The following is a 113085-nucleotide window of genomic DNA, read 5'->3' on the forward strand; positions in this document are numbered from 1 at the left end:
GGCTGCTCGCCGACGATCTGGAGGCACTGCTCGACGCGCAGACGCCGCATCTGATCGCGTCGACCTCACGCGAGGACTGGGACCGAGGGCGCCTGTACGGGCGCACCGCCACCGGCCTGCTGCGCTACCACTTCTGGATGGCCGACACCTCACTGAGCCGCATGACGCGCCTGGTCGGCCTGCGGGACCAGATGATGGCCGACAACCTCCTCGCCCTGGGAGAACAGGGCCCGGCGCTGGTCCACGCCCACAACGGCCATCTCCAACGGAACAAGAGCACGATGCGGATGGGCGGACTGCCGCTGGAGTGGTGGAGCCTCGGCGCCATCGTGAGCGCCCACCTGGGTGCGGAGTACGCCTTCCTGGCCACGGCGCTCGGCACGATCCGGCACCAAGGGGTGGACACCCCGCCGCCGGACAGCGTCGAAGGACTCCTGTACGCGCTCCCGGAGGACCGCTACCTCGTCGACGCCGTCCGGCTGGCCACCGTCCTGGGGGACACACGGCCCGCCCCGCGCGTGTCCCCCTACTACGGTTACGCCCCGCTGGACCCGGCCCACCTGGCCGGAAACGACGGGATCGTGTTCGTCAAGGACGTCCTGCGGACCCAGTGACCGCACGGGTCAGCCGGAACTGCACCGGCCGGCCCTCGACCGTACGCACGGAGACGACCGTACGGTTCCCCACGATCCTCGCGCTCCACTCCCGGTCCGGTTCCGTCCGCCAGCGGCCCTCCAGGGTGATGGTCAGGGTGTGCGGGGCGCTCGGGTTCCGGAACCAGGGGCGGGAGTACGCCGTCCAGTGCCCGGTGTACTTCCCCTTCTCGTACTGGGCGTGGTCGCGGCCCTCGTACAGCCGCAGATCGGGGTCGCACACGGACAGGACCAGTCCGTCCTCGCCCTGCGCGCGAGTCAGCAGCATCACGGGGGTGTCGACGCCACGCACCAGCGGGTCGCGGAGATCACGCGTGGGCTCGAAGACGGCGTACCCCGTGATCCCGGTGACACGGTCGCGGACCACATGCGCGGTGTCATCGGCCCGCAGCACCCGGTACGGGGCCCGTTCCGCGTCGGCCATGGCAGCGGTGAACTCCGTCATCGACTCGGGTGTGGCGCCCACCAGCAGCGCGTACTCGTACGCGGAGGCGCGGGGGGCCCGGCCGTGCCGGAGCCACGCGGTGGCGAAGTCGCCGCGTGTCTCGGTGTCGGTGCCGTGGTGACGCGAGGTCTGGGTGGTACGCGAGATACCGACGCGCTGGCCTGCCGGGAGGTAGTACCCGAGCCCCTTGTCGTCGAGCAGCCAGGTGGCTTCCGGCAGTGCGACGTCGGGCCGTTCGTACGGGAACGCGGTCACCGGGTCCGGGCCGCCGGTCCAGGTCGGTGCGCCGGTCGTGGCGAGCCGGGTCTGGAAGAGGGTGGTCTCGGTCTCGTGGGCGGTGTTCTCGTTGCCGATCCCCGTGCCCAGCGCGATCACCCTGTTGTCGAACAGGAAGACCGAGATACGGGCCCGGTGGCTGCCGTCGTACTTCGGGTGCTCGCGCAGCCGCATCGCGAACATGCCCTGACGGTCGTCGATGGTGTGACCGCCCGCGAAACGCTCCTCCGTCAGGAGCATCTCCTCGATCGTTCCGGTGAGATCGGCCTTCAGCGCCGGCCAGGGCTTGTGGATCGTGGTGGTGCCCGGCCGGCGGTTCCAGTCGTAACCGTCATGGCTGTAACCGCTGTCGAGGTTGGTGACCCAGGGGCTGCCCCGGTGCAGCACCTGGATCTGCCCGTAGGTGTTGTAGCGCCCGTACCAGTTGGAGCCGTCGTAGATCTCGGTGGACCACTGGTAGCGGTTGTGGCCCCGGACGGTGACCTGCCAGGTGTCGCGCCGCTGCACGGCGAGCGCCGCGTAGTTGTAAGCCCATGCGCCGGACGGCGCCTGCTCGGCGGTGATTCCGGCAGCGGCGAGTCGCGCCGCGACCTTCTTCTGCGCACCGTCCGGCGAAGCGGGCAGCAGCCGCAGAAATGCCGCGCCGACCTCCGGGTCCAGGTCCTTCGAACCGTCGGGGGTACCGGCGACGGTCAGCCACTGGAAGGCGTTGACGGACAGTCCGGTGGTGCCGCCGGGGTTGCGTCCGCTGAGCGTGAGCGGCCAGTGGGAGGTGTTGCCGACCACCCGGAGCGTGAGGAGGGCGCGTTTCACCGTGCTGTGTGCCTCGGTGGAGATACGGAACAGGCCGCCGCTCAGCAGATGGATGAGGGGCGCGATGCCGTTGAAGGCGTCGCGCGCGTAGTCCGGGAAGAAGCCGACGTGGTGGAAGGTGGTGCCGTCGGACTTCATACCGTCCTGGATACCGGTGGTGGGCAGCAGATACCGATCGAGCCAGTCACGCAGCAGCTTCAGGTAGGCGATCCGACGGGCTTCGCCGTCCTGGAGCAGTGCGACGGCGAGCATGCCGCGCACGGTGGTGTTGATGATGTCCGCGGTCGAGCCGTGACCGTTGCGGAAGTCGAAGCCGCGGAAGATCCGGCCGAACCCGCACAGCCAGGTGAGATCGGCGCGCACGGTCTCGAACAGACCGGCCCCGCGCAGGACTTCAGCCATCAGGAACAGGGAGTCGTAGTAGCCGATGAGGGCATACCCGGCGTGGTGGATCGTGCCGAGACAGCTTCCGTAGGCCCAGCCCTGGTCGCGCAGTCGCCGTACGAGACGCAGATACAGCTCCGCGAGGGCGGGCCTGCGCGCCGCGTCGGCCACGTCGTACGCCTGGGCGACCCGGCGCATATGGGTGGTGACATCGGTCAGACTGACCGCGTTGACGAAGGACTTGAGGTCCGCGGCGATCTGCGGCGGATAGATCTGTGACTGGTACGAGAAGACGGGGCGGCCGTCGAGCAGCGTGTTCGCCTGGCCGGTGAGCGCGGCGACATAGGCGTCGTCGACGCGGGGCGCGGCGGCGAGATAGTCGTCGTGGTAGCGGGTGAGCAGCGTCCGCAGCGCGTCGCGTTCGGCCGTGGTCGGGTCGGGGGTGTCGATCGCGGCGCGGCTGAGGAGACGGTCGAAGAGATAGAGCGCCTGCCAGTGCTGCTGGTCCCAGTCCTCGCCCTCGATACCGATCTCGGGGACCTGGGCGTCCCGGCAGGGGGCGTCGGGGCGCAGGGCGACATTGGGCAGCAACTGGTCGATCCAGAGGGTGCCGGACCGCCGGGGAGCGATGACGCGGACGGTGTCCATGCCCGTATGCGGGCGGCCGTTCATGTCGTACGCGTACCGCACCCAGGCGGTACGCCAGCCCGTGAAGTCGAGACGGAACGTGAACCAGCAGTCGGTGCGGTGCCCGCGCCCGAACTCGAAGCGGACGGCGTCGTCGGTGGCCGTCTCGTTGTAGATCCAGACGGAGAAGGTGTCGACGGTGCCCTGCCACGCCTGATCGGCGAGGGGCTTGGTCTCGTACGGGTCGGGGGCCCAGGCCAGATCGGTCGCGACGGTGACGACGGAGCCGGGAGCGTGGTCCCAGCGCAGCGCGTTCGTGCCGCACACCGAGGCCCGGTCGCTGAGGGAGAGCGCCGATCCGGGGCCGGCGGTGAAGTGCGGTGGGATCGCGGATTCCAGGAGGAAGGCGGGCGGCCGGAGCGCCAGAGCGCGTTCCTCCAGCGCGGTCAGCGACGCGGCTTCGGCGGCCGGGGCCGCGTGCGCGTGCGGGGCCGCGAGGAAGGGGAGCGTCACGGCGCCGGTCGCCGCCGCACCGTAGGCCAGAAGTCTCCTGCGGGAGACGGGAGTTGGGGTGAGCGCGTCCATCGGGTTCCTTACGCAGGGGTGGTGGCGTCCGCCGCCGGACGCCACCACCGGATGTCGCGGAATGTCACTGCCGGATACCGCGGGAGGTCACTGCCAGACGCGGATGTAGTCCACGTAGAAGCTGGACGTCGAGTCGAAGACCTCGTCGTGGATGGAGCCGTCCGCCCACTGGTCGAGGATCTCGTGCGAGAGCAGCGGGTACTCCTTGGCCTGGCTGATCAGCTTGGGGTCGGTGACCGTGCGGACGACACGGCCGTCATAGGTGAAGTCCAGCCGGTTCGGGGTCCAGTTGAGGCCGACGGTGTGATAGCCGGAGTGCACGCCGGGCGCGTCGGGGACGGTCGACGACTGCTGGTGCTGCGGTGGGCTGAAGCTGTCCCAGTGCAGGCTGACGGTGTATCGGTCGGCCTGCGAGTTGGTCTCGGCGATGTCCATCTCGGCGCCGTCGCGCGCCGTACCGTCGTACACGCCGCCGGGTGCGAGACCCGCGGTCGGCAGCAGCCATACCGCGCCGAGATGGCCGTTGGTGGGCGGGAACTTCACCCGGGCCTCCAGGGTCCCGTAGGTGTAGTCGAACTTCCCGTTGCTGTCGATCAGCGCACCGGTGTAGGTGTTCGGCGCGGGGTTGCGCACCTTGATCTCCAGCGCGCCCTTGCCGTCGGTGCCGACATTGGCGGGGTCGTAGCTCCAGGTGTCGGGCGGGACGGTGCCGGAGCGGGGCCAGTTCCGTGCCGTCCACTTGGCGGTGTCGAGCGCGGCACCGTTGAACTCGTCGCTGAACACCAGGGACTTGGCCGCTTTGGCCCCGGTACGGACGAGTGGCTTGGCGTGACGCGGTGTCGTCGTGTCCACCATCGGTGACGCGGCGGGGCCTTGCCGGGGGGATGCCGCCGCACCGGCGGCGGCCGGCGCGGCGAGCAGGGCGGTGGTCAGAACGGTGGTCACAGCGGTGGTCAGGCCGAGCGCCGGAAGCAGTATCCGGGCGCGTCGGGAGGAGGAGCTTGGGAGGTGCGGTCGGTCGGCCACGACATTGTGTCCTTCCTGTGGGGGGTGGAGCGGGGAGGTGGTGTGGGGTGGGGACGTGGTGCGGGTGTGTGGGGGTCAGCGGTCCGTGATTCGGTACAGATGGACGCCGAGTCCGTCCAGACGGTCGCTGTAGCGGCCGTTGGACTGGATGAGGGCGCGGTCCTCGAAGAGCACCTCCGCCTGCGCGTTGCCCGGTGCGTGGAACGACACGGGGCGCGGCTCCTTCGAGAGGTTGACGACGAACAGGTAGTCGGCGCCGTCGTGCCTACGGGTCGTCCAGCGCAGGTCGTCGTCGTGGGTCACCCGGATCCCGTGTGCGCTCCGGTCGGAGAGGATCACCGGGGAGAGTTCGCTGATCTGCGAGACGACCGCCTTGGTCTGGTCGAGCAGCGTCGCGTACGGCACGCCGTTCGCGTCCCGCTCCAGATCGAACCGCGAGTAGTAGATCAGCCCCTGCGCGCCCGCGACGATGGCCTGCCACGACATGCTCCGTACCTCCACGAGGTTCGGGGCGCGGTCACCGAAGTGCTTGTAGTTTCCGAGGTTGTGGATCTGGATGACGGTCCAGACCGCGCCGTTCGGCCGTTCCGCCAGGGCCGCGGCCGTGCCGGTGAATACCGTGCCGGGAAGGTCGGTCGGCTTCCCCTTGACCGGATAGTTGTCCGTGCCGAAGACATCGGTGACGTCCTGGGCGTCGTCCCCGGCCCACACCCGGTAGTCGACGGAGTAGGCGGGGTGGTTGAAGTCGTTCTGGATGACGGAGGCATAGCGCGGGCGGACGACCGGACCCTCGGTGTCCGGCGGGGTCTCGTCGTTGATGTACCAGCCGAGCAGCGACGGGTGGTCCTTGTACTTCAGGACCTCGGCGGCGTCGGCGTTGCGGTGGGTGAAGAGCGTCTTCATCCCCATCGCGTGGGTCTGGTCGAGGATCGGCGCGGTGGGCACGTGGTAGGACAGCACGGTGTTGAACGCCGCGTACTTCAGATCGACCAGGTTCTGCGAGGTGGTCGGCCCGTTGTAGGCACCGAGCGGGAAGAACAGTTCACCGTTGTGCCGGGTGCGGCCCCGTGCGTCGAGATAGGTGCTCGGCACCTCCGACGCACGCAGCTTGCGCAGGGCGATCGTCTTCTCCTCGATCACCGCGCCGTCACGGGTTCCGGCACTGATCCGCAGCGTGTACGCGCCGTACGCCAGCCGTGCCGTCGGGTAGGTGTACCGCAGGTGTGCGGCCCCGGCGAGCGTCTTGGTGTGGACGGCCTTGCCGGCGGCGTCCGTCAGCTCGACCCGTACCGCGTAGGTGTGCGCCTTGCTCTCCGCCGGCGGATACAGCCCGAGGCTCAGATCGATCTCCCGGTGTTCCCCGGGGATGAGCAGCCCTCGGTAGGCCGGAGATGCCAGTTTCGCGCGCAGCAGCTTCGGCTCGTGGCGGGTCACCACCAGGTCGTCGATCCACGCGGAGCCGGTGGTCTGCCGCTGGAGATAGAAGATCGCCTTCATGTACGCGGCGCCCGCGGGGGCGGTCTGCGGACCGCAGGTCAGCTGTACCCAGTCGGTGGAGGTGGTGGCGCCGGTGTAGCCACCGCCGAGATAGCAGCCGTCCTCGGCGTACCACTCCATGGCGATCGACGCGCCGCCGTTCTTCAGGCCCGCCGTCTTCACCCAGGCAGAGACGGTGACCGGGACATAGTCGTCGGCGGTGTGCGGGATCTTCTTGGTGGCGAAGACATAGGTGGAGGCGTCGGGCCGGGTGTACCGCAGGGACTGGGTGCCCGTTCGGTGTTCGGCGGTGTCGTACGCGGTGAAGCCGTTGAACCACTCCGGGTCGGCGTTCTCGAAGGAGCTGGTGAACACCACCTTCGGAGTCGAGTCCACGGGCGACATGGGGAGGGCGGCCGGTGCGCCGGTCCGGACGGCTGCCTGCGCCGGGCCGGTGGCGCCGGCGGTGGCGAGCAGCCCGGTCGAGGCGAGGGCCGCGCCCGAGGCGAGCATGGCTCTGCGGGACGTGTGGTTCATGTGCGGTCTTCTCCCTGATGAGGTGGTGCGGAAGGGCGGGTGGTGGCGCGGGGCGGAGGGCCTGGGGTGTTTGTCGGCGCCGAGGGCTATTTGCCGACGCCGAGGGTGAGGCCCTCGACGATCCGGCGGCCGAGCCAGAGGTAGATCGCGATGATGGGCAGCACGACGATGACGATGCCGGCGAAGAGGCCGCCCCAGTTCGAGGTGTACTGCATGGTTCCGTACAGCCCGAGCAGGGCCTGGGGGAGTGTGTACATCTCGGTGTCGGTGATGAGCACCAGCGCGAGCAGTGTCTCGTTCCAGAGCGAGATGACCAGCAGGATCAGGGCGGTGACAATGCCTGGGCGGGCCAGCGGAAGCATCACCACCCGGAAGGTGCGGAAGCTGGAGCAGCCGTCGAGAGCCGCGGCCTCCTCCAACTCCTCGGGCAGCGAGCGGAAGAAGGCGGTGAGAAGGAAGACGGTGAAGGGGAGGGACGACGCGACATAGATGAGGTAGAGGCTGATCCGCTCGTCCCACCAGCCGAACGTCGCGTACATGTAGCTGCTGATGTTCTGCATCCAGACGAAGACCGGGATGATGACGGCCTGCATCGGGATGCCCATGCCCATCACGAAGGCCATGGTCACCAGTTCGCTTGAGCGCCGTCGGCTGCGCGCCAGCACATACGCCGCCGGGGCGCTCAGGGCGACGACGGTCAGCGAGGACGTGGCGACGATGACCACGGAGTTGATGAATCCGGTGCCGAGGTCGGAGGCGTTCCACGCGTCCGTGAAGTTCTTCGGATCGAGGGAGCGGGGCAGCCGGAAGGGATCGGTGAAGATCTCCGCGCCGTTGCGGAAGGCCGTCATCGCCACCCAGAGCAGCAGGAACACATTGAAGCCGGACCAGATCCAGACGACCGGGACGCCGAGGAGCCGGAAGGGGCCGGTGGAACGGCGGGTACGCGAAGGGGTGTTGACCATGACGCTCCTCAGAACTGGATCGGGTCGCGGCGCATGACCCGGCGCAGCAGTGCGACGAGCAGCACGATGAGGACGACCATCACCACGCCCATGGCGCAGGCGTAGCCCAGTTCGTACGACGGATTGCGGCCACCTGTGGAGACGAGGAACTGCTGGATCGTCAGGGTCCTGGAGCCGACCGGTGGTGCGTCGCCGGTGCCGCTGAACGCGTAGATGAACTCGAAGATCTTGATGGAGTTGATCACCCAGAGCACGGCGGCGACCGAGACCACGTCCCAGGTGAGCGGCAGGGTGACATGCCAGAACTTCTGGAACTCATTGGCGCCCGCCAGTTCGCTCTCCTCGTAGTAGTACGGCGGGATGCGGTCCACTCCGGCCATCAGCAGGATCACGTAGAAGCCGGTGGTGACCCAGACGATGCCGACCATGATGGTGCGGAAGATCTGGTCCGGGGCGAGCCAGTTCGTCGCGAGGGCGTCGAGTCCGGTGGCGCGCAGTGCGGCGTTGACCAGTCCGTCCGGGGCCAGCAGCAGGCCGAGCGCGACACTGATGGCGATGGGCGAGACGATGTGCGGGAAGAACAGTAGGGAGCGCAGGGTCTTGCGGCCCCGCATCTGCCGGAGCAGCACGGTGACGGCGAAGGCGAGGACGAAGATGCCGATGCCGCACAGGACGACGATCTCAAGGGTGTTGCGGAAGGCCGTCCTGAACACGTCGTCGGACAGCAGCCGTCGGTAGTTGGCGAGTCCGACGGGTTCCATCCGGTCGCCGGTGCCGCGCCAGCGCTGGAAGCTCACATAGACCCCCACGAGGGCGGGTGCGACGAAGAGCGCCAGATAGACCAGGAGCGCGGGGGCGACGAACGGCACGTGGATTCCGCGCTGTTGACGGGCGAGCGCCCCCATGTCGCGGGGGGCCGCCTTCGGCCGCAGCCGGTTCCTGGCGAGTGTGGTGAGAGTCGACATGGGCCGCTCAGCCGTTGTTCTTGTGGTACTCGACGCTCTTCTCCTTGACGGTCTTCACGAAGTCCTCGGCCCCGTCGGCCTTGCCGTTGAAGAAGTCGACGACCGTCGGCTCCCAGACATCGGTGACCCACTTCGCGGCGACGCCGCCGCAGTTGTCGTTGGGCTGGAAGAACTGGCCGTCGGCCGCCGCGTACTCCTTGGCGTAGTCGCTCAGGGTGGCGGGTGCCGGGATGTCGGTGCGCGGGGTCAGATTGCCGGCCTCGCTCGAAATGCCGGTGAGCTGGTCCTTGTTGAGGAAGAAGCGGATGAACTTCTTGGCGGCCTCGGCGTTCCGTGCCTTGGCGGGGACGGCGAAGCCGATGATTCCGGCCTGGGTGGCGCTGTTGCCCTTGCCGCCGTCGACCTCGGGGTACTTCATGGAGCGGTAGGAGATGACCGAGTCGACGTCCTTGCCGGACTTCTTCAGTGCCTCACCGGTCTCGCTCGGCGCCCAGGTGCCCATGAGGAGGAAGTCGGTCTTGTTGGTGCCGGTGGCCCAGCCGGTCTGCTGTGCGGGGAACTTGGTCGCGTTGAAGTCCTTCGGGAAGTAGCCCTTGCCGGTCAGCTCCTCGATGTCCTTCGCGGCGGCCAGGAACGCCGGGTCGTCCCAGGCGGCGCCGGTCTTGTCCGCGCACGCCTTGCCGAGCAGTCCCACACCGCCGTGGCGGACGATGCTCCAGGTCATCCAGTAGGCGTCATAGCCGGAGATGTCCCCGTCGAGAGCGAGAGGCGTGCGGCCCTTCTGCTTCAACGCGTCGAGTGTGCCGGTGAACTGACTCCAGGTCAGCTGTTCCTTGCCCGCCAGATCGGGGTGCTTCTTGCCGTTGTACCAGAGGGTGGAGCCAATGACCTCGTACGGAACGACCATCGGCTGGCCCTCCTTGGTCCGGGCCGTCTCCACCAGGCTGGCGGGGATGATGTCGGAGACCTTCTGGGACTCCCCGGTGATCTGCGCGTCGTAGACGTCCTGGAGACCGAGGGCGCTGTCGCCGAGTACGGCGTGCAGTGAGCTGCCGTCCTGATCGGTCAGATCGGGCGGATTGCCGGTGTTGAGCCGGGGGACGACCTGCTGGAGCACCTGGCGGCCGGCCCACTGGACCTTGACCTTGATCCCGGTCTCCTTGGTGAAGTCGTCGATGGACGCCTGGAGAACCTTCTGCTGCGGCTCACCCTCCCGCCACATCGACCAGTAGACGAGCTGGGAGCCGGCGCCTTTGCCCCCCTGGTCGCCACCGGTGGCGTTGCAGGCCGTGAGGGCGCCGAGCGCGGTGAGCGCTCCGACCCCGGAGACCAACTGTGTGAGACGTCGCGAGCTGAACAGATTTGGCATGGTGATCACTCTCGTGCTGGATCGGAGCGTGCCTTGTCGAGCGAAGACAGTTCGACTAAAGTCTGAACGAACTTAGTTCGTGCAGTGTGCGAACTAATGAGCGCGAAGTCAATAGGTTGGTACACAGGCGCTGTTACGTGAGCGCTGGTACACAGGCAGAGGGGAAGAGGGGCACCAATGACGGCGAATGAACGGTCCACTGCCGCCGTGACGGTCGACGCGAGCAAGGTCGCCACCGTCCGGCGGACCAATCTGGGCCTGCTCCTCCGACTGCTCCGCGATCATGGAGCCCGTTCCCGGAGCCAGATCGCCATGGAGAGCGGGCTGCCCAAGGCGACCGTGTCGAGCCTGATCGGCGAGCTGGTGGAGCGCGGCCTGGCCCGCGAGGGTGCCGCCGACCGTAGTAAGGGCGTCGGACGACCGGGCCAGTCCATCGAGGTGGACGGCCACTCCATCTGCGCCCTCGGTCTGGAGATCAACGCCGACTACATCAGCGCCCTCGCCCTGGACCTCCAGGGCACGGAGATCTTCCGTACGCGGCGGGCCGTGGATGTACGGGAGCTGGGTCCGGAGCCCGCCATGGACGCGATCGCCCAGCTGATCCAGGAGGGCACGGCGGCCGTCGGGGCCCAGGGGGTCCGGGTGATGCGGATGTGCCTGGCCACCCCCGGAGTCGTCGACGCCGAGACAGGAACCGTCGTCTTCGCACCGAACATCGGCTGGCGCGGCACCCCGGTCACCGAGGGGCTGCGCGCACGCCTCGGCCCTTCGGCACCGGATCTGTGGGTGGAGAACGACGCACGGCTCGCCTCGGTCGCCGAACACGCGCGGCTCGCGACGCGAGGCGTCACCGATCTGGTGCTGCTCACCGGCGAGGCAGGTGTCGCGAGCGGCATCATCACCCATGGCAGGCCCCTGCGCGGACACGCCGGGCTCGCGGGCGAGATCGGCCATGCCGCGCTCGGACTCTCCGACCAGCCCTGCCCCTGCGGACGCGTCGGCTGCTGGGAGACGGTGGTCGGACTCGGCGCGCTGCTGAGCCGGGTCGCGGACGCCGGCGATCCCGTACGGGACCCCGCCCGCGACCTGGAGGAGCGGATGGCCGACGTACTGCGGCGGGCCGAGGGCGGGGATGAGCGGACGCTGCGGGCACTCGCGGAGACGGCCGGGAGCCTGGCCCACGGCGTGAGCATCCTCGCCGATGTGCTCAATCCCCAAGTCCTCGTCCTGGGCGGGTACTTCGCCTATTTCGGGGACTACTTCATCCCGGCGGTACGGGAGCGGCTCGACGCCCGGGTCATGCTGCCCTCGTTCCCGATGATCGAGGTCACCCGCTCCCCGCTCGGCTTCTCCGCCGCCGCGTTCGGAGCCGCACAGTCCGCCCTCGACGCCGTCTTCCAGGACCCGACGCTGGTCGAAGCCCCGTCGGCACCCTCGTCCGCCGGAACCCGCCAGCCCCACTGAGGCCACCGGCACCACCGAATCCGCAGATCCCACCGAACAGACCGCTGCCACCGACGCCCCGGGGCCCACCCGCGCGTCCCCCGGCGACGGTCCGGTTCCGCCCACCCGCACGGAAGGATCCCCGATGCCCACGAGTGACTCGCGATGAGTGAACTCCGCATGGCCGGCCTGGTCATACCCACCGCCGAGACGGGACCGGCCAACCCACTTCCCCCGCTGTTCACGGGACAGGACACCCACGCCGTCGCCGACGCCTCCGACGCCGACGAGGAGATGCGCCGCAACATCGGCTACGGACGGCTCACCTCCGTCCTGCCGTACACCATGCAGGACCGCTACGGCAGGGCCCGGACCCCTCGGGAACACCGCGTCGCGGTGCTGGAGAACAGCACTCTGCGCGCGACATTCCTCCCGGAGACCGGCGGCCGGCTCTGGTCGCTCGTACACAAGCCGACCGACCGTGAACTCCTCTTCCGCAACCCCGTGTTCCAGCCCGCGAATCTCGCACTGCGCAACGCCTGGGTCGCCGGCGGAGTGGAGTGGAACACCGGCACGATCGGCCACGCCCCGACCACCTGCGCACCGCTGCACACCGTCCGGGCCGAACGCCCGGACGGCACACCCGTCTTGCGGATGTACGAGTTCGAGCGGCTGCGCCGGGTGATCTTCCAGATCGACGTCTCGCTCCCCGACGACTCCGACGTCCTCCTCGTCCATGTCCGGCTCATCAACCCCAACAGCCATGAGGTGCCCGTCTACTGGTGGTCGAACATCGCGGTCGCCGAAGCCCCGGACGTCCGGGTCCTGGCACCGGCCGACAACGCCTGGCAGTTCTCGTACGACCACGTGGTACGGCGGATCCGCGTCCCCGAGTACGACGGACTCGACCGCACCCGCACGACCCGCGCCCAGGAAGCCGCCGACTACTTCTTCGAGATCCCACCCGGAAAGCGGCCCTGGATCGCGGCCCTCGACGGACAAGGCCAGGGGCTCGCACAGACCTCCACCCGCCGGCTGGGCGGCCGGAAACTGTTCCTGTGGGGGCGCCACGCGGGAGGCAGACGCTGGCAGGAGTGGCTGTCCGAGCCGGGTCTGTCCTATCTGGAGATCCAAGCGGGCCTGGCCCGGACCCAGTTGGAGCATCTGCCGCTGCCCGCCGGGGCCGAGTGGTCCTGGGTCGAGGCGTACGGGCTGCTCAGCGCGGACCCCGCCACGGTGCACGGCGAATGGGCCGGGGCACGGGCCGCGGCCGAGGCGGGGCTCGCATCCCTGATCGCCCCGGACCGGCTCGACGCGGAACTCACGGCGGCGTCCGAGTGGGTCGACAGCCCGCCGCTGGAGGTGCTGAGCGACGGTTCGGGCTGGGGCGCGCTGGAGCGGCTGCGCAGGACCGCGAGCGGCGACGACTCGCTCGCACGGGCCGCGACACCCTTCCCGGACAGCACCCTGGGCCCCGAGCAGGAGCCCTGGCTGGCGCTGCTCGGCGAAGGCACCATGCCCGCCACCCTGCCCGGCACCCCTCCGGTGTCGTACGAGACCGACCCCGCCTGGGCGCCGCACCTGGCGGACGCGCAGGACTGGTTGGGGCTGCTGCACCAAGGCGTACTGCACAGCGCACAGGGCGACTTCGCCCTGGCCGAAGCGGCCTGGTCCCGCTCGGCGGCCGTGACACCGAACGCCTGGGCGCACCGCAATCTGGGCGCGCTCGCCGACCACCGCGGAGATCTGAAGGCGGCGGTCGACTCGTATCTTCAGGCGCATGAGCTGACACCTCATCTGCTGCCCCTGGTCCATGAGTTGCTGGATGTGCTGATCCGGGCCGGGCTGCCGTCCCTGGCCCTCACCGTCACGGAACTCCTCGGCAGCGAGCAGCGCGCCGACGGCAGGGTCCGGTTGCTGGAAGCGCGCGCCGCGCTCGACGCCGGCGAACTGGCCCGCTGTGGCGCACTGCTCGACGAGGGCATCGAGGTCGCCACGATCAGGGAGGGCGAGACCTCGCTGGGCGATCTGTGGCACGCGTACCAGTCACGGTCGGCCGAGGACACCGCGCCCGAGCGGCGCGCCACGCCCCCGATTCCCCGGGCGTACGACTTCACACTGCGTCCGGTGACGGACTGACCGGGGCCGGCCACCGGCGATGGTGCGGACGGGGTGAAGCGACGGCCTCGGCGGATGGACGCCGGGGCCGTCGCTCGCTGCCGAGCCGGATCCGGGCCGACCCCTGATCGGGCCGACCCTTATGCGGCCTACCGGCTGACCGGGGACAGCACTTGCAGTTCGGCCAGGGACAACGGAGCACTGGCCGAGGTGAGTTGGACCCTTACATAGCGTCCGGTCGTATCCGCGGGGACACGCGTCGGAGTGCCGGCGCCCTTCTGCTGGTAGTAGGCCCTGACCCCGGGCTGGGCGAGGGTGTCCTTGACGGAGGTCCCGGTGAACGGGGTGTCGGAGACGAAGACGTAGTACGCGCTCAGTCGGTCGGCGCAGCAGTCGGTGCGGTTCCAGACGGCGATGTCCGCGATGGCCTTGCTACTGCCCAGATCGACCTGCCACCACGCCTCGGACTCGGGCTCCTTGGTGTGCGTGACGGAGTTGTGGCCCCAGACACCGTCGGTCTTCCCGTCCACGGCGCGCTCCGGGACGCCGCCCCAGCCCACACTCTTCTGGGTGGCCGGTTTCCCCTCGGCGACATTGTCGAACCGTTCCACACCACCCCACATGACCTGGGAATGCTCGTACGAGACCCGGCCGAACGTGGAGTGTGCGGTGAACCGGTACCGCTGGGGATCCACGCCCGGCGGTGCCTGGACGGTGAAGGTCAAGGTCCGGGACTCGTGCGGGGCGAGTCGGTTCACGACCGCCTTCCGCGGTGTCACCTCCCAGCCCGCCGGCACATCGAGGCGGACCCGCCCGGCCGGTGTCGCCTTGTCGAACGGGTTGGTCACCGTGACCTTCGCGCTGACCGGAGCGCCCGTCTCAGCGGCGGGCAGTTCGAGCTTCAGCCGCTGAAGCTGATGGACGCCCGGTGTGGTGATCTTGAAGGTGTACGCGTGCTTGCTCCGCGTCGCCGTGGCGCCCTCGGCGGGCATGGAGATCCGCACCGAGTCCCCGACACGCTGGAACGGGAGTTTCGCGCCGTCCGAACCGAGCAGCGTGACGGAACTGTCGCGCGCGACCGGAAGGTCCCCGGAGAGGGTCAGTTGCTCGCCGGGCCACTCCAGGGCGGTGGCGTACAGCGTGCCGTCCTTCATGGTGTAGCGCACAGGGACATCGCTCTTGTCGTCCTCGGCGTGGTTCCAGTAGGTGGTGCCGTAGATCGCCTCGCCGTTGATCTTCAGCCAGGCGCCCAGGTCCCGTACCCGCTCGGCCTGCATCTCGGGGATCGAACCGTCCGCCTTGGGGCCGAGGTTGAGCAGCAGATTGCCGTTCTTGCTGACGATGTCGGTGAAGCTGTCGATCAGCTGGTCGGAGCTGAGCAGGTCCTCCGGGGTCTCCTCCGCGTTGTATCCAAAGGAGCCGCCGAGACCGCGGGTCGCCTCCCACTTCTCGGGCTTGATGTCCGGCTCGACGGTGTACTCGGGGGTCTCGAAGTCACCGATCCAGTTGCCGCAGCGGTCGTTGACGGCCACTTCCTTGGGCTGCGGCCGGTTCTTCGCCCGGTTGTAGAACCGGGCCATGAACTCGTTCGCGTTGTTGGGCCCGTTGCTGTCGCACCAGATGATGTCCGGGTCGAACTCGTCCGCCAGTTCCAGCATCTGCGGATACTGATGGTCCATCACATAGTCCTTGACCGGCTTGTATCCGGTGTACGGAATGTCCTTGCCGGTGTACGGATTGACCATGCCCTTGCGGAGCTGGCCGCCGACCGGGTGGTACCACTCGATCATCGAGTAGTAGAGGCCGCGCTTGAGCGGCGAGTCCTTCGCCGCGTCCATGAGTTCCTTGACCAGATTGCGGCGCGGTCCCAGGGCCACGGTGGAGCGGTCGGTGGTCTTGGTGTCCCACAGCGCCACGCCGTCATGGTGTTTGGTGACGAGATCGAAGTACTTGCCGCCGCCCTCCTCGAAGAGGTCCAGCCACTCCTTGGGGTTGAATTTGTCGGGCTTCCAGTCCTCGATGAAGCGGTCGTAGGGGTAGTCCGCGCCGTACACCTCCTTGTGCCGTTTGTTGGTGTCGCTGCCGGCTTCGTTCAGGAGTCGGACATAGTGCTCGGCGTACGATGCCTGGCCATGACGGTTGGGCGCGTACGCCGGTACCGAGTACGGCCCCCAGTGGATGAAGAACCCGAGCTTGGCGTCGTCGAACCACTTCGGTGAGGTGTGTTGCTTCAGCGACTCCGGGGTGGGCTGATAGTCCCCCGGGTCCGCGGGGTCCGCGGCAGGGGTGGTGCTTCCGGCGGCTGCCGCCGGTGTGGTCGGCAGCGCGGAGACTCCGGGCGCCGCGGCCAGCAGAAGGCTCAGCGCACTGAGTCCCGCCAGTTGTCGTAGTCGTTTTCGTGCGGTCATGTCTCTTCCCTTCTGAGGGTGTTCAGGACACGGCGAGGACGACCGAGCGGGTGAGGTGGCGGGGCCTGTCCGCGTTGAGCCTCTTGGCGGCGGCCACGAGGGCGGCCAGTCGCTGAACCCGTACGAGTTCCGCCAGCGGGTCGAGGCCGCCCGCCACCCACTGGGCGCCCGTGGCATGCACCTCGTCGGCGAGGCCCGGCGGCGGGTCGCCGATCATCCAGGTCGCCGTCCCCGGGCTGGTGATGGCGATCGGCCCGTGCCGGTACTCCATCGCCGCGTACGCCTCGCTCCAAGTGAGCGCGGCGCCCCGCAACGTGAGCGCTGCCTCATGGGCGAGCCCGACCGTCCAGTCATGGCCGAGGAAGGTGAACTGCGCCCGTCCGGCGAGGCCGAGAGGCAGGGGGTCCGCGAGCGCGTCCCGGGCGTCCTCCACCGCGGTGTCGGTGTGCAGACCGAAGTGTGCCCGCAGCAAGGTGAACGCCGTGGTGGGGAACCGGGTCTGGACGACGGACCGCTCGTCGGCGTAGTCGAGAACGATCACCCGGTCCGCCACGCGGACGACGGGCGCCCGGGGGTCGGCGGTGATCGCCGTGGTGGGCGTGGTGCCATGGAGCCGGCCGAGGAGCGACAGCACCTCGGTGGTACGCCCGGAGCGGGTCAGCGCGATGACCCGGTCGTAGCGTCGGCCGAGAGGGAACGCGGAGGCCGCGAAGGCGTCGGACTCGCCGAGGCCGTGGCTCTCGCGGAGCGCGGCGGCGGCCTGGGCCATGAACAGTGAGGTTCCGCAACCGACGACGGCGATGCGTTCGCCCGGCGCGGGCAGGGTGTCACGGTACGCGGGGGCGGAGTCGGCCGCCCGGCTCCAGCATTCGGGCTGGCTCGCCAGCTCTGTGTCCATGTGGCGCGGAGTGTGCCGCATGCTGCCTCCTTCGGCGGGGAGTGGGTGAGGCAGAGTCGGGGCTCCGTCGGCACGCGCGCCGAGCGGGGAGGCGTCCGCGCGTGCCGACGGAGTGATCGGAGGTGTCCTCGGGGCAGGTCAGCTCAGGACTTGGGGCTGAAGACCTGCACTTCCGCCAGCGAAAGCGGCGTGGTGGAGGTGAGCTGCACCCGTACGTACCGGCCCTGGCCGTCGACACGGATACGGGCCGGAGCGCCCGCCACATCCTCCTGGTAGTACGCCTTCACCCCCGGTTGCGCGAGTGTCTCCTTGACGGAGGTGCCGGTGAACGGGGTGTCCGAGACGAACACGTAGTACTTGCTGAGCCGATCGGAGCAGCAGTCCGTGCGGTTCCACAGCGAGATGTCGCTGATCTTCTGGTTGCTCTGGAGGTCGACCTGCCACCAGGGCTCGGCGTCACTGTTCTCCACGGTGTGTGTCACCGAACCGCCGAAGAACGTCCCGTTGGTGTTGCCGTCGACGGCCCGGCCGGCGACCGCGTCGATCCGGGTGCTCTTCTGGGTGGCCGGCTTGCCCTGGGCGACATTGTCGATCGAGGTGACCCCGCCCCACAGCGGTTGCGACGCGGAGTACCGGATCCGGCCGAACTCGGCGTCCACGGAGAGCGCGTAGCGGTCGGGCTTCACATCGGTCGGCGCGGTCACCGTGACCTCGACCGTCCGTGATCCATGGGCGGGCAGTCGGTCCACCGCGAAGGTGTCCTGGCTGACCGTCCATCCCTTCGGCACCGTGAGGGAGGCCCGTCCGGGCGACGAGGTGCGATCGGAGGGATTGCTGACCTCGACCTTCGCTGTGAAGGGCACGCCGGCCTGCGCGAGGAACGGCACACCGGCCTGTGGGCCGGAAGGCAACCGCAGCTTGGTGCGGAGCAGTTGGCGTACTCCCGGGGTGGTGATCTTGAAGGTGTACGCGTGCTCGCTCTTGCTCGCGGACGCCCCTGCCGCCGGCATGGTCACCGTGACCGAACCGTCGTCGGCGCGCTGCCAGGGGAGTCGCTTTCCGTCGGAACCCAGCAGGGTGATGGAGCTGTTGTGCGCGACCGGCAGATCACTGGAGAGCGTCAGCTTCTCGCCGGGCCACTTCAGCGCGGTGGCGTACAGCGCGTCGTCCTTCACGGTGTAGCGGACCGGCGCCGCGCTGGCCGCGTCATCAGCGTGGTTCCAGTAGGTGGTGCCGTAGATCGCCTCGCCGTTGATCTTCAGCCAGGCGCCCAGGTCCCGTATCCGCTCGCCCTGCGTCTCGGGGATCGAACCGTCCGCCTTGGGGCCCATGTTGAGCAGCAGATTGCCGTTCTTGCTGACGATGTCCACGAAGCCGTCGATCAGCGCGTCCGACGAGAGATAGTCTTCGGGACCCTCGGCCTGGTTGTAGCCGAAGGAGCGGCCAAGGCCGCGCGTGGCCTCCCACTTGGCCGGGTTGATGTCCGGCTCCACCGTGTACTCCGGTGTGGAGAAGTCGGATATCCCGTTCCCACAGCGGTTGTTGACGGTGACTTCCTTGGGGTGAGGGCGGTTCTGGGCGTTGTTGAAGTACTTCGCCATGAACGCGTTGCTGTTGTTCTTGCCTCCGATGTCGCACCACATGATGTCCGGGTCGAACTCGTCCATCAGCTCCAGCATCTGCGGATACTGATGGTCCATCACATAGTCCTTGACCGGCTTGTATCCGGTGTACGGAATGTCCTTGCCGGTATACGGATTGACGGGCCCGTTGCGGGTCCAGCCGCCGGCCGGGTGGTACCACTCGGGCATCGAGTAGTACAGGCCCTTCTTCAGCGGGTAGTTCTTCGCCTCGTCGAACAGTTCCTTGACCAGATTGCGGTGCGGGCCGAGGGCAACCGTCGAGCGATCGGTGGTCTTGGTGTCCCACAACGCGACGCCGTCATGGTGCTTGGAGACCAGGTTGAAGTACTTGGCACCGCCCTGCTGGAAGAGGTCCAGCCACTCCTTGGGGTCGAACTTGTCGGGCTTCCACTGCTCGATGAAGCGGTCGTAGTCGAAGTCCTCGCCGTAGGTCTTGCGGTGGTGCTCGTACCAGGGGCCTCCCTTCTCGCCCATGTGCTGCCAGTACCACTCGGCATACGAGTTCTTCGGCGCCCAGGCGGGCACGGAGTAGGGACCCCAGTGGACGAAGAAGCCGAGTTTGGCGTCGTTGAACCACTCCGGTGACGTGTGCCGCTTCAGGGACTCCGGGGTCGGCAGGTAGTCGTCGCCGGGCGAGCCGGCGGCATCGGTGACGTTCGTGAGGGGGGTCGGCTCGGCCGCCGGGGTGGCGGACACCGGGGTCGAGCCCAGCGTTGTCGCGGTGCCAAGCGCGGCCAGGAAGGCCACGGCTTTGAGTCTTCTCCTCGTGCGGCTCATGCAGTCTCCAGCCAGAGAGATCCGATGTCTCCAGGAGGCTAGGGAGGGGAAGTTGAAGGCCACAAGGGTTTGGACAGAGTTTGTTCAAATTGAGGTCCGATGTATCGACCATGCGTCAGACGGGTGCGACAGGGACAGCTCCGGTCCTCCTCGATCGGCCAGTAGCGTGGGCGACAACGGCACGACACCACGCTGAACCTGGACGTGCGGGACCGGGAGGACGGCAAGTACGACGCCGAGTGGCAGCGGCTGTTCCGCGAGGGGATGGACCTGGCGGAACAGACCGCACACGAACTCGGCCCTGCCCGGACAGCGACCTACAAAGCGCTGGCACATGGTGGCCTGGACGCGCTGACGTCGGTCACCTGGCAAGCGGGCAGGGAGTTGTGGACAGATGAACGTCGCCGGTGGAGCGGGGAGAAGACCGCGTACCTCCGCTGCTCGGCGATCGTCCAGGAGTTCTCACGCGGCTGCACGGCCGGTGGTCCTCGGACCATCCGTTCGGCCGTGCACCGCGATGGGAACCGGCCGAACCGGCCGGCCGCCGGTCCCATGTCAGGCGTCACCGTCCTTCACCGTCACCGGACCACAAAGCTGAAGTCCTGCGCGCAGCGCCCGGTCAGCTCGCGGTCCGAGGAGGAGATCTGTCCGGCGGCGACGCGCTTCGTGACCTCGGCGCGCGACACCTCCAGGCCGGTCGCGATGAGTGTCGTCAGCCTGAGCGGGATGCGTTGGGCGAAGTGGACGCCGACGTCGAGGATGTCGGCTTTCGGTAGCTCGACGGGGTCCATGTCCAGCGTCCACGCATCGGCCCAGTCGAGCCTGACGTCATTGCGGCGCACTACATCCGAGTCGGCCAGCAACTGCGCCGCCAGCGCGGGATCGTTGTCGTGGAAGCGGGTGAGCATCGTGGGCTCGATGGAGCGGACGTGGACGCGTTCCAGCACCGTCAGTTTGACCGTCTCGCCACACCGGGCGCACAGCGCCAACAACCAGACGTCGAGCAGCTTGTGGTTCGCGTTGACGCGGAATCGTCCTTGGGTTCTGTACTCCGTCGAAGGGCAGGTCCGGCAGCGGCGCCGGATCGTCGGAAAGTCTGTCGGACGTACGAGCCACTGCGTCGTGGCGCGCACGAGGAAGGTGTCTTCGTGCACCAGGGAAGGCCGATCTGCTGCGAGATCTTCGTTTCGGCGTCGGCGCCGCGCGGATGGGCGCGGCGCCGGATCGAGCCACGGGTGCCATGAAGCGGGCAGCCGGACGTCGATGACCTACCGAGGGCACACCAAAACAGCGCGGCGGCGTTACGCGGCCACGGGCCCGTCAGGGCGCGGCGTGCCTTCTCGGCGCGATGAACGTCTCAGCTGGTGTACAACGGCCCGTCCTTGACGGAGGTGCAGGGGCGCCGGTCGGCGGAACCTGGATGACGGCATGACGGTAGTGCCGGTCGGTCGTGCCACGCCACCGAAATATTCGACGGCGACCGACCTCGCGAGGCCGGTGCCCTGCTGTCGTCATGCGCGCCTCCTCACTCGTCGGTCGGGCCCAGGTCGGCCCGCTCGCGGAAGTCGACGGTACGGGCGCGGTGCGCGGCGTGCAGTTCGAGGACGACGACCTCATTGGCGCCCGTGCGCAGTACGGGAGCAGGGACGTACAGGGACCGCTGCGGACCTCGGGACCAATAGCGGCCGAGCGCGAAGCCGTTGACCCAGGCGGTGCCCTTCGTCCAGCCGTCGAGATGGAGGAACGTGTCCGCCGCCACGGCAAGTTGGAAGGTACCCCGGTGGAATGCGGGACCGGTCGGCGCGGCCACCGTGGCGGCGAACGGCAGCCCGTCCAGCGCGGTCAGGGGCAGCGGTCGGCTGGTCCATCCGGTGAGTGGCGTGCCGTTCAGCAGGACCGTCCCGGGCAGTCCCTTGCGGTCGTGGATGCCGGGGCCGTAGTTGACGCGGCCCTGATTCTCCACGAGCAGGCTCAGGACGCTGCCCGCCCGCCGCACGGTGAACGCGAGGGCATGCTCGTGGTTCTCCCGCTCCAGGACGCCGAGGGGCTGACCGTCGAGGAAGACCTGGGCGCGGTCACGGACCTGGTCGACTTCGAGGAGTACGGGCCCCGGTTCTGGCAGGACCGTCTTGTACAGGACGAATCCGAAGTCCTGGCCGAGCTGCTCCATCGTCAGAGGACGGGCGGACTCGACGGCGGCTCCCAGGGCCGGCGCGCAGTCGAGCAGGGCGGCGCTTTCGGTCAACGGGACGGCGGGGACGGCGAGTTTGGCCGAAGGTGCGGGCTCGGGTTCGGCGGGGACCGGCGCGTACTTGGCGATGACCTCACGGAACGCGGTGAACTTCTCGGTGGGGTCGCCGGCTTCGTCAAGGGGCGCGTCGTAGTCGTAGGACGTGACGGTGGGCCGGTAGGTGTGCTTGTCGTTGGCGCCGTTGGTGAAGCCGAAGTTCGTCCCGCCGTGGAACATGTAGAAGTTGACCGAGGCCCCGGTCGCCAGCAGTTCGTCCAGCTCTCGTGCGGCCTGATCGGGGTCGCGGACCACATGGCGGCCACCCCAGCGGTCGAACCAGCCGATCCAGAACTCGGCCGACAGCAGGGGGCCTTGGGGCCGGTGCGCGCGCAGGGCGGCGAGATTCTGGGCCGAGCGGCTGCCGAAGTTGGCCGTCGCGAGCACTCCCGGCAGCGAGCCGCGCTCCAGGTCGGCGGGTTGGTCGCAGGTGAACAGCGGGACGTCGACCCCGCACCGGCGCAGCGAGTCGGCGAGATGTGTCAGATAGGCGCTGTCGTCGCCGTAGGCCCCGTACTCGTTCTCGATCTGCACGGCGAGCACGGGACCGCCGCGCGTGGCGAGATAGGGCCGCAGCGGCGTGAGGAGTCGGGTGAAGTAGTCGTCCACCGCCGTGAGAAAGCGGGGGTCGCGGCTGCGCAGCCGGATGTCGGGTTCGGCCAGCAGCCAGGAGGGCAGGCCGCCGCCCTCCCATTCCGCGCAGATGTACGGGCCGGGGCGGAGCAGGACGTGCAGCCCCTCGGCGGCGGCGAGGTCGAGGAAGGCGGGCAGATCGAGCGCGCCGTCCATCTGGAACACATCGGGCCGGGGCTGGTGGAGATTCCACGGGATGTACGTGTCCACGGTGTTGAGGCCCATGAGGCGGGCCTTGCGGAGCCGGTCGGCCCACTGCGCGGGGTGGACGCGGAAGTAGTGCAGCCCGCCGGACAGGAGCCGGAAGGGTTCGCCGTCGAGGCGGAAACCGTCGTCGTCGATCTGGAGAACGGGCATGTGCTGCTGCTCCTGTGCTCAAGGGGAGTGCCAGGGGGCCAAGGGAGCCGCACCTCAGGAGTATGTTTACGTAAACACACTGGTCATGGCAAGACCCTGGAAAGGTCGGAGCCGTACCGTGCCCCGGGTCGAGTCCGCTACCCGCGGCTGAGGCGGGAGACCAGTCCCCGGTGCGCCCATCCTGTCCGGCGCAGCCCCGCCCATACGCAGCAGGCGGCCATGCCGAGCGCGAGCGCGGCCGAACCGAGTGCGGACGGGGCGGCGTTCATCACGGCGATTCCGATCACCACGGCGACGACTCCGTCGAACTGCCACGCCACGACCAGAAGACCGGAGATGTCACCGAGTGGCGTGACGATCGGCAGAAGCAGTCCGAGTGGCAGATGCAGCTTCATCTCACGCAGGAACCTGGCACCCAGCACCAGCACCACCGACCCCGCGACAAGGAGGACCGTGTTCACCAGGCGTCCGCCGTGAAGCGGCCACTGGATCACGAACGCGAGGCCACCTCCCAGGCACGCTCCGACCAGCACGGCGACGACAGGCCACGTCAGCGAGCGGGCGAGCGTCCCACCCCACCACTCACGGAACAGCGGAGCCAGGGTCAACTCGTCGCGCAGGCCACGCCACGTCTCGCTCACCCATCCGGACCCCAGGTACACACAGACCGGCCCGGCCACCCACGACAACCACGCCAGGCTGCTTTCCGGCCCGGCCGCACCGAGCGTCAGCACGGCACCGCCGATCAGCAGGAGCGGTATGGCCGCCATCGCGCGACCGGGCGTGCGTAGCGCTCGAATCGCGCCCTGGGCGAGATACCCGCGAAGACGGCCATCCGGCCGGAACGGAGCCGAGGTCAGCCCGCGCGGCTCCGGCCGGTACAGGTCGAGCGCGTGGTGGAGCGTGCCTGTCCACGCATACGTCCGGCCTGCGAGGCGCGTGCCGACTCGCGTGCGAGTCCGGCGACGGGGATCGGTTCGACAAGCGAGGCCACGAGACGTCGGTGCAGGGGCTTTGCCATGCTGGCGCGTTCGCCCAGCACCGAACACGAACCTGCCGTCAGACTCCGACTGCCGAGGAAGGCACGCAGGAGAGTGGTCTTCCCCGAGCCGTTGCCGCCGGTGACACACCAGAACTCGCCCGGCATCACTGCGAAGGTCGTGGGCGCGAGCAGCGTGGTGTCGCCCAGCGTGACCGTCGCGCCGTCTGCCGCTATGACAGGAACTTCGGTCACTCTCGCTCCAGAACCACAAGCGTCCCGCATGTGCGTGCGCTCGGTGTCGCGCCGTGGCCGTCTCGTGGAATGCGGTGAGTGCTCACGCACTTCGGACCAAGAGAATACTCAGCCCGTTCGCACCCCGACCCGCCGGGCGTCCCTGACCACAGCACCGGACGAACGCCGACCGGCATCGCTCAGCCGTCTTCGGAGCCGGTGCGTCCGCGTCGCAGCGGTGCCGTCATCCACATCGTCAGTCCTACGAGAGACAGGATCACCGCCCCTCCGATGATGGTTGGGACAGCCCCCGCGACGAAGAAGACAAGCAACAGCTCCGGCCATGTCGGCTCATCACCCATGGTGCTCCCCGCTTGCGTCACATTCCCCAGGACGTCGATCGCCGACGATCAGTTCCTCATCGGTGCCCCTAGCCGGCGTCGACCAGGCGCTCCAAGCGGTGGACCACCTTGTCCAGGCGGGGGTAGGAACGGGTCAGGTCCGTGATGACCACGTGGCCCTCGTGGGCGAGGCGGTACTGGAACATGTCCCGGGCTTGTTCGTCGATGATCCGGCCCGGGAGGCTGCCGAGGTCCGCGTTCTTGAGGTCGGCGCGCAGCTCGCCGAGCGCCTTGGCGTCGAGTCGGTGGGTGCTGCTCGGCTTGTTACGGGTGGAGACGGTGTACGTCCCGTCGGTGTAGAGCAGTAGCTGGTCGCGCCGGCCCGCGTAGCCGCCGCTGATCATGAAGTTGACGAGGAGCCGGACCTGCGGGGTGGTGTCCGGTGCGGGGGACGTAGCGGTCGAGGGTGCCGTCGCCGAGGGGACGGCGGAGGTGTCGCTTTCGCGTGGCGTGGCCTTGTCGTTCCCGGCGCCCTGCGCGTCGCACGCGCCCGACAGCACCACTACCGAGGCGACGGCCAAGGCGACGGTCACGGCCCGAACCTTTCCGCTCATGGCCCACTCCCCGGTCATCGGACGTAGTCCGGTTCGCCCGCGCCCGACCATGCCTCGTCCGTCCTGAGCAGGGGAGCGAGTGCCGTGCGCAGATCCGTCGCGTCCCGGTGGAGCACCCCGGTCATGCCGAGTGCGGTGGCGGCGTCCACGTTCTCCTGCCGGTCGTCCACGAACAGGCACCGCTGCGGCGGGACTCCGGCCCGTGCGGCGCCGATCTCGTAGATACGGCGGTCCGGCTTGGCGACGCCCTCGCGGGAGCTGTTGACGACGTGGTCCGCGAGGTCGGCCAGGCCGAGCCGTACGAGATCGTCGTCCAGCCAGGCCGTCGCGTTGCTGACGAGGACGAGCGGGCACCGGCTCCTTACCTGGCGCAGCAGATCGACCACCTGCGCGTCGGTGTGCGAGTCCGCCTCGGTGAACGCCCTTGCCAGGGACCTGGCCTGATCGGGCGTCACCCGCGCGGAGAGGTCGCGAACGATGGAGTCCGCCCACTGCTCACGGGTGATGCGCCCGAGCAACAACGGCAGATCGTTCTCCGGCGCGAAACCGATCGCCGCCGTGGTGCCGTCGGGCAGCCCGGCGGCACGCTCCAGGCGCGTCACCTCGGCCGTGTCGTAGAAACGGATCACTCCGTCGATGTCGCACAGGACCGCGTCGAAGGGCAACGGGGCTGGAGTCGATGGGTCCGGAGTCGACGGGTTCGGGGTTGAAGGGTCCGAGGTGAGCGGGGGCCTTTTCACGTCGCATGGATATCACTGCGGCGCCCCTCTCGGCCAGACCGATTCGCAGTCGCGCAGACGTGTCGGCGCCGACCCTTCGGGCGTCCGCGACGATCGACCCAGTCGCCCCTTGGTCTCCGTCCGGGCAATCCCTCGGACGGGTGAGGCGACCCTCGCGAGTGAATCGAACGCCCCATTACGACCGTGCTGCCCGGAACTGATGGCAGCGCGCTCCGGCATTCGAACGTATGCCCGAGAATTCGCCCCTTGGTGGCCGTGACGCGTTCTTGATCAGGCGCGTTGTCCCGCCGTCGTGTCCGTGGTCGTGCCTTCAGGAGGACTCATGCATCCTGTTCCAGCCCATGAGGGGCTTCATCCTGCGTTCGACTTTCCTGGGGGCGGTACGCCTGCCCGGGTACGCCTTGTTGACGGTGTGTCAGACGTCGCTGTGTCGACTGTTACGGCGCCCGTCCCTGGCACCGAGGGGGCGTCCGTATGAGGATTCCCCGCCCGACGAACCCCGAGCCCGCGAAGTCCGACCGCGTGATCCCCGAGCCCACGAACCCCGCTCCCGAGCCGCCCGAGTCGCAGTCCCCGGCACCCTCCACCCCACCGCCCCCACCCCCGGCCGAGCTGACCTTCGGTGGGCCGCACTCCCGCAACCCCCTCGGCGAGGTCGGGTTCAAGGCGCTGTGTGCGCGGCTGCCGTCCGTGCTCGGGCAGACGGCCCGGATGGCCTGGCGCATCGACCGTCGCGCCGTACTCCTGTTACTCGGCTGCCAACTCCTCACCGGTGTCGCGGCGGCCGTGCTGCTGACGTTCACCGCGCGGGCCATGCGGCCACTGGTGAGCGACGGATCCGTCGCCGACCGGCTGCACGCGATGCTCCCCGCGCTCCTTGTCGTCACCGTGGCCGCCGGCACCGTACGGATCGCGACGGCACTCGCCTCGTACGCCGACGGCCGTATCACACCGCTCCTGACGACCGCCGCGGACACGGCCCTGGTCGAGGCGGTGTGCCAGGTGGAGGCGTCCGCGTACGGCGAGGACGGCTTCGCCGACCGGCAGGAGGCCGCCGAGATCGGCGTGGTCCGCACCACGTACATGGTGCGGGACAGCCAGCGCTTCCTGGCCGCCGCCGTCCGCATGATCGCGGCGGGCGGCGTACTCGCCGCGCTGCACCCGCTGTTGCTGCCGCTGCTGTTCCTTGCGGTGCTGCCCGCCGGGGCGGGTGCGGTGCTCTCCGCGCGGGTCGACTACGACACCCACTACGCGAACGTCGGCGACCGCAATGTCCGCGGCATGATGCGCTGGTGGTCGACCACACCGAAGTACGGGGACGAGGTCCGTGCGAACGGCATGACCGGCTATCTCCTGTTCTGGTACCGCAGCCTGTCGCGGCGGATCGACCGGCGCACCCTCGCCGTCGCCCCCCGGTTGCTGCGGATCGAGCTGGCCACCTCGGCGCTCGGCGGGTTCTTCCTGCTGGTCACCTGGGCCGCGCTCGGCTGGCTGGCGCTGAGCGGGCGGGTGGAGTTGGCGGTCGCGGCGACCGCCGTGGTCGCCGTCCAGACCACCCTGGCTGCCCTGTCCCAACTGGTCGTCAACGGCGCCGCGATGTTCCACACCAGCCTCTATCTCGCCGATATGCGGTCGTTCGTGGACCTGGCCACCGCACGGGCCCCGAAGCGCGGTCCGGTGGCCGTGACGTCACCGGTCGACGAGATCCGGCTCGATGAGGTCGTCTACCGCTACCCGGGCAAGGAGAAGCCGGCGGTCGACCATCTCTCGCTCACCTTCCGGCGCGGCGAGATCGTGGCGATCGTCGGCGAGAACGGCTCCGGCAAGTCCACGCTCACCCGGCTGATCACCGGCGTACTCCTCGCCGACAAGGGCACGGTGACCTGGAACGGCACCGACCTCGCCAGCGCCGATCCGGCCACCGTGTGGGCGCACACCGGTCTGGTGCCGCAGATCTTCGCCCAATGGCCGCTGCGGGCCCGCGAGAACGTGACGCTCGGCCAGCCGCGTACCACCGACGACCTGGCCGTGTGGGAGGCCGTCGACGCGGTCGGGATGCGCACCGCGATCGAGGAGTTGCCCCGGGGCCTGGACACCCTGCTGGCCCGGGAGCTGTTCGGCGGCGCGGAACTCTCCGGCGGTCAGTGGCAGCGGCTCGCCTGCTCACGCGCCCTGTACCGGCGCCCTGCCCTGCTGATCCTCGATGAACCGACCTCGCAGATGGACCCGCGCGGTGAGCATCACATCTTCGAGGAGATCAAGAAGATCGCTGCCGAGCGCATCACTCTGGTCGTGACGCATCAGCTGGAGAACACGCGGATCGCGGACCGGATCATCGTGATGCAGCGCGGCCGGATCATCGAGCAGGGCGGTTACGAGGACCTGGTGCACGCGGGCGGCCTGTTCGCGGAACTCCTCGCCCTCAGCAAGGACCGCTGACCTCGCCCGATGTGCTGCCCTGCCTGACATGAGGCGGGCCGGTGCCGGGAGCGGCCCGGTCACGGCGACGTACGACCGTCGTGACCGGGCCGCTCCTGTCAGGGCTTCCTCGGCTCCATCGAGGCGCGCAGCCGCTCGCTCGCCATCCGCATGTGTTCCGCCATCGCCCGGTCCGCGGCCTCCGGGTCGCGGTCGCGGATGCCCTGGAGTACGGCGTCGTGCTCGCACAGGGTGCCGCTGACCGTGCCCTCGATGTCGCTGACCCGTTCCATCCAGACCTGGAGCAGCGCGCGAATGCTGTGCAGGATGTCGCTCAGTACCGAGTTCTTGGCGATGCGTGCCGTCTCCAGGTGGAAGGCGATATCGGCGTCGATGAACGCCTTGACGTCCTGACCCGCGTCCCGCATGTGCTGAAGATGCTCCTCCAGCCGGGCCACGTCCTCGTCCGACGCGCGCTCGGCGGCCAGCCGCGCGGACACGCCTTCCATATACGTACGCACCTCGACCAGGTCCTGGGTGCGGCGCTGCCCGAGCATCAGTCCCCAGTTGATGGCGCGCGGCAGGAACTCCGATGTGCCCTCGCGGACGTACGATCCCGAGCCGGGCCTGATCTCGATGATGCCGAGCACGTCCAGGGCCGACAGGGCGCCCCGCACACTGGAGCGGGCCACGCCGAGGGCCTCGGCGAGCTGCCGTTCCGCCGGGAGCCGGGTGCCGGGCCTGATGTCACCCGCGGAGAGATGATCGAGGAGCCGCTTCGCCACCTCGCTCACCGACGACTCGCGCACCACCGGGCGCAGCAACTGGGCGAGGTCGGGTGCGGGCGCGGGCTGCTGATCGGGCTGACTGGTCACGGTCACCAGTACACCAGATCGCGATCACACCCGTTTTAACCGCCCTAAATGCTGGCTATGGCCTGATTTGTCAAGAGAGTGATGACATGGAGATGAGTGATGTTAGCCACACTGGTAAATTGGTGACCAATTTCGGGATGAGGTTTAGCGTGAAGCCAGTTCGGCCGACGTCGCCGTGACAGCTTCCGCTGTACGAGCCCCGGCCGGGAGTGACCCAGTCCGGACGGAGCTGTCCGGCGAGCCGAGGAGTCGCCATGGGTGCCGACGCACCATCCACCGCCGTGGAGAGATCAGCGATCAAGAAGGTCTCGATACGCCTTGTGCCGTTCGTGGCCCTGATGTTCTTCGTGAACTATCTCGACCGCACGGCCGTCTCGTTCGCGGAGCCGAACGGCATGGGCCAGGACCTGGCCCTCACGGCCGCCCAGTTCGGCTTCGCCTCCGGGATCTTCTTCCTCGGCTACATCGTGCTCGAAGTGCCCAGCAACATGGCCCTGCACCGGTTCGGCGCCCGGCGCTGGCTGGCCCGGATCATGGTGACCTGGGGCATCGTCTCGCTCCTGTTCACCTGGGTGCAGAACAGCGAGCAGCTCTACGCGCTCCGCTTCCTCCTCGGCGTCGCCGAGGCCGGGTTCTTCCCCGGCGCGATCCTGTTCCTCAGCCAGTGGGTGCCCAGCCGGCACCGCACCAAGGTCCTCGGCCTGTTCTATCTGGCCCAGCCCCTGACCACCGTCTTCGGCGCCCCGCTCGCCGGCTGGCTGATCGGCCGGCACGGCCTCTTCGGCCTGGAGGGCTGGCGGGTCATGTTCCTGTTCGTGTCGATCCCCGCCATCGTGCTCGGCGTGGTCGCCTGGTTCTACCTCATCGACCGCCCCGCCGACGCCAAGTGGCTGACGGCCGAGGAGAAGACCTGGCTCACCGGCGCGCTCTCCGCCGAGAGCGCAGGGAAGACCGGCCACGGGACGAAGCACGCCAAGGGCGCTCTGAAGGCCGCCTTCACCAACGGCCGCGTCTGGACCCTGGCCGCCGTCTACTTCGGCTTCGTCTACGGCCTGTACGCGCTCGCGTTCTTCCTGCCGACGATCATCAACGGTTTCCAGGACCAGTACGACACCACGTTCAGCGTGATGGACAAGGCGTGGATCACCGCCATCCCGTACCTCCCGGCCGCCGTCGTCCTCTTCTTCTGGACCCGGCACGCCACCAAGCACGGCACCCGCACCTGGCATGTCGCGGGGCCCGCCGTCGTCGGAGGTATCTCGATTCCGCTCGCCCTCTACATGGGCTCGCCCGCCGCCACCGTCGCCGTCATCACCATCACCGCGTGCGCCATCTTCGCCGCCCTGCCGGTGTTCTGGTCGGTGCCGTCCCGCTTCCTGACCGGCGCCGCCGCGGCGGCCGGCATCGCGCTCATCAACACCGCGGGCAATGTCGCCGGATTCGCCGCCAGTTACATCACCGGCTGGCTCAAGGACTGGACCGGCGCCTACTACGTACCGCTCTATCTGGTCGGCGCGTTCATGCTCCTGTCGGCCGTCCTGATGATCTGGCTCTCCTCCCGTGTCCGCCCGGCCACGGACGAGGCGCGGCCCGCACCGGCAAAGGCCCTGCGATGACCCGACTGCACAACGAGCCCGCCGCCTTCGCCGACGAGGCCCTTGAGGGATTCGCCGCCGCGCACCGCCGCTGGGTGCGACCCGTCCCCGGCGGAGTCGTCCGCGCCGTCCCCGCTCCGGCCGGTCAGGTCGCCGTCGTCGTCGGCGGTGGCTCCGGGCACTACCCGGCCTTCTCCGGCCTGGTCGGACAGGGTCTCGCACACGGCGCCGCCGTCGGCAATGTCTTCGCCTCGCCGTCCGCCCAGCAGATACGCACCGTCGCACGGGCCGCCCACCGGAGCGGTGGGGTGCTCCTGATGTACGGCAACTACGCCGGTGACGTACTGCACTTCGGGCAGGCCGCCGAGCGGCTGAACGCCGAGGGGATACCGACCCGTACGCTCGCCGTCACCGACGACGTGTCCAGTGCCGGGCCCGCCGAGGCGCACAAGCGGCGCGGGGTCGCGGGTGACCTGCCCGTATTCAAGGCCGCCGCCGCGGCGGCCGAACAGGGCCTGCCGCTGGACGCGGTGGCCGAGGTCGCCGCCCACGCGAACGCCCGTACCCGCTCCTTCGGCATCGCCTTCTCCGGCTGCACCCTGCCCGGCGCGGACCACCCGCTGTTCACCGTCCCGGAGGGCCGGATGGCGGTCGGGCTCGGCATCCACGGCGAGCCCGGCATCGGCGAACAGGGCCTGCCCAGCGCCGACGAGGCCGCCGAACTCCTGGTGACCACCCTCCTCAAGGAACTCCCCGACGGCGTAAGGGAGTTGAGCGGACAGCGCGCGGCCGTCATCCTCAACGGCCTCGGCTCCGTCAAGTACGAGGAACTGTTCGTCGTCTACCGCAGAGTCGCCCAACTCCTCACCGAGGCGGGCGTCGAGCCGGTCGACCCCGAGGTCGGCGAACTCGTGACCAGCTTCGACATGGCGGGCGTCTCGCTCACCCTGACCTGGCTCGACGCGGACCTCGAAGCCCTGTGGACCGCGCCCGCCGACACCCCCGCCTACCGCAAGGGCACGGTCACCGCACAGTCCGCACCGGAAACCGGCAACCCGGCCACCGACATCCCGGCCACCGACGACACCGCCGCCGAACCTCCCCTGCCCGAGGCCACCGATGCCTCGCGCGCCGCCGGCACGACCGCGCTTGCCGCACTCGGCGCCGTCAAGGACGTCGTGGACGCCCACGCCGACGAACTGGGCCGCATCGACGCGGTCGCCGGCGACGGGGACCACGGCATCGGCATGCGGCGCGGCTCCACGGCCGCGTACGAGGCCGCCGTTCGGGCCCACGCGTCGGGCGCGGGCGCCGAGTCGCTGCTGTCCCTGGCCGCCGACGCCTGGGCCGACAAGGCGGGCGGCACGTCCGGTGCGCTGTGGGGGGTGATCCTGCGTTCCGTTGCCACCGCGCTCGGCAACCGGGAACGGCCCACCTCGTCCGCCGTCGCGCACGGCGTACTCGAAGCGTCCACCGGTGTCCGCAGGCTCGGCGGCGCCCAACTCGGCGACAAGACCATGGTCGACGTCCTCGTGCCGTTCGCCGAGACCCTCGGCCAACACATCGCCACCGGCGCCGACTTGTCGACGGCGTGGGACGCGGCGGCCACCGAGGCCGACCGCGCCGCCGAGGCCACCGCCCGGCTGCTCCCGCGCATGGGACGCGCTCGGCCGCACGCCCAGAAGTCCCTCGGCACACCGGACGCGGGCGCCCACTCCCTGGCCCTGATCGTCCGCGCCGTGCACCCGGTGCTCGGCTCCTGCCGCTAGCGGCACCCCCTCGACCGACCCCGCCCCCCTCATCGCACCACCCCGGATGGAGCATCGGATGCCCGGCACCAAGCTGCGGATCGTCGTCGGCTGCGACGACGCCGGTTACCAGTACAAGGAGGCCCTGAAGAAGGACCTGGAGGCCAGCGACCTCGTCGTCTCCGTCATCGATGTCGGCGTGGACGCCGACGGCCACACCGCCTACCCGAAGGTCGCCATCGCCGCCGCCGAACTCGTCGCACGCGGCGAGGCCGACCGTGCGCTCCTGGTCTGCGGTACGGGACTCGGCGTCGCCATCGCCGCGAACAAGGTCAAGGGCGTACGGGCCGTCACCGCCCATGACTCGTTCTCGGTCGAGCGGGCGATCCTCTCCAACAACGCCCAGGTCCTCACCTTCGGACAGCGTGTCGTCGGCCTCGAACTCGCCCGCCGGCTGGCCGCCGAGTGGCTGACCTACCGCTTCGACGCCACGTCGCCGTCGGCCGCCAAGGTCCAGCTCATGACCGACTACGAGGGCTGCGACAGCTACGGGGACGACGGAGCGGCGGCCTGATGCCCACCCCCGCATCCACCCCCGCCTCCGCCTCCGTCCTCGCCCCCGCAGCGGAGCCGGTCACCCTCGGAGTGAGTCTCAAGATGTACTTCGGCCATCACGAGACCCTGAACTGGGCGCGCCGCATCGCCGCACTCGCCGACCGCCACCCCGCCGTCACCGGCGGCACGGTCCGGCTGTTCGTGCTCCCCGCGTTCCCGGCGATCGTGCCCGTGACCGGTGTACTCGCCGGATCCGGAGTCGCCGTCGGCTCCCAGGACATCGCCACCGAGGACGCGGGGCCCTACACCGGAGAGGTCTCGGGCGCCTCGCTCAAGGAGATCGGCTGCGCCTACGCCGAGGTCGGCCACGCCGAACGCCGCCGCCTCTACGGCGAGGGCGACACCGTCGTCGCGGCGAAGACCGCCGCCGCCCTCCGCAACGGCCTCACCCCGGTCCTGTGTGTCGGTGAACTCGACCGCGCACCCTCGGACGAGGCCGCGCGCCGTACCGTCGCCGAGGCGGAACGGCTGCTGCACGGCCTGACCGGACCCGTCGTCCTCGCCTACGAACCCCAGTGGGCGATCGGCGCCCCCGAACCGGCGTCCGCCGACCACATCACCACCGTGTGCGCGGCCCTCACCGACTGGCTCGCGGCACACCCCGCACACCGTGGTTCCACCGTCATCTACGGCGGCAGCGCGGGCCCCGGCCTGCTCACCCGTCTGGGCCCGGCGGTCGGCGGACTCTTCCTGGGCCGCTTCGCCCACGACACCGCCGCCGTCGAACGGATCCTCGACGAGGCCGTCGCGCTCACCGGGGCGGTGGCCTGATGGCGTACGGCATCAGCACCTACGCGTACTTCTGGCGGATCTCCGCACGCGCGCCGCGCCCCCTCACGCTGCTCGACATGTTCCAGGACACCCGGGACCTGTGCGGCGAGGTCTTCCAGATCTGCGACTACCCGGACATCGAGACCTACGACGACGCGCGCCTCGCCGATCTGCGGGCCGCCGCCGCCGACTTGGGCCTCACCCTCGAACTCGGTACCCGAGGTGTGCGCCCCGCGCATCTGCTGCGCTATCTCGACCTCGCCGCCAAGCTCGGTGTGACCCTGGTCCGCTCCATGACCAACACCGCCGACCACCGCCCCGGCACCGACGAGGCGATCGCCCTGCTCGCCGACTCCGTGCCCGCGTACGCCGACGCGGGAGTCACGCTCGGCCTGGAGACCTACGAACAGGTCTCCACGGACGACCTGTTGACGGTCGTCCGCGCGGTGGACGACCCGCACTTCGGTGTCGTCCTCGACCCCGGCAACAGCGTCGCCCGTCTGGAGCGGCCCGCCGATGTCGTCCGGGCGACCGCGCCCCATGTCGTGAACATCCATGTGAAGGACTTCGCGTTCACCCGCCGCGACGGCTGGGTCGGCTTCACCTACGCGGGCTGCCCGCTCGGTGAGGGCCTGCTCGACCACCAGGGCATGGTCGACACGGTCCGCCCGGACGAGCGCGGCATCCACCAGATCGTGGAGCACTGGCTCCCGTGGCAGGACGACGGCTTCGACGCCACCGCCCGGCTCGAACACCAGTGGACGCAGCACAGCATCAAGACCCTGAAGAGGAGCAAGTGATGGCCACCGAGAACAACACCGAGGCCGACGTGCGGACCGTGGCCGTGATCGGGGCCGCCGGCAAGATGGGCCAGCGCGTCTCGAACAACCTGGTGAAGAGCGACTTCCGGGCCCTGTTCAGCGAGGCGTCCCCCAAGGGCCAGGACCTCATCCGTGAACTAGGCCGTGAGATCACCGAGTCGGCCGACGCGGTCGCCCAGGCCGACGTCGTGATCCTCGCCGTACCCGACGTGGTGCTCGGCGCGGTCTCCGCCGAACTCGTCCCGCTGATGCGACCCGGCACGATCGTCCTCACCCTGGACCCGGCCGCCGCGTACGCCGGACTCCTGCACGCACGCGACGATGTGCACTACGTGTGCGCCCACCCCTGCCACCCGTCCGTGTTCCTGGAGCGCACCACGCCGGAGCAGTGGGCGGACACCTTCGGCGGCATCGCGGCCCCGCAGGAGGTCGTCGCCGCGTACGAGGGCGGCGACCCGGACCGGCAGTCGCTCGCCGAGTCCGTGATCCGGGTGATGTACGCGCCGGTGGTGGACGTGCACTGGGTCACCGTCAAGCAACTGGCCGTCCTGGAACCGACGTTGGTGGAGACCATCGCCTGTATGGTCGGCGCCCTGCTCACCGAGGCGCTGCACGAGACCGTGCACACGGTCGGCGTGCCGGAGAAGGCGGCCCGCGCGATGCTCCTCGGCCATACGCAGGTCGCCCTCGCCAACACCCTCAAGGGCTCCAACCCGTTCTCGGACGCCTGTCTGATCGCCATGGACTACGGCCGTGAGTCGATCGTCCGCGACGACTGGAAGAAGGTCTTCGACGACGAGGAGCTCGACAAGGTGATCACGCGCATGCTGAAGATCAAGGAGATCAGGCGCTGACCCACTCGGCGACTCGCGCCGCGCGTGCCGCTCAGCCCGACGGGGCTCACGAGTCGAAGCCCAATCCGAACCGGTCCAGCGTGCGCAGCCACACATCGCGGTGCCCACCGTTGTGGTCGGCGCGGTCCAGGGAGCGCCGGGTCAGCTCGACGCCCACGTACCGCGCCGGCTCCGGCGGGAACGGCAGCGGCTTGGTGCGCACCATCTCCAGGCGGGTACGCGGGGTCTGACGCCCGGACAGCAGGTCGAGCATGACGTTCGCGCCGAACCGGCTGGCCGCCACACCGAGCCCCGTGTACCCGAGCGCGTACGCCACCCGCCCGCTCATCGCCTGACCGTAGAAGGCGGTGAAGCGGGTGCAGGTGTCGATGGCGCCGCCCCACGCGTGGTCGAACCGCACGCCCGCCAACTGCGGGAAGGTGGTGAAGAAGTGCTCGGCCAGCTTCGCGAACGTCTCGGGCCGCTGGTCGAGTTCGTCCCGCAGCCCGCTCCCGTAGTGGTAGATGGCGTCGTAGCCGCCCCACAGGATCCGGTTGTCGTCGGTGAGCCGGTAGTAGTGGAACTGGTTGCCCATGTCGGACATCCCCTGGCGGCCCTTCCAGCCCACCGAGGCGAGTTGGTCGTCGGTCAGCGGCTCGGTCGTCAGGACGTAGTCGTACACCGGCACCGTGTACAGACGCAGTCGGCGCAGCAGTGCGGGGAAGACATTGGTCGCGAGGGCCACCTGCCGGGCGCCGACCTTGCCGTACGCGGTGTCGAGGACGACGCCCTGGTTGCCCTCGCGCATCCGCCGTACCGGAGTGTTCTCGTACAGTCGCACGCCCAGGCGCAGACATGCCTCGCGCAGGCCCCAGACCATCCGTGCCGGGTCGGTGAGCGCGTAGCCCTCGGCGTCGAACGCGCCCGCGAGGTAGGTCGGTGAGTCGACTTCCGCGCGGATCTCGTCCTGGGTGAGGAAGTCGATCAAGCGGCCGTGCGCCGCCGCGAGGTCGCACATGCCGCGGATCTCGTCGACCTGGTGCGGCGCGGTGGCCGCCCACAGCTTACCGTCGCGCCGGAAGCCGCAGTCGATGCCGTACCGGCGCAGGGTTTCCTCGATCTCGGCGAGGTTCTCCAGGCCCATGCGCTCCAGGTCGGCGAGTTCGTCGGGCCAGCGGTCGGCGCCGTTGCCGAGGCCATGGGTGAGGCTGGCCGAGACGAAGCCGCCGTTGCGGCCGGACGCGGCCCAGCCCGTGGTGCGGGCCTCGACCAGGACGACGTCCAGCGACGGATCGCGCTCCTTGGCGAGCAGCGCGGTCCACAGTCCGCTGAATCCGCCGCCCACGACGGCGAGATCGCAGGTGGTGTTCCGGGTGAGTGCGGGACGCGGCGCCGGCGCGTCCCGGCTGTCGAGCCAGTGGCTCAGGGGCTTGGCCTCGGCGAGGGCGTCGGCGTACGGGACGCTCACGGTGGTGCCTCCTTCACAGGGGGAGAGGAACGGGGGCTCGAACGGGAGGGGCGGGGCGGCGGGCTTCGGGTGCGCCGCCGCCCCGCCCCGGCTCACGGGGGCGTCCGTCAGTCGGCGACGTGCAGCGTGTGGGGCAGCCGCGAGAGGCTGCGGGCACCGTCCGGTGTGCACAGCACGGTGTCGCCCATCTTGATTCCGAAGCCCTCGTCGGGCAGATGCAGATTCGGCTCGATGGTGAACGACATCCCCGGCGCGAGCACATGCTCGTCGCCCTCCACCAGCGTCATCGGCTCCAGCCACCCGGGCGGGTAGGCGACGCCGAGGCTGTAGCCGATGCGGTGGCAGCGGCGGCGTACGAGGTCCAGCTCGCCGAGTACCGCGTTGCAGGCGTCGTCCGGGGCGGGCGCGGGGGCGCCGGGTCCCGAGGCGGCGATGGCCGCCTCGGTGGCGCGCTCGACGCAGTCCGCGACCTCCTGGACCCGGGGCGAGGGCTGCCCCACCACGGCGGTCCGCATCAGGACCGCGTGGTAGCGGTGCACGACACCGGCGAACTCGATACAGACCACGTCACCGCGCGAGAGGGTGCGTCGGGAGGCCATCGCGTGCACCAGCGCGCTGCGTTCGCCCGAGACGACCATCGGTGGGATCGCGGCGAACTCGCTGCCCGCCTCACCCAGCGCCTTGCTCGCTATGCCCGCGAGTTCGGTCTCCGAGACACCGGGCCGTACCGCGGCGAAGACCTGCTCCATGGCGTAGTCGGCCATCTCGGCGGCCTGCCGCTGATACGCGATCTCGGCGGCGGACTTGATCAGCCGCTCCTCCGGTACGAGGTGGCTCGCGTCGACCCAGCGGACCCCGGGGAGCAGGGCGCGCAGCCGGTCCCAGTTGCCGGGCAGCAGCGTGAACGCCTCCAGCTCGATACCGACCGTCGCCCGGTCGAGCCCGTGCTTGCGGACACTTTCGGCGATGACCTCGATCGGGTCCTGGGTCGCGATGTCGTAGACGCGCGGGGAGCGCAGCCACGACAGCATGTGCACCCCCGGCTCCTCGGTGGTGCGGGTGACGTACTCGGGCTCGCCGTCACCGGAGTCGATGACGAGCGCCTGCGGCCACAGATAGCCCACGGAACTGACACCGGTCAGCCAGTTCACGACGTCGGGCATGGTGACGACGAGTCCGTCGAGGCCCTGGGCGGTCATCCGGGCCCGGACCCGGCGCAGCCGGTCGTCGTAGGTGGGCAGGGTGAAGGGGAGTTCCATGGTGATCTCCGGTGTGTGGGGTGTGCGGGTGGCGATGGTGCGGGCCGTGCGGCTCAGAGGGCCCAGTGGGGTGCGAGTGCTTCCCGTACGCGGTCGAGCGCCGCGTCGCCCCGGGTGATGTCGTCGGGTACGTACGCGATGGGGTCGGCGAGTCCGGGTTCGCGGCCGAGTAGTCCCTCGACGGTGGCGTGCAGGCAGTAGGCGGCGTAACTGCGCGCGTAGCCGCCCTCCTGGGTGAGGACGATTCGGCCGTCCGTCAGTTCCCGGCTCATCTCGCCGAGCAGGGTGCCGATCCGGTGGAAGCCGGCCATGGTCACGTTGTGCTGACCATTGGCGTCGAAGGTGGCCGCGTCTTGACCCGACGCGGCGACGATCAGCCCGGGCCGGTACTGCCGCAGCACGGGCCACACGATCCGCTCGATCGCATCGGCGTACGCCCGGTCGCCCGAGCCGACCGGCAACTCGATGTTGATGTTGTACCCGGTGCCCGCGCCGCGCCCGAGTTCGTCGGGGGAGCCGGTCTGCGGATGGGTCCTGCCCCACGCGCCGTGCGCCATGTGCAGCGAGACGGTGAGGACGTCGGGGCGGTCGTAGAAGATCTCCTGGGTGCCGTTGCCGTGGTGGACGTCCCAGTCGACGACGGCGACCCGCTCCACACCGCGGTCCCGGGCCCGCTGGGCGGCCAGCGCCGCGTGCCCGAACACGCAGTAGCCGTCGGCCTGTTCGGGCTGTGCGTGGTGTCCCGGCGGCCTCACCAGCGCGTACGCCACATCGCACGAGCCGTCGAGCACGGCGTCCACGGCGGCGAGAGAAGTCCCGGCGGCGGCGAGCAGCGGCTCCCAGGAGCCGGGTGTGACCGTGGTCGTGGAGGTGAGCCAGTGCCGGGCGGTCCCGCCCTTCTCGCACAGGGCGCGCACCTCTTCGACGTACGACCGCGTGTGTACGGTGGTCAGTTCGGCCTCGGTCGCGAGGCGTCCCGGGTGCCAGACGATGTGGTCGGCGACCGGTCCGCGCTCCAGCACCGCCTTCATGTTGCGTACCCGAGGTGCGCTCTCGGGGTGCAACTCCTGTTCGGCGAGGAGATCGGAGGGCGCGGCCTCCCAGAAGCCGGACCCGGTGTCGTGGTCCAGGACCCGTTCGTCCCAGAACACATGGACGGTTTCGCTCACGTTCTCCTCCTGCTACTCCTGCGAGGGGGTCATCGAGTACGTGAAGAACGCGGGCTCGTCGCCGGTGTTCTCCAAGTGGTAGGTCCAGCCGGGCGCGAGATACACGCAGTCGTCGGGGCCCAGGTCGAAGTGGCCCTCGTCCCAGGTGAGCCGGAGCCGCCCGCGGATGATGAAGTACGTCTCCTCGACGGGGCCGTACCAGTGGTCGCCGTCGGCGACGTCGTCGTCCCCGCGTGAGGACCAGACGTTGGTGCGCTCGCCGGGGTCCATCCAGGCGGCGCCGAGCATCAGATTGGAGCCGCTGCGCTGTCTGGTGATGACGCGGGCGATCCGCACCTTGGTCACCGCTTCGGCGGCCGGGGTGACCGGCACGTCGGCGAGGGCGACAACACTGGGCGGGACCCGGCCGGGGACGGTACGGGTGTCGTGGGTCATGGCTCACTCCTCGGGTGTCTTTGGCTGGGCAGTTCGGGACCTGACGAACAGTCAGGCGGCGGCGTCCGCCCCGTCATTCCCCTGATCGGCGGTGACCGGCACCAGCGCCGCCCGCTCCACCGGCCAGGCGACCCGCGCGGGGGAGCCGGGCCGCAGCGGCTGTTCCTGTCCGGCCGCCTCCCGTAGCTGGACGCGTTCGCCGCAGGCCAGATCGACGGCGACGCGCCGGTGCGCACCGAAGTAGACGATCTCGGTGACCGTGCCGTCGAGGACGTTGTGTCCCTCCGGCGCGCTCTCGTCGGGCACGAGCAACCGCATCCGCTCGGGCCGTACCACCAAGGCGACTTCGTCCGTATCGGTCGCGGACTCCGAAGGCACCGCCAACTCGTAACCGTCACCGGTCAGGACGCCCGGTGCCGTGCGCCGCCCGGTGAACACATTGGACTCGCCGAGGAAGCGGGCGACGAACAGGGTCGCGGGCCGCTCGTACAACTCCTCGGGCGTGCCGACCTGTTCGATACGGCCCTCGTTGAAGACGGCGATACGGTCGGAGAGGGCGAGCGCCTCCTCCTGGTCGTGGGTGACGAAGACGAAGGTGATGCCCAGCTCGCGGTGCATCCGGGAGATCTCGCCCTGGAGCTGTTCGCGCAGCTTCTTGTCGAGTGCGCCCAGCGGCTCGTCCATCAGCAGGACCCGCGGGTTGAACACGACGGCCCGCGCCAGCGCCACCCGCTGCTGCTGTCCGCCGGACAGCTGGCTGGGCAGCCGGTCGGCCATCCCCTCCAACTGCACCATCCGCAGCGCTTCGGCGACCCGCTCCGCGATCTCGACCTTCGGCACCTTGCGCTGCTGCAACGGGAAGGCGATGTTCTTCGCGACCGTCATGTGCGGGAAGAGGGCATAGTGCTGGAAGACCATGCCGAGGTCACGGCGGTGCGGCGGCAGTGCGGCGACGTCCACACCGTCGACGGTGATGCTGCCCTCGGTGGTGCCGCTGAACCCGGCGATCATGTCGAGGGTCGTCGTCTTGCCGGACCCTGACGGGCCGAGGAAGGTCATGAACTCCCCGACCTCGATGTCCAGCGAGACCCGGTCCACGGCCGCCCGGCCCCCGTAGCGCTTCGTGAGCTGCCGCAGCCGGACCGCCGCGCCGCTGGCCCGCGCGGACCCGGCGGTCCGCCCGGCCTTGGACGAGGTGGCGCCGGAGGCACCGGGCGGGGACGTGGCGGTCGGAGAGTCGGTCGAAGCGGCGGTCGTGCCGGCCATCTCGGCGGCGGTGTCGGCCATGTCAGCGTTTCCCCTCGCGCCCGGTGCGCCGCAGCAACTGCGGCAGCAGGATCAGCGCGGTCGTGGCGACGAGCACGATGCTCGACGCGGCGGCGATCGTCGGATCGGTCTCCACGGTGACGCTGCTGAACATGGTCACCGGAAGGGTGTGCAGGGTCGGGCTCTGGAGGTAGAACGCGATCACGACCTCGTCGAGCGAGGTGACGAAGGCGAACACCGCTCCGGAGAGCACGCCCGGCGCGATCAGCGGAGCCGTGACCCGCCGGAAGGTGGTGAACGGGTTCGCGCCGAGCATCGCGGCGGCCCGGTCGAGCCGGCGGTCGTAGCCCCGCAGGCTGGTGGAGACGGCGACCACCACGAACGGCACGGCGAGCGCGGTGTGCGCCACCACGAACCCGAGCGCGGTACCGGACAGGCCCCAGCTCAGGAAGGCCGCGTACACGGCGATGGCGGCGACGATCTGCGGTACCACCATCGGTGCCATCAGCAGACCGTTGATCAGGCCCTTGCCGGGCAGCCGGCCCTGGTCCAGGGCCAGCGCCGCCAGGGTGCCGAGCACCGTGGCGAGGACCGCGACGGCCACCGCGATCTGGAGCGAGGTGACGAGCGAGTCACGCCAGGTCGGGTTGGTGAAGAAGTTCCGGTACCACTGGAGCGACCAGTTCTCCGGCGGGAACGCGAAGCTGCGCTTGCCGGTGAAGGAGAGCGGGATGACGACGAGGGTCGGCGCCACCAGGATCGCGCCCACCAGGGCGGCCCAGAGCCGGAGCCCGATCCCGCCGCGGAAGAGGGTTGTCTCCGTGTTCGCCACGGCTCAGCGCTCCTTTCCGGACAGTCCGAGTGCCGCGCCCGCCCGGCTCACCCGGGCCACCACGAGCAGCAGCAGCGCGGTGATCGCGAGCAGGATCACGGAGAACGCCCCGGCGCCGCCGAAGTCGAGCAGTTTCTCGACCTTGGTGCCGATGACCTGCGCGACCATCGACTCCTTGGGCGAGCCGAGGAGCTTCGGGGTGACGTAGAAGCCGAGGGCGAGGACGAACACCAGGGTCGTCCCGGAGATCACACCCGGCATCGACAGCGGCAGATAGACCCGCCGGAAGCTGGTGAACCGTCCCGCGCCGAGCCCGGAGGCCGCGCTCAGCAACCGCCGGTCGATGCCGTTCATCACGCTGTACAGCGGCAGGACCATGTATGGAAGGAGGACCTGGATCATGCCGATCGCCACGCCGGGCGCGGTGCCGAGCAGCCCCCCGTCCCGGCCGAACAGCGACCCCAGCATGCCCAGCGGTCCACCGTCCTGGAGCAGCACGATCCACGCGAAGTTCCGCGCCATCAGGCTGGTCCAGAAGGGCAGCAGCACGAGCGCCATGAGCACCGCGCGGGTCCGCGGCCCGGACACCGTCATCAGATACGCGTACGGGTACGCGAGCACGAGGGTGGTGACGGCGACGACGAGCGAGGTGAGCAGGGTGCGCACCACGACCCGGGTGGTGGTCGGGTCGGACAGCAGATCGCTGAAGTTGCCGAGCCCCGGCTTCGGGTCCGTGAACGCCTGCCAGATGATGTCCGCCAGCGGATAGGCGAAGAACACCAGCAGCATCAGGACGGCGGGGGCAAGGAGGAGCAGCGACCGGCTCCGGCCGCTCAGCGCCCTGCCGCGCGGCGCGCGGGCCGGGGCGCTCCGGCCGTCGGGACCCGGGCCCTGCCCGGGGGCGCGGGGCGTCGCCTCACCGGTCATGAGGTCGGTCATGGTGGTTACCTCGTCCTCTGGATCGGGGTGCGGCGGCTCAGCCCGTGGCCCAGTCGGTCCAGCGCTTGGTGGCCTGGTCCTGGTTCTTCGCCCACCACTCGACGTTCTGGTAGAAGCCCTTGTCCTGGATGTCGGTGCGGGCGGTGTTCCACGACTCGGCGAGGCTGTCGAGCTTCGGCTCGGCGTCGGAGTTCACGGCCGCGTAGGGCTGGTCCTCGGCGAAGGCGGCCTGGGCCTTGGCGCTGGTGGCGTAGGCGATGAAGTCCATGGCGCGGTCCTTGTTCGGGGCGCCCTTGGGCACCATGAGGACCGCGTAGGCCAGCATGTTGTCCTGCCACACCGGCTCATACACGGAGCCGTTCTTCGCGGCCATGTACGCGCGGCCCGACCAGACCAGGGCCATGTCGGCCTGCTTCGACTCCAGGGCCTGCTGGCTCTGCGCGGAGGTCTCCCAGAAGCTGAGGTTCTTGCCGAGCGTGTCGAGCTTCTTGAAGGCCCGGTCGTAGTCGAGGGGGTAGAGCTTGTCGGCGGTGACGCCGTCGCCGACCAGGGCGGCCTCGATGGCACCACCGGTGGCGAAGCCCGGCGCCAGGCGCTTGCCGGGGAACTTCTGGGTGTCGAAGAAGTCGGCGACGGAGGTCGGTTTCGCGTCCGGGTACTTCGCCGGGTTGTAGACCAGGACCAGCGAGTACATCGCGTCCGGCACGGCGCAGTCACTCACCGTGCCCTGCGGGAACTTCGACTTGTCGATCTTGTCGAAGTCGAGCTTCTCGGCGTACTTGCCGCAGGTGCCGACCGGGAAGAACGGCTCGGTGTCCACGACGTCCCAGTTCACGCGCCGGGACTCGACCATGGTCTTGATCTTGGCGTAGTCGGTCGGCTGGTCCTGGACCGCCGTGACGCCCTCCGCCTTGGCCCAGGGCGTCAGCCATGCCTTGGCCTGAGCCTCCTGGTACCCGCTTCCGTACGAGGTGAAGGTGAGCTTCTTGCTCCCGCCACCGGCGCTGTCGGAGCCGGTGGAACATCCTGCGGTGATCATGGTGAGCGCGACGGCGACAGCTGTCACGCCCAGGCGGCGCGATGGGAAGTGCACGGCTGATCCTCCCTCGAAGTGGCAATAAGCGCTTATTATTGCCATGGAGTTCCGATTGGCAATACCCTCCTGCCAACTCGCGAGACCCGGGAGGGCACAGAAGATGGCTCCACAGAGCGCGCACGCCGACGGACAGGACGGCTTCCTACGAGCCGGTCCCGCCGCCGCCGACGTCGACCTGACGGCGTGGCGGAGACTCCAACTCATCGGCGCGGCAAGCGAAGTGATCTGCCGTAACGGCGTGGACGGGGCCCGCCTGAAGGACATCGCCCAGGAGGCGGGGGTCTCGCTGGGGATGGTTCAGCACTACTTCCGGCGGCGCGAGGAACTGATCAGCGAGACGATCAGCTCGATGCTGGAGTTGACCCTCGCGACCTGGCGGTCGGTGTCCGAGCGCGAGCCCGACCCGGTCCGCAGGCTCTTCGCACTGCTCCGGTTCCAGGTGGCCGGGTGGGCGCCCTTCAGCAAGCGCTGGTCGTTCTGGATCGAGTTCTGGTCGGCCGCCAACCGTGACGCGACGCTGCACACCTACGCGCAGGACGTCTACCAGCGCTGGGAGGGACCCTTCCACAACGCCATCGACGCGGGCGTGGAGAGCGGCGACTTCCGCCCCGGGCTGCCCACCGACCGGCTCAGCCTGATCCTGATGTCCCTCGCCGACGGGGCCGCCGTACATGTCCTGATGGCCGGCGACTCGTTCGGCGAGGAGGGCATGTTCGACCTGCTCATCGACATGGCGTGCAGCATCCTCGGCATCGAGGACGAGGTCCGCGACCGCGCCCTGCGGGAACTGCCCCGGACCATCAGCCCGTACTACCCCGAGGAGCCGGAGCCGGGGGACGGGATCGACTGGAGCCCGCTGATACGGGCGCTGGGCGACTGACGGCTTTCGTCGCGGTGTCCGTCGCCGGGTCCATTGACATTCTGACGATGCGTCAGAATTGTAGTGGGCATGACAAACATCACCGCGCTCACCGTGACGGACGGCCGGTTCACGGACGGGCTCGGCCGGGAGGTGGTGCTGCGCGGCTACAACGTCTCCGGTGAGACCAAACTCGCCGAGCGGCCCAGACCGAACTGGCGGCCTGGGCGGCCCGGCACGGGTGACCCTAGGAGGTGAGGGCGCGTACCGCGGTGACCAGTGTCGCGTTGTCGGCGGCGATGCTTCCGTCCGGCAGGTCGGTACCGTCCTCGAAGCCGATGCGGACCTGGTGACCGTCCGCCACGGCCGCGCGCAGCACCGGCCAGGTCGTGGCACCCTCACCGTGGTAGAGCAGCGGGCACGTCACTCCGGCGGCTCGGATGCGCGCCGCCATCTCCCGGGCGTGCGCCACCGCGGTGTCGGGGTCCTCGTCCATCGGCTCGATGAGCACCCGTACGTTGTCCCCGAGTGTCGGCGACGCGAGCAGCGCGGGCACGTCGTCCACGCTCCACACCGCGCTCTCCAGCGTCATACCCTGCGCCACCACCAGCTCGGCGGTCTCGGCGGCGCCCTCCTCGCAGAACGCCACGGACGCGAAGTCCGGCAGCACCTCCCAGGACTTGACCAGCGCGTACCGCTCCTCGGGGCCCGAGCAGGTCCACAGTCCGGTCGTGGTGCCGACCACCGCGCCGGGCGCCGTCGAGCGCACCGCGCGCAGCACATCGGCGAGAGCGTCGGGTGCGATTGTCTGGCCGCCGTCCGGGGTACGGACATGCAGATGGACGACATCGGCGCCGGCGGCGAGCACGGCCGCGGTGTCCGCGGCGATCTGCTCGGGAGTGACCGGAACCGCGGCGTGGTCGGCGCGGGTTCGGCCGCCGTTGATGGCTGCCTTGAGGAACATTGGTGCTTCCTTGCGTGGTCGGTGCGTGCGGCCCCGGGTCCTGTCCGACAGGACCTGACGGGCCGGGGTCACGCGGTGGTGGGGGAGTGGTGCAGGAGATCCGCGAGGGTGCGGGACGCTCCGGTGAGGGTGCCCAGGGGGTGGCCCCGGTGCAGTTCGGCGATCAGGTCGGGTTCCTCGGCGTCGTCGGCGATTGCCTCGTCCACGACGGCGGCGAGCCGCGCGGCGGGCGCGATCAGCAGCCCGTTCTCGTCACCCAGGACCAGGTCACCGGCCGAGACCGGGACCCCGCCGCACACCACGGGCGCGCCCAGCGCACCATCGGCGATGCCGTGCAGCTTGGTGGTGAGCAGCGAGGTGCCGTACGCGTGGATCGGCAGGCCGACCTCGCGCAGCGCGCCGATGTCGGTGCACACCCCGTCCACGACGGCGCCGGCCGCCCCGCGCGCCGCCAGGGCGTGCACGACGACCTCGCCCAGCGGGGCGTGCCTGCGGTCGCCGCCGCAGTCGATCACCACCACGTCACCGGGGCCGACGAGCCCCGCCGCGTGATGCAGCATGGTCGAGTCGGTGGGGGTGATCCGCACGGTGACGGCCCGCCCGACGAGCTTTCCGGCGCCGGCCACACGCCGCAACGCCGGGTCGCAGAACCCCTCTTCCAGGTAGTGGCCGAGGGTGGGGAAGTCCACCCGGGCCAGACGCGCGGCCAACTCCTCGTCAAGGGGCGGCACTTCGGCCAGATCGCGAATGTCCAGGGGCATGACGGTCACCTCGGTCCGATGATGATGCGACGGTTGCGAAGGACCGGCAGCACGGTGCGGGCCCGGTCGATGCGGTGCTTGTCCGCCTCCACGACGAACATCCCGCGCTCCTCCTCGCCGAGCGACGCACGCACCACGCCCAACGGGTCGACGGCCATACTCATGCCGATGCAGTCCGGCGTGGTCAGGGACGCCGCCACCAGCCAGCAGGTGTTCTCGATCGCCCGTGTCCGCAGCAGCGTCGTCCAGTGGTCCTCCTTCAGCGGACCGCGCACCCAGGCCGCCGACACCGAAAGGAGATCGGCGCCCATCTCCACCAGGGCGCGGGTGAATTCGGGGAAGCGCACGTCGTAGCAGTTGACCAGGCCGACGTTGAACTCGCCGATCCGCACCACGACCGGCCCCTCGTCGCCGCGCTGCACCTCAAGGGATTCGCGGTAGTCGAAGGCGTCGTACAGGTGCATCTTGCGGTAGCGGCCGAGGAGTTCACCCTGCGCGGAGACGGCCGCGATCGTGTTGTACGGCAGGGAGTCCCCGCTGGGTTCATAGCCGCCCGCGATGACGGCGATGCCCTCGGCGGCGGCGATCCGGGACAGTCCGGCGAGGAAGCCGGGCCAGTGGGCCTCGGCCGTCGCGTGCAGCGGTTTCCCGGCGGCCTCGGCCGGGATCATCGCCTCCTCGGGGAAGATGATGAGTTCGGCGCCCGCGACCGCGGCATCGTGGGCCATGGATTCGAGCACCGCGAGGTTGTCGCCGATGTCGGCGGTGGGGGCGTACTGGGCGGCGGCGACCTTCACGGTCGGATCTCCTTGCTGGGATGGGGCGGAACGAGAAGCGGGTGGCACGGGATGCGAGTGCCGGGCGGGCGCCACGGGGACGCCCGCCGCACAGAACGGGCCGTCATTCGGCGAGCAACCGGGCGGCGTCCGGCCGCCAGTGCGCCCAGGCCGGGCCACCGGGGGTGAGCCCCGCCGCGTCGGACGCGTGCGTCTGGGCGACGAAGGTGCCGCCGTCGGCGAGCGCGAGATGGTGGCGGACGCTTCCGCCGAGGTACACCGACTGCTGGAGCGTGCCCCGCAGGACGGCGCTGCCCGGCGGCACCGCGCTCTCCTCGCCGCACAGCCCGACGTTCTCGGGCCGGACCGCGAGATGTGCCTCGCCGACGACATCCGTCTTCGGCACGGGCAGCACCCCGAGTCCCTCGACGGAGAGCGCCTTGCCGTCCGACGTTCCGGTGAGGAAGTTGGACGTGCCGATGAAGGAGGCGACGAACCGGCTGGCGGGCCGCTCGTAGACGCCCTCGGGGGTGTCGACCTGCACGACCCGCCCGCCGTTCATCACGGCGATCCGGTCGGACATGGTCAGCGCCTCCTCCTGGTCGTGGGTGACCGTCACGAAGGTGACCCCGACCTCGCGCTGGATCTTCTTCAGCTCCAGTTGCATCTCGGCACGCAACTGCTTGTCCAGCGCGCCCAGCGGCTCGTCGAGCAGCAGCAGCGAGGGCCGGGCGATCAACGCGCGGGCGATGGCCACGCGTTGGCGCTGACCGCCGGAGAGCTGCGAGACGGACCGGTCGCCGTACCCGTCGAGCCGGACCAGCGCCAGGGCCTCGCGCACCGCGCCCGCGATCTCCGACTTCGGCAGGAGCTTACGGACCTTCAGCTCGAAGGCGACGTTGGCGGCGACGCTCAGGTGCGGGAACAGGGCATAGCTCTGGAAGAGCATGTTCAGGTCCCGCTTGTGCGCCGGCACGCCGGTCGCCGGGACGCCACCGAGTTCGACGGTGCCCTCGGAGGGCTCCTCGAAGCCGGTGATCATGCGCATCAGGGTCGTCTTCCCGCAGCCCGAGGGGCCCAGGATGGAGAAGAACTCGTTCTGCCGGATGTCGAGGGTCACGTCCCGCACCGCGTGGGCGGAGCCGAAGACCTTCCCGACACCGGAGAGCCGGACGGCCGGTGCCGTGGGATTCGTCGTCATGTCAGGACGCCTTGACCTTCGTCCAGCCCTGCTGGAAGTACTGCATCGCGGGGCCGGGGTCGAGCAGGAAGTCGGCGTTCGCGATGGCCTCGTCCGAGGCGTAGATCGCGGGGTTCTCCAGCGCCTTCTTGTCCTTGATGTGCGCGCGCGCCGCCTGGTTGGTGCTGGCCGACGCACCGTCGTCGGTGGCCTTCGCGGCGACCTCGGGACGCAGCAGGTAGTTGATGAACGCGTACGCCGAGGTGATGTTCTTGGCGCCCTTCGGGATGGCGAGCCCGTCGGTCCAGATCGAGCCACCCTCCTCGGGGATGACGTAGTGCACATTCTTGTTTGACTGCACGACCTTCGCCATCGCGGTGCCGCTCCACGCCTCCGCCGCACACGCCTGCCCGCTGGAGAGCAACTGCGGGTAGTTGGTGGAGTTGTAGCCGGCGAGGATCTTCTTCTGCTTCTGGAGGGCGGAGGTGGCCTGGGCGATCTCGTCCTTGTCGGTGCTGGTGGCCCTGTGCCCGCTGACCTGGAGACCGGCGATGTAGGCGGCCAGCATGTTGTCGAGCATGTACAGCTTGCCCTTGTACTTGCCGTCGAACAGGGTCTTCCAGCTCGTCGCCGACTTGATACAGGTGTCGTTGTACGCGAAGCCGGTGGTGCCCCAGATCCACGGGACGCTGTACTTGTTGCCCTTGTCGTAGGACGGGTCGCGGAACTTGTCGGCCAGGTTGTCCAGGCCCTTGATCTTCGAGTGGTCCAGCGGCTCGATGAGCTTCTGCCCGATGAGCTGCTGCACGGTGTACTGGCTCGGCTCCACCAGGTCGTATCCGGACGCGCCGGAGTTCAGCTTGGCGGACATCGTCTCGTTGCTGTCGAAGGTGTCGACCGTCACCTTGATGCCGGTCTCCTTCTCGAACCCCTTGATCACCGAGTCGGGGATCTCCCCGGCCCAGGCGTAGACATGGAGGTCCTTGCCGCCACCGGAGGAGGCGGCGGTGGTGGAGCCGGAGCCACCGCAGGCGGTGGCGACAACAGCGGTGACAGTGAGCACCGAGGCGGCCCGGAGCGTTCTCGACACGGTGATACGGGACATGGCGGGGCCTTTCAGGGACGTACCGATGGGAGGGACGTGGGGCGGGCGGGTCAGTCGGCGTTGGTGCCGATCAGGACACGGCGCATCTGCCGCAGCCCGGCGCCCAGGATGATCACGAAGGTGAACAGCACCAGCAGGGTGCCCAAGGCGTTGATCTCCGGGGTGAGCCCGGTCTTCAGCAGCGAGTACACGCGCAGCGGCAGGGTCGTGGTGCCGACGCCGCTGGTGAAGGTGGACATCACGATGTTGCCGAAGGAGATCGTGAAGCACAGCAGCCAGGACGCCAGCAGGGCCTGCTTCAGCAACGGCACGGTGATCAGCCGGAACCGGTGCCAGGCACCGCAGCCGAGGTCGGTGGCGGCCTCGTCGAGCGCGGGGTCCAGGGCGCGGTGCGCGCCGAGCACGATCAGCGCCGCATAGGGCAGGGTCACCACCAGGTGGCCGAGGACCAGTGTGGTCAGGCCCAGCGTCGCCTTGAGGGTCCCGAACACCGACAGCAGGGCCACCCCGAGCACGATCTCCGGGATCACCAGGGGCAGGAACAGACTCCCGGAGAACACCGCCCGTCCGCGCCGCCCGAGCCGGGCCATCCCCATCGCGGCGAACAGCCCACCGGCGGTGGCCAGCGTCGCCGAGATGATCCCCGCCTCGGCACTCACCCGCAGCGCCGACAGCAGATCGGTGTCCCGGGCGAGCACCCCGTACCAGCGGGTGCTGAACCCGGCCCACTTGTAGGTCACGTCGGAGTCGTTGAACGACAGGACCACGACGACCACGATCGGGATGTACAGGAAGACGATGACGCCCCTGGCCAGCCAGGCCGTGACGGTGTCGGGCAGTCGCCCGGTGAGCCGGGTACGGCCGCTCATGACGTCTTCCTCCTCAGTCGGCGGGCCGAGCTGCCCAGGACGGCCACCGACGCGATCATCAGCACGAGCAGCACGACGGAGGCCGCCGCGCCCATGGGCTGATTGCGGAACTCGGTGTAGAGCGTGACGATCAGGTTGCCGACCAGCTGGTTCTTGCCGCCGCCCAGCAGGACCGGGATCACGAACACGCCCAGCGTGGGGATGAAGGTGAGCAGCGCGGCGGCCAGCAGACCGGGCCGCACCAGCGGCAGCAGCACCTTGGTGTGCACCCGCCACCAACCGCACCCCAGGTCCCGCGCCGCCTCCCCGAGCGAGGGATCCACGCCACGCAGCGTCGCGTAGATCGGGAAGATGGCGGTGGGCAGGAAGGCGTAGACGAGGCCCACGAAGGAGGCGCCCTGACTCGGGATCCACTGGGTCGGCCCGGAGGTCAGCCCCACGGCGTCGGAGAGCGCGTTGACCGGGCCACCCGGACTGAGCAGATTGATCCAGGCGAAGGTGCGCACCAGGAAGTCGGTCCAGAACGGCACGATGATCAACAGCAGCAGGAGCCCCTGCCGCCGGGGCGGCCGGCCCGCCAGGTAGTACGAGACCACATAGCCGAGCGCCAGACAGACGACCGTGTTCAGCGCCGCCATGCCGAGGCTGTAGCCGAAGACCTTCAGATAGACCGGGTCGAACAGGTCGTTGTAGTTGGCGAGGGTGTAACCGCCCTGGATGCCGCCGTAGGCGTCCGGCAGCGCGAAGCTGTTGCGCACCACCAGGACCAGCGGCACGAGCACCAGTGCCACGACGGTGAGGCCGGCCGGGGCGAGGAGCGCGAAGGTGATCGCACGCTCCCGCAGTCGGCCTGCGCGCGCCGGGGTCTTCGGCGGCGCGGGGGCGGAAGTCGCCGGCACGGCGGTGACGGTCACCCGGGCCCCCGGACGGCGGAAGATGGTGCTGCCTGCATGCGCTGAGCCTCCTCCGGAAACGGTCGCGCACGTCCGGATGATCGTCCGGTCGTGCCGTGAGGCATAGCTTCCGCCGAGGAGGTGGTCCGTGAATAGGGCGGTTGGCATCGAATCCAGTGGAAACGTGGACTGAATTCCACGGATCTCGCAATGGTTCCGAAATGGCACGGGGTGCAGACGGACGGCGGACGCGGGGTGAAGATGGACGGAAGAACGAACGGAGGTGCCGGTGTGATCGACGACCTGGACCGGAAGATCATCGACCAGTTGCGCGTCGACGGACGGAGGTCCTTCGGCGAGATCGGGCGCTCCATCGGCCTGTCCGAGGCTTCGGTGCGGTCCCGTTTCCAGCGGTTGCAGCGCCGGGGCGCGATCCAGGTGGTGGGCATGACGGACGCCGTACGCCTGGGCGAGATGGAGGTGCACCTGGCGGTACGCGTGCAGCACATCCCCGTGGCCCTGGCCGCCAGGGAACTGTCCCGCATGCCCGAGGTCCGGTACGTGGCGTCCTGCGTGGGTCCCTACGACCTGATCGTGGATGTGCGGTGCCGGGATCTTGAGCACCTGTCCGAGCTGCTCACCGAGCGGGTACGGCGGGTGAACGGTGTGGCCCACGCGGAGGCGCTGACCGTGCTGGAGGTGGTGAAGGACAGCTATCTCTGGGCGGGGTTCCGGGAGGTGCCGGCCTCACCGGACGAGCGCATCCTGCCGACGTGAGGTGAGGGGCGGTCGGTGGCCCGCGACCGTCGATGGCTGGTGGCTGGTGGCTGGTGGCTGGTGGCGCACGGCCGCTCGTGCGTCGGTTCAGCGGTCGGTCACGGCCTGGCCCACGGCGTTGTTCAGACCGTTCCAGGAGTAGTCCTTGAACAGCTCCAGGAGCAGCAGCACCTGCACCCGGGACACCCCGGGCAACATACGGATCTCGTCGAGCAGTTGCACGAGCTGGGCCTGATCGCGGCAGGTGCCTTCCAGGAAGATGTCCTGACTGCCCGCGCAGAGCGCCACATGGTTGATCATGGGCATGCCCGCGAGGCTCTTGGCGACCGCGCGCGGGGTGAGGTCGCGGACCCTGATCATCAGCCGTACCGACTGGTGGCCGAGCGTGAGCGGGTTGCACAGGGCGACGATCCGCAGCGCGCCGCTGTCCTGGAGACGCGACACCCGCTGGCGCACCGTCGCCTCCGAGACCCCCAGCTCACGGGCGAGCGCCGTGTAGGGCGTACGGCCGTCACGGGTGAGGGTCTGCATGATGCTGCGGTCCAGCTCATCGATCAACGAAGGCACCTCCTTCCCCGACCGTACGTGATGACCGGCGGGAACCTCACGGCGCCGGTGGGAGGGCTGCCCTCTGCGGGCGGCCGGGCCTACTGTGGCCCCTATGACCACGGGGGACGAACTGCTCCTGCTCGCGATAGTTCCGGGCAGGCGACGCATACGGCTACGGGCGGGGGACCGGCTCCGGTTCGCTCTGCGCGCCGCGGAGTTGGCGGATCTGGGGAAGGCCGGGCGGATCGCTGTCGGCTCCCGGCGGATCGAGGTGCTGGACGCCCGGCACGTCGGGGACCGCCGGCTGAAAAATGTGCTGCGCGCTCTGGGCGCCGCCGATTCCCCGCCCGGCCTCAGGGACTGGCTGCGCCGGACACCGCGCTCCCTGACCGTCGAGTACCTGTCCCGGCTCGAAGACCAGAAGATCGTCCGGGTCCGCAGACGGCGCGACGCCGGCGGCCGTACCCGCCACGACATACTCTCCGTCGACCTGCCACGTCGCCGGGCCCTGCTGGACCGTCTCGACAGCGTGGTCTCCCCGGACACGGCGACGCCCACCGCCGACTCGGACTCCGCGACCTCCCCCGCCGACCGCGACCTGACCCTCACCGCCCTCGCCCAGGTCGCGGACCTCGGCCGCGCGGTCTACCCAGGACTACGGGGCATCAGCAACCGCCGCCGTATGGCCGCCCTCACCGCCACCATCGGCTCGGCCCCCGCCACCATCGGCGCGTCCCCGGCGGCCGACGAGGAACTCGCCGCCGCACTGACCACCGGCGCCGACGTCCTCACCCATCGACTCCTGAACGAACTCAGCGACCTCTACGCCGACGTCACCACCGGCGGCCACGGCCTCAGCCACGACCTGGACCCGGGTGGTTGGTCCGGGCCAGGCGGAGGCGGCGGCCACGGTCACCACGGCGGAGGTCACGGGGACAGCGGCCACGGCTGAGGCTTCACGGCACTACGGGTTCAAGGGGCTAAGGGACGGACACGGTGTCGATCAGTTCCGTCAGGGCGGTGGCCAGGCGGTCGAGCCCGGCGCCGGACGGGCCGCCGGGCTCCGTCATATAGCCGTCCCGGCGGATCTCGATCATCAGCGCGCTCACCCGGGCGTCCCTGCCGTAGAACTCCAGCGGGACATACGTACTGGCGAACGGGCTGTCGATCCCCGTGCCGCCGAACCCCGCGAACACCGTGCGCGCCGCCGTGAGCAGACCGGGCGGGGTGTGGAAGGTGTCGGTGCCCAGGCAGACCGGGGGGCGGGGGCCGTCGCCGTGCAGTTCATAGGGGAGTGGCCGGGTCGGATACGAGTGCACGTCCACGACGACGGCGCGGCCCGTCGCCGCCAGCCGGTCGGCGACCGCCTCGGTCATCGCCCGCGCGTACGGGGTGAAGTACCGGTCGATCAGCGGCGCCGGGTCCGTGCCGTCCGGGCGGAGGTGTGCGCGGTGCGTGGTGCGGGTGTAGACGGCGCCCATGCCGACGGCGAGCATCTCCTCGCGCTCGTCGGGGAACCGTTCGGGGTCGATCACCAGACGGGACAGGGCGTTGACGAAGCGCCACGGGGTGACCGACGCGGAGTGTGCCGCCGACGCGGCCAGTTCGGCGGTGTGCGCGTCGGTGATGTGGTCGAGTTCGCTGCCCAGAGCGTCGTCGTCCAGCACGATGCCCGCGCGCACCGGGGCCGGGATCATCCGCGAGGAGTGCGGCACGTGAAGGATCACGGGCGACCGCGGGTCACCCGGCAGCAGCCGGAACGACGGCTCGGACGGGGGCGGAAAGGCATCGGACGGCTCGTTCACGGGCGGTTCGTTTCCTTCGCGTGGGACTGATCGGTCGCGACTGACATCGAGAGGCATACCGCAAGGAAGGCTTACCGTAAGGGCTGACGGAACTGTCGTCGACGAGCGATCGAGGGAGACCGTTCATGGCCCTCACGGTGCGGCAGACGGCGGATCTGCGGTGGGTACGCGCGGACGAATGGCTCCGGGCGGACGCCGACGGTGGCTCCGCCGCGTACCGGCCGACCGTTGTGGACCTGGACACCGTCACCGACGCGTCCGCGACCGACGTGGCCCACGCGGCGGCCGTTCTCGGCGCCCGCGCCGGTGTCGCCGTCGGAGTCACCCGCGCCCCGGCCCGCGTACCGCCACGCCTGCTCGACGCGCTGACGCTGACCCTCGCGCCGAGCGACCCCGCAGGAAGGCCCGTCGACCGGCGGATCGTCGCGTCCGACGACGTTGACTCTGCACTCGCCCGCATCGAGTCCGCCGTCCTGGGCAACCCGCACGCCAGCACCGTGCTGGACCAAGTGCTGCGTACGGGTGCGGGGTTGCCCGTGCCGGACGGGCTGCGGGTGGAGTCGTTCGCGTACTCGACGCTGCTCGGAGGGCCCGAGTTCGCCGAGTGGCTCGACGGGCGCGGGCCGAAGTCCGTGGCCGCACCCCGCGACGACCTCGTGTTGGTCGAGCGGTCCGGTGACACGCTGCGGATCACGCTCGACCATCCCGCGCGGCGCAACGCGTTCTCCGCCGCGCTGCGGGACGCGCTGGTAGACGCGCTCGACCTGGCCGCCGCCGACCACAGTCTGCGCCGGGTCGAACTTTGGGGCAACGGGCCCGCGTTCTGTAGTGGGGGAGACCTGGCGGAGTTCGGCACGGCGACCGATCCCGTACGCGCGCATCTCGTACGGACCGGCCGCAGCGCCGCCGCCCGGCTCGCGGAACTCTCGGCCCGGGTCCATGTCCTGCTGCACGGGCCCTGTGTCGGCGCGGGTATCGAACTGCCGTCGTTCGCCGCGCATGTCGTGGCGGCTCCTGATACCCGGATCCGGCTGCCGGAGATCCGGATGGGCCTGATCCCGGGCGCCGGCGGGACCGTTGGTATCGCCCGCAGGATCGGTCGCTGGCGTACCGCGTATCTGGCGCTCACGGGTATCGCGATCGGTGCCCAACTCGCCCTGGAATGGGGGCTGGTGGACGAGATCCGGGCCGCAGAGGGGTCTTGAGCTGTTCGGTACTTGTGTGGCTCGCGACTTACCGCGGCCCGCGCTCTCCCCTGCGATGTCCGCGTCGCGTCAACTGCTCTGTGCTGGGAAGCCGTGTGCGCGAGCGGTGACCACGATGCCGCCGATGATTCCTCCGCCCGCCATGGCCACGTTCCACAGGGTCACGAGCGCGGCCTGCGCGGCGTCGGCCGATTCGCCTCCGGCGTCGGCGACAGCGGTTTGCAGGAGGCTCGGCACACCGCCCCAGCCGAGGCCCCAGAGCAGCAAGAGGTCCGCACCTACAACAACACAGCGCACGGCTGACGAGTGTTTCCGGGATCCACGGCTCGCCGTGATCTATGACCCGCTCGATCCCGACCGTCGTGATCTCGACGCGTATGTCCGTATGGCGGAGGAGTTCGGGGCGCGTCGGGTGGTGGACGTCGGGTGCGGGACCGGTGTGTTCGCGCTGCTGCTCGCCGAGCGTGGGATCGACGTCGTCGGTGTCGACCCCTCCGGGGCCTCCCTCGACGTGGCCTGTGCCAAGCCGGGCGGTGAGCCGGTGCGTTGGATCCACGGTGACGCGACAGGGCTCCCGGCGTTGCGGGTCGATCTCGCCACGATGACGGCGAACGCCGCGCAGGAGGTCATCGACCCTCAGGTGTGGCGGGCGACCCTGCGCGGCGTCCACGAAGCCCTGCGGCCCGGCGGGCATTTCGTCTTCGAGACCCGGGATGTGGTCGAGGACGTGCGCGACGCTCCCGACCGCCTCGGCCTTGAGTTCGTTTTCCTCGCCCGCCGACCGGGGAGCGGCGGGGTCTGACGGTCAGGTGCCGAGTACCGCTCGTAGCGAGGGCTGAAGCGCGTCCCCGTGCGCGCGGACCATGTCGTCGCACAGGCTCCAGATCTGCTCCACCGGGAGGGCCGCCGCCGTGGCGGGATCGGTCATCGCGGCGTGCCGGATGTGCCGGGGCTCGTCCTCCAGGGCGGCCCTGACCACCAGGTCGTTCATGCTCAGATAGGTCCGGTTGAGCGCCGCCAACTGTGGGGGGAGTTCGCCCGCGCGGGTGGGCTGCACCCCCGACCCGTCGACCAGGCACGGCACTTCGACCGTGCCACTCGCCGGCAGGTTCGTGATCAGACCGTGGTTCGGGACGTTCCCGTAGACGGTCCGGGGTGTGCCGGTGGTGACGCTGTGGATGATCTGCGGCGCGTACTCCATGGTCCCCTCGACGGGCAGCGGCACCCCGTCGGCGAGCGCCGCACGCGTCTTCTCGTACGCGGCGATGTTCTCGTCGACGATGCCGAGGTACGCCCCGACGGGCAGCCGCAGCCGTTCGATCTCCTCGGCGTGGTGCAGATACCAGGGGACGTACTCGGCGGAGTGCTCGCTGGTCTCGGTGGGGTAGTGGCCGAGGCGCCGGTACATGTCGACGCGGACGCGGCGCCGTAGCTGCGGGTCCTCGGCGATGAGGGCGTCCAGACGCGGGTAGAGGTCCTGGCCCTCGTGCTCGAAACGCAGCACCCACGCCTGGTGGTTGACCCCGGCTGCCCGGTAAGTGATCTCCTCGTACGGCACGTTCAGCAGTGCGGAGAGGTCCCGCATCGTCCAGTACACCGAGTGGCACAGGCCCACCACGCGGGTCAGCCCGGTCGCCTGCGTGAGGTACTGGACGTTCATCGCCATCGGGTTGGTGTAGTTGAGCAGCCACGCGTCGGGGCACACGGCCGCGATGTCCTCGCCCAGCGCCCTCAGTACCGGGAAGGTGCGCAGCGCGCGGAAGATGCCGCCGATGCCGAGGGTGTCGCCGATGGTCTGCCGTATCCCGTAGCGCGCGGGCACGTCGAAGTCGGTGCGGGTGGCGTCCCGCATTCCGACCTGGATGATGTTGATGACGAAGTCGGCGCCGTCGAGTGCCGCGCGGCGTTCGGCGTGCGCGGTGATCAGGGGGGACGCCCCGAGGTGGTCCGCGATGTGCCGCGCCGCTCCTTCGGCGGTGGCGAGCCGGTCCGCGTCGATGTCGTGCAACGCGATGTGTACGTCGCGGAGTTCGTCGAAGGCGAAGAGGTCGGCGAGCAGGCCCTGTGTGAACACGACGCTTCCGGCGCCGATGAACGCGATCTTGGTGGTCATCACTGGTTCTTTCCGTTGCGGGTGGTGGCGGCGAGTGCCTCGTCCCAGGTGGGCTGGGCGCTCGTGCCGCCGTGGGCCCTGGTGGACAGCGCGCCGCACGCGGCGGCGAAGGCGAGGGCGTCGCCCGGGGCGAGACCGGCCAGGGTCGCGGCGACGAAACCGGCGTCGAAGCTGTCACCGGCGCCGACGGTGTCCCGTGGCTCCACGGGAACGGGCGCGGCCCGCAGCAGGCTCCGCCCGTCATGGCTCAGCGCGCCGTCGGCGCCGGTCTTGACCACGACGAGCGGACCCGAGGCGGCCAACTCCCTTGCCGCCGCGACGACATCGGCTTCCGAGACGTCGTCGGACGGGCCGTCCGTGACACCGGACAGAGCCAGTGCCTCCCGGGCGTTCGGCAGCAGGATGTCGGTCACGGCGAGCAGTTCGGTGAGCCCGGCGGAACGCCACCGCCCTGCCGGGTCGTCGTTCGTGTCGAGCGAGGTGGTCGCGCCATGGACCCGGGCGGTACGGAACAGCGCGGGCAGCGCGTCCGCCAGCTTCGGCATCAGGAAGTACGAGGCCGCGTGCACATGGCGGCTGCCGGTCAGCAGTACGTCCGGTACGTCGTCGGCGTTGGTGTCGGCGAGTGTGCCGGGCGCGGTGAGGATCGCCCGGTCCGCGCCGCGCGTCACCACCGTGGTGAGCGGGCTCGGCAGCGCGGGGTCCAGGCGCAGGGCCGTCGTGTCCACACCCCGCGCGGACAGCGCGTCCCGGACGAAACGGCCCGCGTCGTCGTCCCCGACCCGCCCCGCGAACGCCACCCGCAGCCCGAGCCGTGCGGCACCGCACGCCATGATCGCGGCCGAACCGCCCAGCGTGAGCAGCCCGGTGGCGACCAACTGCTCCCGCTGGCCGAAGGCGAGCGGGGCGTCCAGCGGACCGACGACGACATCCGGATTGGCGTCGCCGACGACGAGCAGGTCGAAGTCGAAGGAGTCGGGCGAGGAGTACGGCATCGGGCACGCTTCCTGTGGTGGTGAGGGTGGGGAACCGGCCCCGGAGGCAGTGGTGGCGGCTCAGCCCTTGAGCCCGCTGGACGTGATCGACTGGATGAACGACTTCTGGGCACCGAGGAAGGCGAGCAGCACCGGAAGCACGGTGATCACATTGCCCGCCATCACCGCCGACCACTTGGTGTGATGCTGCCCCTGAAAGGTCGTCAGGCCGAGTTGCAAGGTGTACTGGGTGTCGTGGTTGATGGCGATGAGCGGCCAGGTCAGATCGTTCCAGGTGGTGAGGAACGTCAGCACGGCCACCGTGGCGAGCGCGGGCCGCGACAGCGGCAGGACGACCAGGAACAGCACCCGCAGCCGCGAACACCCGTCGATCCAGGCCGCCTCCTCCAACTCCCTTGGCAGGGACAGGAAGAACTGCCGCAGCAGGAACACCGCGAAGGGCGTGACCAGCGACGGCACGATCAGCGCGCCGAGCGTGTCGATGAGACCGAGCCGCTTCATCACCAGGAACGTCGGGATCATCGTCAACTGGAACGGGATCGCCATCGTCGCCAGCATCAGCCCGAGCACCACCCGTGACCCGCCGAACCGCATCCGTGCGAACGCGTACCCGCCGAGCGCCCCGAACACCAGATTGGACACCACGGCGACCAGGGACACGATCAGCGAGTTGGCGAACCAGCGCGGGAACATCGCGTTGCCCAGCACATACCGGTAGCCGCCGAGGTCGAGACGCGAGGGCCACAGCGCGGGCGGGAACCGGTTGATCTCGGCATTGCTCATCACCGAACTCACCAGGAGCCACAGCAGTGGCACCGCGAACAGCAGCGCGAGCGGCGCCAGCAGCAGATGCCACCCGCTGAACGGCAACCGTGGCCGGGGAGATGTCGCGGTCATCGTGCCGCTCCTTCCGGACGGCGGTGTTCGAGGCGCCGGGCACCCCGTACGACCGCGGCGATCACGAGGAGGGCCACCGCGAGCGCGTACGCCGCCGCCGCGCCGTACCCCGCGGTGAAGTTCTTGAACGCCTGCTCCCAGATGAAGTAGACGATCACGGTGGTCGAACCGAGCGGCCCGCCCTTGCTGGTGACGTACACGAGGTCGAAGACCTGAAGGGAGTTGATGGTCTGCCACAGCAGCAGGAACACACTGACCGGCATGATCGTCGGCAGGGTGACATGCCGCAGCAGATGCCACCGCCCCGCGCCGTCCAGCCGCGCCGCCTCGATCAGCGACGCCGGTACGTCCTGGAGTGCCGCGAGATACACCACGACGCAGAACCCGGTGCCGCTCCACAGCGAGATCGCCACCAGCACGAACAGTGCCTGCCCGGGATCGGTGAGGAAGCCCTGCGGGGAGAGGCCGAGCGCGTGCAGCACCGAGTTGGCGGCGCCGAACTCCGGATCCAGGATGAACGAGAACAGCACGCCCTGCGCGGTCGCCGAGATCACGAACGGTACGAAGAACAGCGTCCGGTACAGGCCGACCAGCCGGATGCGCCGGTTCAGCGCCAGCGCCAGGGCAAGGCCCAGTACGAGGCTGAGCGGCACGTACAGCGCCGTGTACAGCAGGGTGTTGCGGACCGCCTGGCTGAAGTGCGGGTCCTGCGCGAGCGCACGGTAGTTGTCGACGCCGACCCAGCGGCCCGGCGTGACCAAATCGTCGGCGCGGAAGGAGAGGAGCAGCGACCAGGCGACGGGCAGCACGCCCAGGCCGAGGATGATCACGACCGATGGCGACAGGAACGCCCAGGCGGTCGCCGACTCACGGCGCCGGCGGGAGCGCCGGGTACGCGGCCGGTGGCCGGTGTCGGCGATGGTGAGCGGGGTGGGCAGACGGGGCATGGGACAGCTCCTCAACGCGGTATGAGCAGAGCGGCGTTGGCCTCGTCGGCGCAGTCGCGCAGCGCGTCGGCCGGTGACTTCCGGCCGAGCAGCACGGCCGTGACGGCCTGTCCGAGCGCCTGGGAGATCTGTGGATAGGCGGGGTGCGCGGGCCGCACCCGCGCCGACTCCAGGGCCTTCGTGAACACCGAGAGACCCTCGGTCCGCGTGCTCTGCTCCCGCCACTCGGGCAGCCGCTGAGTGGACCGGCTGAGCGGCAGGCTGCCCGCCTCGATGTCCCAGCGGACGTCCTGCGCGGGCTGCCGCAGCCAGGTCAGGAACGTCCGCGCGGCACGGACGCGCGCCTCGCCGTTGTCGAACACGGTCCAGGTGTCCGGACCGGAGATCGTCAGCGGCCGGCCGCTGTAGCTGGGTAGCGGCACCACGTGGTAGTCGATCTTCGCCTGGGCGATGTCGGGCAACTGCCACGGTCCGGTGACGACCATGCCCATCCGGCCCGACACGAAGACCTGGTACATCTGCTCGCTGCCGGGTTTCGGATCGACGTACACACTCTTGTCCCGCACGAGTTGCGCGACGGTCTCCAGGGCCCGTACGCCGGTGTCCTCGAAGCCGATGCTCCGGCCGTCGTCCGCGATCACCTCGCCGCCGAGGTCCCAGATCATCGGCCACAGCCGCCACACGGTGTCCTCGTCACCGACCCCCGGCCACCCCGTCCCGAAGACACCCCGGCCGCTCCCGGTGAGCCGCTTCGCCGTCTCGGTGAAGTCCTGCCAGGTCCAGCCCGCCTCGGGCAGCGGTACCCCGGCGGCACGGAACAGCTTCTTGTCGCACACCACGGCGAGCGAATCCATAAGCGCGGGCGCCGCGCGCACGCGCCCGTTGACCGTGACGGCCTGTCGCGCCGGAGCCCAGTAGTCGGTCCACGGCGTGGGACCGGAGCGTACCGAGTCGGTGAGGTCGACGACCTGGGGGCTGCGGGCGACACTCGCGAGGTCCGAACCGAAGACATAGGCGATGTCCGGGTACGAGCCCGAGGCCAGCGCCGCCGTCACCTTCTGGAGCATCGCGTCCGCGAGGACACCGCCGCCGGGATCGACGCGGATGTCGGGATGGGTGCGGTTGAACTCGGTCACCAGGCGCTGGATCGCGGCCCGTCCGGTGTCGGTCTGGCCGTGCCACAGCTCGACCGTGACCCGTCCGTCGGCGCCGACCCCGTCACTCGCGCCCCCGCCGCACCCGGCGAGCACGGAGGCCGCCGCCGCGCCGGACAGCAGACCCGCACCCCGGCGCAGTACGGCACGGCGCGAGGGAACGCCGGACATGCGACGACCGACAGCCATCGGAACCTCCAGGAGAACAGGGGAAACACGCAAGGGGACTCGATATGACGGAAGACGTGGGGGCACGGCTTGAGCGGAGAAGCGCGCGGGCTCCGATGTGCCGGGCCGGGCAGGTACGACCCGTGCCGACCCGGCACACCGGACGGATTCCGCGACGGTCAGCAGGTCCGCCGCACGTACCCGGCGCTGCCGGCCGGCGAGACGTCCAGATCCCGCTGTACGACGCTCAGGCGGTCACCCCACCCGGAGCAGGCCGCGGCCAGCCCTTTGTTCGTGTACTCGATCACCACGACGTGATCCCCGTACGCCGCCGTGTACATGTCGCACTCGTCCCAGGTCCCGCACTCCTCGGCGACGGCGAAGTCGAGCCCGGTCTGCGCGTGCGCACCGGCGAGTTCGGCGGCGTTCTTCTGGGCGATCGCCAGGCCCTTGTCGTGGGCGCGAGCGGACAGCAGCGTGATGTACGACTTGGCCTGGGCCTTGGTGAGCAGCCCCTTGGACCGGTCGTAGCTGTCGTAGTTGTCGGGCTCCACGGCCTGGAAGCCCTTGGCCGCGCAGGAGTCGATCCAGCCGCCCACCTTGGCGGCGACGCGCTGCCGCTTGTCGGCGGTGCGCAGGTCGAGCAGGGCCTCGCCCCAGTCGCCGTCGTAGACGACCTTGCCCTTGGCGTCCCGGAGCAGCAGGTCGGCGTCCCAGTCGGCCTCGGCGCCGGGCTGTGCCTGGAAGGCGTTGACGTAGCAGATGTTGTACAGACCGGCCGCCGGTGACGCCTCGTGGTCCCGGCTGACCACCTTCACTCCGGACGGCGGGGTGTAGGCCCCGCCGATCTGGTAGTCGAACCCGGCGTGCACCGGGGGAAGGGATACGGAGGCCGTTCCGGAGGCGGAGGCCCCATCGGACGTGGGGGACGTGGGGGTCGTGCTGGACGTGGGGGATGCGCCGGACGTGGAGGATGCGGGTGACGCCCCCGCGAGTGTCGACGCGAGCAGCAGGGCCGTGGTGGCCGCAGCTGCCGACGCCAGGGAGGCGGAACATCGACGAGATCGGGCACGATTGATGCTCATCAGCGAGCTCCAGAAGGTGGGAGGGTACGTCCCCGCCTCGGACGCTGACAGCGATCCTGGCGACTTTGTCCGGGCTTGCGGCATATCTACCGCGTACCGGCTGGGCGCACCTCTGGCACCGGCTGCTCAACTCCGGCGCTGCCGGGAGTCAATCGCTCACGATTCGGCCTGTCAAGCGTTCGGTCCTGCGCATTGCGTGCTCATACGCGCACCTCGGCACCGTGTGACCTGCGGGCTATGCTCCGTCGCATGCTGAGAACCGAGCGTCACGCGCGGATACTTGAGCAGGTCTCCGCGAAGAACAGCGTCGACGTCAATGAACTGGCGCGGCTCCTCGATGTCTCCGGAGCCACCATCCGGCGCGATCTGCGGGACCTGAGCCGGCGCAATCTGCTGCGCCGCACGCACGGCGGCGCGGCGGTCGGCAGCATCGGTCTGGAGGCGCCGCTGCAACACCGCACCGAGCGCTGCCGCCCGGAGAAGCAGGCCATCGCCAGGGCCGCCGCCGCGCTGGTGCCCGAGGGCGCGGTCGTCGGCATGACCGGCGGCAGCACGGTGACCGAGGTGGCCCGGCTGCTCGCGGACCGGGGAACCGTCACGATCGTCACCAACGCCGTGAACATCGCGGCGGAACTGGTGCTGCACAAGGACGTCACGCTCGTCGTCATCGGCGGTCACGCGCGTGCGACCAGCTATGAACTGGTCGGTCCCATCGCCGAGAAGACGCTCGCCGACCACCACATCGACATCACCTTCCTCGGCGTCGACGGCATCAGTGCGGATCACGGCTGTACGACCCACGATCAGCTCGAAGCGGCCACGGACCGGGCCTTCGCCGACGCCAGCAGCCGGACCGTCGTGGTCGCCGACCACTCGAAGATCGGCCGGAGCACCTTCGCCAAGATCTGCCCGCTGTCACGTGTCCACCACCTGATCACGGACGCGAGCGCACCCGAGGTGGAACTCGCGCGCATCCGCACGAGTGGCGTCCCCGTGATCACCGCCGAGTAGACCGACCTGCGTGTCTCCCCTTAATTGAAAAGGTTCAATCGGGGGGCGGGGCCGTCGGCGGGCCCAACACCCTTACCTCTGCGTCGAATAGCCACTTCACGCCATCCTGCCGCATGTCTTGACGCGCCTATCCCTCACCCCTACGTTCCCCCTCGTGAATCGATTCATCGCCGAATCGTCGAGGAGTGGCCCGTGATCAGCAGAAGACGCATGACCGGTACGGCCGTCGCGTTGGGAGCCGGGCTCATGGCCGGGCCGCTTCCCGAGGCCGCCGCCGCAACGCGGGGCGGGACAGGCGCCGTCGCGGGAGCGGGGGTTGGGGCCGGTCCGAAGCCGGGGCCCCTGCGGGTGGCCACGCCGACCGCCGAGTACGTGCGCACGCCGCTGGGCCTGGACGTCCCCCGGCCCCGGCTGAGCTGGCCGTTGCAGGGCGCCGGCAAGAAGGGCGGGCAGGACGCCGGCCAGAGCGCCTACCAGATCCGCGTCGCCACCAGCCCCGGCCTTCTGGACCGCCCGGATGTGTGGGACAGCGGCAAGGTCGCCTCGTCGCAGTCCGTCCTCGTCCCTTACGCCGGGCCCGAGTTGGCGCCCCGCACCCGCTACCACTGGACCGTCCGGGTCTGGGACTCGCACGGCACCGCGTCCGAGTGGAGCAAGCCGGAGTGGTGGGAGACGGGCCTCATGAAGCCCGCCGAATGGTCCGCGAAGTGGGTCGGCGCACCGGCGGCGCTCACCGACGCACCGTCGCTGGAGGGCTCTTCCTGGATCTGGTTCCCCGAGGGCGACCCGGCGAGCAACCTTCCCGAGGGCACGCGATGGTTCCGGCGGACCCTGGAGGCCCCCGCGCGGATCACCGGTGCCCGTATCGCCGTCACCGCCGACGACGCGTACACGCTGTACGTCAACGGCACCCAGGTCGGACACACCGACGCCGACAGCGATGCCGAGAACTGGCGCAGGCCCGCCGTCATCGACGTCACCGGCGCGCTCACCTCGGGCACCAACGTCCTCGCGGCGACGGCGACCAACGGCAAGGTGAGCCCGGCCGGACTCCTCGCCGTCCTGGAGATCACCACCGCCGACGGCGTCACCACCGTCGGCACGGACGACACCTGGAAGTCCACCGACCAGGAGCCGTCCGGGAGTTGGCAGGGCGCCGGGTTCGACGACAGCGCCTGGCGCGCCGCCCGCAAGGGCCCCGTCTGGGGCACCGGACCCTGGGGCAAGGTCACCCCGTCCTACTTCCCCGCCACCCAACTGCGCCGCGCCTTCCGCCTGTCGGGCAAGAAGGTCGCCCAGGCCCGCCTCTACGTCACCGCGCTCGGCCACTACGAGGCACACCTCAACGGGCAGCGGGTGGGCCGCGACCAACTCGCCCCCGGCTGGACCGACTACCGTCAGCGCGTCCAGTACCAGACCTACGACGTGACCAAGCTGGTGCGCGGCGGCGACAACGCCATCGGCGCCCACCTCGGCGTCGGCTGGTACGCGGGCAACATCGCCTCCTTCGGCCCGCACCACTACGGCGACCGCCCCGCCCTGCTCGCCCAACTCGAAGTGGTCCACCAGGACGGCACCCGCACCACCGTCGTCTCGGACTCCGACTGGCACGCCACCGCCGGGCCGATCACCAGCGCCGACATGATGGCCGGCGAGGACTACGACGCCCGCCGCGAGACACCCGGCTGGACCCGCGCGGCCTACGACGACTCCGCCTGGCGGCCCGTGGAACTGGCAGGACCGGTCACCGCCAAGCCCGTCGCCGAGGTCGACGGACCCGTCCGCGTCACCCAGGAACTGGCCACCCGCAAGGTCACCCAACCCCGCCCCGGCGTCCACGTGTTCGACCTCGGCCAGAACATGGTCGGCACCGTACGCCTGCGGGTCTCGGGCAAGGCAGGCACCACGATACGGCTGCGCCACGCCGAGGTACTCAACCCCGACGGCACCCTCTACACCGCCAACCTGCGCTCGGCCCGCGCCACCGACACATACACCCTCAAGGGCGGCGGCGAGGAGGTGTACGAGCCGCGGTTCACCTTCCACGGGTTCCGGTACGTAGAGGTCACGGGCTATCCGGGCACGCCGCGCGCGAGTGCCGTCACCGGACGGGTCATGCACACATCGGCGCCCTTCACCTTCGACTTCAGTACCGATGTGCCGATGCTCAACCAACTGCACAGCAACATCACTTGGGGACAGCGCGGCAACTTCCTCTCCGTCCCCACCGACACACCGGCCCGCGACGAACGCCTCGGCTGGACCGGTGACATCAACGTCTTCGCGCCGACCGCCGCGTACACCATGGAGTCGGCCCGCTTCCTCACCAAGTGGCTCCAGGACCTGCGCGACGCCCAGACGAGCGAAGGCGCGTTCACCGACGTGGCGCCCTTCGTCGGCTATGTCGGTGCGGGCGCCGCGGGCTGGGGCGACGCGGGTGTGACCGTGCCCTGGGCCCTCTACCAGGCGTACGGCGACACACGGGTCCTGGAGGACTCCTGGGACTCGATCCTGAAGTGGCTGGACTACCTCAAGAAGAACAGCACCGGATATCTACGGCCCGCGAACGGCTACGGCGACTGGCTCAACATCGGGGACGAGACACCCAAGGACGTCATCGCCACCGCCTACTACGCCCACAGCGCGGACCTCACCGCACGCATCGCGCAGGCGCTCGGCAAGGACCCGGCCCCTTACACCGCCCTGTTCGGCGCCGTCCGGGACGCCTTCCGCGCGGCCTATGTCTCCGACACCGGCCGGGTGAAGGGCGACACACAGACCGCGTACGTCCTCGCCCTGTCCATGGACCTGCTCCCGGAAGCCCTCCGTACCCCCGCTGCGGACCGTCTCGTCGCGCTCATCGAGGCACGTCAGTGGCATCTGTCGACGGGGTTCCTCGGCACACCACGGCTGCTGCCGGTGCTCACGGAGACCGGGCACGACGACGTCGCGTACCGGCTGCTGCACCAGAAGACCTTCCCCAGCTGGGGCTACCCGATCGAGCGCGGCGCCACCACCATGTGGGAGCGCTGGGACTCGATCAAGCCCGACGGCTCCTTCCAGGACGCCGGGATGAACTCGTTCAACCACTACGCGTACGGCTCCGTCGGCGAGTGGATGTACGCGCACATCGCGGGTATCGCGCCGGGTGAGCCGGGGTACCGGCACATCGTGATCCGGCCGCGCCCCGGTGGCGAAGTACGCCGGGCCCGCTCCCGCTTCACCTCGCTGTACGGGCCGATCGCCGTGGAGTGGAAGGCGGGGCGCGGCACGTTCGAGCTGGACTGCGTGGTGCCCGTCAACACGACCGCCGAGGTGTGGATCCCCACGAAGGACGCCGGGTCCGTCACCCACTCCGGCGCCCGTCTGCTGAGGACCGAGGCGGGCTGCGCGGTATACGCGGTCGGATCGGGGGAGCACCGCTTCCGCGCCTGACCGCCGTGTCGGGTGAGCGTTCGCGGTGCGCTGCGAGGCCATGAGTCACGGCCTCGCAGCGCACCGCCTTTCCGTCTAGGCCGGAGCCAACTGCCCCTGCGGTAGGGCGAGTCGGCCCTGTCGCGACAGTCGGGCCACGGCAGCCGCGCACGCCAGACCCGTCGCCGCGAGCGCGAGCCAGGTCAGCCACAGCATGTGATGCCGCGCCGCGAAGTCCCACAGCGCGCCCGTCGCGAGGTTGCCCAGCGTGATACCGAGACCGGACACCGTGTTGTAGAGGCCGTAGTGCGTGGCGACGAGACGGTCACCCGAAAGGCCGACCACCGTGTCCATCTCGAACGGATACACCACCGCGCTCCCCGCCGCGAGCACCGCCACCGTGACGACCAGCGCCGCCACCGACAGCCACGGGGTATCCGCCGGGACGACGGCGAGCGGCACGAACGCGAGGCCCATCGCGGTGAGCCCCCGGACCAGCGCCTGCCCCGCGCTCCACCGGCCCTTCGCCCAGGCGGTGAGCCGCAGTTGACCGACCACCGCGACGGCGGCGGACACCACGAACAGCCCACTGGTGGCCAGGGTGCCGCGCGACCCGAGAGCGGCGTCGGCGGCCAGCGGCAGCGCCAGATACACCTGGAACGTCAGCACGTACGAGCCGATCATCGCCAGCGAGAACAGCAGGAACGGCCGGTTGGCGACGACCGTACGCCACTGCGCGAGCACCCCGCCCGGCGTCCGGTCACCGGAGCCGCCACGCCGCGTCGGCAGACTTCGCCACTGCACGACGCCGAGCACCGCGAAGATGACGGCCGCCGTGGCACACACCGCCCGGAAGTCGAGGGCGAGCAGGGCCACTCCGACCAGCGGACCGAGCAACATGCCCGCCTGGTAGAACACGTTGAACGTCGCGAACGCGTCCACCCGCCGCTCACCCGCCTCGGCGGCGAGATACGCCCGCACCGCAGGGTTGAACAGCGCCCCGGCGAACCCGGTCGCGGCCGACGCGACGATCAGCGCGGGCAGGTTGTCCACCCAGCCGAGCAGACCGAAGCCGACGGTCCGCAGCAGACAGCCCGCCATGATCGGCGCCTTGTACCCGAACCGGTCGGCGAGCGTCCCGCCGACCAGGAACATGCCCTGCTGCGACAGATTCCGTACGCCGAGGACGAGCCCCACGGCCCAGGCGGCGAGGGCGAGATCACCCGAGAGATGGGCTGCCAGGTACGGCATCAGCATGTAGAAGGCGAGATTGATGGCGAACTGATTGACCATCAGAAGCCTTACGGCGGGCGGGAAGGAGCGCGTCTGGTGCCACAGGGAGGTCACACCGACACCTCCGCGTCGACCGGAACACCCGCGTCGGCCGGGATACCCGCGTCGACCGAGGCGCCCGCGCGTCCGCGCTCGCCCGCCATCGGATCGACGACGGTCGCACACCGCGTCCAGCGCGCCACGACCCGCTCCCCGGGGTGCCCGATCTCCTCGGGTTCGTCGGCCGGTTCATGCCCCAGCAGGTGGTGCTCACGGCAGTAGACGTCATCGAAGACGGTGCCGATGTACCGCTGGGGGCCGTCGGGGAACACGGCGACGGTACGGGCGTCGGCCGGGGCACGTCCAGCCAGCCAGCGGGCGACCAGGGCGACCGCCCCGACACTCCAGCCACCGGTCGCGTACCGGCAACGGGCCAGCGCGCGCGCCGCCCACACCGCCTCGGGCGCGGCGACCCAGTGGACCTCGTCGAAGAGGTCGTACGCGACGTTGCCCGGGTAGATGCTGCTGCCGAGCCCCCGCATCAGACGGGTGCCCGCGGGCTGCCCAAAAATGGTCGAGCCCGGTGTGTCGACGCCGATGACACGCAACCGCGGGAAGGCGTCCCGCAGGACCGTGCCGATCCCGGCGGAGTGCCCGCCGGTGCCGACGCTCACCACCAGCGTGTCGATATGTCCGAGCTGCGCGGCGAGTTCCTCCGCGAGGGGCCGGTACGCGCTCACGTTGTCCGGGTTGTGGTACTGGTCCGGGCACCACGCGTCGGGGTACCGCGCGAGGAGTTCCGCGACCCGCTCTCGGCGCGCCTGCTGCCAGCCGCCCACCGGGTGCGGGGCGTCTACCAGTTGCACATCGGCCCCGTATGCGGTGAGGAGCCCGGTCATCAGGGGTTCCATCCCGGGGTCGGTCACGACGGTGACCGGATGCCCGAAGGTGACTCCGGCCAGGGCGAGTCCGAGGCCGAGGGTGCCGGATGTGGACTCCACGATGGGCGCGCCCGGCAGCAACTGACCGCGTTCGCGCGCCGCCCGGACCATGTGCAGGGCGGTGCGGTCCTTGATGCCGCCGGGATTGTGTCCTTCGAGCTTGGCCCAGAACCCGGATCCGGCAGGGGTGAAGGGCTCCCCGACCCATAGGACGGGGGTGTCGCCGACGAGTCCGGCGGGTGTACGGATGGGCCGCTTGGCGTCGGCCGGGGCGAGGGGTTCGGTCAGGGACGGTTCGGTCGGGCACGGTTCGTTCAGGGAAAGGGGAACGGGTGGTGTCATCGCGTGCTTCTCCTGCGACCGGGGCACGCGGAGCGCACCCGGCCGTACGACGGGAATGTGGGGGCGGGGGACCGGCGACCGCGAGGGGTCTCTGCCGGTCAGGTCCGCCAGACCCCTAGGCACGCCCGGATCTGTCCCGTGCCACCCGCCGTGAACCCGCCGTGCGGTGGCGGTGGTCCGGCCCAGGCGACGGGCGGCGGGGCGAGGGGCGAGTGGTCGACGGCCGGGCCACTCCGTACCGCGTCCACGGCGAGTGCGAGGCCGCGCGGGGGCTGCGCGGTGGGTTCGTCGGCGTCCCAGCAGCCGGACGGATCGACCGGTTCCGGCGCGGTGTTCTCCCGGGCCGGCTCCTGTGCCTGATCGTCGGGCTGGGCGCAGGACGTGGTGGCCGTCCAGAGACAGTCCACGCGGCTGGTGTTGTCGGAAGCGGTGCCATGGGCGCAGCCCAGGAGATGCATCAGCGCGACGAGGAGCAACGCGAGGAGCGCCGCCCGCCGGTTCACCGGGGAGCGGCGGTCCCGGGAAACCGACCCTGCCGTCATGAACGCGAACGGTAGTCAACCGACCACGTAAGGTTCCCGTCAGCTCGGCACCTGCGCGCCGCCCCATCCCGCCCACGGACCCCACGCCGGGACGGGATTCCCGGCGCCTCCACGGACCGTGGGCGGGATGACCGTACGTCAGAATCGGGGCGGGATCTTCACCGGTACGAGTGAACCGCCCGATCAGTCGGCGCCGACCTGGTCACCGGTGCTCTCGGTGCTCTCGGTGCTCTCGGTGCTCTCGGTGCTCTCGGTGCTCTCGGTGGCTCGGCCACCACGTGCGGTCGCGGGGGAGGGTCACCAACGCCGGTACCAGGAGGGAGCGGACGAGGAGTGTGTCGATCAGGACGCCGACCGCCACGGCGATCCCGCCGTCCTCAGCCCCAGTGTCGCCGGCCGCCTCATCCGCGGCTATGCCGCCCACCGCAGGGCCGACCGCACCGACCCCGCCGACCTCGCACGCCTCTCCGCCCTGACCGACCGCGAACGCGATGTACTCGCCCTGGTCGGCGAAGGGTTGAGCAACGCCGATCGCCGCGCGCCTCACGGTCTCCGAGCACACCGTGAAGAGCCATGTCAGCCGCCTGCTGGCCAAGACCGGCTGCCGCGACCGGGCCCAGGCGGCGGTCCTGGCGCGCCGCACCCGACCTGACCTGTTGACTTGAACACCTCGCGGAGCAGGCGGTCCGGAACTAGTCTGATCATCTCTCCTGGGAAGGAAGTGGAGTAGTCCCATGACCGATGGTTACGATGCGGCGGCTCGGATCGACACGAGCAAGATGCACCCGGCACGCGTGTACGACTACCTGTTGGGCGGCAAGACCAACTACGTGGTCGACGAGGAGTTCGCCGAGGGCATGATCGCCGTCGATGCCACGGTCAGGAACACGGCGATGAGCAACCGGTGGTTCATGCACCGCGCCACCCGCTGGCTCGCCGGCCGCGGCGTCGGCCAGTACATCGACATCGGTACGGGAATCCCCACCGAGCCGAACCTCCACCGCATCGCCCAACAGGCCGACCCCACCTCGCGCGTCGTGTACGTGGACAACGACCCGATCGTGCTGCGTCACGCGGAAGCCCTGCTGGACAGCACGGAGGAGGGCAGTACCGACTACGTCGAGGCGGACGTACGTGATCCCGCGCAGATCGTCGCGAAGGCCGGCGCCACGCTCGACCTCCAGCAGCCCGTCGCCCTCTCCCTCATCGCCCTGCTGCACTTCGTGGCGGACGAGGACGACGCGTACGGCATCGTCAGCCGACTGGTCGACGCGCTCCCGGCAGGCAGTTACCTCGTCATAGCTCACGTCACGGGTGACTTCTCGCCCGAGGAGAGCGCCGAGGTGGTCGCCCGGTACCGTCGCGCCGGCTCGACCCTGCGCCCGCGCACACAGAAGGAAGTCGCGCAGTTCTTCGAGGGCATGGACCTTGTCGAACCCGGTCTCACCCTGGCCCCCGAGTGGCACCCGGGACTCGGCCCGGACCAGCCCCCGGCCGGCGACATCTCGGTCCCGGTCTACGTCGGCGTGGCACGCAAGCGCTGAACGGTTTCCGACGGGGCTCCACTCCCGCCCGCACCGCACCTGACAGGGTGCCGGTGCGGTCGGTCAGCAGCCGTTGCCACCTCAGGGAGTGCCGGGCCCCGTCGCCTCTCCGTCGTCTTCCGGCAGATGGAAGTAGACGGTCCCCGACCGCCAGGGGCCGTGCTCGGTCATCTCTGACTCGATCACCACGTCCTGGACCTCGACAGGGCCCAACGCCTCAATGGCATCGGCCAGCCGTCGCAAGAGCGCCGGAACACTGTCGCAGCCCGGTCCGGCGGGGTTGGCCTGCGAAAAATGGCGTACGGTCCAGTACTTCGGGGTGTCCGTCATGGGCAGATCGTAAGACCCTGCCGTCACCCGCCTACTCCTTGCGGCCTGTGGCCGCCACCGTCACTCCCAGGCCGATCATGGTGAGGCCGCCGACTCCGCCGATCAGGGAGAGCCGCTGGGGGGAGCGGGCGAACCAGGTCCGCGTGGTGGCGGCGACCAGGCCCCAGACGCTGTCCGAGGCCACCGCGATGATGTTGAAGACCAGGCCGAGGATCAGCATCTGCACGGCCACATGCCCTTGGGCGCGGTCCACGAACTGCGGGAGTACGGCCGCGAAGAACACGATGGTCTTGGGGTTGGCCACCCCGACCGCGAAGCCCTCCGCGAGCGTCCGCAGACCGCTGTGCGCCGGACCGTCACCGGTGAACGCGGCGTGCAGCGACCTGCGTTGCCGCACCGCCTTGACGCCCAGATACACCAGGTACGCGGCGCCCACCAGCTTCAGCACCGTGAACACCAGGACCGAGCGCTCCACCACGGCCCCGACGCCGAACGCGACGGCCACGACCAGCACGTACGCGCCGAGGGTGTTCCCCACGACCGTCGTCAGCGCGGCACGGCGGCCCTGCGCCAGCGCCCGGCCGATCACGAACAGGACGCTGGGCCCCGGAATCACGATCAACAGGAAGGACATCGCCGCGAACGCGAGCAGCCGGTCAGAAGACACCATGGGGTCTTCATACAGGGGGCGGGCCGCATCCGCAGCCCGTTTTTTCCCGGACTCGGCGACAGCACCCTGGCGGTACCGGGCGAGCGTTGCCTGAAAGGGGCCGCCGCGTGCTCCAGCCGGTGTGGTTGACAGCCCTGGTCCGGCCGGGCGCCCGCGAAAGCTCTCAGCCGAGCACCGTCAGGGCCGGGGTGAAGGCGATGAGCAGGGGGACGAGAGGAGCGAGGGCAGCGGCCAGGGAGGTGGCGGTCCGGCGGGTGCGGTCGAGACGCGGCGGGGGTTCGAGAAGCCGCTGCACTCGGTCGCCGAACAGACGTCGGGTCGAGGAACAGGACAACACACCCCGGTGCTGGTTGAGTTCGATGAGGGCGAGAGCCGTGGTGAGGTGACCGCAGCGACGCGACGCCGTGTCGTCGGCGGCGAGTTCGACCAGGCGGTACGTCTGGTCGCGGAAGTGGGCGAACAGCGGGACCCGGGGGAAACCCGTGGCCAAGGCGGTGGACAGCTGGAGCAGCCAGTCGTGCCGTGCGTGCGCGTGGCCCAACTCGTGGGCGAGGACCGCGTCGAGCTGAGGATCCGTCAGGCGGCGCAGCGCACCGGTGGTGACGACCAGGCGCGGTGCGGCGCCCCGCATCAACCAGGCGTCGGGATACTCGTCTTCGAGGACGAGCAGAGGGCTGTGCGCGACCGGCTGGCCGTCGGGCATACCCGCCGACAGGCCATCCGGTAGCCCGTCGGGCAGACCGTCCGGCAGGTCCGGGGCACGTTCCCGCAGATCCTCGCGGCGCAGGTCCCGGCGCCTACGGGCGTCGATGATCTCGCGGAGCAGCATGGCGCCGGACCAGGCCGCACCGCAGGCGAGGAGCAGCGTCAGCACGGTGACCCACGCGGGCGCGGCGCCGGGGGCGTAGGCGGCGGTGACACGTGGGGGCGCGGGCGCGAACGCGTAGGCCCGGACGCTTTGGAAGACGGCCGTGGAGCCCAGCAGGAGAGCGGAGAGACAGCTCAGCAGTACGGTGGCGACCAGACATTGCCACACCCACAGCGCCAGGACGGGCTCCTGCTCGGCCCACGTCACCCGGGTCAGTCTCCGGGGAAGTGCCAGGGCGGCCGTCAGCGCGACGGCGGCCATCACCACCAGACTGACGGCCATGTGCGGGCCCCTTTCCGCTTGCCGCACCGGAGCGCCGGCGGGGCGGTGCACCGTGAGAACGCCGCCCGCCATCGGCACCACCGAGGTCATGAGCGGCGGGCCAGTCTAGCCACAGGTAGCGGCGAAGAGGGAGCCGAAGGACCAGCCGGATTCGCGAGGTACCGGAGCGGGCCGTCGAACTCGACCGCGAGGCCCTGGGGCCCCCAGGTACGGCACCCGGCGTTGAGAAGGCCCTGGGGAGGCCGTGGGAGGCCGAGGGAAGGTCGTGGGAAGGCCGAGGCTCCCATGTCCGTAGCCAATTCTCCTCAGCGGTATTGGCATTCTCCAAAGTCGGAAGTAGCGTATCCGGCGATGAATGACTTCGCTCAGACCTCGTCCGGCATCCCGCTCCAGCCGGTCTACGGACCGGCGGACCGGGGTGCGCCGCCGCCTGAACCGGGCAGCTTCCCGTTCACGCGCGGCAACTTCGCCTCCGGCTACCGGGGGCGGCTGTGGACGTTCAGGCAGTACTCCGGGTTCGGTACCGCGGAGGAGTCCAACCGCCGCTACCACTACCTTCTGGACCAGGGCGGCACCGGGCTCTCGGTGGCGCTCGACCTGCCCACCCAGTGCGGCTACGACTCCGACGACCCGGAAGTCGGCGAAGAGGTCGGCCGGGTGGGCGTCGCGGTCGACACACTCGCCGACGCCGAGGTCCTGTTCGACGGCATCCCGCTCGACCGGATCAGCACCAGCTTCACCATCAACGGGACGGCCGCGATCCTGCTGGCGTTCTATGTGGCCGCCGCCGAACGCAGGGGCATACCCCGGGGGAAGCTCACCGGGACGATCCAGAACGACATTCTCAAGGAGTACGCCTCACGCGGCACCTGGATCTGGCCGCCCGCACCGTCCCTGCGGCTGATCGCCGACACCATCGAGTTCTGCGCGGCCGAGGTGCCGAGGTTCAACGCGATCTCCGTCGCCGGCGCGCACTTCCGCGATGCGGGCGCCAACGCCGTACAGGAGATGGCGTTCACGCTCGCGGACGGAGTCACGTACTGCGACACGGTCCTTGAACGCGGACGGATGACCGTCGAGGAATTCGCCCCGCAGGTCTCCTTCTTCTTCTACACGCACGGTGACTTCTTCGAGGAGATCGCCAAGTACCGTGCGGGACGCAGACGGTGGGCGACGATCGTCCGCGAGCGGTACGGCGCGACCACCGACAAGGCGTCCATGTTCCGCTTCGGCTGTGTCGCGGGCGGCGCCTCGCTCTACGCCCCTCAGGCGCGGAACAACGCCGTGCGGGTGGCGTACGAGGCGATGGCGTCGGTGCTCGGCGGCGTGCAGTCGATGTTTACCGCGGCCTGGGACGAGCCGTTCGCGCTGCCCAGCGAGGAGTCGGCGACCCTCGCGCTGCGCACCCAGCAGATCCTCGCCCACGAGACCGGCGTCGCACGCGTCGTCGACCCGCTCGGCGGCTCCTACTTCGTCGAGGCACTCACCGACGCCACCGAGGCCCGCATCGTGGAGATCATGGACGATCTGGACCGGCACGGGGGGATGGTCCGGGCGATCGAGGACGGCTATCTGCAAGGGCTCATCGCCGACGAGGCGTACCGGCTCCATCAGGACGTCGAGGCGGGCACCCGGCCGGTCGTCGGGGTCAACCGCTTCGCCTCGGACGAGCCGCCACCGGACATCGCCACCTACGCACTCGACGCCAAGGGCCGCGAGGTGCAGCTCAAGCGCCTGGCCCGGGTCAAGGCCGAACGCGACCCCGCGGCCGTACGCGCCACTCTCACCGCGCTGTCCCGCGCGGCGGAGGGCGACACCAACCTCATGGCCCCCTTGATCGACTGCGCCGAGGTCTACTGCACGGTGGGGGAGATGACCGCAGCGCTCACCGCGGTCTGGGGCGAGTTCCAGCAGCCGGTGGTGTACTGATGGGCACCCGGATCCTGATCGCGAAGCCCGGTCTGGACGGCCATGACCGCGGCGCCAAGATCGTGGCGCGCGCCCTGCGCGACGCGGGCTTCGAGGTCGTCTTCACGGGCATCCGCCAGCGGGTCGAGGACATCGTCGCGAGCGCCGTCCAGGAGGACGTCGCCGTGGTCGGGCTGAGCATGCTGTCCGGGGCGCACCTTGCCCTGACCGCCCGGATCGTCGAGGCGCTGAAGGCCGCCGACGCCCCCGACATCACCGTCATCGTCGGCGGCACGATACCTCCGGCCGACATCCTCCGGCTCCGGGCCGTGGGCGCGGCCGGCGTGTTCCCCACGGGGACGCCCCTGGACACCCTGGTGGCGGAGGTACGCGCGCTGACCGGCACCCCGGCTCCGTCCTGACCGCTCCGTCCTGACCGCTCCACCCTGCAATCGATTGTGAAAGCTGGAGGCATCGTGCGGATCGGTGTGATGATCGGGCCCGAGCGTGGGGATTCCGCGCGGAAGGTGTCACGGATGCTCGCGGACGTGGAGTGGGCCGAGACCGCCGGCCTGGACACGGCGTGGGTGCCGCAAATCCCCACGGACTTCGACGCGTTGACCGCCGTCGCGCTGATGGGCGCGCGGACGGAGCGGATCGAACTGGGCACCGCGGTCGTACCGCTCCAGGCACAGCACCCGATCGCGCTGGCGCGGCAGGCGCTGTCCGCGCAGGCCGCCGCCGGCGGTCGGCTGGCGCTGGGCATCGGACCCTCGCACCACTGGATCGTGCGCGACATGCTCGGGCTGCCCTACGAGCGGCCGGCCGCCCTCACCCGGGACCACCTGGACGTACTGGACGCCGCGCTGCACGGTCCGGGTCCCGTCGATGTCGAGAACGGGACGTTCACGGTGCACAATCCGCTCGACATCGGTCCCGTACGACCGCTGCCCGTGCTGCTCGCCGCGCTGGGCCCGGTCATGCTGGCACTCGCGGGTGAACGGGCCGACGGGACCGTGCTGTGGATGGCCGACGAGCGTGCGGTCGCCGACCATGTCGTCCCGCGCATCACCAAGGCCGCCGAAGCCGCCGGGCGCCGGGCGCCGCGGATCGTCGCGGGCATCCCGGTCTGTCTCTGCCGGCCGTCCGAGGTCGACGCGGCGCGCGAACGCGCCAACCGGATCCTCGGGGAGGCGGAGATCTCGCCCAACTACCAGCGGCTGCTGGATTATGGCGACGCCAGGGACGTCGGCGACCTGTGCGCGGCGGGGGACGAGAAGGCCGTCGCGGCACGGCTGCGGCGGTTCGCCGACGCCGGCGTCACCGATCTGTCGGTACGGCTGCTGCCGCTCGGTGACGGCCGGGACGAACTGGTCGCCTCCAAGCGCCGGACCAGGGAGATGATCGCCGGACTGGCGGCGGAGCTGAGGTGACGGCCGGACCGCTGGCGGGCATCCGCGTCCTGGAGGTCGGTCACATCCTGGCGGGGCCGTTCGCCACGATGATGCTCGCCGACCTCGGCGCCGAGGTCACCAAGATCGAACCACCGGGCGGAGACCTCTCGCGCCAGGTGAGCGACGCGTACTTCGCCAGCCTCAACCGGAACAAGCGCAGCGTCCGTCTCGATCTGACATCGGAGGCCGGGCAGGCCCGCCTGGGGGAGTTCGTCACCGGGTCCCACGCCCTGCTGGTCAACCTGAAACCGTCGGCGATCCGCCGCCTCGGACTCACCTACGACGCCCTGCGCCGGTGGAACGAGCGGATCGTCTGCGTCGCCGTCACCGGTTACGGCCTGGACGCCGGCGACGACCCCGCCTTCGACTATGTGATCCAGGCGGCGACCGGTGTCGCCGCGCTCACCGGTGACCCCGGGGGACCACCGACCCTGCCCGGCTACTCGTCGGCCGACAACTCCGCCGCGCTGACCGCCGCACTCGGGCTGCTCGCCCAGATCGTGTCCGGGCGCGGCGGCCAGGTGGAGGTCACACTGCGCGACGTGATGCTGTCCCAGCTCAACTACCGTGCCTCGGCCTATCTGAACGAGGGAACCGAGCCACGGCGGCTGCCGTTCGGCGCGCACTCCTACTACGTACCGGCCCAGCTCTTCCCCACCGCCGATGGCCACTTGGCGCTGTTCGTCACGCACGACGGGTTCTGGAAGTCCCTGGCGGCGGAGGCGGGCATCGACGGTTTCGCGACGATGGCCGAGCGGGCCGCGCGCCGTGAGGAGGTCATCGCCGCGGTGACCCGGGCCCTGGCCGCCCGTACCGCCCGGGAATGGGAGTCCCGGCTGCGACCCCTGGGGGTACCGGCGGCGGCGGTACGCACCTTGCCCGAGGCGCTGGAGGCCACTCCCGGGATGATCGTGACGGCCGGTGACTTCCGGCTGGTCGGCAGCTCCGTGCGGATCGCCGGGTACGAGCCCGAGTACCGGCCGCCGCCGCGCCTGGGCGAACACGGCGGGGCACCGGATCCGGAGTAGCGCCTCTCGCTCGGACGAAGGACCCTAGGGGGCTTCTGATGGATCTCCGCGGCGTCGCGACGCCCGGCACGCACTCTCGCCGCACCGGGCGAAAACCCAAGTACGCCCAGTACGAGGGCTTCCGCCCGGCACGCCGAGAGCACGCACCGAACGCCGCTCCTTCTTCCACGGAGATCCATCAGAAACCCCCTAGCCGCGGATGAAACCCTTGCCGCAGAAGGCCCAGATCTCGTCGGCCGTGATCGGCTGGGCGCCCTCGTCGGCGGAGCTGCCGCTGGACTGGGCGCTGAACATGACGGTCTGGGTGGTCAGGGCGGCCACGCGGCGCGGTTTGAGACCGGGATGCAGCCTGCCCGCGGACTCGACGTCCGACAGCAGGTCGGTGAAGAGGCTCAGGATCGGTGTGTGCGCCGCCTTCATCTCGGTGGGGTGCGTGACCAGCAAGCGCAGCGCGAAGTCGGTGAACAGCGGGCGCCGCATGCCCGGGTGGGGGCGTGAGCTTTCGAACAGCATCTGTGTGGCGACCTTGAGCCGGTCCAGCGGATCGGACCGCTCGGCCGCCGCCGCGCGCAACTGGTCGGCCGACCGGCTCATGGCGTCCTCGAACAGGGCGAGCAGCAGTTCGTGCTTGCCGTCGAAGTGCTGGTAGAAGCTGCGCAGCGACTGATGGGACCGGTCGACGACCTCCTGCACGGTGAAATCCGTGGTGCCCTTCTCCGCCATGATCGCCTGCGCCGCGTCGAGGAACCGCTCCACCCGCTGTTCGGCCCGGCGTTTCGCCGCCTGGGTGGAGCGCTCGACCGCCCGCTGCTTCCAGGCCGGCTCCTCGCTCAGGGCGCTCACGGGCCGGTCCGCCTTGTATGCCATGGTGAGAACATTACTTCAGTCTATGCGCAAGAACCGTATGCGTTCATGGAACGGCCTTGGGGATTTTGAGGAGATCATCCCGATCTCGATAGGGAAATGTCCTTCTCCGTCGGTCCGTCAGACGCTACTTCGGGGGAAAGCGCAGGGCGCCGTCCAGCCGGATCACCTCGCCGTTCAGGTAGTCGTTCGCGCAGATGTGATGGACGAGATCGGCGTACTCGGTGGGGCGCCCCATCCGTCGTGGGTGCGGGACCTGGGGTCCCCAGTGGGCCTCCAGCTTGTCGCCCGCCTGGCCGTAGGCCGGAGTCAGGAACGTGCCCGGTGCGACGGTGACGACCCGGATGCCGAGCGGGGACAGGTCACGGGCGGCCACGAGTGTCATGCTCGCCACCCCGCCCTTCGCGGCGGCGTACGGGAGTTGGCCGATCTGACCTTCGTACGCCGCGATGGACGCGGTGTTGACGATGACGCCCCGCGAGCCGCCGTCGAGCGGTTCCTGCCGGCCGATGGCGGCAGCGGCCAGCCGCATCACGTTGAACACGCCCGTCAGATAGATCTCGATGGTGCGGCGGAAGCCGTCGAGGTCCAGCGGGGCGCCGTCCTTGCCGATGAGCCGGCCGCCGCTCGCGGGTCCGCCGTGCGCGTCCACCGAGATCCGCAGCGGGCCCCGGGACTCGGCCTCGGCGATCGCCGCCTGTACGTCGTCCTCGCTGGTGGCATCGGTGCGTACGTACCGCACGCCCAGCTCACGCTCCAGTGCCTTGCCCTTCTCGTCGGCGAGATCGGCGACGACCACCCGGGCCCCCGCCTCATGGAGCCGACGCACGGTGGCCTCGCCCAAGCCGCCCGCCCCTCCTGTCACGATCGCGGAGCCTCCACTGATCTGCATCAATGCTCCCCACTCTTGAAAGTCCCGCTCTTGTTGCGTGAGAATAACACTCTCATGACTATCACCATGATTCTCGAAATGGCGGCTTCGGTCAGCGATCGGGCCGTGGTGACGGCTGACGGCCGCTCGCTGACCGCCGCCCAGCTCCTGGAGCGCGCCCGGTCCGCCGCCGGCCGGTTCCGAGGCCGCCCCGCCGTGCTGTACCGAGGTGCCAACCACCTCGCCTACCCCGTCGCCCTGTTCGGCGCCGCGCTCGCCGGAGTCCCCTTCGTCCCCCTCAACTACCGGCTCGGAGAAGCCCAGTTGAAGGCGATCGAGGACCGGCATCCGGGCGCTCTGGTCCTCGGCGCCGCTGATACCGACCGGCTCGTGGACCCCGGGGACCGGATCACCGGCGAGGACGATCCGAGTGAGGCGCAGGACCCTGACCGGCCACCGGACCAGGACGCCGTCGCGGTCGTCCTCTACACGAGCGGCACCACAGCGGCCCCGAAGGCGGCGCTCCTGCGCCACCGGCACCTCCTCGCCTACGTACTCAACACGCTGGAGTTCGACTCGGCCGAGGACGGGGACGCGGCCCTGGTGGCGGTCCCGCCGTACCACGTGGCCGGGCTCACGAACCTCCTGTCGAACCTCTGGACCGGGCGCAGAGTCGTCTACCTTCCCGCCTTCGACGCGACGCGATGGCTCGCCACCGTACGCCGCGAGCGGGTGACCCACGCCATGCTCGTCCCGACGATGCTCGCGCGGATCGTCGCCGCCGTGGCCGCCGCCGACGCCGAGGCCCCGACCCTGCGCCACCTCGCCTACGGCGGAGCGCGCACCCCCCGCCCGGTCGTGGAGCGGGCGCTCACGCTCTTCCCCGACACCGGCTTCGTCAACGCCTACGGGCTCACCGAGACCGCCTCGTCCCTCGCGGTACTCGGCCCCGACGACCACCGCGCGGCCCTCGGCGCGAGTGATCCGGCACTGCGCGACCGCCTCTCGTCGGTGGGCCGCGCGCTGCCCGGCGTCGAGATCGAGATCCGCCGGGCCGACGGAACCACGGCCACCCCTGGGGAGACCGGGCTCGTCTTCGTACGGGGCGAGCAGATCTCCGGCGAGTACCGGGGGCGCAGCGCGCTCGACGCGCAGGGCTGGTTCCCCACCCGGGACCGGGGACGGCTCGACGCCGACGGCTATCTGTTCATCGAGGGACGCGCCGACGACACCATCATCCGGGGCGGCGAGAACATCGCTCCCGAGGAGATCGAGGACGTCCTGCTCGCCCACCCCGGCATCAGCGAGGCGGCGGTGGTCGGTGTGCCCGACCCGGAGTGGGGGCAGCGGATCGTCGCCGTACTGGTCGGCGAGGGCGAACCCGACGCGATACGGCAATGGGTACGCGAGCGGCTCCGCTCCTCCAAGACACCCGACACCGTCATCTTCCGCGCCGATCTGCCGAAGACCGAGACAGGAAAGCTGCTGCGCCGCGCCCTGCTCGCCGAGTGGGACACCGGGTCGGGGGCCCATGTTCCGGGGTCCGACGTTCCGGGCGCCGGCGTATCGGGGACCGACACACAGCCCGAGCCCAAGACCGGTTGGGAGACCACACATGCCTGAGGCCGTTCTCGTATCCGCCCTGCGCACCCCCATCGGCACCGCCGTCAAGGGCACCCTGCGCGACACCACCGCCTACGACCTGGCCCACCACATCCTCACAGCCGCGGCCGACGGGCTCGACCCGGACCGGCTCGACGGCGTGGTCCTCGGCGAGGGCCTCTACGGCGGCGGGGTCGTCGCCCGGCACGCCGCGCTCACCGCCGGTCTCGCCTCGGTGCCGGGCACCGCGAACAACCGGCACTGCGCGGCGGGCCTCGCGGCCGTCGAGCACGCCGCCGCCTCCATCCGCTCCGGCATGGACGAACTCGTCATCGCCGGGGGCGTCAACTCGGCCTCCACGGCGCCCGTCCAGCGGTTCCGTACCGGAGGCGAATGGGCCGACTGGTACCCGCCGACACACCCCGACCGGCCGGACGCGCCCAATATGGACATGGCGGTCACCATCGGGTGGAACACGGCCGTCGCCGAGGGTGTCTCGCGCGCGGACATGGACGCCTGGGCCCTGCGCTCGCACCGCAACGCCGTCCGCGCCATCGACGAAGGCCGCTTCGACGCCGAGATCGTCCCGATCCGGACGCCGCACGGGCTCTTCTCCGTGGACGAACACCCGCGCCGCACCACCTCGTTGGACAAGCTGGCGTCACTCAAGCCCCTCCACCCCGAGATCGACGGCTTCAGCATCACCGCGGGCAACTCCAGCGGGGGCAACGACGGAGCGGCGGCGCTCGTCGTCGCCGCCGACACCACGGCGGCCAGAGACGGCCTGCCCGTCCTGGCCACGATTCGCTCCTGGGCCTCCGTCGGTGTCGACCCCGCAGAGACCGGAATGGCCCCGGCTCTGGCCATCCCCAAGGCCCTTGCCCGCGCCGGGCTTTCGGCATCCGACGTCGATCTGTACGAGATCAACGAGGCGTTCGCCGCCATGTGTGTCGCCGTCGTACGCCGCCTCGACCTCGACCCGGACCGGGTCAACGTCAACGGCAGCGGCTGCTCGCTCGGCCACCCCGTCGCCGCCACCGGTGCGCGGATGCTGGTCACACTCGTGCACGAACTGCGCCGCACCGGGGGCGGGATCGGTGTCGCGGCCCTGTGCGCCGGGGGCGGCATGGCGTCGGCGATGGTGGTGGAGGTGTCCGCGCCGTGAGCCGGCGCGGGTGCCCTGGTGCCGTCACGGTGTGAAGCGCACCAGCGCCTCCTGTGCGTAGGAGGCGACGAGCGAACCGTTCCGGGTGAGGACGTCGCCGCGCCCGTAGCCACGGCCGTGCGCCAGGAGCGGGGCGTGCTGGCGCAGCAACAGCCAGTCGTCGGTACGGAAGGGCCGGTGGAACCACACGGTGTGCGAGGTGACGGCCGAGGTGAAGACCCGGCCCGCGTCCCGCTGACTGATGCCGTCGAGCGGGCGCAGGGCCGTGCCGATGACGGTGAGATCGGTGGCGTACGCGAGCAGGGCGGGGGCGAGATCGGCGGCCACCCGGGGGGTACGCATCCACAGGTCCAGCTCGGGGGCGCCCGGTGCCGCCGCGTCGAGATCCGTGGCCGTACGGGTCTCCCAGGGCAGCAGGTCGAGTTCCACCTGGTGCTCCCTGCCGGGTACGGGGGGTGCGGGCGGGCAGGTCTGATGGTCGAGCCCTTCCTCGGAGGCGTGCAGGGACACCGACGCCGTCGCGATCACGCCCGCCGGTTGCCGGGCCACCAGGGACCAGGTCGCGAAGGTGCCGCCCTCGTGGACACGCTCGGCCTCGTAGCGGACCGGCTCATCGGTGCGGCCGGCCCGCGGGAACAGAACATGCAGGGACTTGACGGCCTTGCCCGGACTCTCTCCCGCGCCTTGGCCGGCCAGGGAGGCCGCGCGGACGAACTGGGCGAGGAGCTGGCCGCCGAACAGACGGTGATAGCTCAGCCGTTGATTGGGTCCCTCGAACGCGGCGGTGCCGGTGGACGGCTGCTCGCGCAGGTCGAGACAGGCCAGAAGGTCACTCCAGAGGTCGGACATGCGGCGAGTGTAGGCGAGTTCCCGCATGGTGAGAATGATGTTCTCGAAGTCGTGTTCCAGTGTGAGACTATTACTTTCCCTTCGCGAGAACGATATTATCGCCCGGGTCTCGTATCGGACCTGCCCACCTGGGCTCCGGCCCGGCGGCGACCATTCTGGAGGCGGCGATGCTCTTCGAGTTCGACGACGATCAGCGGCTGTGGCGGGACACCGTCCGCGATGTCGTCGCCAAGGAGTGCCCGGCCGCGCTGGTGCGTGCGGTGGCCGACGAGGGCGCCGACCCGGACCCGCTCTGGCGTACGTACACCCGACTCGGCTGGACCGAGCTGACCGATCCCGCCGACGCGGTCGAACTGGCCATCGTCCTGGAGGAGTTGGGGCGGGTCGCCGACCCCACCCCGTACCTTGCCACCCTGACCCACTTCGCCCCGCTGGTGCCGGAGGGCCTGGTCCGGCCGGGGGAGTGCGGCGCCGCCGTCGACGGGGTGCGGGCGACGCGCGACGGACGTGGCTGGGTGCTGGACGGCACCGTCCGTCATGTCCTGGACGGCGACCGGGCCGACTGGTTGGCCGTCGTCACCGGCGAGGGGGTGTTCGCCGTCCCGGCCGGAGTGGCGAGCGCGGAGCGGACGCCGGTCCTCGATCCGCTACTGCACATGGCCGAGGTCTCCTTCCCCGAGGCGCGGGTCACCGAGGACGCCCGGGTGAGCGCCGCCGCACCGGATCACGCGCGCGCGGTCGCCCTCGCCGGGATGGCGATGACGATGGTCGGGGCCTGTCGCCGGGTCCTCGATCTGACGCTGGACCATGTCCGTACACGAAAGCAGTTCGGGGCGCCCGTCGGATCCTTCCAGGCCGTCCAGCACAAGGCGGCCGACATGTATGTCGCCGTCGAGCGGGCCCGCGCCCTCGCGTACTACGCGGCGCTGACCATCGCCTCCGACGACCCGCGCCGCCGAGTCGCCGCCTCCATGGCCAAGGCGGCGGCCGGAGAGTGCCAGTCCCTGGTGTTCCGGCACGGCGTCCAACTGTTCGGGGCGATGGGCATCACCTGGGAGAACGACCTTCAGTTCGCGCTCAAGCGGGCCAAGGCGGGCGAACTGCTGCTGGGCGGCGCGGCCGAGCACCGGGCACTGATCGCCGAGGACCTGCGGCAAGGGTCACAGGGGCCGGAGCGGAGTCGCGCGCCGGAAGGGAGTCGTGAAGCGGAGCGAAGTCGTGAAGCGGAACGGAGTCGTGAAGCGGAACGGAGTCGCACGCCGGAGCAGAGTCAAGGAGCATCATGAGGCTGACCTTCGACGCCGAAGTCGAGTCCTTCCGGGCCGAGTTCGACGCCTTCCTGTCCGCGCACCTGCCCGCCGAGGCCGAGACCGCCGAACGCTCCCACTCCACCGCCGACATCCCCGCGTGGGCCCGGCGCTGGCAGCGGCTGCTGTTCGACGAGGGCTGGCTGCTGCCCGGCAACCCGCCCGAGTTCGGCGGACGGAACGCCACCATCCTCCAGCAGTACGTGCACCTGGAAGAGCTGTCCAGGCGCCGCATCTACCACAGCTTCAACCCGCAGGGCCTCGGCATCGTCGCGGCCTCCCTGCTCTCCTTCGGCACCGACGAGCAGAAGCAGCGCTGGGCCGTGCCCATCCTGCGCGCCGAGCGGACCGCCGCGCTCGGCATGAGCGAGCCCGGCGCCGGATCCGATCTGGCGTCGCTGCGCACCCGCGCCGTCCCGGTGGACGACGGCTTCACGGTCAACGGCCAGAAGGTGTGGACGTCCGGTGCGCACGACGCCGACGTCCTGCTCACCTTCGTCCGCACCGACCCCGACGCACCCAAGCACCGCGGCATCAGCGTCCTGCTGATCCCCACCGACACACCGGGCGTGACCTGCCGGCCCTTCGGCTCGCTCACCGCCCGCGACGACCTCGACTTCAACGAGGTGTTCTTCGAGGACGTCCATGTCCCCGCGGAGAATCTCGTCGGCCCGCTGAACGAGGGCTGGCGGGTGGCGAACGGCTCGCTCGGGCACGAACGCACCCTGCTGTGGCTGAGCTTCACCGAGCGCATGGAGGAACTCCTGCGGGACGCCCGCCCGTCGACCGCGCTGGACAAGGACTGGTACGCGACGCTCGCCATGGACGCCCAGGCGCTGCGACTGCTCGGCTCCCAGGCACTGGCCCGCGCCGCCCGCGGCGAGCAGGACGTGCCCGCCCTGTCCGTACTGAAACTGCTCGGCTCGGAGGCCGTGCAGCAGGCGGCGGAGAAGGCGCTGGAGTCGGCGGGGCCCGACGGACTCACCCACCCGGCCACCACCGCCCCGTACGCCCCGCTGCACTGGGAGGACTTCGCCGGTAGCTGGTTCCAGCGCTACACACGCAGCTTCGCCGGGACCATCGCGGGCGGGACCTCCGAGATCCAGCGCACGATCATCGCCGAGCGCGTGCTCGGCCTGCCCCGAGGCTGAGGAGCCGCCATGAACATCCTGTACGAGGTCAAGGACCGCATCGCGACCCTCACCCTGAACCGGCCCGAGGTCGCCAACGCCCAGAACAGTGAGCTGCTCGACGAACTCGACGCGGCATGGACCCGGGCCGCCGACGACAGTGAGGTCGCCGTCATCGTCGTACGCGCCGAGGGCAAGCACTTCTCCGCCGGGCACGACCTCAACGACCGGTGGCCGTCCCCCGACGAGATCACGCTGGAGTGGATCTACGGGGCGGAGAGTCGCCGCTATCTCGACTACACGCTGCGCTGGCGCAACATTCCCAAGCCGTCGATCGCCGCCGTCCAAGGTCGCTGCATCGCGGGCGGCCTGATGCTCTGCTGGCCGTGCGACCTCATCGTCGCCGCCGAGGACGCCCTGTTCTCGGACCCGGTCGTCACCATGGGCATCGGCGGCGTCGAATACCACGGGCACACCTGGGAGTTGGGCGCCCGCAAGGCCAAGGAGATCCTCTTCACCGGGCGCCCGCTGACGGCCGACGAGGCCGAGAAGGTCGGCATGGTCAACAAGGTGGTGCCCCGCGACCGGCTCGACACCGAGACCCGGGAGCTGGCGGAACGTATCGCGGCCATGCCGTCCTTCGGTCTGCGGCAGGCCAAGCGGGCCGTCAACCAGTCCCTCGACGTACAGGGTTTCCACGCCGCGGTGCAGTCCGTGTTCGACATCCACCAGACCGGGCACGGCAACGCGCTGAGCGTCACCGGCTATCCGATCCTGGCGCGGCTCGATGAGATGAAGCGGAAGCTGCGGTAGGCCGTACGGTCAGGCGATCGGCCCCCGTTCCCCCGAGGCGCAATCCAGGCACCGGTGCGTCGTCCGTACCCGGGCACTCTCAGTCCGTACCCGGGCACTCTCACAGGCGGAGTGCCCGGAGGTGCTGTCACAGGTTCGCCAGGCGCGGTGCCGTTCCCCGCTCGCGCAACAGCGCCCCCGCCTCGCGGGTCAACTCCCGTGCGCTGCCGAGGAGTCCGTCCAGAACGTAGGCGCGGCGCACATGCCGGTGCAGGTCGTGCTCGGCCGTGAAGCCGATGCCGCCGAGTATCTGCTGGCAGTGCAGGGCGGCCGTCAGTGCCGCCCGGCCCGCCGCCGCCTTGGCGAGCAGCGACCCGAGGTCGTCGTCCGCCGCGCGCAGCGTCGCCTCCGCGCCCTCGACGGCCACCAGGGCTTCGGCGAGCCGGTGCCGGACGGCCTGGAAGGACGCGAGCGGCCTGCCGAACTGCACGCGGTCCAGGGCGTGTTCGCGTGCGAGGGTCAGCATCGCCCGGGAGGTGCCGACCAGCCACCAGCCGAGCGCCAGGCGGCCGGCGGCGAGCGGTACGGGTTCGCCGGCCGGCGCGGACCGCAGCGGCAGCTCACCGTCCAGCCCGGACCCGGTCGCCGGCGAGTCGGCCCGCTCCCAGACGACCCAGGCGCCGCCCGCGTACGGCAGCGCGACGGTCCCCCCGAGGGAGCCGCCCGCCACGTGCAGTACCACGTCGTTCAGTACGGGGGCATGGGCGCCGCTCTCGCCGAGCAGCCGGAAGACCAGCGGGACCGTCTCACCGGGCGTCTCGGCCAGCATCTCGGGCCAGCCGAGGTCGGCGAGTGCCGTGTCCAGAGCGGCGCCGGAGTGGGTCGCCATCGTCTTGCGCAGGCTCTCGGCCAGCAGCTCCAACTCGGCCGTCTCCACGCTCATATGGCCGTCGCGCATAGGGCCTTCACTCCTTTCCCAGGTCGAGCAGGCGGCGGGCGATGATGTTGCGCTGGATCTCGGCCGTGCCGCCGTAGATGGTCGCCGCGCGCGCGTACAGGAACTCCTGCCGCCACGGTGTGTCGGCCAGTTCCACGACTCCCGGCAGCAGGTCGCGCACGGTGTCGAAGAGCTGTTGCTCGGCGGAGGCCAGGAGGACCTTGTCGATCGATGTCTCCGGCCCGAGCGGTTTGCCGTCGGCCAGGCGTCGCTGCGTCGCGTGGGAGCGGCAGCGGATGGTGTGCAGCGCGAGATAGGCGGCACCGATGGCGGCGTCGTCCCGCTCCCGCGTCTCGGCGAGCAGCCGGTCCAGACGTGTGTAGAGGTGCGCGACGCGGTGCCAGAAGCAGGTGGAGCGCTCGTGCGGGAGCAGGTCCATGGCGAGCCGCCAGCCGTCGCCGGGGCGGCCGAGCATCCGGTCGCCCGGCACCACCACCTCGTCGAAGAACACCTCGGCGAACTCGTCGACCCCGTGCATCGTGCGCAGCGGACGGACCGTGACACCGGGCGAGTCCATGTCGACGAAGAACGCCGTGATGCCGTCGTGCCCCGGCGCCGTGCGGGTGAGCAGGACACAGCGGGCGGCGTACTGGGCGAGGCTCGTCCACACCTTCTGCCCCGTCACCACCCAGTCGTCGCCACGCTGTTCGGCCCGCGTGGACAGGGACGCGAGGTCACTGCCCGAGCCGGGTTCGGAGAAGCCCTGACACCACTGCTCACTGCCGTCGAGAAGCCTCGGGACCATGTCGGCGGCCAGCGCGGGAGGAGCGTAGGAGATCAATGTCGGGGCGAGTACCTCGACCATCGAGTAGATGCCGGGCTCGGCGAGGCCACGGGTGGCCACCTCCTCGCCGAGCACGGCCCGCAGGACGGCGGGACCGCCGAGTCCGCCGACCGGCTCCGGCCAGCCGTACCGCATCCAACCCGCCTCGTACAGCGCCCGCCGGACCCGGCCGAGTTGGGCGACCTGGCCGTCCAGGGAGTGATCGGCGCCGGGGGTCAGGTCGTGCGTGTCGAGCCAGGCCACCAGGTCCGCCCTGAACTCGGCTGTCCTCATGCGCTGCCGCGGTCGAAGGCGTGCGGGCGACCGGAATCGTGGGCCCCGCTGCGCCGGATGAAGGTCATGGCGCGGGTGCGCAGGCGCCATCCGTCCGGGGTGCGCCGATAGGTGTCCTGGTAGTAGCCGATGCGCAGCTCGTGGGTCGCGTGGTCGACGAAGCAGAGCGGTTGGGTGCCCCTGGCCGAGTCACCGTCCCCCGTGCCGTCGAGTTCGATCAGTGCCGTGCCCGTCAGGAACAGGCCCTGGGGGGCGGCGGCCACCAGCGCGGGGAACTCCGCCAGGGGGTAGGTGTCGCCGAAGGCGCTGTACGTCCCGTCCGGGGTGAAGACGGAGAGGAGACCGTCGATGTCGCCCTGCGTGATGGTCACCGCGTAGCGCGCGAGGAGTTGATGGATGGCCATCAGGTCGTCGGTGGAGGAGGACACGGAAACCACTCCTGTTCTCGCAAATGAGAATTACGTTTCCCATACTACGGGTCAGCGTTTCATGGGGGTGGGGTCACGTCAACGTCCGGGTGGGCGGCACTCGGGTCCGCGCGGAATGTTGCGTACGGATGGTTGATTCCCGCTTTGGGAGAAGATAGTTTCCACCTGATGAGAGGGGAGTCGCCATGACGTCACCGGCCCAGAGCCTGCGTCCCGGTGTCCAACTGGCCAGCACCGTGTGCGGCACGAGAGTGGTCGTCGTCCGTGCTCCGGCCGCCGGACACCCGGACCTCACCTGCGGGGACGGACCGATGGTTCCCGCCACCTCCGCGGGACCCCCGCACGCGCCGGGCACCGCCCCCGGCTCCGGCACGCTCATCGGCAAACGCTATGTGAACGCCGACGGGACGCTTGAGCTGCTGTGCACCGCCTCCGGCTCGGGCTCGCTCCGCTGCGACGGCGTCCCGATGGACCTGAAGGCGGCCAAGCCGCTGCCCGCGTCCGACTGAACGCGTCCGAAATGAACGCGTCCGAAATGGCCGCGTCCGACCGTGCGTGAGCGCGACCGATCGCGACCGAGCGCGCTTGAGCGCGACCGAGCCCCACCGCGCCTGACGGCGTACGAGCCGAAGGAAAGGACCGACATGCACCGGGACGACATGATCCTGATCAGTGTCGACGACCACATCATCGAACCGCCCGACATGTTCGTGAACCACCTCCCGGAGAAGTACCGGGACGACGCGCCGCGGCTCGTGCACCGCGACGACGGCACCGACGTGTGGCAGTTCCGCGACACCGTCATCCCCAACGCGGCGCTCAACGCGGTGGCCGGCCGTCCCAAGGAGGAGTACGGCATGGAGCCGCAGGGGCTGGACGAGATCCGCCCCGGCTGCTACGACGTGCACGAACGGGTGAAGGACATGAACGCGGGCGGCATGCTCGCCTCGATGAACTTCCCCTCGTTCCCCGGCTTCGCGGCCCGCCTCTTCGCCACCGAGGACTCCGACTTCTCCCTCGCACTCGTACGGGCGTACAACGACTGGCACATCGACGAGTGGTGCGCGGCCTACCCCGGCCGCTTCATCCCCATGGCGCTCCCGGCGATCTGGGACGCCGAGCTGTGCGCCGCCGAGGTGCGCCGGGTGGCCGCCAAGGGGTGCCACTCGCTGACCTTCACCGAGAATCCGGCGGCGCTGGGCTACCCGAGCTTCCACGACCCGCACTGGAACCCGCTGTGGCGGGCGCTGTCCGACACCGACACCGTCCTGTCCGTCCACATCGGCTCATCCGGACGGCTGACGATCCCCGCGGTCGACTCGCCGCCGGACGTGATGATCACGCTCCAGCCGATGAACATCGTCTCGGCCGCCGCCGACCTGCTGTGGTCGCGGCCCGTGAAGGACTACCCCGACCTGAAGATCGCGCTGTCCGAGGGCGGCACCGGCTGGATCCCGTACTTCCTGGAGCGCGTCGACCGCACCTTCGAGATGCACGCGACCTGGACCCTCCAGGACTTCGGCGGCAAGCTGCCCAGCGAGGTGTTCCGCGAGCACTTCCTCACCTGCTTCATCAGCGACCCGCTCGGGATCCGTCTGCGGCACGACATCGGCATCGACAACATCTGCTGGGAGGCGGACTACCCGCACAGCGACTCGATGTGGCCGGGCGCGCCCGAGGAGTTGGGCGAGGTCATGGACCGGTGCCAGGTGCCGGACGACGACATCGACAAGATGACCCATGAGAACGCGATGCGCTGGTTCTCCTTCGACCCGTTCCGCTCCGTCCCGCGCGAGCAGGCCACCGTCGGGGCGCTGCGGCAGGCCGCCGCCGGGCACGACGTGAGCGTCCGGTCCCGCAGCCACCGCGTGGTGCAGCCGTCCGAGAAGCTGGAGGGCTACCGCTCCCGGGCCCGCGCCGCCGTGGCCGCCGCGTCGAAGTGACGCCCCGCCCGAAGTGATCTCGCGCCCGAAGTGACGTCGCGCCCCGAGTGACCCAGGGAAGACCGCCGTCCCCGGCCCGCGCGGCCGGGGACGGACGCCTGCGCGGCCCCGACCCACACCCACCCAGGAGGCAGGCCATGACGGATCACGCCGCCCCATTCGATCTCACAGGACGCTCGGCGCTGGTCACCGGCGCGGCCGGCGGTATCGGCTCCGCCGTGGCACGCGCACTGGCCCAGGCCGGTGCCGCCGTGCTCGTCACCGACCTGGACGGCTCGGCCGCCGAGAGCACCGCCGAGCGCATCCGTGCCGCCGGTGGCACGGCGGACAGTACGGGCCTCGACGTACGGGACCGGGCGGCGGCCGACGACGCGGCGGCCCGCGCGGCGGCCCTGACCGGCGGCAGGCTGCACGTCCTGGTGAACAACGCGGGCGTGACCGCGCCCGCGATGTTCGCCGACCTCAAGGACGACGACGTGCAGCGCCTCGTGGACATCCATCTGATGGGCGCCTTCCGCTGTGCGCAGGCCGCCCTGCCCTTCCTGCCCACGGACGGCACGGGCCGCATCATCAATGTCACCTCGTCCGCCGGACTCACCGGAACGCTCGGCCAGGTCAACTACTCCGCCGCCAAGGCCGGCATCCTCGGCCTGACGAAGTCGCTCGCCCGCGAGTTGGCGCGCCGGCAGATCACCGTCAACGCCCTCGCCCCCCTCGCCGCCACGCCCATGACGGAGACCATCCGCACCCACGAGAAGTTCGCGGCCCCCATGCTCGCCCGTATCCCCATGGGCCGCTGGGCCGAGCCCGAGGAGGTCGCCCCCGCCTTCGTCTTCCTCGCATCCGACGCCGCCTCGTTCGTCACCGGCCAGGTCCTGCCGGTGGACGGCGGCCTGGTGATGTGATGCCGAACCCCCGCCCTGCGGCGACGCCCGGCCCCCTTGAGGGCGTCACGGTGCTCGCCCTGGAACAGGCCGTCTCCGCGCCGCTGTGCACCCGGACACTCGGCGACCTCGGCGCCCGCGTCATCAAGGTGGAGAACCCGGACGGCGGTGACTTCGCCCGCCACTACGACGACGTGGTGAAGGGACAGGCCGCGCACTTCGTCTGGGTCAACCGGGGCAAGGAGTCCGTGACGATCGACCTCAAGACCGACGCGGGCCTCGACCTCCTGCACCGTCTCCTCGACCGCGCCGACGTCCTCGTCTCCAACCTCACCCCCGGCACCACGGCACGGCTCGGCATCGCACCCGACGACCTGACACACCGTCACCCGCACGTCATCCCCGTGGAGATCGACGGCTACGGCCGGGGCGGACCCCTGTCCCACAAACGCGCCTACGACCTGCTCGTCCAGGCCGAGTCGGGCGTCTGCTCGATCACCGGCCACCCGGGCGCCCCGGCCAAACCGGGACCCCCCGTCGCCGACGCCTGCACCGGCCTGTACGCGGCCATCTCCGTCCTGTCCCTGTTGTACGCGGCCGGGAAGGGCCGTCTCCCGGGCCCGGCGCCCTCGGTGGCGGTCAGCCTGTTCGACACCATGACGGAGCTGATGGGGTACGCGCTCACCTACACCCGGCACTCCGGCCTGGAACCGGACCCGATCGGCATGAGTTCCCCCGCCGTCGCCCCGTACGGCGCGTACCGCACCGCGGACGGGCAAACCGTCGTCCTCGGCACCACCAACGACCGTGAATGGCAGCGCCTGGCACGGGAGTTGATCGACCGCCCGGACCTCGCCGACGACGAGCGCTTCCGTACCAACCCCGGCCGCGTCGCCCACCGCGACCTGCTCGACGCGGCGATCGGCGCCTGGTGCGCGGGCCGCGATCTGGCGACCGTGCAGAGCCGCGCGGACGCGACGGGTATCGGCAACTCCCGCTTCAACACACCGAGTTACGTCAATGCCCACCCGCATCTCGCCGCCCGGGACCGGTGGCGCCCTGTGGAAACGCCGGCGGGTCCCGTGCCCGCGCTGCTGCCGCCTCCCGTCATCTCCGGGTTCGAGGCGCCGATGGGCGCGGTGCCTGGCCTCGGCCGGCACACCGACGCCGTACTCGCCGAACTCGGCCTCAGCACTGAGGAGATCGGCGCCCTGCGCGCCCAGGGAGCCATCGGCCCCGCGTACGAGGGATACGAGGCGTCCGAGGTGCACGACGTGCACGGCGAGGGAGGCACGTCGTGAGCGACGCGCCGACCCCCGTACTCCTGACCCACGACACCGATGACGGAGTGCGGACCCTCACCCTGAACCGGCCCCACCGCAAGAACGCGCTCGACCCCGCCCTGTGGGCCGCCCTCCGGGACGCCCTCGGTACGGCGGGTGAGGACCGCGATGTCCGCGTGCTCGTCCTGACGGGCGCGGGTGGCGCGTTCTGCTCGGGCGCCGATCTCTCCGGCGGCCGGTCCGGCGTGCACCCCCTGCACCGTATGCGCACCCTGACCGACATCGCGCTCCTGCTCCACGAACTCCCGGTCCCCACCGTCGCCAAGGTCACCGGCGTGGCCGTCGGCGCGGGCTGGAACCTCGCGCTCGGCTGCGACCTCGTGGTGGCCACACCGCAGGCCCGGTTCGCGCAGATCTTCGCGCGCCGCGGACTCTCCCTCGACCTCGGCGGCTCCTGGCTCCTACCGCGACTCGTCGGACTGCAACAGGCGAAACGCCTCGCCCTGCTCGCCGAGTCGATCGACGCCGAACAGGCCCGCGCCCTCGGCCTGGTGACCTGGGTCGTGCCCGAGCCGGAGATCGACGCCTTCGTCTCCGGTCTCGGCACCCGGCTGGCCGCCGGCCCGGAGATCGCCCTCGCCCAGACCAAGGCACTCCTGAACGAGGGCGCGAACCGCACCCTGCGCGAAGCGCTCGCGGGCGAGGCACGGGCCCAGTCGGTCAACTTCGCGACGGCGGACGCCGCCGAGGCGTACGCGGCCTTCGCCGAGCGGCGCGATCCCGTCTTCACCGGCCACTGGGCGGTGCCCGCGCCGGTGTCCCCCAACCGGCCCACGGAGGAAGTACGGCATGCGTGAAGCAGTGATCGCGGAAGCGGTCCGCACCCCCATCGGCAAACGGAACGGCGGCCTGTCCGCCCTGCACCCCGCCGACCTCTCCGCCGTCGTCCTGACCGCCCTCGCCGAACGGGGCGGAATCGACCCGGACGTCGTGGACGACGTGATCTGGGGCTGTGTCTCCCAGATCGGGGACCAGTCCGGCAACGTAGGACGCTACGCGGTGCTCGCCGCCGGCTGGCCCGAGAGCATTCCCGGGACCACGGTCAACCGGGCCTGCGGATCGAGCCAGCAGGCACTCGACTTCGCCGTGCAGGCGGTGCTCTCCGGGCAGATGGACGTGGTCGTCGCGGGCGGCGTCGAGGTCATGAGCCGCGTCCCGCTGGGCGCCGCGAAGGCCGGCGGGCAGCCGTACGGGCCCCGGGTCTTCGCGCGGTACGACGACTTCGACTTCAACCAGGGTGTGTCCGCCGAGAAGATCGCGCGGAAGTGGGGGCTGGACCGCGCCCAGGTGGACGCGTTCGCGGCGCGCTCCCATGAACGGGCCGCCGCCGCACAGGACCGGGGCGCCTTCGAGTCCCAGATCGTTCCCGTGACCGTGGACGGCGAGTCGGTGAGCGCCGACGAGGGGGTGCGGCGCGGCACCAGCGTCGAACGGCTCGCCACACTCAAGCCCTCCTTCCAAGCGGACGGTCTGATCCACGCGGGCAACGCCTCACAGATCTCCGACGGCGCCGCCGCCCTGCTCGTGACGACGCCCGACCGGGCCCGCGAACTGGGGCTCACCCCGCTGGTGCGGTACCGCGCCGGCGCCGTCGTCGGCTCCGACCCCGTCCTCATGCTCACCGGGCCCATTCCGGCGACCGGGAAAGTGCTGCGTACGGCAGGCGTCGGCCTCGCGGAGGTCGGTGTGTTCGAGGTGAACGAGGCGTTCGCGCCGGTCCCGCTCGCCTGGCTGGCCGAGACGGGCGCCGACCCGGAGCGCCTCAACCCGCTCGGCGGCGCCATCGCCCTCGGCCACCCGCTGGGCGCGTCCGGCGCGGTCCTGATGACCCGCGTGATCCACCACATGCGCGAGAACGGGATCCGCTACGGCCTCCAGACCATGTGCGAGGGCGGCGGCACCGCCAACGCCACGCTGGTCGAACTCGTCCCCTGACTCCCGTCCCGACTTCCGGAGGTCGGTCCCATGCGACGTGACATCTTCACCCCCGACCACGAGGCGTTCCGCGAACTGGTCCGCGACGTCGTGGCCAAGGAGGTCGTCCCGCACTACACCGAGTGGGAGCGGGCCGGCCGGCTGCCCCGCGAGACATTCCACCACCTCGGCTCGCTCGGCCTGCTGGGCATGGCGATTCCCGAGCAGTACGGGGGAGGGGGTGTCGCGGACTACCGCTACAACGTCGTGCTCCAGGAGGAGGCGGCCCGCGCCCTGGTCACCCTCGGCACGGTACGCACCCAACTCGATGTGATCCTCCCGTACTTCCTCGCCTACGCCGACGCCGGACAGCGTGAGCGCTGGTTCCCCGGGCTCGCGTCCGGGCGGCTGCTGACCGCCATCGCGATGACCGAGCCCGGCACCGGATCCGACCTCGCGGGCATCCGTGCCACGGCCGAGCGCGACGGCGAGAACTACGTACTCAACGGTGCCAAGACGTTCATCACCGGAGGGCTCCTCGCCGATCTCGTCATCGTCGTCGCCCGTACCTCCACCGAACCCGACGACCGACGTGCGGGCCTGACCCTGCTCGTGGTCGAGGACGGCATGCCCGGATTCACCCGTGGCCGGGTCCTGGAGAAAATGGGCATCAAGGCCCAGGACACCGTCGAGTTGGCCTTCGACCAGGTCCGCGTACCCGTCGCGAACCGCCTGGGCGAGGAGGGCGCGGCCTTCGGCTATCTCGGGCACAACCTTCCGCAGGAGCGGCTGACCGTGGCGGTCGGCTCGGTCGCCCAGGCGCGGGCCGCGCTCGACGCGACCGTCGCGTACGTCAAGGAGCGCACGGTGTTCGGGAAGCCGGTCGCGTCCTTCCAGAACACGAAGTTCGAACTCGCCTCCGTGGCCACGGAGGTGGAGGCCGCGCAGGCCATGCTCGACCGGGCCGTACTCGCCCTGATCGACGGTGAACTGTCCGGCGCGGACGCGGCGAAGACCAAACTCTTCTGCACCGAGGTCCAGGCACGCGCCGTCGACCGCTGTCTCCAACTCTTCGGCGGATACGGGTACATGCAGGAGTACGCCATCGCGCGGCTGTACACCGATGCGAGGATCACGCGTATCTACGGGGGCACGAGTGAGGTGATGAAGGTCATCGTGGCCAAGTCGCTGGGACTGTGAGGCGAGTCGGGACCGGCGCCTGTGCCGGTCCCGACGCCTGTCACGGTGCTCAGGTGATCGCCGACGCTTCCTTCAGCGCGATGATCCGCTCCCAGTCCATGCCGAGTTCCAGGAGGATCTCCTCCGTCTGGGCGGCGAACTCAGGCGCCGGACCCAGCTCGGGTGCCGCGACGTCGAACTGCACGGGATTGGCGGCCAGTTCGAGTTCGCCGGCCTGTACCAGGTACTCGTTCGCCCGTACCTGAACGTCCTCGCCGACCTGGAGCGAGTCCTGCACCGGAGCCCAAGGACCGGCCAGGGTGCTGAAGCGTGCCGCCCAGTCCGCGAGCGTGCGGGTGGCGATGACCTCACGCAGCAGGGCCACCGCGTCCCCGGTGTGCGCGGCGATCTGCTCCGCCGTGGCGAAGCGCGGGTCGTCGGCCAGTTCGGGGCGGTCGATGTGACGGCACACATCGGCCCAGTACTTGGCGGGCTGCATCATCACCAACGACACATAGCGGCCGTCGGCCGTGCGGTACAGCCCCGTCAGCGGGTTGGTCGGTGACCCGTGGGCGCCCGGCGGGGCCATTACCCAGGGCTGCTTGAGGTGCAGGGACAGGGCGATACCGTGGCCCATCGCCCACACACCGCTGCCAAGGAGCGAGACATCGACCACTGATGTCTCCCCGGTGCGTTCGCGCTTGAGGAGCGCCGCCGCGACACCGCCGGCGAGGTTGGTGCCGGAGATGGTGTCCCCGTACGCGGGCACGGGCGCCGGGACGATCCCCTCCAGGCCGGTCGGGGTGATGCTGGCGGCGGTGGAGGCCCGCGCCCAGAAGGCGGTCATGTCGTAGCCGCCCTTGTCCGACTCCGGTCCGCGCGGGCCCAGGGCGCTGCCCCGCGCGTACACGATCCGCGGATTGACCGCGCGGATGTCGTCCACGTCGATGCCCAGTTTGCGCCGGGTGGCGGGCAGCAGGCTGGTGAGGAACACATCGGCGCCGGCGACGAGTTCGTGCAGCACGTCCTTGCCCTCGGGGTGCGCCATGTTCAGGCCGATGCTGCGCTTGCCCCGGTTGGCGTGCTCGATGTTCGGGTTGGGGTCGCCGTCCACCCGCATCCGTCCGGTCTGCCTCAGGCCGCGCTGCGGATCACCGGTCACCGCGTGCTCGACCTTGACGACGTCCGCGCCCCAGTCGGCGAGCACCGCGCCCGCCGACGGCACGAAACCGTACATGGCCACTTCGACGACGCGGATGCCTTCGAGTGGCCGGATGCTCACGCCACCACCCCGAACGTCTTGAGCTGCATGAACTCCTCAAGGCCCGCGACGCCCATCTCGCGGCCGATGCCGGACTGCCGGTAGCCGCCGAAGGGCGCGTCCGGGGCGAAGTAGTTGCCGCCGTTGATGCTGAACGTTCCGCTGCGGATGCGGCGCGCGAGGGCGATCGCCCGCTCGGTGTCATGGCTCTGGACGGCGCCGGACAGACCGTAGATGGAGTTGTTGGCGATCCGCACCGCGTCGTCGTCGCCCTCGTACGGAATAACGGCGAGGACCGGGCCGAAGACCTCTTCCTGGGCGATCTCGCTGTCCGGGTCGACGCCGCTCAGCAGCGTCGGCGTGTAGAAGAAGCCGGGGTCCACGCGCTCGCCGCCGGTCACCAGCTTCGCGCCCGCGGCGACGGCCCGCTGGACCATGCCGTCGACCTTGTCGCGCTGCCGCTCGCTGATCAGGGGCCCCATGTACGTCCGGGGGTCGGAGGGGTCGCCGTAGCGGACCTTGGCGAAGTTCGCCGCGACCTTCTCCACGATCTCGTCGTGGCGGTCGGCGGGCACCAGCAGCCGGGAGGTCAGGGCGCAGCCCTGCCCCGCGTTCACGCAGATCATGAACGCCGAGAACATCGCCGCGGTGTCGAAGTCGGCGTCGTCCAGGAGGATCATCGCCGACTTGCCGCCGAGTTCGAGGAAGACCCGTTTCACCGTCTCGCTCGCGGCGGCCATGATGCGGCGGCCGGTCGCGGTGGCGCCGGTGAAGGTGATCATGTCGACATCGCGGTGGGTCGTCAGGACCTCGCCCACGGCCGCGCCGGACGAGGTCAGGATGTTGACGACGCCGGCCGGGATGTCGGTGTGCTCGGCGATCAACTCGCCCAGGGCCAGGGTGATCAGCGGGGTGTCGGGCGCCGCCTTGAGTACGACGGTGCATCCGGCGGCGAGCGCGGGGGCGAGCTTGGCGAGCGCGAGCTGGTTGGGGTAGTTGTACGCGACGATCGCGGCGACTACTCCTCCGGCCTCCTTCTCCACCCACCGGCGGTGGCGCTGACCGCGGCTCTCGATCTCGCCCAGCTCCTCGGTCAGCGGGTGGGTCCTGAGCAGGTCCGCGTAGTAGCGGACGATCCCGATCGGGTCCTCCAACTGCGCGCCGTGGGTGAGTGAGCGGGCCGCGCCGACGTCCGCGATCGTCAGCTCGCGCAGCTCCTCCTTGTGCTCCACCAGGGCCGCGTGGAGCTGGTCGAGGCAGTGGACGCGGAACTCCCGGTCGGTGGCCCAGGTCGTGGTGTCGAACGCGCGGCGCGCGGCGGCGACGGCGGCCTCGGCGTCACTGACCGTGGCGTCCGGGGCGCGGCCGAGCAGTTCACCCGTCGCTGGGTTCAGGGAGTCGTAGGACTCATGTGCCGTCACCAGCTGTCCGTCGATCAGCATGCGCCGCTCGGTGTGCGGCGCGGCAGCCTCCGGCCCGGTCGGCTCATTCCCCTTGACAGGCATCCCGCCTCCAACGTCATGGATGAAAGTTACATGCTCCGGAAATTGCATTCTCCGAATGTGGAAATCATACCTGCGGTCTACAAGAACTCCAGGGGCCGGACAGGATTTCGGGATCACACCTTGCGGGTGATGCCGCCGTCCACGCGGATGACCGCACCGGTCGTGAAGCTCGACGCCGCGCTCGCCAGGTGGACGGCCAGCGGGCCGATCTCCTCGGGGCGCCCGAGTCGCCCCAGCGGCACGAACGGGGCGTCGTCCGGGTCTGTCACCCACCCCTTTGCGGCGCCGGTGCGGAACGGTCCCGGCAGAATCGCGTTGACGCGCACGGTCGGGGCGTAGGCGTCGGCGAGGCCCACCGTGAGGGCGTTGAGGCCCGACTTGGCGCAGGCGTAGGGGAGTTCGTTGACGCTCGCCATCAGGGAGCCGGCCGTGCCGATGTTGACGATCGAGCCCCCGTCGTGGTCCCGCATGTACGTGGCCGCCAGGACCGCCAGGCGGAAGGGGCCCTTGAGGTTCACGGCGAGGGTCTTGTCGTACAGCTCCTCGGTGATGGCGTCGAGACTCGGATACAGCGGGGACATCCCGGCGTTGTTGACCAGGACGTCGAGCCGCCCGAACCGGTCCACCGCATCGGCGATCAGCCGGTCGCAGTCGTCCCAGTGGCCGACATGGCAGGCGAGGCCGACGGCCCGCCGACCGGTCGACGACGCCACCTCGGCCGCGGCGGCCTCGCAGGCGTCCGCCTTGCGGGAGGCGATGACGACATCGGCACCGGCCTCGGCCAGAGCTTGCGCGATCGCCCGGCCGATGCCGCGGGATCCACCGGTGACCACGGCCACCTTGCCGGTCAGGTCATGGAGTGCGGCGAAGGAGTCCATGGGGGCGATGCTGACACGCGAAAACGACGATAGGCAAGATAGAGAACGTCATTCGCAACACCTGGCCGTCCTTTGCCCGGTGGTCCGGTGGTCCGGTGACGCGGTCGCGTGTCTTCAGCGCTGATGGTCCATGAGCCGCAGTGCCGCGTCCGCGGCCTGCAGCACGCTTCCCGGCTCCGCCCCCGCGGCCCCGGCCAGTTGGGCGAGCAGCCCGACGTCCTTGCGCAGCAGCGGGCCCGCGTTCTGAGCCATCGCGTCCAGGTCGCCCCCCGCCGCGGCGACACGGGCGAGCGCGAAGCTGGAACCGCTGCCGCGGCGGACGACCTCGGCGAGGCGCTTCGGATCGAGACCCAGACTCCGGCCGAGCGAGAGTGTGTCGGCGGCGGTCGCCAGGTTGGCGGTGAACAGCAGGTTGTTGAGGAGCTTGGCCACCTGCCCGGACCCCAGCGGGCCGACGTGCACGACGGGGTCGCCGAAGGTCTCGAAGACGGGACGGCAGTAGTCGACCGTGCCGCCTTCACCGCCCGCCATCACCAGGAGGCGGCCCTGTGCAGCGGCGGGCGCGCCGCCGCTGACGGGCGCGTCGACCACCTGGACGCCATGCGCCCGCGCGCGGTCGGCGAGGCGGTGGACGGTGTCGGGGTGGACCGTGCTGTGCACGGCGATCACCCCGCCGCCGCGCAGCCCCGCCAGCACTCCGTCATCGCCCAGAACGACCCCTTCGACATCGGCGTCGTCCACGACGCAGACACACACCAGGTCGCAGGCCGACGCCAGTTCGGCGGGCGTGGCGGCGGTTTTCGCGGGGGTGTCCGCGAAGGGGGCGAGGGTGGCCGAGCGGCGGGCCCACAGGGTCGTGGCGTGGCCGGCGTCGATGACACGGCGCGCCATGGGGGCGCCCTGACTGCCCAGACCGATGAATCCGACGTGTGTCATGGAGCCTCCAGATGAGAACGGGGGGTGGTGCGCGGGGTGATGGCCGAGCCCGTAAGTCAGCGGGCCGAGCCAGCAGGTCAACAGGCCGAGCCCGCGAGTCAACAGGCCGAGCCCACAGGCAAGGTGGGCCTCAGTCGAGCCGCGCCACGATCTGCGGAAGGTCGGCCGTCGTGCGGATGCCCGGGGGAGCGGCGCAGACGAAGGGCACGGCGTTGACGGCGCGGTTCGCCGTGTACGCGGGTGCCACGGAGGCCATCTCCGTGAGCGGGACGGGCAGGCGCATGGCGATGTCGAGCGGCGCGTCGCCGTCGACGGTGATGTGCCAGCCGGTGGGGTGCGGGTCCCAGGCGGGTTCGAGGTCGGTGGTGCAGTAGTGCACGGCGCGGAAACGCAGAATGGTGCGGCCCTCGCGCAGACCCGTCACCGTCGTGCGCTGCGCGGCTACGGTGCCCGCCTCCAGGGTGCCGGCGGCGATGCGTACCGTGCGGCGCGCGGTGGCGACATCGCCGTGCGCCTCGACCGAGTCCAGCGGCATCGACAGCGCGGCGGCGAGCGCTTCCAGCGACGGGCCGAAGCTGGTCCGGCCGTGCGACAGGCGGCCTTCGTCGAAATCGCCGGGCGGGCGGCCGAACTTCATCACGTCGAAGAGCAGCCCCGGTGAGTCGCGGACCGACAGATCGGCGTACTCGTCGATGGTCAGGCCGTCGAGGCGTCGCTGGACGGAGGCGAGGACCAGCGGCACGGCCTCGCTGATGAAGCCGGGGCTGCTGCCGGTGCTGTGCAGCGAGGTGCCGCCCCGCGCGCACGCGGCCTCGACCCGTGCGCGTACGGCGGGATCGAGCCCCGCCGGGTGGTGGAACTCGCCCCGGGTCGTCACCACGTTCGCGCCCGACGCCAGCAGCAGGCACACCTCGTCCAGGTCGCAGGCGCGCGGCATGTACAGCACGCAGTCGGCGTCCAGGGCCAGGACCTCGGTCACGTCCCGGGTCGCGACCACCCCCACCGGACCGCCAAGGCCGCACAGTTCGCCCGCGTCGCGCCCCGCCTTCCCGGTGTTGTGGACATAGGTGCCGACCAGCTCCAGGTTCGGGTGCTCGACCACGGCGCGCAGGGCACGGGAGCCGATGTTCCCGGTGGCCCACTGGACGACTCTGTACGGGTGCGGATCGTGCGTACGGCGGTCGGCGGCGCTGGTCACGATGGCGGCCCCTTTGTGTGTCGGCGTCCCGTGTCGGTTTCTCGGTCGGAGTGCGACTCATTGCTCTCCGGGTCAGAGAATCGTATTCTCATTGCGGGATATCGCCAATACCGTCCCGGCGGCCGTCCCACCCACCTGACAGAAGGCAGTGACCGACAGAAGACAGGGGGCACACGTGGATCCGGCAACGCAGCACAAGGTCGCCGTCGTCACGGGCGCGGCGTCGGGCATCGGCCTGGCCGTCGCCCGGCGGCTGGCCCGCGACGGGGCGCACGTGGCCGTCCTGGATCTGAACGCCGACGCCGCCGAGACGGCCGCCGCCAAGATCCGGGCCGACGGCGGTACGGCGACGGCGGCACAGGCCGACGTGTCCGACCGCGAGAGCGTCGACCGCGCCTACGCGGAGGTACGCGCCCGGTTCGGCCCCCTCGCGATCCTCGTCCACTCCGCCGGGATCGAGGGCTTCGACCGCTTCTCCACGATCACGACCGAGCGGTGGAACCGCGTGGTCGCCGTCAATCTCACCGGTACCTTCCACTGCTGCCAGGCGGCCGTGGAGGACATGATCGAGGCGGGCTGGGGCCGGATCGTCACCATCTCCTCGTCCAGCGCCCAGAGCGGTCAGCCCTTCATGACGCACTACGTGGCGTCCAAGGCGGGCGTAATCGGCCTGACCAAGGCGCTGGCGCTGGAACTCGGACCGAGCGGCATCACCGTCAACACGATTCCGCCCGGCTTCATCGACACCCCGATGACACGGCGCAGCGAGGAGCGGGGACTGCTCGGCGGCAGCGTCGACCACCACGCGTCCCTCACCCCCGTGCGGCGCGCGGGCCTGCCCGAGGACATCGCGGCGGCCTGCGCGTTCCTTGTCAGCGAGGAGGCGGGCTATGTCACGGGACAGGTCTTCGGGGTCAACGGCGGGCGGAACACCTGACATGGCGGAACGAAAGGCCGGGGTGACGGGCCGTCATGACCAGGGCCGTCACCGGCACTGGATCGACGGCAAGCCGGTGGAACCCGCGAGCGGCGACTACCTTCCGACCGTCGACCCCACCACCCGCGAGCCGGGCGACACGATGGCCGCCGGTTCCGCCCCCGATGTGGACCGGGCCGTCGACGCCGCTGCCGCCGCGTACCCCGACTGGGCCGGGCGCCCCGCCGCCGAACGCTCCGATGTGCTGCACCGCGTCGCGGACGCCGTCGCGGCACACGCCGGCGAGCTGATGGAGCTGGAGCGGGCCTGTACCGGCAAGGTCCCCGCCCAACTCCGCCTGGAGGCCGACATGTCGGCCGCCTACTTCCGGTACTACGCCGGAGTGCTGCGCGCCCACCACGGCCGCACCATCGACCACGGCGCGGGCGCCCTCACGTACACCAGGCTCGAACCGTACGGCGTCGTCGCGGCGATCACGCCCTGGAACCTGCCCCTGAACCAGGCGTGCCGCGCCATCGCCCCCGCACTCGCCGTCGGCAACGCGGTCGTGGCCAAGCCCTCGGAGCTGACCTCGGCGTCGACGGTGCGCCTGGCCGCGCTGGCCACGGACGCGGGCCTGCCGGACGGCCTCCTGAACGTGGTCACCGGCACCGGACCCGACGTCGGCACACCGCTGGCCGGCCACCCCGCCGTGCGGAGGATCGCGTTCACCGGATCGGTCGCCACCGGCAGACACCTGGCGGCGATCGCGGCCGACCGGCTTGTCCCGCTGACCCTGGAACTCGGCGGCAAGTCGCCGCTCGTGGTGTTCGCGGACGCCGACCTGGACCGGGCCGTCGCCGCCGCGGTGAGCGCGGTGACCGCGAACGCCGGACAGGTCTGCTCGGCCACCACCCGCCTGCTCGTCGAGTCGTCCGTACACGACGAGGTGGTGGCACGCGTGGCCGAGGCCGTCGAACGCCTGGTACCCGGCCGGGACTTCGGCCCGATGATCACCGAAGCCCAGTACCGCAAGGTCCTCGACCACTTCGCGGACGCCCGTGCGGCGGGAGCGCTGCCGGTGACAGGCGGCTCGGCCTACGACAGCGGTCCCGCCGCGCGCGGCCTCTACATCCGGCCCACCGTCTACGCCGGAGTCCACCCGGACCTGCGGATCGCCCGCGAGGAGATCTTCGGCCCGGTCCTTGTCTCCCTGCCGTTCACCGACGAGGCGGACGCCCTGGCCCTGGCCGACGACACCGAGTACGGCCTCGTCGCCTCCGTGTGGAGCGGCGACACCGCACGCGGTCTGCGCCTCGCAGAGCGGATCGACGCGGGCCAAGTCGCCGTCAACGGGGGCCCATTGACCGTCGAGACACCGTTCGGCGGGTTCAAGCAGAGCGGTTACGGCAGGGAGAAGGGCCTCGAAGCGCTCCACGAGTACGCCCAGATCAAGACGGTCAGCGTCGCGCTGCGTCAGTGATCAACGCACAACAGTGATCACCGCCCAACAGTGAACATCGCACGACAGCGAACATCGCCCGACATCGGACAGACGGAGAACTCATGGGAGAGACCGACCAGTTGGAGGTCGCGCGGGCCATGCGCCGGGCCATACTCGGCGACGCCTACGTGGACGGCGTGACCGACGACTCGACGCCGATCGCGGCCGAGTTCCAGGACTTCCTCACCTCGATGGCCTGGGGTGCATGGGCGCGGGGCGGTGCCCTTAGCGTCCGGGACCGGAGCCTGCTGGTCCTGGCGATGACCGCGGCGATGGGCCGTATGGACGAGTTCCGCCTGCACCTGAGCGCCACACCGCGCACCGGCGTCACCGATGAGGAACTGGACGAACTGCTCTTCCAGATAGCCGGCTACTGCGGGGCGCCCGCCGGAGTGTCCGCCCGACGCGCACTGAAGGACATACGGGCCGCGAGGAAGGACGCATGACCATGGGCACGGTCGGATTCGTCGGGCTCGGCAACATGGGCGGCGCCCTCGCCGAGAACCTCGTACGGCGGGGACACCGTGTCGTGGCGTACGACGTGGCGGGCCCGGGGCGGCTGCCCGCGGGCGCGGCCCTGGCGGGCGACGTGGCCGAGGCGGCGCGCCGCGCCGATGTGATGGTGCTGAGCCTCCCGGACGGCGCGGCGTGCGAGCAGGTGGCGGGCGAGATCGTGGCCACCGGGGGCCGGCGGGCGGCACACGTCGTGGACACCTCGACGATCGGCGTCACCGCGGCGCGAGGCATCGCCGCGTTCCTCGCCAAGGAGGGCGTCGGATATGTCGACGCCCCGGTGTCGGGCGGTGTTGCCGGGGCCCGTGCCCGCACCCTCACCGTCATGTACGCGGGCTCCGACGACGACTGCGCGCGCGTCGAGCCGGTACTCGCCGGACTCAGCGACCACCGTCGCCGCGTCGGCGAACAGCCCGGTCTCGCCCAGGCGTTGAAGCTCGTCAACAACGTCCTGTCCGCGACCGCGCTCGCCGCGACCAGCGAGGCCGTCGCCTTCGGCCGGAGCCTGGGGCTCGACATGGAGACGATGCTGGAGGTCCTCAACACCTCCAGCGGCCGGTCGGCGGCGACCAGCGACAAGTTCCCCGAGCATGTCCTGACCGGCCGCTACGCCTCGGGATTCGCCAACTCGCTGATGGCGAAGGACGTACGTCTGTATCTGGAGGCGGTGACCGAGCACGGCGGCGCGGCTCGGATCGCCACCGTGACCCACTCGGTCTGGAAGCGCTTCGCCGACGCGGAACCGGGCGCCGACTTCACCCGCATCTATCCCCATGTGGAGGGCACATGACCTCGGCCGATCCCGCACCCCGGACCCGGACCCCGGCCGACCCCGTACCCGAGGCTCCTTGGGAGCAGGCGCCCCGCATCCCTCCGCTGCCCCCCGAGAAGTGGCCGAAGGAGATGACCGCCGTGCTCGCCGCCCTGCGGCCACCGAACCCCCGCCACCCCCTTCCCGGGCGCCGCCCGGACCGCCCCAGGGGGCTCAACGCGCTCGGCACGCTGGCCCGGCACCCCGCGCTGGCCGAGGCGTTCCACCGTTTCAACGGGCATGTCCTGTTCGCCACCACACTCTCCGTCCGCCAGCGGGAACTGCTCGTCCTGCGGGTGGCGTCGGTGCGCGGCGCCCTCTACGAGTGGGAGCAGCACGCCGTGCTCGCCGGTGACGCGGGGGTGACCCCAGAGGAGGTCGCCCGGGTCGCCGACGGCCCCGACGCGAGCGGCTGGGACCCCCTGGAGCGAGCCATGCTGTGCGCCGTGGACGAACTCCTCGCCCGTGCCCGGATCGCCGACGCCACCTGGGCGGTGCTCTCCACGGAGCTGGACGAACGGCAGCTCATGGACCTGGTGTTCACGGTCGGCGCGTACGACGCGCTCGCCATGGCCTTCAAGACCTTCGGTGTGGAGCTGGACGACGACCTCCTGCGGAAGAACCGGTGAGGAGAGCGAGCCGGTCGACCTGATGAGAACGCTCTTCTCTTTGTACGGAAACGCTGTTATCTTCGATCTGTCGGAACGAGCGTGAGGACGGATTCCCATGCCGCATTTCCCCAAGCCCGAAGCGGGTAGCTGGACCGAGCACTTCAAGATCGGTACCGAGCCGCTGTCGTTCGAGGACTCGGTGTCGCCCGAGTTCTACGAGCAGGAGCGCGAGGCGATCTTCCGCCGGACCTGGCTCAACGTCGGCCGGGTCGAGCAACTGCCCAAGAAGGGGAGCTACTTCACCAAGGAGCTGGACGCGGCGGGTGCCTCGGTGATCGTCGTGCGGGGCACGGACGGTGAGGTACGGGCCTTTCACAACGTGTGCCGGCACCGCGGCAACAAGCTGGTGTGGAACGACTTCCCGCGCGAGGAGACCAGCGGCACCTGCCGCCAGTTCACCTGCAAGTACCACGCCTGGCGCTACGACCTCGAAGGCAAGCTGGCCTTCGTCCAGCAGGAGGGCGAGTTCTTCGACCTCGACAAGTCCGACTACGGGCTCATGGGTGTCCAGGCGGAGGTCTGGGAGGGCTTCATCTTCGTCAACCTCGACCCGGACAACCGGACACCGCTGCGCGACTACCTCGGCAAGTTCGCCGCCGGCATCGAGGGCTATCCCTTCGACAAGCTGACCCAGGTGCACAAGTACCGCGCCGAGATCGGCAGCAACTGGAAGCTGTTCATCGACGCGTTCGCCGAGTTCTACCACGCACCGATCCTGCACAGCGGCCAGTACATGTCCGAAGAGGCCCGCAAGATGCAGAAGTACGGCTACGAGGCACTCTCGTACGACGTGGACGGCCCCCACGGGATGGTGTCGTCCTGGGGCGGTATCGCGCCCCCGCACGACCGGAAGATGGTCAAGCCGATCGAAGCGGCGCTGCACAGCGGCCTGTTCGGCCCCTGGGACGCCCCGGACATCGGCATGGCCACGGAGGACCTGCCGCCGGCCGTTAACCCGACCCGGGACCCGCGCTGGGGCATGGACTCCTTCGTGTTCTTCCCGAACTTCATGCTGCTGGTCTGGCGGCCCAACTGGATCCTCACCTACCACTACTGGCCGACCTCGTACAACACCCACATCTTCGAGGGCACGTGCTACTTCGTCCCGCCGAAGAACGCCTTCCAGCGCCTTCAGCAGGAACTCGCCGTCGTCTCCTTCAAGGAGTACGGCCTCCAGGACGGCAACACCCTCGAAGCGACGCAGACCATGCTGGAGTCACGGGCGGTGTCGGAGTTCCCGCTCAACGACCAGGAAGTCCTGCTGCGCCATCTCCACAACACCGCGTATCAGTACGTACGCGAGCACGAGCAGCGCAAGTCCCGTCCGCAGGCCGCTTCCTGACCCGAGGAGACACCGATCATGGCCGTCGTCTTTCCCCCGGAATTCGCCGCTCTCGAACCGTTCGCTGACTGGGCCGTTCCCACCGAGCGGGCCCGCTACGCCAAGCGCGTCGCCAGCACCATGGACGAACTCGACGCCTTCTACAACGTGGCGTTCCCTCTTCTGAAGTCCGGCAAGCCCTACCTCGAAAGCGTCGAGATGGACTCCATCTCGGAGCCGGACAAGCGGCTGCTGTGGCTGTTCTGCGCACTGGTGACTGTCGCCTTCCCGGTGGAGGCATGGCGCCAGCCCAAGGTGCCCGACACCGGCGCGTCCACGATCGACGCCATCGTCGAACCCGCCATCTGACTCGGGCGGCCCGCGCGGCCCTCGTAGCCCCCGTCGAAGGAGTACCGACTATGGCTCGTCCCCGCACCCCGCCGCCTCCCGTCCTGCTGCGCGCCGCCCGCATGCTCGACGTGGACAAGGGCGAGTACGTCACTCCGGGGGAGGTGCTGGTCGACGGGGAACGCATCGCCGGGATCGCGCCGGGCACCGTCCCGGAGAACACCGTCGTACGCGAACTCGGTGATGTCACGCTGCTGCCCGGTCTGATGGACATGGAGGTCAACCTCCTGCTCGGCGGCCCCGACCACGGCAGTCCCCTCAACGCCGTCCAGGACGACCCGGCCGTCCGTACCCTGCGCGCCGTCGCCAACGCGCGCCGTACCCTGCGCGCCGGATTCACCACCGTCCGCAATCTCGGTCTGTTCGTGCAGACCGGTGGCATTCTCCTCGACGTGGCCCTCATGAAGGCGATCGACCACGGCTGGATCGAGGGTCCCCGGATCGTCCCGGCCGGTCATGCCATCACGCCCACCGGCGGTCATCTCGACCCCACCATGTTCCAGGCGTTCGCCCCGCACATCATGAACCTGACGGTGGAGGAGGGCATCGCCAACGGCGTGGACGAGGTGCGCAAGGCGGTCCGCCACCAGATCAAGCACGGCGCCCGCGTCATCAAGGTCTGCGCCTCCAACGGCGTCATGTCCCACACCGGTCCGGCCGGCGCCCAGCAGTACTCCGACGAGGAGTTGCGGGCCGTCGCCGACGAGGCGCACCGCGCCGGACTCAAGGTCGCCGCGCACTGCATGGGTGACCGGGCCGTCCGCGCGGCGCTCGACGCGGGCATCGACTGCATCGAGCACGGCTCCCTCGCGAGCGAGGAGACCCTTGACCTGATGGTGGAACGCGGCACCTTCCTCGTCGCGACCACCTATCTCACCGAGGGCATGGACACCTCGCACGCCGCCCCCGAACTCCAGGCCAAGGCCGCAGACGTCTTCCCGCGCTCCCGGGCCACGATCACCCAGGCCATCGAGCGCGGCGTACGTATCGCCTGCGGCACCGACGCGCCCGCCGTCCCGCACGGCCGGGGCGCCAGGGAACTGGGCGCGCTGGTCGACCGGGGGATGACACCTCTTCAGGCGATCCGGGCCGCCACCGTCGTCGCCGCCGAACTGATCGACGCCGACGACCGGGGCCGCATCCAACCCGGCCTGTTCGCCGACATCGTGGCCGTCCCCGGCGACCCCCTCGCGGACATCGGCGTGACCGCGGACATCCGTTTCGTCATGAAGGGCGGACGAGTGTACCGCGACGAGAACACCGTTATTGGTCAAGGGTCGGTAAGCAAATGAAGTAAGAGAGGTGCGGTTCCTACTGTGAGGTAGGCTGGCGACATGACCATGAACGACCCGGTGCCGGGCGGCGTCGCCGCTGAGACGGGCACCACCTGGCGCGAGATGGCCGTGGCGCGATCCGTCGACCCCGCGCGGCTGCGGGCCGAGAAGCGCGTGCAGCGCTTCCTCGACGCGGCACTCGAACTCATCAGCGGGGACTCCGGCAAGGACTTCACCGTCCAGGAAGTGGTCAAGCAGTCCGGCCAGTCCCTGCGCAGCTTCTACCAGTACTTCGCCGGGAAGCACGAGCTGTTGCTCGCGCTGTTCGAGGAGTCGGTGAACTCCACCGCCCAGCGTCTGCGCGACTGGACCGGCCAGGAGGACGAACCGCTGGAGCGGCTGCACCGCTTCACCGTCGAGTACTACCGGCTGTGCCGTACGACGCCCAAGGACAGCAAGGCCCGCAGGGCCGCCACGCTCGGCATGGCGGAGTTCGCCCAGCAGTTGCTGACCGAGCATCCGAAGGAGGCCGCGCGGGCTTTCGTCCCGCTCACCTCGCTGCTCGTGGAGATCCTGGACGAGACGGCGGCGGCCGGCGGCATCCGGGAGGGCCTCGACCACCGCAGGGTCGCGGGCACGGTGCTCCAGGCCACGATGTTCAGCTCCTTCTCGGTCACCATCGGCGGTCTGCCCGTGGACGACGACCTGACCGCCGAGGCGGAAGCCCTCTGGGAGCTGCTTCTGCACGGCATGGCACCCGAGGTGTCCGGGCGACCGGACAAGGCGGTGGCGAAGACCGCGGCCAGGAGTGCGACCAAGGCGCCGGCGAAGTCGCCGGTCAGCGCGTCGGCGAAGACACCGGCGAAGGCGGCCACCAAGGCTCCGGCGAAGGCCGCCAAGACCCCGACCAGGGCCGTTCGCAAGACCGCGCCCAAGACGGCGACCAAGACGCCGACCGAGACCGTGGCCACGACGGCGACCAAGACCGCGGCGAAGGCCGCCCCGGCCAAGAAGACGGCGGCGAAGCGCGCCACCAAACGCACCGCCGGCTGACCACCACCGACTCACGCGGCCCCGCACCGACAGCGACATGTCGGTGCGGGGCTTCTTCATGACTGTACTTCTTTCGGCCGTGCACTGGTATTGGCCCTATACCCACGGGAGAGTATGGTTCTCATTCATGGGGAGTCGGCGTTTCACCCGCCTCCTCGCCGCAACGCCGCTCGACGTGCCAGGACGGGCCGTCGCCCCGGCGACCGGCGCGACCACGGGTGATCCCTCCCGGTCGCACCACACCGCACCACCCATCTGCGCAGCACCCATCTCCGCGCCACGTTTCACCGTGCCACCTCTCTCCGCATCACCCTTCACCGCATCACCCTCCACTGCTCAGCACGGTCTTGGACTGGTCACCTGAGGAAGAAGCGAGTCGCATGGTGCTTTCTGTCGTGAGGCGTGTGGGCCGCAGCCTCCTGGTCGTCCTCCTCGTCACGATGGCCGTGACGCTGCTCCTGAGCCTCGCCCCGGGCTCGGTCGCCGAAGTCGTGCTCGGCCCGAGCTCCACCCCCGAATCCGTCGCGGCGATGGAGTCGAAACTGGGACTCGACCAACCGCTGTGGGCCCAGTACGGGGACTGGCTCGCCGGAGCCGTCCGCGGTGACCTCGGCGAATCACCGGTGACCGGGCAGCCCGTCGCCACGGCGATCGTCGAACGGCTGCCGGTCACTCTGGAGTTGGCGGCGCTCGCCCTGGTCCTCGCACTCGCGGTCGCGGTGCTCCTGGCGGTGGCGTCGGCGGGCCGTCCCGGTAGCCCGGCCGACCGTGCGATCAACGCGCTGTCGTCCGTCTTCCTCTCCGTGCCCGCCTTCATCGCGGGCCCGGTCCTCATCTACTTCTTCGCGGTCAAGGCGGGCTGGTTCCCGGTCACCGGCTGGGCGCGCGTCAGTGAGCAGGGGCTCGGCGCCAATCTGCGGGCCGCCGCACTGCCCGTTGTCGCGATCGCCCTGACCGAGGTCGCGTCCTTCCACCGGCTGCTCCGTACCGACCTGGTCGGCACCCTGCGGGAGGACTACGTCGAGGCGGCCCGCGCCAAGGGCCTGGGCCGCGGCTACGTCATGGTCCGCCACGCCCTGCGCCCGTCCTCGTTCTCCCTGGTCACGCTGGCGGGCCTGAGTCTGGGGCGGCTGATCGGCGGCACGGTCATCGTCGAGTCGCTGTTCGGGCTGCCCGGCCTCGGGCAGCTGATGGCGGCCTCGATCACCCAGCGCGACCTGGTGACGGTCCAGGGCACGGTCGTGTTCATCGCCGTCGTCTATGTCGTGGTCAACATGCTGGTCGACCTGAGCTACCAACTCATCGACCCGCGCGTCAGAAAGGCGGCTCGGGCATGACACAGTCGGTGACCGACGCCACCCCCGTGGCCAACGACACGGCGGACCCGGCCGTCCCGAAGGTCCGCGCACCGCGATCCGTCGTGGTGTACCTGTCCTACGGCTGGCTCACCGTGGTGCTCGCGGCGGCGCTCCTCGCCGGTGTGCTGCCACTGGCTTCGTACTCCATACCGGTCGGACCGCCGCGCCAGGCACCGGAGTTCGGCTCGCTCGATCTGCTGCTCGGCACCGACAGCCAGGGCCGCTCCGTCCTGTCGCGCTGTGTGTACGGGGCTCAGGTCTCGCTCGTCGTGGGCGCCGCCGCGGGAGTCGTCGGAGCGGCGCTCGGCACCGTACTCGGCATGCCGGCAGGGTACTTCGGGCGTCGCTTCGACTCCGTGGTGCGTCTGGTGGCCGACACCATGCTCGCGTTTCCGCCGCTGATCCTGCTGCTCGCCCTCTCCTCGATCCTCACGCCCAGCGTCCGCACACTGCTCGCGGGCCTGACCCTGCTGATCATCCCGTCCTTCATCCGGCTCTCCCGGGCCACCACGCTGAGCTGGGTGGCCCGTGACTTCGTGCTCGCCGCCCGGAACATGGGCGCGGGCCACCGCCGCGTACTCACACGGGAGTTGCTGCCCAATGTGCTGCCCACGCTCGGCGCGTATCTGCCCGTCGTGATGGCCGCGCTGATCGTCGCCGAAGGCTCCCTGAGCTTCCTCGGCCTGGGCATCCCACCACCCCGCCCCAGCTG

At 70.2% G+C, this 113085-nt stretch carries 104 protein-coding genes and 1 pseudogene (2 of these 105 running past the window's edge); 47 read left to right on the forward strand and 58 right to left on the reverse strand.

The window, feature by feature from the left end:
• Window positions 1–614, forward strand: partial view of an erythromycin esterase family protein gene (locus tag ACFVT5_RS07630; protein ID WP_389882521.1) — the 3' portion only. Its footprint begins 592 nt before the window's first position; 614 of the gene's 1206 nt are visible here — the last part of the coding sequence; its start codon lies beyond the left edge, outside the window; its stop codon occupies window positions 612–614.
• Here ACFVT5_RS07630 and ACFVT5_RS07635 read toward each other — a convergent pair.
• From ACFVT5_RS07635 to ACFVT5_RS07660, 6 genes are all read right to left on the reverse strand, one after another.
• Entirely contained in the window at window positions 589–3783 is a 3195-nt protein-coding gene (locus ACFVT5_RS07635; RefSeq protein ID WP_389882523.1) for a chondroitinase family polysaccharide lyase, read from the reverse strand. The genes ACFVT5_RS07630 and ACFVT5_RS07635 overlap by 26 nt on opposite strands.
• An 87-nt stretch (window positions 3784–3870) precedes the next feature.
• Window positions 3871–4809 carry a family 16 glycosylhydrolase gene (locus tag ACFVT5_RS07640; protein WP_389882525.1) on the reverse strand — a complete coding sequence of 313 codons (939 nt, stop codon included), beginning with the start codon at window positions 4807–4809 and terminating at the stop codon, window positions 3871–3873.
• 75 nt (window positions 4810–4884) lie between these two features.
• Complete coding sequence (locus ACFVT5_RS07645) at window positions 4885–6822, reverse strand: DUF3459 domain-containing protein (protein ID WP_389882527.1); 1938 nt, start codon at window positions 6820–6822, stop codon at window positions 4885–4887.
• Between the two features lie 86 nt (window positions 6823–6908).
• Entirely contained in the window at window positions 6909–7787 is an 879-nt protein-coding gene (locus tag ACFVT5_RS07650; RefSeq protein ID WP_389882529.1) for a carbohydrate ABC transporter permease, read from the reverse strand.
• Window positions 7788–7795: 8 nt separating this feature from the next.
• Window positions 7796–8752 carry a carbohydrate ABC transporter permease gene (locus ACFVT5_RS07655; RefSeq protein WP_389882531.1) on the reverse strand — a complete coding sequence of 319 codons (957 nt, stop codon included), beginning with the start codon at window positions 8750–8752 and terminating at the stop codon, window positions 7796–7798.
• A 7-nt stretch (window positions 8753–8759) separates the two neighbouring features.
• Window positions 8760–10121 carry an ABC transporter substrate-binding protein gene (locus ACFVT5_RS07660; protein WP_389882533.1) on the reverse strand — a complete coding sequence of 454 codons (1362 nt, stop codon included), beginning with the start codon at window positions 10119–10121 and terminating at the stop codon, window positions 8760–8762.
• A 177-nt stretch (window positions 10122–10298) separates the two neighbouring features.
• Between ACFVT5_RS07660 and ACFVT5_RS07665 the strand changes: the two genes are divergently transcribed.
• Together ACFVT5_RS07665 and ACFVT5_RS07670 are read left to right on the forward strand one after the other, a co-directional pair.
• Entirely contained in the window at window positions 10299–11585 is a 1287-nt protein-coding gene (locus ACFVT5_RS07665) for an ROK family protein (RefSeq protein WP_389882535.1), read from the forward strand.
• Between the two features lie 144 nt (window positions 11586–11729).
• Window positions 11730–13703 (forward strand): DUF5107 domain-containing protein, encoded by a 1974-nt coding sequence (locus ACFVT5_RS07670; protein WP_389882537.1) that lies wholly within the window; start codon window positions 11730–11732, stop codon window positions 13701–13703.
• A gap of 128 nt (window positions 13704–13831) precedes the next feature.
• Here the strand turns inward: ACFVT5_RS07670 and ACFVT5_RS07675 are convergent, their stop codons facing one another.
• The 9 genes from ACFVT5_RS07675 to ACFVT5_RS07715 all read right to left on the reverse strand — a co-directional run bounded on the left by ACFVT5_RS07675 (window position 13832) and on the right by ACFVT5_RS07715 (window position 25518).
• Window positions 13832–16090: an alpha-L-fucosidase gene (locus tag ACFVT5_RS07675; protein ID WP_389882539.1), complete on the reverse strand. Its 2259-nt coding sequence runs from the start codon at window positions 16088–16090 to the stop codon at window positions 13832–13834.
• A gap of 22 nt (window positions 16091–16112) precedes the next feature.
• Window positions 16113–17009 carry an SIS domain-containing protein gene (locus tag ACFVT5_RS07680; protein ID WP_389882541.1) on the reverse strand — a complete coding sequence of 299 codons (897 nt, stop codon included), beginning with the start codon at window positions 17007–17009 and terminating at the stop codon, window positions 16113–16115.
• A gap of 122 nt (window positions 17010–17131) precedes the next feature.
• Window positions 17132–19408, reverse strand: coding sequence for an alpha-L-fucosidase (locus tag ACFVT5_RS07685; RefSeq protein ID WP_389882543.1), 2277 nt, complete (start codon window positions 19406–19408; stop codon window positions 17132–17134).
• Window positions 19409–19986: 578 nt separating this feature from the next.
• A complete protein-coding gene (locus ACFVT5_RS07690) occupies window positions 19987–20562 on the reverse strand; it encodes a DUF1062 domain-containing protein (RefSeq protein WP_389882545.1) in 576 nt (191 codons plus the stop codon).
• Window positions 20563–20933: 371 nt separating this feature from the next.
• Entirely contained in the window at window positions 20934–22685 is a 1752-nt protein-coding gene (locus ACFVT5_RS07695) for a beta-galactosidase family protein (protein WP_389882547.1), read from the reverse strand.
• 137 nt (window positions 22686–22822) lie between these two features.
• The gene (locus ACFVT5_RS07700; RefSeq protein ID WP_389882549.1) at window positions 22823–23455 is read right to left on the reverse strand and encodes a hypothetical protein; all 633 of its coding nucleotides are present in this window, start codon (window positions 23453–23455) and stop codon (window positions 22823–22825) included.
• 86 nt (window positions 23456–23541) lie between these two features.
• Entirely contained in the window at window positions 23542–23919 is a 378-nt protein-coding gene (locus tag ACFVT5_RS07705) for an ATP-binding cassette domain-containing protein (RefSeq protein WP_389882551.1), read from the reverse strand.
• A 409-nt stretch (window positions 23920–24328) separates the two neighbouring features.
• Window positions 24329–24853, reverse strand: coding sequence for a hypothetical protein (locus ACFVT5_RS07710; protein ID WP_389882553.1), 525 nt, complete (start codon window positions 24851–24853; stop codon window positions 24329–24331).
• 14 nt (window positions 24854–24867) lie between these two features.
• Window positions 24868–25518, reverse strand: a complete 651-nt coding sequence (locus ACFVT5_RS07715; protein ID WP_389882555.1) for an HAD family hydrolase — start codon at window positions 25516–25518, stop codon at window positions 24868–24870.
• Window positions 25519–26067: 549 nt separating this feature from the next.
• Between ACFVT5_RS07715 and ACFVT5_RS07720 the strand changes: the two genes are divergently transcribed.
• Window positions 26068–28032: an ATP-binding cassette domain-containing protein gene (locus tag ACFVT5_RS07720; protein ID WP_389882557.1), complete on the forward strand. Its 1965-nt coding sequence runs from the start codon at window positions 26068–26070 to the stop codon at window positions 28030–28032.
• Between the two features lie 98 nt (window positions 28033–28130).
• On the opposite strand, the gene ACFVT5_RS07725 is transcribed toward ACFVT5_RS07720, so the two are convergent.
• A complete protein-coding gene (locus tag ACFVT5_RS07725) occupies window positions 28131–28892 on the reverse strand; it encodes a FadR/GntR family transcriptional regulator (RefSeq protein ID WP_389882559.1) in 762 nt (253 codons plus the stop codon).
• A gap of 248 nt (window positions 28893–29140) precedes the next feature.
• On the opposite strand from ACFVT5_RS07725, the gene ACFVT5_RS07730 reads away from it, so the two are divergent.
• From ACFVT5_RS07730 to ACFVT5_RS07755, 6 genes are read left to right on the forward strand one after another with little or no spacing between them, the layout of a single operon-like run.
• A complete protein-coding gene (locus ACFVT5_RS07730; protein ID WP_389882561.1) occupies window positions 29141–30502 on the forward strand; it encodes an MFS transporter in 1362 nt (453 codons plus the stop codon).
• A complete protein-coding gene (locus tag ACFVT5_RS07735) occupies window positions 30499–32250 on the forward strand; it encodes a dihydroxyacetone kinase family protein (RefSeq protein ID WP_389882563.1) in 1752 nt (583 codons plus the stop codon). Before ACFVT5_RS07730 ends, ACFVT5_RS07735 begins: the two co-directional genes overlap by 4 nt.
• A 58-nt stretch (window positions 32251–32308) precedes the next feature.
• A complete protein-coding gene (locus tag ACFVT5_RS07740; protein ID WP_389882565.1) occupies window positions 32309–32803 on the forward strand; it encodes a ribose-5-phosphate isomerase in 495 nt (164 codons plus the stop codon).
• The gene (locus ACFVT5_RS07745; protein ID WP_389882567.1) at window positions 32803–33615 is read left to right on the forward strand and encodes a triose-phosphate isomerase family protein; all 813 of its coding nucleotides are present in this window, start codon (window positions 32803–32805) and stop codon (window positions 33613–33615) included. Before ACFVT5_RS07740 ends, ACFVT5_RS07745 begins: the two co-directional genes overlap by 1 nt.
• Complete coding sequence (locus ACFVT5_RS07750; RefSeq protein WP_389882569.1) at window positions 33615–34415, forward strand: sugar phosphate isomerase/epimerase family protein; 801 nt, start codon at window positions 33615–33617, stop codon at window positions 34413–34415. The genes ACFVT5_RS07745 and ACFVT5_RS07750 overlap by 1 nt, the downstream gene beginning before the upstream one ends.
• The gene (locus ACFVT5_RS07755) at window positions 34415–35290 is read left to right on the forward strand and encodes a phosphogluconate dehydrogenase C-terminal domain-containing protein (RefSeq protein WP_389882571.1); all 876 of its coding nucleotides are present in this window, start codon (window positions 34415–34417) and stop codon (window positions 35288–35290) included. The genes ACFVT5_RS07750 and ACFVT5_RS07755 overlap by 1 nt, the downstream gene beginning before the upstream one ends.
• 46 nt (window positions 35291–35336) lie before the next feature.
• On the opposite strand, the gene ACFVT5_RS07760 is transcribed toward ACFVT5_RS07755, so the two are convergent.
• From ACFVT5_RS07760 to ACFVT5_RS07795, 8 genes are all read right to left on the reverse strand, one after another.
• Window positions 35337–36737 carry an NAD(P)/FAD-dependent oxidoreductase gene (locus tag ACFVT5_RS07760; protein WP_389882573.1) on the reverse strand — a complete coding sequence of 467 codons (1401 nt, stop codon included), beginning with the start codon at window positions 36735–36737 and terminating at the stop codon, window positions 35337–35339.
• Window positions 36738–36844: 107 nt separating this feature from the next.
• Window positions 36845–37996 carry a M24 family metallopeptidase gene (locus ACFVT5_RS07765; RefSeq protein ID WP_389882575.1) on the reverse strand — a complete coding sequence of 384 codons (1152 nt, stop codon included), beginning with the start codon at window positions 37994–37996 and terminating at the stop codon, window positions 36845–36847.
• Window positions 37997–38049: 53 nt separating this feature from the next.
• Window positions 38050–39165, reverse strand: coding sequence for a class II histone deacetylase (locus ACFVT5_RS07770; RefSeq protein ID WP_389882577.1), 1116 nt, complete (start codon window positions 39163–39165; stop codon window positions 38050–38052).
• 12 nt (window positions 39166–39177) lie between these two features.
• Window positions 39178–39600, reverse strand: a complete 423-nt coding sequence (locus ACFVT5_RS07775) for a cupin domain-containing protein (protein ID WP_389882579.1) — start codon at window positions 39598–39600, stop codon at window positions 39178–39180.
• A gap of 51 nt (window positions 39601–39651) precedes the next feature.
• Window positions 39652–40887 carry an ABC transporter ATP-binding protein gene (locus ACFVT5_RS07780; protein WP_389882581.1) on the reverse strand — a complete coding sequence of 412 codons (1236 nt, stop codon included), beginning with the start codon at window positions 40885–40887 and terminating at the stop codon, window positions 39652–39654.
• A 1-nt stretch (window position 40888) separates the two neighbouring features.
• The gene (locus ACFVT5_RS07785) at window positions 40889–41698 is read right to left on the reverse strand and encodes an ABC transporter permease (protein WP_389882583.1); all 810 of its coding nucleotides are present in this window, start codon (window positions 41696–41698) and stop codon (window positions 40889–40891) included.
• Between the two features lie 3 nt (window positions 41699–41701).
• The gene (locus ACFVT5_RS07790; protein ID WP_389882585.1) at window positions 41702–42637 is read right to left on the reverse strand and encodes an ABC transporter permease; all 936 of its coding nucleotides are present in this window, start codon (window positions 42635–42637) and stop codon (window positions 41702–41704) included.
• Window positions 42638–42674: 37 nt separating this feature from the next.
• Window positions 42675–43730 carry a polyamine ABC transporter substrate-binding protein gene (locus ACFVT5_RS07795; RefSeq protein ID WP_389882587.1) on the reverse strand — a complete coding sequence of 352 codons (1056 nt, stop codon included), beginning with the start codon at window positions 43728–43730 and terminating at the stop codon, window positions 42675–42677.
• A gap of 103 nt (window positions 43731–43833) precedes the next feature.
• Between ACFVT5_RS07795 and ACFVT5_RS07800 the strand changes: the two genes are divergently transcribed.
• Complete coding sequence (locus tag ACFVT5_RS07800) at window positions 43834–44613, forward strand: TetR/AcrR family transcriptional regulator (protein ID WP_389882589.1); 780 nt, start codon at window positions 43834–43836, stop codon at window positions 44611–44613.
• A gap of 69 nt (window positions 44614–44682) precedes the next feature.
• Window positions 44683–44850 carry a hypothetical protein gene (locus tag ACFVT5_RS07805; RefSeq protein WP_389883638.1) on the forward strand — a complete coding sequence of 56 codons (168 nt, stop codon included), beginning with the start codon at window positions 44683–44685 and terminating at the stop codon, window positions 44848–44850.
• Here ACFVT5_RS07805 and ACFVT5_RS07810 read toward each other — a convergent pair.
• The 7 genes from ACFVT5_RS07810 to ACFVT5_RS07840 form a co-directional block, all read right to left on the reverse strand.
• On the reverse strand, window positions 44840–45556 hold the full coding sequence (locus ACFVT5_RS07810; RefSeq protein ID WP_389882591.1) for a 3-keto-5-aminohexanoate cleavage protein: 717 nt from the start codon (window positions 45554–45556) through the stop codon (window positions 44840–44842). The genes ACFVT5_RS07805 and ACFVT5_RS07810 overlap by 11 nt on opposite strands.
• 68 nt (window positions 45557–45624) lie before the next feature.
• Window positions 45625–46317, reverse strand: a complete 693-nt coding sequence (locus ACFVT5_RS07815) for an RraA family protein (protein ID WP_389882593.1) — start codon at window positions 46315–46317, stop codon at window positions 45625–45627.
• A gap of 5 nt (window positions 46318–46322) precedes the next feature.
• On the reverse strand, window positions 46323–47114 hold the full coding sequence (locus ACFVT5_RS07820) for a carbon-nitrogen hydrolase family protein (RefSeq protein ID WP_389882595.1): 792 nt from the start codon (window positions 47112–47114) through the stop codon (window positions 46323–46325).
• Between the two features lie 103 nt (window positions 47115–47217).
• A complete protein-coding gene (locus ACFVT5_RS07825) occupies window positions 47218–48294 on the reverse strand; it encodes an ABC transporter ATP-binding protein (protein ID WP_389882597.1) in 1077 nt (358 codons plus the stop codon).
• A gap of 1 nt (window position 48295) precedes the next feature.
• Window positions 48296–49378, reverse strand: coding sequence for a PotD/PotF family extracellular solute-binding protein (locus ACFVT5_RS07830; RefSeq protein ID WP_389882598.1), 1083 nt, complete (start codon window positions 49376–49378; stop codon window positions 48296–48298).
• Between the two features lie 50 nt (window positions 49379–49428).
• A complete protein-coding gene (locus ACFVT5_RS07835; RefSeq protein ID WP_389882600.1) occupies window positions 49429–50247 on the reverse strand; it encodes an ABC transporter permease in 819 nt (272 codons plus the stop codon).
• On the reverse strand, window positions 50244–51146 hold the full coding sequence (locus ACFVT5_RS07840) for an ABC transporter permease (protein ID WP_389882602.1): 903 nt from the start codon (window positions 51144–51146) through the stop codon (window positions 50244–50246). Before ACFVT5_RS07840 ends, ACFVT5_RS07835 begins: the two co-directional genes overlap by 4 nt.
• A gap of 285 nt (window positions 51147–51431) precedes the next feature.
• Between ACFVT5_RS07840 and ACFVT5_RS07845 the strand changes: the two genes are divergently transcribed.
• Window positions 51432–51917, forward strand: a complete 486-nt coding sequence (locus ACFVT5_RS07845; protein WP_389882604.1) for an Lrp/AsnC family transcriptional regulator — start codon at window positions 51432–51434, stop codon at window positions 51915–51917.
• A gap of 87 nt (window positions 51918–52004) precedes the next feature.
• Here ACFVT5_RS07845 and ACFVT5_RS07850 read toward each other — a convergent pair whose 3' ends face one another.
• The gene (locus ACFVT5_RS07850) at window positions 52005–52475 is read right to left on the reverse strand and encodes an Lrp/AsnC family transcriptional regulator (protein WP_389882606.1); all 471 of its coding nucleotides are present in this window, start codon (window positions 52473–52475) and stop codon (window positions 52005–52007) included.
• A gap of 103 nt (window positions 52476–52578) precedes the next feature.
• Between ACFVT5_RS07850 and ACFVT5_RS07855 the strand changes: the two genes are divergently transcribed.
• The gene (locus ACFVT5_RS07855; RefSeq protein WP_389882608.1) at window positions 52579–53418 is read left to right on the forward strand and encodes a GPP34 family phosphoprotein; all 840 of its coding nucleotides are present in this window, start codon (window positions 52579–52581) and stop codon (window positions 53416–53418) included.
• A gap of 28 nt (window positions 53419–53446) precedes the next feature.
• On the opposite strand, the gene ACFVT5_RS07860 is transcribed toward ACFVT5_RS07855, so the two are convergent.
• Window positions 53447–54271, reverse strand: a complete 825-nt coding sequence (locus ACFVT5_RS07860) for an N-formylglutamate amidohydrolase (protein ID WP_389882610.1) — start codon at window positions 54269–54271, stop codon at window positions 53447–53449.
• Window positions 54272–54396: 125 nt separating this feature from the next.
• Here ACFVT5_RS07860 and ACFVT5_RS07865 point away from each other — a divergent pair, with 125 nt between their 5' ends.
• Window positions 54397–55476, forward strand: a complete 1080-nt coding sequence (locus ACFVT5_RS07865) for an enoyl-CoA hydratase/isomerase family protein (protein WP_389882612.1) — start codon at window positions 54397–54399, stop codon at window positions 55474–55476.
• Between the two features lie 69 nt (window positions 55477–55545).
• On the opposite strand, the pseudogene ACFVT5_RS07870 reads toward ACFVT5_RS07865, so the two are convergent.
• Window positions 55546–55740, reverse strand: a pseudogene (locus ACFVT5_RS07870) (MFS transporter); the annotation flags it as partial.
• 67 nt (window positions 55741–55807) lie between these two features.
• On the opposite strand from ACFVT5_RS07870, the gene ACFVT5_RS07875 reads away from it, so the two are divergent.
• Window positions 55808–56278, forward strand: a complete 471-nt coding sequence (locus ACFVT5_RS07875; protein ID WP_389882614.1) for a class I SAM-dependent DNA methyltransferase — start codon at window positions 55808–55810, stop codon at window positions 56276–56278.
• A 3-nt stretch (window positions 56279–56281) separates the two neighbouring features.
• On the opposite strand, the gene ACFVT5_RS07880 is transcribed toward ACFVT5_RS07875, so the two are convergent.
• The 6 genes from ACFVT5_RS07880 to ACFVT5_RS07905 all read right to left on the reverse strand — a co-directional run bounded on the left by ACFVT5_RS07880 (window position 56282) and on the right by ACFVT5_RS07905 (window position 62835).
• The gene (locus tag ACFVT5_RS07880) at window positions 56282–57589 is read right to left on the reverse strand and encodes an alpha-glucosidase/alpha-galactosidase (RefSeq protein WP_389882616.1); all 1308 of its coding nucleotides are present in this window, start codon (window positions 57587–57589) and stop codon (window positions 56282–56284) included.
• The gene (locus ACFVT5_RS07885) at window positions 57589–58584 is read right to left on the reverse strand and encodes a carbohydrate kinase family protein (protein WP_389882618.1); all 996 of its coding nucleotides are present in this window, start codon (window positions 58582–58584) and stop codon (window positions 57589–57591) included. The genes ACFVT5_RS07880 and ACFVT5_RS07885 overlap by 1 nt, the downstream gene beginning before the upstream one ends.
• Window positions 58585–58644: 60 nt before the next feature.
• Window positions 58645–59481 (reverse strand): carbohydrate ABC transporter permease, encoded by an 837-nt coding sequence (locus ACFVT5_RS07890; protein WP_389882620.1) that lies wholly within the window; start codon window positions 59479–59481, stop codon window positions 58645–58647.
• Window positions 59478–60428, reverse strand: a complete 951-nt coding sequence (locus ACFVT5_RS07895) for a carbohydrate ABC transporter permease (protein WP_389882622.1) — start codon at window positions 60426–60428, stop codon at window positions 59478–59480. The genes ACFVT5_RS07890 and ACFVT5_RS07895 overlap by 4 nt, the downstream gene beginning before the upstream one ends.
• A gap of 11 nt (window positions 60429–60439) precedes the next feature.
• Window positions 60440–61771 (reverse strand): ABC transporter substrate-binding protein, encoded by a 1332-nt coding sequence (locus tag ACFVT5_RS07900; RefSeq protein ID WP_389882624.1) that lies wholly within the window; start codon window positions 61769–61771, stop codon window positions 60440–60442.
• Between the two features lie 158 nt (window positions 61772–61929).
• On the reverse strand, window positions 61930–62835 hold the full coding sequence (locus ACFVT5_RS07905) for an endo alpha-1,4 polygalactosaminidase (RefSeq protein WP_389882626.1): 906 nt from the start codon (window positions 62833–62835) through the stop codon (window positions 61930–61932).
• Window positions 62836–63084: 249 nt separating this feature from the next.
• Between ACFVT5_RS07905 and ACFVT5_RS07910 the strand changes: the two genes are divergently transcribed.
• A complete protein-coding gene (locus tag ACFVT5_RS07910) occupies window positions 63085–63846 on the forward strand; it encodes a DeoR/GlpR family DNA-binding transcription regulator (RefSeq protein ID WP_389882628.1) in 762 nt (253 codons plus the stop codon).
• Window positions 63847–64038: 192 nt separating this feature from the next.
• The gene (locus ACFVT5_RS07915) at window positions 64039–67281 is read left to right on the forward strand and encodes an alpha-L-rhamnosidase (RefSeq protein WP_389882630.1); all 3243 of its coding nucleotides are present in this window, start codon (window positions 64039–64041) and stop codon (window positions 67279–67281) included.
• A gap of 75 nt (window positions 67282–67356) precedes the next feature.
• Here ACFVT5_RS07915 and ACFVT5_RS07920 read toward each other — a convergent pair whose 3' ends face one another.
• The 4 genes from ACFVT5_RS07920 to ACFVT5_RS07935 all read right to left on the reverse strand — a co-directional run bounded on the left by ACFVT5_RS07920 (window position 67357) and on the right by ACFVT5_RS07935 (window position 70919).
• Window positions 67357–68607: an MFS transporter gene (locus ACFVT5_RS07920; RefSeq protein WP_389882632.1), complete on the reverse strand. Its 1251-nt coding sequence runs from the start codon at window positions 68605–68607 to the stop codon at window positions 67357–67359.
• Window positions 68604–69815: a PLP-dependent cysteine synthase family protein gene (locus ACFVT5_RS07925; protein WP_389882634.1), complete on the reverse strand. Its 1212-nt coding sequence runs from the start codon at window positions 69813–69815 to the stop codon at window positions 68604–68606. The genes ACFVT5_RS07920 and ACFVT5_RS07925 overlap by 4 nt, the downstream gene beginning before the upstream one ends.
• A 98-nt stretch (window positions 69816–69913) precedes the next feature.
• Window positions 69914–70357: a hypothetical protein gene (locus ACFVT5_RS07930; RefSeq protein WP_389882636.1), complete on the reverse strand. Its 444-nt coding sequence runs from the start codon at window positions 70355–70357 to the stop codon at window positions 69914–69916.
• A 202-nt stretch (window positions 70358–70559) separates the two neighbouring features.
• Entirely contained in the window at window positions 70560–70919 is a 360-nt protein-coding gene (locus ACFVT5_RS07935) for an MMPL family transporter (RefSeq protein ID WP_389882638.1), read from the reverse strand.
• A 1-nt stretch (window position 70920) separates the two neighbouring features.
• Here ACFVT5_RS07935 and ACFVT5_RS07940 point away from each other — a divergent pair, with 1 nt between their 5' ends.
• On the forward strand, window positions 70921–71022 hold the full coding sequence (locus ACFVT5_RS07940; RefSeq protein WP_389882640.1) for a hypothetical protein: 102 nt from the start codon (window positions 70921–70923) through the stop codon (window positions 71020–71022).
• Between the two features lie 69 nt (window positions 71023–71091).
• Window positions 71092–71901: an SAM-dependent methyltransferase gene (locus ACFVT5_RS07945; RefSeq protein ID WP_389882642.1), complete on the forward strand. Its 810-nt coding sequence runs from the start codon at window positions 71092–71094 to the stop codon at window positions 71899–71901.
• 81 nt (window positions 71902–71982) lie between these two features.
• Here the strand turns inward: ACFVT5_RS07945 and ACFVT5_RS07950 are convergent, their stop codons facing one another.
• The 3 genes from ACFVT5_RS07950 to ACFVT5_RS07960 all read right to left on the reverse strand — a co-directional run bounded on the left by ACFVT5_RS07950 (window position 71983) and on the right by ACFVT5_RS07960 (window position 74051).
• Window positions 71983–72231, reverse strand: coding sequence for a hypothetical protein (locus ACFVT5_RS07950; RefSeq protein ID WP_389882644.1), 249 nt, complete (start codon window positions 72229–72231; stop codon window positions 71983–71985).
• A gap of 31 nt (window positions 72232–72262) precedes the next feature.
• Window positions 72263–72901: a LysE family translocator gene (locus tag ACFVT5_RS07955; protein WP_389882646.1), complete on the reverse strand. Its 639-nt coding sequence runs from the start codon at window positions 72899–72901 to the stop codon at window positions 72263–72265.
• 163 nt (window positions 72902–73064) lie between these two features.
• A complete protein-coding gene (locus ACFVT5_RS07960; RefSeq protein ID WP_389882648.1) occupies window positions 73065–74051 on the reverse strand; it encodes a M56 family metallopeptidase in 987 nt (328 codons plus the stop codon).
• A gap of 351 nt (window positions 74052–74402) precedes the next feature.
• Between ACFVT5_RS07960 and ACFVT5_RS07965 the strand changes: the two genes are divergently transcribed.
• The 4 genes from ACFVT5_RS07965 to ACFVT5_RS07980 all read left to right on the forward strand — a co-directional run bounded on the left by ACFVT5_RS07965 (window position 74403) and on the right by ACFVT5_RS07980 (window position 78441).
• The gene (locus ACFVT5_RS07965) at window positions 74403–75980 is read left to right on the forward strand and encodes a methylmalonyl-CoA mutase family protein (RefSeq protein ID WP_389882650.1); all 1578 of its coding nucleotides are present in this window, start codon (window positions 74403–74405) and stop codon (window positions 75978–75980) included.
• Window positions 75980–76381, forward strand: coding sequence for a cobalamin B12-binding domain-containing protein (locus tag ACFVT5_RS07970; RefSeq protein ID WP_389882652.1), 402 nt, complete (start codon window positions 75980–75982; stop codon window positions 76379–76381). Before ACFVT5_RS07965 ends, ACFVT5_RS07970 begins: the two co-directional genes overlap by 1 nt.
• Window positions 76382–76450: 69 nt before the next feature.
• A complete protein-coding gene (locus ACFVT5_RS07975; protein WP_389883596.1) occupies window positions 76451–77392 on the forward strand; it encodes an LLM class F420-dependent oxidoreductase in 942 nt (313 codons plus the stop codon).
• Window positions 77389–78441 carry a CaiB/BaiF CoA transferase family protein gene (locus tag ACFVT5_RS07980; protein WP_389882654.1) on the forward strand — a complete coding sequence of 351 codons (1053 nt, stop codon included), beginning with the start codon at window positions 77389–77391 and terminating at the stop codon, window positions 78439–78441. The genes ACFVT5_RS07975 and ACFVT5_RS07980 overlap by 4 nt, the downstream gene beginning before the upstream one ends.
• A gap of 189 nt (window positions 78442–78630) precedes the next feature.
• On the opposite strand, the gene ACFVT5_RS07985 is transcribed toward ACFVT5_RS07980, so the two are convergent.
• Both ACFVT5_RS07985 and ACFVT5_RS07990 read right to left on the reverse strand, forming a co-directional pair.
• The gene (locus ACFVT5_RS07985) at window positions 78631–79308 is read right to left on the reverse strand and encodes a TetR/AcrR family transcriptional regulator (protein WP_389882656.1); all 678 of its coding nucleotides are present in this window, start codon (window positions 79306–79308) and stop codon (window positions 78631–78633) included.
• A gap of 124 nt (window positions 79309–79432) precedes the next feature.
• The gene (locus ACFVT5_RS07990; protein ID WP_389882658.1) at window positions 79433–80197 is read right to left on the reverse strand and encodes an SDR family oxidoreductase; all 765 of its coding nucleotides are present in this window, start codon (window positions 80195–80197) and stop codon (window positions 79433–79435) included.
• Window positions 80198–80251: 54 nt separating this feature from the next.
• On the opposite strand from ACFVT5_RS07990, the gene ACFVT5_RS07995 reads away from it, so the two are divergent.
• Entirely contained in the window at window positions 80252–81799 is a 1548-nt protein-coding gene (locus ACFVT5_RS07995; RefSeq protein WP_389882660.1) for a class I adenylate-forming enzyme family protein, read from the forward strand.
• Window positions 81792–82943: a thiolase family protein gene (locus tag ACFVT5_RS08000; RefSeq protein ID WP_389882661.1), complete on the forward strand. Its 1152-nt coding sequence runs from the start codon at window positions 81792–81794 to the stop codon at window positions 82941–82943. Before ACFVT5_RS07995 ends, ACFVT5_RS08000 begins: the two co-directional genes overlap by 8 nt.
• Before the next feature lie 24 nt (window positions 82944–82967).
• Here the strand turns inward: ACFVT5_RS08000 and ACFVT5_RS08005 are convergent, their stop codons facing one another.
• Entirely contained in the window at window positions 82968–83792 is an 825-nt protein-coding gene (locus tag ACFVT5_RS08005; protein ID WP_389882663.1) for an acyl-CoA thioesterase, read from the reverse strand.
• A gap of 167 nt (window positions 83793–83959) precedes the next feature.
• Between ACFVT5_RS08005 and ACFVT5_RS08010 the strand changes: the two genes are divergently transcribed.
• Genes ACFVT5_RS08010 through ACFVT5_RS08020 form a run of 3 tightly spaced genes read left to right on the forward strand, consistent with a single transcriptional unit; the run spans window position 83960 to window position 87042 of the window.
• A complete protein-coding gene (locus tag ACFVT5_RS08010; RefSeq protein WP_389882665.1) occupies window positions 83960–85078 on the forward strand; it encodes an acyl-CoA dehydrogenase family protein in 1119 nt (372 codons plus the stop codon).
• The gene (locus ACFVT5_RS08015) at window positions 85075–86250 is read left to right on the forward strand and encodes an acyl-CoA dehydrogenase family protein (RefSeq protein WP_389882667.1); all 1176 of its coding nucleotides are present in this window, start codon (window positions 85075–85077) and stop codon (window positions 86248–86250) included. The genes ACFVT5_RS08010 and ACFVT5_RS08015 overlap by 4 nt, the downstream gene beginning before the upstream one ends.
• 9 nt (window positions 86251–86259) lie before the next feature.
• Window positions 86260–87042: an enoyl-CoA hydratase gene (locus ACFVT5_RS08020; RefSeq protein ID WP_389882669.1), complete on the forward strand. Its 783-nt coding sequence runs from the start codon at window positions 86260–86262 to the stop codon at window positions 87040–87042.
• A gap of 127 nt (window positions 87043–87169) precedes the next feature.
• Here the strand turns inward: ACFVT5_RS08020 and ACFVT5_RS08025 are convergent, their stop codons facing one another.
• The 3 genes from ACFVT5_RS08025 to ACFVT5_RS08035 are packed head-to-tail and all read right to left on the reverse strand — an operon-like array spanning window position 87170 to window position 89503.
• Window positions 87170–87979 (reverse strand): acyl-CoA dehydrogenase family protein, encoded by an 810-nt coding sequence (locus tag ACFVT5_RS08025; protein WP_389882671.1) that lies wholly within the window; start codon window positions 87977–87979, stop codon window positions 87170–87172.
• A gap of 7 nt (window positions 87980–87986) precedes the next feature.
• Entirely contained in the window at window positions 87987–89075 is a 1089-nt protein-coding gene (locus ACFVT5_RS08030; RefSeq protein WP_389882673.1) for an acyl-CoA dehydrogenase family protein, read from the reverse strand.
• Window positions 89072–89503, reverse strand: coding sequence for a nuclear transport factor 2 family protein (locus ACFVT5_RS08035; protein WP_389882675.1), 432 nt, complete (start codon window positions 89501–89503; stop codon window positions 89072–89074). The genes ACFVT5_RS08030 and ACFVT5_RS08035 overlap by 4 nt, the downstream gene beginning before the upstream one ends.
• 185 nt (window positions 89504–89688) lie before the next feature.
• Between ACFVT5_RS08035 and ACFVT5_RS08040 the strand changes: the two genes are divergently transcribed.
• From ACFVT5_RS08040 to ACFVT5_RS08070, 7 genes are all read left to right on the forward strand, one after another.
• Window positions 89689–90012 carry a hypothetical protein gene (locus tag ACFVT5_RS08040; RefSeq protein ID WP_389882677.1) on the forward strand — a complete coding sequence of 108 codons (324 nt, stop codon included), beginning with the start codon at window positions 89689–89691 and terminating at the stop codon, window positions 90010–90012.
• 135 nt (window positions 90013–90147) lie between these two features.
• Entirely contained in the window at window positions 90148–91446 is a 1299-nt protein-coding gene (locus tag ACFVT5_RS08045) for an amidohydrolase family protein (RefSeq protein WP_389882679.1), read from the forward strand.
• A gap of 137 nt (window positions 91447–91583) precedes the next feature.
• Window positions 91584–92351 (forward strand): SDR family NAD(P)-dependent oxidoreductase, encoded by a 768-nt coding sequence (locus ACFVT5_RS08050; protein WP_389882681.1) that lies wholly within the window; start codon window positions 91584–91586, stop codon window positions 92349–92351.
• Window positions 92351–93631 (forward strand): CaiB/BaiF CoA transferase family protein, encoded by a 1281-nt coding sequence (locus tag ACFVT5_RS08055; RefSeq protein WP_389882683.1) that lies wholly within the window; start codon window positions 92351–92353, stop codon window positions 93629–93631. The genes ACFVT5_RS08050 and ACFVT5_RS08055 overlap by 1 nt, the downstream gene beginning before the upstream one ends.
• Window positions 93628–94470 carry an enoyl-CoA hydratase/isomerase family protein gene (locus tag ACFVT5_RS08060; protein ID WP_389882685.1) on the forward strand — a complete coding sequence of 281 codons (843 nt, stop codon included), beginning with the start codon at window positions 93628–93630 and terminating at the stop codon, window positions 94468–94470. The genes ACFVT5_RS08055 and ACFVT5_RS08060 overlap by 4 nt, the downstream gene beginning before the upstream one ends.
• The gene (locus ACFVT5_RS08065) at window positions 94463–95608 is read left to right on the forward strand and encodes a thiolase family protein (protein ID WP_389882687.1); all 1146 of its coding nucleotides are present in this window, start codon (window positions 94463–94465) and stop codon (window positions 95606–95608) included. The genes ACFVT5_RS08060 and ACFVT5_RS08065 overlap by 8 nt, the downstream gene beginning before the upstream one ends.
• 30 nt (window positions 95609–95638) lie before the next feature.
• Complete coding sequence (locus ACFVT5_RS08070) at window positions 95639–96787, forward strand: acyl-CoA dehydrogenase family protein (RefSeq protein ID WP_389882691.1); 1149 nt, start codon at window positions 95639–95641, stop codon at window positions 96785–96787.
• A 49-nt stretch (window positions 96788–96836) separates the two neighbouring features.
• Here ACFVT5_RS08070 and ACFVT5_RS08075 read toward each other — a convergent pair whose 3' ends face one another.
• The 5 genes from ACFVT5_RS08075 to ACFVT5_RS08095 all read right to left on the reverse strand — a co-directional run bounded on the left by ACFVT5_RS08075 (window position 96837) and on the right by ACFVT5_RS08095 (window position 102544).
• Complete coding sequence (locus tag ACFVT5_RS08075) at window positions 96837–98048, reverse strand: CaiB/BaiF CoA transferase family protein (protein WP_389882693.1); 1212 nt, start codon at window positions 98046–98048, stop codon at window positions 96837–96839.
• Entirely contained in the window at window positions 98045–99532 is a 1488-nt protein-coding gene (locus tag ACFVT5_RS08080; RefSeq protein ID WP_389882695.1) for an aldehyde dehydrogenase family protein, read from the reverse strand. The genes ACFVT5_RS08075 and ACFVT5_RS08080 overlap by 4 nt, the downstream gene beginning before the upstream one ends.
• Window positions 99533–99645: 113 nt before the next feature.
• Entirely contained in the window at window positions 99646–100410 is a 765-nt protein-coding gene (locus tag ACFVT5_RS08085; protein ID WP_389882697.1) for an SDR family NAD(P)-dependent oxidoreductase, read from the reverse strand.
• 114 nt (window positions 100411–100524) lie between these two features.
• Entirely contained in the window at window positions 100525–101346 is an 822-nt protein-coding gene (locus tag ACFVT5_RS08090) for an NAD(P)-dependent oxidoreductase (protein WP_389882699.1), read from the reverse strand.
• A gap of 130 nt (window positions 101347–101476) precedes the next feature.
• Window positions 101477–102544 carry a dihydrodipicolinate reductase gene (locus tag ACFVT5_RS08095; protein WP_389882701.1) on the reverse strand — a complete coding sequence of 356 codons (1068 nt, stop codon included), beginning with the start codon at window positions 102542–102544 and terminating at the stop codon, window positions 101477–101479.
• 175 nt (window positions 102545–102719) lie between these two features.
• On the opposite strand from ACFVT5_RS08095, the gene ACFVT5_RS08100 reads away from it, so the two are divergent.
• The 11 genes from ACFVT5_RS08100 to ACFVT5_RS08150 all read left to right on the forward strand — a co-directional run.
• On the forward strand, window positions 102720–103481 hold the full coding sequence (locus ACFVT5_RS08100; RefSeq protein ID WP_389882703.1) for an SDR family oxidoreductase: 762 nt from the start codon (window positions 102720–102722) through the stop codon (window positions 103479–103481).
• Between the two features lies 1 nt (window position 103482).
• Window positions 103483–104943, forward strand: a complete 1461-nt coding sequence (locus ACFVT5_RS08105; protein ID WP_389882705.1) for an aldehyde dehydrogenase family protein — start codon at window positions 103483–103485, stop codon at window positions 104941–104943.
• Window positions 104944–105026: 83 nt separating this feature from the next.
• Window positions 105027–105410, forward strand: coding sequence for a carboxymuconolactone decarboxylase family protein (locus ACFVT5_RS08110; RefSeq protein WP_389882707.1), 384 nt, complete (start codon window positions 105027–105029; stop codon window positions 105408–105410).
• The gene (locus ACFVT5_RS08115) at window positions 105338–106267 is read left to right on the forward strand and encodes an NAD(P)-dependent oxidoreductase (protein WP_389883599.1); all 930 of its coding nucleotides are present in this window, start codon (window positions 105338–105340) and stop codon (window positions 106265–106267) included. The genes ACFVT5_RS08110 and ACFVT5_RS08115 overlap by 73 nt, the downstream gene beginning before the upstream one ends.
• The gene (locus tag ACFVT5_RS08120; protein WP_389882709.1) at window positions 106264–106917 is read left to right on the forward strand and encodes a carboxymuconolactone decarboxylase family protein; all 654 of its coding nucleotides are present in this window, start codon (window positions 106264–106266) and stop codon (window positions 106915–106917) included. Before ACFVT5_RS08115 ends, ACFVT5_RS08120 begins: the two co-directional genes overlap by 4 nt.
• Before the next feature lie 97 nt (window positions 106918–107014).
• Entirely contained in the window at window positions 107015–108301 is a 1287-nt protein-coding gene (locus ACFVT5_RS08125; protein ID WP_389882711.1) for an SRPBCC family protein, read from the forward strand.
• Window positions 108302–108319: 18 nt separating this feature from the next.
• Window positions 108320–108649, forward strand: coding sequence for a hypothetical protein (locus tag ACFVT5_RS08130; RefSeq protein WP_389882713.1), 330 nt, complete (start codon window positions 108320–108322; stop codon window positions 108647–108649).
• Window positions 108650–108699: 50 nt separating this feature from the next.
• Window positions 108700–109980, forward strand: coding sequence for an amidohydrolase family protein (locus ACFVT5_RS08135; RefSeq protein ID WP_389882715.1), 1281 nt, complete (start codon window positions 108700–108702; stop codon window positions 109978–109980).
• A 42-nt stretch (window positions 109981–110022) separates the two neighbouring features.
• Window positions 110023–111015: a TetR/AcrR family transcriptional regulator gene (locus ACFVT5_RS08140; protein WP_389882717.1), complete on the forward strand. Its 993-nt coding sequence runs from the start codon at window positions 110023–110025 to the stop codon at window positions 111013–111015.
• A gap of 380 nt (window positions 111016–111395) precedes the next feature.
• Window positions 111396–112352 (forward strand): ABC transporter permease, encoded by a 957-nt coding sequence (locus ACFVT5_RS08145; protein ID WP_389882719.1) that lies wholly within the window; start codon window positions 111396–111398, stop codon window positions 112350–112352.
• Window positions 112349–113085, forward strand: partial view of an ABC transporter permease gene (locus ACFVT5_RS08150; RefSeq protein WP_389882721.1) — the 5' portion only. Its footprint extends 151 nt past the window's final position; 737 of the gene's 888 nt are visible here — the first part of the coding sequence; the start codon lies at window positions 112349–112351; its stop codon lies beyond the right edge, outside the window. The genes ACFVT5_RS08145 and ACFVT5_RS08150 overlap by 4 nt, the downstream gene beginning before the upstream one ends.

The sequence above is a fragment of the Streptomyces sp. NPDC058001 genome (assembly GCF_042886315.1).
Classification (GTDB): domain Bacteria; phylum Actinomycetota; class Actinomycetes; order Streptomycetales; family Streptomycetaceae; genus Streptomyces.

Excerpts from the sequence above, each read along its gene's own strand:
- ACFVT5_RS07635 (WP_389882523.1), bottom strand. The coding sequence starts at position 3,783 with ATGGACGCGCTCACCCCAACTCCCGTCTCCCGCAGGAGACTTCTGGCC.
- ACFVT5_RS07645 (WP_389882527.1), bottom strand. The coding sequence starts at position 6,822 with ATGAACCACACGTCCCGCAGAGCCATGCTCGCCTCGGGCGCGGCCCTC.
- ACFVT5_RS07650 (WP_389882529.1), bottom strand. The coding sequence starts at position 7,787 with ATGGTCAACACCCCTTCGCGTACCCGCCGTTCCACCGGCCCCTTCCGG.
- ACFVT5_RS07655 (WP_389882531.1), bottom strand. The coding sequence starts at position 8,752 with ATGTCGACTCTCACCACACTCGCCAGGAACCGGCTGCGGCCGAAGGCG.
- ACFVT5_RS07660 (WP_389882533.1), bottom strand. The coding sequence starts at position 10,121 with ATGCCAAATCTGTTCAGCTCGCGACGTCTCACACAGTTGGTCTCCGGG.
- ACFVT5_RS07665 (WP_389882535.1), top strand. The coding sequence starts at position 10,299 with ATGACGGCGAATGAACGGTCCACTGCCGCCGTGACGGTCGACGCGAGC.
- ACFVT5_RS07670 (WP_389882537.1), top strand. The coding sequence starts at position 11,730 with ATGAGTGAACTCCGCATGGCCGGCCTGGTCATACCCACCGCCGAGACG.
- ACFVT5_RS07675 (WP_389882539.1), bottom strand. The coding sequence starts at position 16,090 with ATGACCGCACGAAAACGACTACGACAACTGGCGGGACTCAGTGCGCTG.
- ACFVT5_RS07680 (WP_389882541.1), bottom strand. The coding sequence starts at position 17,009 with ATGCGGCACACTCCGCGCCACATGGACACAGAGCTGGCGAGCCAGCCC.
- ACFVT5_RS07685 (WP_389882543.1), bottom strand. The coding sequence starts at position 19,408 with ATGAGCCGCACGAGGAGAAGACTCAAAGCCGTGGCCTTCCTGGCCGCG.
- ACFVT5_RS07695 (WP_389882547.1), bottom strand. The coding sequence starts at position 22,685 with ATGCCCGTTCTCCAGATCGACGACGACGGTTTCCGCCTCGACGGCGAA.
- ACFVT5_RS07700 (WP_389882549.1), bottom strand. The coding sequence starts at position 23,455 with ATGGCGGCCATACCGCTCCTGCTGATCGGCGGTGCCGTGCTGACGCTC.
- ACFVT5_RS07710 (WP_389882553.1), bottom strand. The coding sequence starts at position 24,853 with ATGAGCGGAAAGGTTCGGGCCGTGACCGTCGCCTTGGCCGTCGCCTCG.
- ACFVT5_RS07720 (WP_389882557.1), top strand. The coding sequence starts at position 26,068 with ATGAGGATTCCCCGCCCGACGAACCCCGAGCCCGCGAAGTCCGACCGC.
- ACFVT5_RS07730 (WP_389882561.1), top strand. The coding sequence starts at position 29,141 with ATGGGTGCCGACGCACCATCCACCGCCGTGGAGAGATCAGCGATCAAG.
- ACFVT5_RS07735 (WP_389882563.1), top strand. The coding sequence starts at position 30,499 with ATGACCCGACTGCACAACGAGCCCGCCGCCTTCGCCGACGAGGCCCTT.
- ACFVT5_RS07740 (WP_389882565.1), top strand. The coding sequence starts at position 32,309 with ATGCCCGGCACCAAGCTGCGGATCGTCGTCGGCTGCGACGACGCCGGT.
- ACFVT5_RS07745 (WP_389882567.1), top strand. The coding sequence starts at position 32,803 with ATGCCCACCCCCGCATCCACCCCCGCCTCCGCCTCCGTCCTCGCCCCC.
- ACFVT5_RS07750 (WP_389882569.1), top strand. The coding sequence starts at position 33,615 with ATGGCGTACGGCATCAGCACCTACGCGTACTTCTGGCGGATCTCCGCA.
- ACFVT5_RS07755 (WP_389882571.1), top strand. The coding sequence starts at position 34,415 with ATGGCCACCGAGAACAACACCGAGGCCGACGTGCGGACCGTGGCCGTG.
- ACFVT5_RS07765 (WP_389882575.1), bottom strand. The coding sequence starts at position 37,996 with ATGGAACTCCCCTTCACCCTGCCCACCTACGACGACCGGCTGCGCCGG.
- ACFVT5_RS07775 (WP_389882579.1), bottom strand. The coding sequence starts at position 39,600 with ATGACCCACGACACCCGTACCGTCCCCGGCCGGGTCCCGCCCAGTGTT.
- ACFVT5_RS07780 (WP_389882581.1), bottom strand. The coding sequence starts at position 40,887 with ATGGCCGACACCGCCGCCGAGATGGCCGGCACGACCGCCGCTTCGACC.
- ACFVT5_RS07790 (WP_389882585.1), bottom strand. The coding sequence starts at position 42,637 with ATGACCGACCTCATGACCGGTGAGGCGACGCCCCGCGCCCCCGGGCAG.
- ACFVT5_RS07800 (WP_389882589.1), top strand. The coding sequence starts at position 43,834 with ATGGCTCCACAGAGCGCGCACGCCGACGGACAGGACGGCTTCCTACGA.
- ACFVT5_RS07805 (WP_389883638.1), top strand. The coding sequence starts at position 44,683 with ATGACAAACATCACCGCGCTCACCGTGACGGACGGCCGGTTCACGGAC.
- ACFVT5_RS07810 (WP_389882591.1), bottom strand. The coding sequence starts at position 45,556 with ATGTTCCTCAAGGCAGCCATCAACGGCGGCCGAACCCGCGCCGACCAC.
- ACFVT5_RS07815 (WP_389882593.1), bottom strand. The coding sequence starts at position 46,317 with ATGCCCCTGGACATTCGCGATCTGGCCGAAGTGCCGCCCCTTGACGAG.
- ACFVT5_RS07825 (WP_389882597.1), bottom strand. The coding sequence starts at position 48,294 with ATGACGACGAATCCCACGGCACCGGCCGTCCGGCTCTCCGGTGTCGGG.
- ACFVT5_RS07830 (WP_389882598.1), bottom strand. The coding sequence starts at position 49,378 with ATGTCCCGTATCACCGTGTCGAGAACGCTCCGGGCCGCCTCGGTGCTC.
- ACFVT5_RS07835 (WP_389882600.1), bottom strand. The coding sequence starts at position 50,247 with ATGAGCGGCCGTACCCGGCTCACCGGGCGACTGCCCGACACCGTCACG.
- ACFVT5_RS07855 (WP_389882608.1), top strand. The coding sequence starts at position 52,579 with ATGACCACGGGGGACGAACTGCTCCTGCTCGCGATAGTTCCGGGCAGG.
- ACFVT5_RS07865 (WP_389882612.1), top strand. The coding sequence starts at position 54,397 with ATGGCCCTCACGGTGCGGCAGACGGCGGATCTGCGGTGGGTACGCGCG.
- ACFVT5_RS07880 (WP_389882616.1), bottom strand. The coding sequence starts at position 57,589 with ATGACCACCAAGATCGCGTTCATCGGCGCCGGAAGCGTCGTGTTCACA.
- ACFVT5_RS07885 (WP_389882618.1), bottom strand. The coding sequence starts at position 58,584 with ATGCCGTACTCCTCGCCCGACTCCTTCGACTTCGACCTGCTCGTCGTC.
- ACFVT5_RS07890 (WP_389882620.1), bottom strand. The coding sequence starts at position 59,481 with ATGACCGCGACATCTCCCCGGCCACGGTTGCCGTTCAGCGGGTGGCAT.
- ACFVT5_RS07895 (WP_389882622.1), bottom strand. The coding sequence starts at position 60,428 with ATGCCCCGTCTGCCCACCCCGCTCACCATCGCCGACACCGGCCACCGG.
- ACFVT5_RS07900 (WP_389882624.1), bottom strand. The coding sequence starts at position 61,771 with ATGGCTGTCGGTCGTCGCATGTCCGGCGTTCCCTCGCGCCGTGCCGTA.
- ACFVT5_RS07905 (WP_389882626.1), bottom strand. The coding sequence starts at position 62,835 with ATGAGCATCAATCGTGCCCGATCTCGTCGATGTTCCGCCTCCCTGGCG.
- ACFVT5_RS07910 (WP_389882628.1), top strand. The coding sequence starts at position 63,085 with ATGCTGAGAACCGAGCGTCACGCGCGGATACTTGAGCAGGTCTCCGCG.
- ACFVT5_RS07925 (WP_389882634.1), bottom strand. The coding sequence starts at position 69,815 with ATGACACCACCCGTTCCCCTTTCCCTGAACGAACCGTGCCCGACCGAA.
- ACFVT5_RS07930 (WP_389882636.1), bottom strand. The coding sequence starts at position 70,357 with ATGACGGCAGGGTCGGTTTCCCGGGACCGCCGCTCCCCGGTGAACCGG.
- ACFVT5_RS07945 (WP_389882642.1), top strand. The coding sequence starts at position 71,092 with ATGACCGATGGTTACGATGCGGCGGCTCGGATCGACACGAGCAAGATG.
- ACFVT5_RS07950 (WP_389882644.1), bottom strand. The coding sequence starts at position 72,231 with ATGACGGACACCCCGAAGTACTGGACCGTACGCCATTTTTCGCAGGCC.
- ACFVT5_RS07955 (WP_389882646.1), bottom strand. The coding sequence starts at position 72,901 with ATGGTGTCTTCTGACCGGCTGCTCGCGTTCGCGGCGATGTCCTTCCTG.
- ACFVT5_RS07960 (WP_389882648.1), bottom strand. The coding sequence starts at position 74,051 with ATGGCCGTCAGTCTGGTGGTGATGGCCGCCGTCGCGCTGACGGCCGCC.
- ACFVT5_RS07965 (WP_389882650.1), top strand. The coding sequence starts at position 74,403 with ATGAATGACTTCGCTCAGACCTCGTCCGGCATCCCGCTCCAGCCGGTC.
- ACFVT5_RS07970 (WP_389882652.1), top strand. The coding sequence starts at position 75,980 with ATGGGCACCCGGATCCTGATCGCGAAGCCCGGTCTGGACGGCCATGAC.
- ACFVT5_RS07975 (WP_389883596.1), top strand. The coding sequence starts at position 76,451 with ATGATCGGGCCCGAGCGTGGGGATTCCGCGCGGAAGGTGTCACGGATG.
- ACFVT5_RS07985 (WP_389882656.1), bottom strand. The coding sequence starts at position 79,308 with ATGGCATACAAGGCGGACCGGCCCGTGAGCGCCCTGAGCGAGGAGCCG.
- ACFVT5_RS07990 (WP_389882658.1), bottom strand. The coding sequence starts at position 80,197 with ATGCAGATCAGTGGAGGCTCCGCGATCGTGACAGGAGGGGCGGGCGGC.
- ACFVT5_RS07995 (WP_389882660.1), top strand. The coding sequence starts at position 80,252 with ATGACTATCACCATGATTCTCGAAATGGCGGCTTCGGTCAGCGATCGG.
- ACFVT5_RS08000 (WP_389882661.1), top strand. The coding sequence starts at position 81,792 with ATGCCTGAGGCCGTTCTCGTATCCGCCCTGCGCACCCCCATCGGCACC.
- ACFVT5_RS08005 (WP_389882663.1), bottom strand. The coding sequence starts at position 83,792 with ATGTCCGACCTCTGGAGTGACCTTCTGGCCTGTCTCGACCTGCGCGAG.
- ACFVT5_RS08010 (WP_389882665.1), top strand. The coding sequence starts at position 83,960 with ATGCTCTTCGAGTTCGACGACGATCAGCGGCTGTGGCGGGACACCGTC.
- ACFVT5_RS08015 (WP_389882667.1), top strand. The coding sequence starts at position 85,075 with ATGAGGCTGACCTTCGACGCCGAAGTCGAGTCCTTCCGGGCCGAGTTC.
- ACFVT5_RS08020 (WP_389882669.1), top strand. The coding sequence starts at position 86,260 with ATGAACATCCTGTACGAGGTCAAGGACCGCATCGCGACCCTCACCCTG.
- ACFVT5_RS08025 (WP_389882671.1), bottom strand. The coding sequence starts at position 87,979 with ATGCGCGACGGCCATATGAGCGTGGAGACGGCCGAGTTGGAGCTGCTG.
- ACFVT5_RS08030 (WP_389882673.1), bottom strand. The coding sequence starts at position 89,075 with ATGAGGACAGCCGAGTTCAGGGCGGACCTGGTGGCCTGGCTCGACACG.
- ACFVT5_RS08040 (WP_389882677.1), top strand. The coding sequence starts at position 89,689 with ATGACGTCACCGGCCCAGAGCCTGCGTCCCGGTGTCCAACTGGCCAGC.
- ACFVT5_RS08045 (WP_389882679.1), top strand. The coding sequence starts at position 90,148 with ATGCACCGGGACGACATGATCCTGATCAGTGTCGACGACCACATCATC.
- ACFVT5_RS08050 (WP_389882681.1), top strand. The coding sequence starts at position 91,584 with ATGACGGATCACGCCGCCCCATTCGATCTCACAGGACGCTCGGCGCTG.
- ACFVT5_RS08055 (WP_389882683.1), top strand. The coding sequence starts at position 92,351 with ATGCCGAACCCCCGCCCTGCGGCGACGCCCGGCCCCCTTGAGGGCGTC.
- ACFVT5_RS08065 (WP_389882687.1), top strand. The coding sequence starts at position 94,463 with ATGCGTGAAGCAGTGATCGCGGAAGCGGTCCGCACCCCCATCGGCAAA.
- ACFVT5_RS08070 (WP_389882691.1), top strand. The coding sequence starts at position 95,639 with ATGCGACGTGACATCTTCACCCCCGACCACGAGGCGTTCCGCGAACTG.
- ACFVT5_RS08080 (WP_389882695.1), bottom strand. The coding sequence starts at position 99,532 with ATGCCTGTCAAGGGGAATGAGCCGACCGGGCCGGAGGCTGCCGCGCCG.
- ACFVT5_RS08085 (WP_389882697.1), bottom strand. The coding sequence starts at position 100,410 with ATGGACTCCTTCGCCGCACTCCATGACCTGACCGGCAAGGTGGCCGTG.
- ACFVT5_RS08090 (WP_389882699.1), bottom strand. The coding sequence starts at position 101,346 with ATGACACACGTCGGATTCATCGGTCTGGGCAGTCAGGGCGCCCCCATG.
- ACFVT5_RS08105 (WP_389882705.1), top strand. The coding sequence starts at position 103,483 with ATGGCGGAACGAAAGGCCGGGGTGACGGGCCGTCATGACCAGGGCCGT.
- ACFVT5_RS08110 (WP_389882707.1), top strand. The coding sequence starts at position 105,027 with ATGGGAGAGACCGACCAGTTGGAGGTCGCGCGGGCCATGCGCCGGGCC.
- ACFVT5_RS08120 (WP_389882709.1), top strand. The coding sequence starts at position 106,264 with ATGACCTCGGCCGATCCCGCACCCCGGACCCGGACCCCGGCCGACCCC.
- ACFVT5_RS08125 (WP_389882711.1), top strand. The coding sequence starts at position 107,015 with ATGCCGCATTTCCCCAAGCCCGAAGCGGGTAGCTGGACCGAGCACTTC.
- ACFVT5_RS08130 (WP_389882713.1), top strand. The coding sequence starts at position 108,320 with ATGGCCGTCGTCTTTCCCCCGGAATTCGCCGCTCTCGAACCGTTCGCT.
- ACFVT5_RS08135 (WP_389882715.1), top strand. The coding sequence starts at position 108,700 with ATGGCTCGTCCCCGCACCCCGCCGCCTCCCGTCCTGCTGCGCGCCGCC.
- ACFVT5_RS08140 (WP_389882717.1), top strand. The coding sequence starts at position 110,023 with ATGACCATGAACGACCCGGTGCCGGGCGGCGTCGCCGCTGAGACGGGC.
- ACFVT5_RS08145 (WP_389882719.1), top strand. The coding sequence starts at position 111,396 with ATGGTGCTTTCTGTCGTGAGGCGTGTGGGCCGCAGCCTCCTGGTCGTC.